General features: G+C 59.8%; 106 protein-coding genes, 2 tRNA genes and 1 pseudogene (1 of these 109 only partly in view). 67 read left to right on the top strand and 42 right to left on the bottom strand.

Going from position 1 to position 113,580, the window contains the following annotated elements; all coding sequences use genetic code 11:
* The 4 genes and pseudogenes from GRI69_RS09125 to GRI69_RS09110 all read left to right on the top strand — a co-directional run.
* Window positions 1-646 carry the 3' portion of an alkaline phosphatase family protein gene (locus tag GRI69_RS09125; protein WP_160727975.1) on the top strand. Its footprint begins 620 nt before the window's first position, so only the last 646 of its 1,266 coding nucleotides appear in the window; the start codon falls outside the window, past its left edge; the stop codon is at window positions 644-646.
* A 62-nt stretch (window positions 647-708) separates the two neighbouring features.
* Window positions 709-1,509, top strand: coding sequence for a DUF1206 domain-containing protein (locus tag GRI69_RS09120; RefSeq protein ID WP_160727974.1), 801 nt, complete (start codon window positions 709-711; stop codon window positions 1,507-1,509).
* A 30-nt stretch (window positions 1,510-1,539) separates the two neighbouring features.
* The gene (locus GRI69_RS09115) at window positions 1,540-2,343 is read left to right on the top strand and encodes a DUF1206 domain-containing protein (RefSeq protein WP_160727973.1); all 804 of its coding nucleotides are present in this window, start codon (window positions 1,540-1,542) and stop codon (window positions 2,341-2,343) included.
* Between the two features lie 39 nt (window positions 2,344-2,382).
* Window positions 2,383-2,883, top strand: a pseudogene (locus GRI69_RS09110) (MaoC family dehydratase); the annotation flags it as partial.
* Between the two features lies 1 nt (window position 2,884).
* Here the strand turns inward: GRI69_RS09110 and GRI69_RS09105 are convergent.
* Both GRI69_RS09105 and mutL read right to left on the bottom strand, forming a co-directional pair.
* On the bottom strand, window positions 2,885-3,379 hold the full coding sequence (locus GRI69_RS09105) for a hypothetical protein (RefSeq protein ID WP_160727971.1): 495 nt from the start codon (window positions 3,377-3,379) through the stop codon (window positions 2,885-2,887).
* Window positions 3,379-5,181, bottom strand: coding sequence for a DNA mismatch repair endonuclease MutL (gene mutL / locus GRI69_RS09100; RefSeq protein WP_160727970.1), 1,803 nt, complete (start codon window positions 5,179-5,181; stop codon window positions 3,379-3,381). The genes GRI69_RS09105 and mutL overlap by 1 nt, the downstream gene beginning before the upstream one ends.
* A 196-nt stretch (window positions 5,182-5,377) precedes the next feature.
* Between mutL and GRI69_RS09095 the strand changes: the two genes are divergently transcribed.
* Genes GRI69_RS09095 through rodA form a run of 5 tightly spaced genes read left to right on the top strand, consistent with a single transcriptional unit; the run spans window position 5,378 to window position 11,083 of the window.
* Window positions 5,378-6,421: a rod shape-determining protein gene (locus GRI69_RS09095; protein ID WP_160727969.1), complete on the top strand. Its 1,044-nt coding sequence runs from the start codon at window positions 5,378-5,380 to the stop codon at window positions 6,419-6,421.
* A 12-nt stretch (window positions 6,422-6,433) separates the two neighbouring features.
* A complete protein-coding gene (locus tag GRI69_RS09090) occupies window positions 6,434-7,324 on the top strand; it encodes a rod shape-determining protein MreC (RefSeq protein WP_160727968.1) in 891 nt (296 codons plus the stop codon).
* Complete coding sequence (mreD, locus tag GRI69_RS09085) at window positions 7,324-7,875, top strand: rod shape-determining protein MreD (RefSeq protein ID WP_160727967.1); 552 nt, start codon at window positions 7,324-7,326, stop codon at window positions 7,873-7,875. Before GRI69_RS09090 ends, mreD begins: the two co-directional genes overlap by 1 nt.
* On the top strand, window positions 7,875-9,965 hold the full coding sequence (gene mrdA, locus GRI69_RS09080) for a penicillin-binding protein 2 (protein ID WP_160727966.1): 2,091 nt from the start codon (window positions 7,875-7,877) through the stop codon (window positions 9,963-9,965). The genes mreD and mrdA overlap by 1 nt, the downstream gene beginning before the upstream one ends.
* A complete protein-coding gene (rodA, locus tag GRI69_RS09075; protein WP_160727965.1) occupies window positions 9,962-11,083 on the top strand; it encodes a rod shape-determining protein RodA in 1,122 nt (373 codons plus the stop codon). The genes mrdA and rodA overlap by 4 nt, the downstream gene beginning before the upstream one ends.
* A 3-nt stretch (window positions 11,084-11,086) precedes the next feature.
* Here the strand turns inward: rodA and GRI69_RS09070 are convergent, their stop codons facing one another.
* Window positions 11,087-11,797, bottom strand: coding sequence for a helix-turn-helix transcriptional regulator (locus tag GRI69_RS09070; protein ID WP_160727964.1), 711 nt, complete (start codon window positions 11,795-11,797; stop codon window positions 11,087-11,089).
* 125 nt (window positions 11,798-11,922) lie between these two features.
* Between GRI69_RS09070 and GRI69_RS09065 the strand changes: the two genes are divergently transcribed.
* The 6 genes from GRI69_RS09065 to GRI69_RS09040 all read left to right on the top strand — a co-directional run bounded on the left by GRI69_RS09065 (window position 11,923) and on the right by GRI69_RS09040 (window position 16,534).
* Window positions 11,923-12,258, top strand: a complete 336-nt coding sequence (locus GRI69_RS09065) for a hypothetical protein (RefSeq protein WP_160727963.1) — start codon at window positions 11,923-11,925, stop codon at window positions 12,256-12,258.
* 122 nt (window positions 12,259-12,380) lie between these two features.
* Window positions 12,381-12,456, top strand: a tRNA-Lys gene (locus tag GRI69_RS09060).
* Window positions 12,457-12,604: 148 nt separating this feature from the next.
* Entirely contained in the window at window positions 12,605-14,467 is a 1,863-nt protein-coding gene (locus GRI69_RS09055) for a coiled-coil domain-containing protein (RefSeq protein WP_160727962.1), read from the top strand.
* A gap of 67 nt (window positions 14,468-14,534) precedes the next feature.
* Window positions 14,535-15,773 (top strand): 3,4-dihydroxy-2-butanone-4-phosphate synthase, encoded by a 1,239-nt coding sequence (gene ribB, locus GRI69_RS09050; protein WP_160727961.1) that lies wholly within the window; start codon window positions 14,535-14,537, stop codon window positions 15,771-15,773.
* 4 nt (window positions 15,774-15,777) lie between these two features.
* On the top strand, window positions 15,778-16,200 hold the full coding sequence (gene ribH / locus GRI69_RS09045; protein ID WP_160727960.1) for a 6,7-dimethyl-8-ribityllumazine synthase: 423 nt from the start codon (window positions 15,778-15,780) through the stop codon (window positions 16,198-16,200).
* Window positions 16,201-16,282: 82 nt separating this feature from the next.
* Window positions 16,283-16,534 carry a hypothetical protein gene (locus tag GRI69_RS09040; RefSeq protein ID WP_160727959.1) on the top strand — a complete coding sequence of 84 codons (252 nt, stop codon included), beginning with the start codon at window positions 16,283-16,285 and terminating at the stop codon, window positions 16,532-16,534.
* Window positions 16,535-16,537: 3 nt separating this feature from the next.
* Here the strand turns inward: GRI69_RS09040 and eno are convergent, their stop codons facing one another.
* A complete protein-coding gene (gene eno, locus GRI69_RS09035; protein ID WP_160727958.1) occupies window positions 16,538-17,827 on the bottom strand; it encodes a phosphopyruvate hydratase in 1,290 nt (429 codons plus the stop codon).
* A 176-nt stretch (window positions 17,828-18,003) separates the two neighbouring features.
* Here eno and GRI69_RS09030 point away from each other — a divergent pair, with 176 nt between their 5' ends.
* The 6 genes from GRI69_RS09030 to GRI69_RS09005 all read left to right on the top strand — a co-directional run bounded on the left by GRI69_RS09030 (window position 18,004) and on the right by GRI69_RS09005 (window position 20,840).
* Entirely contained in the window at window positions 18,004-18,648 is a 645-nt protein-coding gene (locus GRI69_RS09030; RefSeq protein ID WP_160727957.1) for a hypothetical protein, read from the top strand.
* Window positions 18,649-18,671: 23 nt separating this feature from the next.
* Window positions 18,672-19,100 (top strand): phage holin family protein, encoded by a 429-nt coding sequence (locus tag GRI69_RS09025; protein ID WP_160727956.1) that lies wholly within the window; start codon window positions 18,672-18,674, stop codon window positions 19,098-19,100.
* The gene (locus tag GRI69_RS09020) at window positions 19,097-19,441 is read left to right on the top strand and encodes a hypothetical protein (RefSeq protein WP_160727955.1); all 345 of its coding nucleotides are present in this window, start codon (window positions 19,097-19,099) and stop codon (window positions 19,439-19,441) included. The genes GRI69_RS09025 and GRI69_RS09020 overlap by 4 nt, the downstream gene beginning before the upstream one ends.
* Window positions 19,442-19,480: 39 nt before the next feature.
* On the top strand, window positions 19,481-19,990 hold the full coding sequence (locus GRI69_RS09015) for a hypothetical protein (protein ID WP_160727954.1): 510 nt from the start codon (window positions 19,481-19,483) through the stop codon (window positions 19,988-19,990).
* A 105-nt stretch (window positions 19,991-20,095) separates the two neighbouring features.
* On the top strand, window positions 20,096-20,326 hold the full coding sequence (locus GRI69_RS09010; RefSeq protein WP_160727953.1) for a DUF4170 domain-containing protein: 231 nt from the start codon (window positions 20,096-20,098) through the stop codon (window positions 20,324-20,326).
* Between the two features lie 10 nt (window positions 20,327-20,336).
* Window positions 20,337-20,840, top strand: a complete 504-nt coding sequence (locus GRI69_RS09005; RefSeq protein ID WP_160727952.1) for a GNAT family N-acetyltransferase — start codon at window positions 20,337-20,339, stop codon at window positions 20,838-20,840.
* Between the two features lie 40 nt (window positions 20,841-20,880).
* Here GRI69_RS09005 and greA read toward each other — a convergent pair whose 3' ends face one another.
* The 4 genes from greA to carA form a co-directional block, all read right to left on the bottom strand.
* Entirely contained in the window at window positions 20,881-21,348 is a 468-nt protein-coding gene (gene greA, locus GRI69_RS09000) for a transcription elongation factor GreA (protein WP_160727951.1), read from the bottom strand.
* 113 nt (window positions 21,349-21,461) lie between these two features.
* Entirely contained in the window at window positions 21,462-24,785 is a 3,324-nt protein-coding gene (carB, locus tag GRI69_RS08995) for a carbamoyl-phosphate synthase large subunit (RefSeq protein ID WP_160727950.1), read from the bottom strand.
* The gene (locus tag GRI69_RS08990) at window positions 24,785-25,429 is read right to left on the bottom strand and encodes a hypothetical protein (RefSeq protein WP_160727949.1); all 645 of its coding nucleotides are present in this window, start codon (window positions 25,427-25,429) and stop codon (window positions 24,785-24,787) included. Before GRI69_RS08990 ends, carB begins: the two co-directional genes overlap by 1 nt.
* Window positions 25,426-26,604 carry a glutamine-hydrolyzing carbamoyl-phosphate synthase small subunit gene (gene carA / locus GRI69_RS08985; protein ID WP_160727948.1) on the bottom strand — a complete coding sequence of 393 codons (1,179 nt, stop codon included), beginning with the start codon at window positions 26,602-26,604 and terminating at the stop codon, window positions 25,426-25,428. Before carA ends, GRI69_RS08990 begins: the two co-directional genes overlap by 4 nt.
* Window positions 26,605-26,765: 161 nt before the next feature.
* On the opposite strand from carA, the gene GRI69_RS08980 reads away from it, so the two are divergent.
* The 6 genes from GRI69_RS08980 to GRI69_RS08955 all read left to right on the top strand — a co-directional run bounded on the left by GRI69_RS08980 (window position 26,766) and on the right by GRI69_RS08955 (window position 33,799).
* Entirely contained in the window at window positions 26,766-27,218 is a 453-nt protein-coding gene (locus GRI69_RS08980; protein WP_160727947.1) for a GatB/YqeY domain-containing protein, read from the top strand.
* Window positions 27,215-27,913: a hypothetical protein gene (locus GRI69_RS08975; protein WP_160727946.1), complete on the top strand. Its 699-nt coding sequence runs from the start codon at window positions 27,215-27,217 to the stop codon at window positions 27,911-27,913. Before GRI69_RS08980 ends, GRI69_RS08975 begins: the two co-directional genes overlap by 4 nt.
* 33 nt (window positions 27,914-27,946) lie before the next feature.
* A complete protein-coding gene (gene dnaG / locus GRI69_RS08970) occupies window positions 27,947-29,827 on the top strand; it encodes a DNA primase (RefSeq protein WP_160727945.1) in 1,881 nt (626 codons plus the stop codon).
* Between the two features lie 19 nt (window positions 29,828-29,846).
* Window positions 29,847-31,862, top strand: a complete 2,016-nt coding sequence (gene rpoD / locus GRI69_RS08965) for an RNA polymerase sigma factor RpoD (protein WP_160727944.1) — start codon at window positions 29,847-29,849, stop codon at window positions 31,860-31,862.
* A gap of 168 nt (window positions 31,863-32,030) precedes the next feature.
* Window positions 32,031-33,443: a PAS domain-containing protein gene (locus tag GRI69_RS08960; protein ID WP_160727943.1), complete on the top strand. Its 1,413-nt coding sequence runs from the start codon at window positions 32,031-32,033 to the stop codon at window positions 33,441-33,443.
* Window positions 33,440-33,799 (top strand): response regulator, encoded by a 360-nt coding sequence (locus GRI69_RS08955; protein WP_160727942.1) that lies wholly within the window; start codon window positions 33,440-33,442, stop codon window positions 33,797-33,799. Before GRI69_RS08960 ends, GRI69_RS08955 begins: the two co-directional genes overlap by 4 nt.
* Before the next feature lie 53 nt (window positions 33,800-33,852).
* On the opposite strand, the gene GRI69_RS08950 is transcribed toward GRI69_RS08955, so the two are convergent.
* Window positions 33,853-35,088, bottom strand: a complete 1,236-nt coding sequence (locus GRI69_RS08950; protein ID WP_160727941.1) for a sensor domain-containing phosphodiesterase — start codon at window positions 35,086-35,088, stop codon at window positions 33,853-33,855.
* Window positions 35,089-35,213: 125 nt separating this feature from the next.
* Here GRI69_RS08950 and rpiB point away from each other — a divergent pair, with 125 nt between their 5' ends.
* The 6 genes from rpiB (at window position 35,214) to GRI69_RS08920 (ending at window position 38,764) form a co-directional block, all read left to right on the top strand.
* Window positions 35,214-35,651, top strand: a complete 438-nt coding sequence (gene rpiB / locus GRI69_RS08945) for a ribose 5-phosphate isomerase B (RefSeq protein ID WP_160727940.1) — start codon at window positions 35,214-35,216, stop codon at window positions 35,649-35,651.
* Between the two features lie 8 nt (window positions 35,652-35,659).
* Window positions 35,660-36,943, top strand: a complete 1,284-nt coding sequence (gene glyA, locus GRI69_RS08940) for a serine hydroxymethyltransferase (RefSeq protein WP_160727939.1) — start codon at window positions 35,660-35,662, stop codon at window positions 36,941-36,943.
* 10 nt (window positions 36,944-36,953) lie between these two features.
* The gene (locus tag GRI69_RS08935; protein ID WP_202391939.1) at window positions 36,954-37,205 is read left to right on the top strand and encodes a hypothetical protein; all 252 of its coding nucleotides are present in this window, start codon (window positions 36,954-36,956) and stop codon (window positions 37,203-37,205) included.
* Window positions 37,206-37,219: 14 nt separating this feature from the next.
* A complete protein-coding gene (nrdR, locus tag GRI69_RS08930; protein ID WP_160727938.1) occupies window positions 37,220-37,687 on the top strand; it encodes a transcriptional regulator NrdR in 468 nt (155 codons plus the stop codon).
* Entirely contained in the window at window positions 37,674-38,402 is a 729-nt protein-coding gene (locus tag GRI69_RS08925) for an RNA methyltransferase (protein ID WP_160727937.1), read from the top strand. The genes nrdR and GRI69_RS08925 overlap by 14 nt, the downstream gene beginning before the upstream one ends.
* Window positions 38,403-38,467: 65 nt before the next feature.
* On the top strand, window positions 38,468-38,764 hold the full coding sequence (locus GRI69_RS08920) for a hypothetical protein (RefSeq protein WP_160727936.1): 297 nt from the start codon (window positions 38,468-38,470) through the stop codon (window positions 38,762-38,764).
* Here GRI69_RS08920 and GRI69_RS08915 read toward each other — a convergent pair.
* Window positions 38,761-39,072 carry a chorismate mutase gene (locus tag GRI69_RS08915; RefSeq protein WP_160727935.1) on the bottom strand — a complete coding sequence of 104 codons (312 nt, stop codon included), beginning with the start codon at window positions 39,070-39,072 and terminating at the stop codon, window positions 38,761-38,763. The genes GRI69_RS08920 and GRI69_RS08915 overlap by 4 nt on opposite strands.
* A gap of 91 nt (window positions 39,073-39,163) precedes the next feature.
* Between GRI69_RS08915 and trpB the strand changes: the two genes are divergently transcribed.
* From trpB to GRI69_RS08890, 5 genes are all read left to right on the top strand, one after another.
* Complete coding sequence (gene trpB / locus GRI69_RS08910) at window positions 39,164-40,378, top strand: tryptophan synthase subunit beta (protein ID WP_160727934.1); 1,215 nt, start codon at window positions 39,164-39,166, stop codon at window positions 40,376-40,378.
* Complete coding sequence (locus GRI69_RS08905; protein WP_237453026.1) at window positions 40,375-40,677, top strand: hypothetical protein; 303 nt, start codon at window positions 40,375-40,377, stop codon at window positions 40,675-40,677. Before trpB ends, GRI69_RS08905 begins: the two co-directional genes overlap by 4 nt.
* Before the next feature lie 195 nt (window positions 40,678-40,872).
* Window positions 40,873-41,673: a tryptophan synthase subunit alpha gene (gene trpA, locus GRI69_RS08900; protein ID WP_160727932.1), complete on the top strand. Its 801-nt coding sequence runs from the start codon at window positions 40,873-40,875 to the stop codon at window positions 41,671-41,673.
* A complete protein-coding gene (accD, locus tag GRI69_RS08895; protein WP_160727931.1) occupies window positions 41,670-42,518 on the top strand; it encodes an acetyl-CoA carboxylase, carboxyltransferase subunit beta in 849 nt (282 codons plus the stop codon). Before trpA ends, accD begins: the two co-directional genes overlap by 4 nt.
* 8 nt (window positions 42,519-42,526) lie before the next feature.
* Complete coding sequence (locus GRI69_RS08890) at window positions 42,527-43,822, top strand: bifunctional folylpolyglutamate synthase/dihydrofolate synthase (protein WP_160727930.1); 1,296 nt, start codon at window positions 42,527-42,529, stop codon at window positions 43,820-43,822.
* Here the strand turns inward: GRI69_RS08890 and GRI69_RS08885 are convergent, their stop codons facing one another.
* Complete coding sequence (locus GRI69_RS08885) at window positions 43,823-45,553, bottom strand: AmpG family muropeptide MFS transporter (protein ID WP_160727929.1); 1,731 nt, start codon at window positions 45,551-45,553, stop codon at window positions 43,823-43,825. It abuts the gene before it with no gap.
* Between the two features lie 71 nt (window positions 45,554-45,624).
* Between GRI69_RS08885 and GRI69_RS08880 the strand changes: the two genes are divergently transcribed.
* The 3 genes from GRI69_RS08880 to rsmD are packed head-to-tail and all read left to right on the top strand — an operon-like array spanning window position 45,625 to window position 48,116.
* Window positions 45,625-46,788 carry an aromatic ring-hydroxylating oxygenase subunit alpha gene (locus GRI69_RS08880; RefSeq protein ID WP_160727928.1) on the top strand — a complete coding sequence of 388 codons (1,164 nt, stop codon included), beginning with the start codon at window positions 45,625-45,627 and terminating at the stop codon, window positions 46,786-46,788.
* An 18-nt stretch (window positions 46,789-46,806) separates the two neighbouring features.
* Entirely contained in the window at window positions 46,807-47,574 is a 768-nt protein-coding gene (locus GRI69_RS08875; RefSeq protein WP_160727927.1) for a pseudouridine synthase, read from the top strand.
* Window positions 47,571-48,116 (top strand): 16S rRNA (guanine(966)-N(2))-methyltransferase RsmD, encoded by a 546-nt coding sequence (gene rsmD, locus GRI69_RS08870; RefSeq protein ID WP_160727926.1) that lies wholly within the window; start codon window positions 47,571-47,573, stop codon window positions 48,114-48,116. Before GRI69_RS08875 ends, rsmD begins: the two co-directional genes overlap by 4 nt.
* An 84-nt stretch (window positions 48,117-48,200) precedes the next feature.
* On the opposite strand, the gene GRI69_RS08865 is transcribed toward rsmD, so the two are convergent.
* Window positions 48,201-48,824: a hypothetical protein gene (locus tag GRI69_RS08865; RefSeq protein WP_160727925.1), complete on the bottom strand. Its 624-nt coding sequence runs from the start codon at window positions 48,822-48,824 to the stop codon at window positions 48,201-48,203.
* A gap of 120 nt (window positions 48,825-48,944) precedes the next feature.
* Between GRI69_RS08865 and GRI69_RS08860 the strand changes: the two genes are divergently transcribed.
* The gene (locus tag GRI69_RS08860) at window positions 48,945-51,257 is read left to right on the top strand and encodes an ATP-dependent helicase (RefSeq protein ID WP_160727924.1); all 2,313 of its coding nucleotides are present in this window, start codon (window positions 48,945-48,947) and stop codon (window positions 51,255-51,257) included.
* 83 nt (window positions 51,258-51,340) lie between these two features.
* Here GRI69_RS08860 and GRI69_RS08855 read toward each other — a convergent pair whose 3' ends face one another.
* Both GRI69_RS08855 and GRI69_RS08850 read right to left on the bottom strand, forming a co-directional pair.
* Window positions 51,341-52,699 (bottom strand): DEAD/DEAH box helicase, encoded by a 1,359-nt coding sequence (locus GRI69_RS08855; protein ID WP_160727923.1) that lies wholly within the window; start codon window positions 52,697-52,699, stop codon window positions 51,341-51,343.
* Between the two features lie 107 nt (window positions 52,700-52,806).
* On the bottom strand, window positions 52,807-53,394 hold the full coding sequence (locus GRI69_RS08850; RefSeq protein ID WP_160727922.1) for a hypothetical protein: 588 nt from the start codon (window positions 53,392-53,394) through the stop codon (window positions 52,807-52,809).
* A gap of 154 nt (window positions 53,395-53,548) precedes the next feature.
* Between GRI69_RS08850 and GRI69_RS08845 the strand changes: the two genes are divergently transcribed.
* The gene (locus GRI69_RS08845; RefSeq protein WP_160727921.1) at window positions 53,549-54,997 is read left to right on the top strand and encodes an FAD-binding oxidoreductase; all 1,449 of its coding nucleotides are present in this window, start codon (window positions 53,549-53,551) and stop codon (window positions 54,995-54,997) included.
* Window positions 54,998-55,079: 82 nt separating this feature from the next.
* On the top strand, window positions 55,080-55,856 hold the full coding sequence (locus GRI69_RS08840; RefSeq protein ID WP_160728168.1) for a SapC family protein: 777 nt from the start codon (window positions 55,080-55,082) through the stop codon (window positions 55,854-55,856).
* A 228-nt stretch (window positions 55,857-56,084) separates the two neighbouring features.
* Here GRI69_RS08840 and GRI69_RS08835 read toward each other — a convergent pair whose 3' ends face one another.
* Window positions 56,085-57,017: an N-formylglutamate amidohydrolase gene (locus GRI69_RS08835; RefSeq protein ID WP_160727920.1), complete on the bottom strand. Its 933-nt coding sequence runs from the start codon at window positions 57,015-57,017 to the stop codon at window positions 56,085-56,087.
* A gap of 110 nt (window positions 57,018-57,127) precedes the next feature.
* Between GRI69_RS08835 and cpdR the strand changes: the two genes are divergently transcribed.
* On the top strand, window positions 57,128-57,517 hold the full coding sequence (gene cpdR, locus GRI69_RS08830; protein WP_160727919.1) for a cell cycle two-component system response regulator CpdR: 390 nt from the start codon (window positions 57,128-57,130) through the stop codon (window positions 57,515-57,517).
* An 88-nt stretch (window positions 57,518-57,605) separates the two neighbouring features.
* Window positions 57,606-57,680 (top strand) — tRNA-Val (locus GRI69_RS08825).
* Between the two features lie 101 nt (window positions 57,681-57,781).
* Here the strand turns inward: GRI69_RS08825 and GRI69_RS08820 are convergent.
* The 7 genes from GRI69_RS08820 to GRI69_RS08790 form a co-directional block, all read right to left on the bottom strand.
* Window positions 57,782-59,062 carry a hypothetical protein gene (locus GRI69_RS08820; RefSeq protein ID WP_160727918.1) on the bottom strand — a complete coding sequence of 427 codons (1,281 nt, stop codon included), beginning with the start codon at window positions 59,060-59,062 and terminating at the stop codon, window positions 57,782-57,784.
* A 98-nt stretch (window positions 59,063-59,160) separates the two neighbouring features.
* The gene (locus GRI69_RS08815; protein ID WP_160727917.1) at window positions 59,161-60,318 is read right to left on the bottom strand and encodes a hypothetical protein; all 1,158 of its coding nucleotides are present in this window, start codon (window positions 60,316-60,318) and stop codon (window positions 59,161-59,163) included.
* Window positions 60,315-62,549 (bottom strand): GumC family protein, encoded by a 2,235-nt coding sequence (locus tag GRI69_RS08810; RefSeq protein ID WP_160727916.1) that lies wholly within the window; start codon window positions 62,547-62,549, stop codon window positions 60,315-60,317. The genes GRI69_RS08815 and GRI69_RS08810 overlap by 4 nt, the downstream gene beginning before the upstream one ends.
* A gap of 3 nt (window positions 62,550-62,552) precedes the next feature.
* Window positions 62,553-63,242 (bottom strand): polysaccharide biosynthesis/export family protein, encoded by a 690-nt coding sequence (locus tag GRI69_RS08805; protein WP_160727915.1) that lies wholly within the window; start codon window positions 63,240-63,242, stop codon window positions 62,553-62,555.
* Entirely contained in the window at window positions 63,239-64,594 is a 1,356-nt protein-coding gene (locus tag GRI69_RS16350) for an O-antigen ligase family protein (RefSeq protein ID WP_160727914.1), read from the bottom strand. The genes GRI69_RS08805 and GRI69_RS16350 overlap by 4 nt, the downstream gene beginning before the upstream one ends.
* Window positions 64,595-64,688: 94 nt before the next feature.
* Window positions 64,689-64,949 (bottom strand): hypothetical protein, encoded by a 261-nt coding sequence (locus tag GRI69_RS08795; protein WP_160727913.1) that lies wholly within the window; start codon window positions 64,947-64,949, stop codon window positions 64,689-64,691.
* Window positions 64,950-65,145: 196 nt separating this feature from the next.
* A complete protein-coding gene (locus GRI69_RS08790; RefSeq protein ID WP_237453025.1) occupies window positions 65,146-66,513 on the bottom strand; it encodes a sugar transferase in 1,368 nt (455 codons plus the stop codon).
* A gap of 242 nt (window positions 66,514-66,755) precedes the next feature.
* Here GRI69_RS08790 and GRI69_RS08785 point away from each other — a divergent pair, with 242 nt between their 5' ends.
* From GRI69_RS08785 to GRI69_RS08770, 4 genes are all read left to right on the top strand, one after another.
* Complete coding sequence (locus GRI69_RS08785) at window positions 66,756-67,976, top strand: NADP-dependent isocitrate dehydrogenase (RefSeq protein WP_160727912.1); 1,221 nt, start codon at window positions 66,756-66,758, stop codon at window positions 67,974-67,976.
* 105 nt (window positions 67,977-68,081) lie between these two features.
* Complete coding sequence (locus GRI69_RS08780) at window positions 68,082-69,737, top strand: carbon-nitrogen hydrolase family protein (RefSeq protein WP_160727911.1); 1,656 nt, start codon at window positions 68,082-68,084, stop codon at window positions 69,735-69,737.
* Window positions 69,738-69,786: 49 nt separating this feature from the next.
* Window positions 69,787-71,547, top strand: a complete 1,761-nt coding sequence (locus GRI69_RS08775) for a cation:proton antiporter domain-containing protein (protein ID WP_160727910.1) — start codon at window positions 69,787-69,789, stop codon at window positions 71,545-71,547.
* A 43-nt stretch (window positions 71,548-71,590) separates the two neighbouring features.
* Complete coding sequence (locus GRI69_RS08770) at window positions 71,591-71,770, top strand: hypothetical protein (RefSeq protein WP_160727909.1); 180 nt, start codon at window positions 71,591-71,593, stop codon at window positions 71,768-71,770.
* 44 nt (window positions 71,771-71,814) lie between these two features.
* Here GRI69_RS08770 and alaS read toward each other — a convergent pair whose 3' ends face one another.
* From alaS to dapA, 10 genes are all read right to left on the bottom strand, one after another.
* Window positions 71,815-74,478 carry an alanine--tRNA ligase gene (gene alaS, locus GRI69_RS08765; RefSeq protein WP_160727908.1) on the bottom strand — a complete coding sequence of 888 codons (2,664 nt, stop codon included), beginning with the start codon at window positions 74,476-74,478 and terminating at the stop codon, window positions 71,815-71,817.
* 135 nt (window positions 74,479-74,613) lie between these two features.
* Complete coding sequence (locus tag GRI69_RS08760) at window positions 74,614-74,991, bottom strand: hypothetical protein (protein ID WP_160727907.1); 378 nt, start codon at window positions 74,989-74,991, stop codon at window positions 74,614-74,616.
* 399 nt (window positions 74,992-75,390) lie between these two features.
* Window positions 75,391-76,017, bottom strand: coding sequence for a glutathione S-transferase family protein (locus tag GRI69_RS08755; protein WP_160727906.1), 627 nt, complete (start codon window positions 76,015-76,017; stop codon window positions 75,391-75,393).
* Window positions 76,018-76,227: 210 nt separating this feature from the next.
* Window positions 76,228-77,289: a recombinase RecA gene (gene recA / locus GRI69_RS08750; protein WP_160727905.1), complete on the bottom strand. Its 1,062-nt coding sequence runs from the start codon at window positions 77,287-77,289 to the stop codon at window positions 76,228-76,230.
* A gap of 110 nt (window positions 77,290-77,399) precedes the next feature.
* The gene (locus GRI69_RS08745) at window positions 77,400-79,067 is read right to left on the bottom strand and encodes a DUF4139 domain-containing protein (RefSeq protein ID WP_237453024.1); all 1,668 of its coding nucleotides are present in this window, start codon (window positions 79,065-79,067) and stop codon (window positions 77,400-77,402) included.
* Window positions 79,068-79,083: 16 nt separating this feature from the next.
* Window positions 79,084-80,583 (bottom strand): DUF4139 domain-containing protein, encoded by a 1,500-nt coding sequence (locus tag GRI69_RS08740; protein WP_160727903.1) that lies wholly within the window; start codon window positions 80,581-80,583, stop codon window positions 79,084-79,086.
* 42 nt (window positions 80,584-80,625) lie between these two features.
* A complete protein-coding gene (locus tag GRI69_RS08735; protein ID WP_160727902.1) occupies window positions 80,626-83,100 on the bottom strand; it encodes a response regulator in 2,475 nt (824 codons plus the stop codon).
* Window positions 83,097-83,681, bottom strand: coding sequence for a DUF2062 domain-containing protein (locus tag GRI69_RS08730; protein ID WP_160728166.1), 585 nt, complete (start codon window positions 83,679-83,681; stop codon window positions 83,097-83,099). The genes GRI69_RS08735 and GRI69_RS08730 overlap by 4 nt, the downstream gene beginning before the upstream one ends.
* Before the next feature lie 127 nt (window positions 83,682-83,808).
* Window positions 83,809-84,291 (bottom strand): SsrA-binding protein SmpB, encoded by a 483-nt coding sequence (gene smpB, locus GRI69_RS08725; RefSeq protein WP_160727901.1) that lies wholly within the window; start codon window positions 84,289-84,291, stop codon window positions 83,809-83,811.
* 40 nt (window positions 84,292-84,331) lie between these two features.
* Complete coding sequence (gene dapA, locus GRI69_RS08720; RefSeq protein WP_160727900.1) at window positions 84,332-85,213, bottom strand: 4-hydroxy-tetrahydrodipicolinate synthase; 882 nt, start codon at window positions 85,211-85,213, stop codon at window positions 84,332-84,334.
* 137 nt (window positions 85,214-85,350) lie between these two features.
* Between dapA and GRI69_RS08715 the strand changes: the two genes are divergently transcribed.
* The 3 genes from GRI69_RS08715 to GRI69_RS08705 are packed head-to-tail and all read left to right on the top strand — an operon-like array spanning window position 85,351 to window position 88,260.
* Window positions 85,351-87,273 carry a lytic transglycosylase domain-containing protein gene (locus GRI69_RS08715; RefSeq protein ID WP_160728165.1) on the top strand — a complete coding sequence of 641 codons (1,923 nt, stop codon included), beginning with the start codon at window positions 85,351-85,353 and terminating at the stop codon, window positions 87,271-87,273.
* A 23-nt stretch (window positions 87,274-87,296) separates the two neighbouring features.
* Window positions 87,297-87,776 (top strand): transcription elongation factor GreB, encoded by a 480-nt coding sequence (gene greB / locus GRI69_RS08710; protein ID WP_160727899.1) that lies wholly within the window; start codon window positions 87,297-87,299, stop codon window positions 87,774-87,776.
* Window positions 87,769-88,260: an invasion associated locus B family protein gene (locus tag GRI69_RS08705; protein WP_160727898.1), complete on the top strand. Its 492-nt coding sequence runs from the start codon at window positions 87,769-87,771 to the stop codon at window positions 88,258-88,260. Before greB ends, GRI69_RS08705 begins: the two co-directional genes overlap by 8 nt.
* Window positions 88,261-88,321: 61 nt before the next feature.
* On the opposite strand, the gene GRI69_RS08700 is transcribed toward GRI69_RS08705, so the two are convergent.
* Window positions 88,322-88,978: an outer membrane protein gene (locus tag GRI69_RS08700; protein ID WP_160727897.1), complete on the bottom strand. Its 657-nt coding sequence runs from the start codon at window positions 88,976-88,978 to the stop codon at window positions 88,322-88,324.
* Window positions 88,979-89,274: 296 nt separating this feature from the next.
* On the opposite strand from GRI69_RS08700, the gene rlmN reads away from it, so the two are divergent.
* The 7 genes from rlmN to GRI69_RS08665 all read left to right on the top strand — a co-directional run bounded on the left by rlmN (window position 89,275) and on the right by GRI69_RS08665 (window position 94,563).
* Window positions 89,275-90,525 carry a dual-specificity RNA methyltransferase RlmN gene (gene rlmN, locus GRI69_RS08695; protein WP_160727896.1) on the top strand — a complete coding sequence of 417 codons (1,251 nt, stop codon included), beginning with the start codon at window positions 89,275-89,277 and terminating at the stop codon, window positions 90,523-90,525.
* Window positions 90,522-91,115 carry a methyltransferase domain-containing protein gene (locus GRI69_RS08690; RefSeq protein WP_160727895.1) on the top strand — a complete coding sequence of 198 codons (594 nt, stop codon included), beginning with the start codon at window positions 90,522-90,524 and terminating at the stop codon, window positions 91,113-91,115. The genes rlmN and GRI69_RS08690 overlap by 4 nt, the downstream gene beginning before the upstream one ends.
* Window positions 91,112-91,762 carry an MOSC domain-containing protein gene (locus GRI69_RS08685; RefSeq protein WP_160727894.1) on the top strand — a complete coding sequence of 217 codons (651 nt, stop codon included), beginning with the start codon at window positions 91,112-91,114 and terminating at the stop codon, window positions 91,760-91,762. Before GRI69_RS08690 ends, GRI69_RS08685 begins: the two co-directional genes overlap by 4 nt.
* Window positions 91,763-91,889: 127 nt before the next feature.
* The gene (locus tag GRI69_RS08680) at window positions 91,890-92,288 is read left to right on the top strand and encodes a glycine zipper 2TM domain-containing protein (protein ID WP_160727893.1); all 399 of its coding nucleotides are present in this window, start codon (window positions 91,890-91,892) and stop codon (window positions 92,286-92,288) included.
* A 109-nt stretch (window positions 92,289-92,397) separates the two neighbouring features.
* Complete coding sequence (locus GRI69_RS08675) at window positions 92,398-93,168, top strand: SDR family oxidoreductase (protein ID WP_160727892.1); 771 nt, start codon at window positions 92,398-92,400, stop codon at window positions 93,166-93,168.
* Complete coding sequence (locus GRI69_RS08670; protein ID WP_160727891.1) at window positions 93,165-93,836, top strand: cytochrome b/b6 domain-containing protein; 672 nt, start codon at window positions 93,165-93,167, stop codon at window positions 93,834-93,836. The genes GRI69_RS08675 and GRI69_RS08670 overlap by 4 nt, the downstream gene beginning before the upstream one ends.
* A complete protein-coding gene (locus GRI69_RS08665; protein ID WP_160727890.1) occupies window positions 93,826-94,563 on the top strand; it encodes a molybdopterin-dependent oxidoreductase in 738 nt (245 codons plus the stop codon). Before GRI69_RS08670 ends, GRI69_RS08665 begins: the two co-directional genes overlap by 11 nt.
* 3 nt (window positions 94,564-94,566) lie before the next feature.
* Here GRI69_RS08665 and GRI69_RS08660 read toward each other — a convergent pair whose 3' ends face one another.
* Window positions 94,567-95,004 (bottom strand): DUF1801 domain-containing protein, encoded by a 438-nt coding sequence (locus GRI69_RS08660; RefSeq protein ID WP_160727889.1) that lies wholly within the window; start codon window positions 95,002-95,004, stop codon window positions 94,567-94,569.
* A gap of 89 nt (window positions 95,005-95,093) precedes the next feature.
* On the opposite strand from GRI69_RS08660, the gene GRI69_RS08655 reads away from it, so the two are divergent.
* Window positions 95,094-96,383, top strand: coding sequence for an SAM-dependent methyltransferase (locus GRI69_RS08655; protein WP_160727888.1), 1,290 nt, complete (start codon window positions 95,094-95,096; stop codon window positions 96,381-96,383).
* A gap of 12 nt (window positions 96,384-96,395) precedes the next feature.
* Here the strand turns inward: GRI69_RS08655 and GRI69_RS08650 are convergent, their stop codons facing one another.
* Together GRI69_RS08650 and GRI69_RS08645 are read right to left on the bottom strand one after the other, a co-directional pair.
* Window positions 96,396-96,884 (bottom strand): MgtC/SapB family protein, encoded by a 489-nt coding sequence (locus GRI69_RS08650; RefSeq protein ID WP_160727887.1) that lies wholly within the window; start codon window positions 96,882-96,884, stop codon window positions 96,396-96,398.
* 37 nt (window positions 96,885-96,921) lie between these two features.
* Entirely contained in the window at window positions 96,922-98,277 is a 1,356-nt protein-coding gene (locus GRI69_RS08645; RefSeq protein WP_160727886.1) for an acyltransferase family protein, read from the bottom strand.
* 147 nt (window positions 98,278-98,424) lie between these two features.
* On the opposite strand from GRI69_RS08645, the gene GRI69_RS08640 reads away from it, so the two are divergent.
* A complete protein-coding gene (locus GRI69_RS08640) occupies window positions 98,425-99,639 on the top strand; it encodes an argininosuccinate synthase (protein WP_160727885.1) in 1,215 nt (404 codons plus the stop codon).
* Between the two features lie 930 nt (window positions 99,640-100,569).
* Window positions 100,570-101,082 carry a septal ring lytic transglycosylase RlpA family protein gene (locus tag GRI69_RS08635; RefSeq protein WP_160727884.1) on the top strand — a complete coding sequence of 171 codons (513 nt, stop codon included), beginning with the start codon at window positions 100,570-100,572 and terminating at the stop codon, window positions 101,080-101,082.
* Here the strand turns inward: GRI69_RS08635 and GRI69_RS08630 are convergent.
* The 3 genes from GRI69_RS08630 to GRI69_RS08620 all read right to left on the bottom strand — a co-directional run bounded on the left by GRI69_RS08630 (window position 101,079) and on the right by GRI69_RS08620 (window position 103,046).
* Window positions 101,079-101,720, bottom strand: coding sequence for a TIGR02466 family protein (locus GRI69_RS08630; protein WP_160727883.1), 642 nt, complete (start codon window positions 101,718-101,720; stop codon window positions 101,079-101,081). The genes GRI69_RS08635 and GRI69_RS08630 overlap by 4 nt on opposite strands.
* Window positions 101,721-101,793: 73 nt before the next feature.
* Window positions 101,794-102,231: a CHRD domain-containing protein gene (locus GRI69_RS08625; RefSeq protein ID WP_160727882.1), complete on the bottom strand. Its 438-nt coding sequence runs from the start codon at window positions 102,229-102,231 to the stop codon at window positions 101,794-101,796.
* Between the two features lie 422 nt (window positions 102,232-102,653).
* Window positions 102,654-103,046 (bottom strand): hypothetical protein, encoded by a 393-nt coding sequence (locus GRI69_RS08620; protein WP_160727881.1) that lies wholly within the window; start codon window positions 103,044-103,046, stop codon window positions 102,654-102,656.
* Window positions 103,047-103,187: 141 nt separating this feature from the next.
* On the opposite strand from GRI69_RS08620, the gene GRI69_RS08615 reads away from it, so the two are divergent.
* Window positions 103,188-103,421 (top strand): hypothetical protein, encoded by a 234-nt coding sequence (locus GRI69_RS08615; RefSeq protein WP_160727880.1) that lies wholly within the window; start codon window positions 103,188-103,190, stop codon window positions 103,419-103,421.
* Between the two features lie 104 nt (window positions 103,422-103,525).
* Here the strand turns inward: GRI69_RS08615 and GRI69_RS08610 are convergent, their stop codons facing one another.
* On the bottom strand, window positions 103,526-104,215 hold the full coding sequence (locus tag GRI69_RS08610; protein WP_160727879.1) for a hypothetical protein: 690 nt from the start codon (window positions 104,213-104,215) through the stop codon (window positions 103,526-103,528).
* Between the two features lie 115 nt (window positions 104,216-104,330).
* On the bottom strand, window positions 104,331-104,942 hold the full coding sequence (locus GRI69_RS08605; protein ID WP_160727878.1) for a response regulator transcription factor: 612 nt from the start codon (window positions 104,940-104,942) through the stop codon (window positions 104,331-104,333).
* Between the two features lie 247 nt (window positions 104,943-105,189).
* On the opposite strand from GRI69_RS08605, the gene GRI69_RS08600 reads away from it, so the two are divergent.
* Window positions 105,190-105,921, top strand: coding sequence for a helix-turn-helix transcriptional regulator (locus GRI69_RS08600; RefSeq protein WP_160727877.1), 732 nt, complete (start codon window positions 105,190-105,192; stop codon window positions 105,919-105,921).
* Window positions 105,922-105,948: 27 nt separating this feature from the next.
* Here GRI69_RS08600 and uvrA read toward each other — a convergent pair whose 3' ends face one another.
* Window positions 105,949-108,915: an excinuclease ABC subunit UvrA gene (uvrA, locus tag GRI69_RS08595; RefSeq protein ID WP_160727876.1), complete on the bottom strand. Its 2,967-nt coding sequence runs from the start codon at window positions 108,913-108,915 to the stop codon at window positions 105,949-105,951.
* Window positions 108,916-109,128: 213 nt separating this feature from the next.
* On the opposite strand from uvrA, the gene GRI69_RS08590 reads away from it, so the two are divergent.
* Together GRI69_RS08590 and GRI69_RS08585 are read left to right on the top strand one after the other, a co-directional pair.
* Complete coding sequence (locus GRI69_RS08590; RefSeq protein ID WP_160727875.1) at window positions 109,129-110,844, top strand: calcium-binding protein; 1,716 nt, start codon at window positions 109,129-109,131, stop codon at window positions 110,842-110,844.
* 376 nt (window positions 110,845-111,220) lie between these two features.
* The coding region (locus tag GRI69_RS08585; RefSeq protein ID WP_160727874.1) for a calcium-binding protein at window positions 111,221-113,580 on the top strand (2,360 nt) is incomplete at its 3' end.

Genomic DNA, 113,580 nt, shown 5'->3' with positions numbered 1-113,580 from the left:
GGTCGACACAGCGGGCCATGATGCTGGACCGGACAGCGAGGAAGTGAATGCCGCGCTGCGCGATGTCGACGCGCATATAGCCATGCTCGCCGAGGGTCTGCGCGAATTCGGCCAGCCCGCCAATCTCGTAATCGTTTCCGATCACGGCATGGCGGCCACGAGTTCGGAGCGCGTGATCGTGCTCGACGATATCCTCGACAGTTCGCTCTATCGACTGGTGGAAGGTGGCGCCTATGGCACTTTCGAGCCTGCGGAAGGAAAAGCAGACGCGTTCCGCGAAGCCATCCTTGCGGACCACGAACGCATGACCTGCTGGGCGAAGGAAAATATCCCCGCTCGCTACAACTACGGAACGCATGCCCGCATCCCGCCCTACCTGTGTCTGCCGGAAACTGGCTGGACGATTACCCCTTCCGCCCCGACCGCCAGCTGGACGGGTGGCAGCCACGGATACGATCCTTACGCGCCTGAAATGCTGTCGCTGTTCATCGCCAACGGTCCGGCCTTCCGGAACGGCGCGGCGCTGCCCGTTTTTGACAATACCGACGTCGCTCCGCTGTTGCGGCACCTCATTGGGCTGCCGCAGGTCGAGCGTGCCGACGGTTCAATCGACTCCCTGCGTCCTGCCCTATCCACAGGCAATTGATCGCTGGGCGGAACGCACGCCCTCCCCTGCCGTTAGGCCTGCAAACAAGGGGAGTTACCAAAGTGGTAGATAAGTCCGAAAAATTCAGCTGGCTCGTGCGGGTCGGCTATTTCAGCCGTGCGATACTCTATTTCGTGCTCGGGCTCATCGCCCTGACAAGCTCCAGCAAGATTGCCGAAGGTACCAACGGGATCTTCCGCGCGATCGACGATTACCCCGCAGGCAACGTGATCCTGTGGATCATGGTCATCGGACTGCTCGCCTATGCGCTTTTCCGCTTCTGCTCCCCCCTGTTCGACATCGAGAACACCGGGTCGGACAGCAAGGGCTGGGCCAAACGCATCGGTCACGCGGGGAGCGGCATCGCTCACCTCGTACTTGCCTACTCCGCCTACAAGTTCGCTACCAGCGGCAGTTCCGGAGGCGGCGGAGGTGCGCAGGAAGCTGCATCAGGCGTGCTGTCGATGGAGTTCGGCGGAGCGATCCTCGGCCTCCTCGGCGTCGCCTTTTTCGCTGCCGCCATCTTCCAGGTGAAGAAGGGCGTGACTGGTGAATTCATGAACCGCATTTCCGGCCGCGCGCCCGACGCGACGCGCTGGCTCGGCGGCGCAGGCTATATCGCTCGCGGCGTGGTCTATACCGTCATCGGCTGGTCGCTCTTCAAGGCTGGCTTCATGTCGAGCGGCGCAGACCAGGTTAAAACCCTCGGCGATGCGGTGGCCAGCCTTGCCGGAGAGGGCTTCATCTTTACGCTTACGGCGATCGGCCTGATGCTGTTCGGACTCTTCAGCCTGGTACTGGCGCGGTACCGCATCATCCCGGAACTCGACAGCAGCGCCGGCGTGCCCAAGTTCCGCGCCTGACCGACTAGCGATACCGAAAGCGCGCCAGCCATGGTGGACAAGTCCGAGAAGTTCAGCTGGCTGGTGCGTGTCGGTTTCGCCGCGCGCGGCCTTACCTATATCCTGCTGGGCTATATTGCCCTGGGTACCCGCGGCGATGCGAAAGGCGGCGGCAGCGCCGTCTACGATTACATCCAGGATGTCCCATTCGGCACGCCGATCCTGTGGGCCATGACTTTCGGCCTGCTTGCCTATGTGGCGTTTCGCCTGATGTGCGCGATCAGCGACTTGCAGCACAGAGGATCCGATACGAGCGGCGTTCTGAAGCGCGTCGGTGATGCGGCAAGCGCGGTCGCCCACCTGTTCCTCGCTTACGCGTGTTACCAGTTCGCCACCGGTGAGAAGCAGAGCAGCGCGGGCGATGGCGGAGGCGAGGAAATGGCTGGTTCCATTCTTCAGATGGAGCTTGGCTGGATTGTAATCGCTGCCGTAGGTCTCGGCTTTCTGGTCGGAGCATTCATGCAAGCCAAGACGGCATGGTCGGCACACTTCATGCACCGTATCAGCGCCCGTGCGCCCCAGGTCACAAAGGCCATCGGACGTGCCGGACATGCGGCGCGGGCGGTTGTATTTCTCCTCATCGGCTGGTCGATGCTCGACGGAGCCTGGGCGGAGCGCGGCGACCGAATTCAGGGGCTTGGCGAAGCGATCCTTTCCCTTCGCGACATGGGCACGATCTACACTCTCGTGGCGATTGGTCTGATAATGTTCGGCATTTTCAGCCTGTTCACCGCGAAATACCGGATCATTCCGGATTTCGGGCCTGAAGGATTGAAGCCACATTTTCGGAGCTGAGCCCCCGGGCATGCGTACCCAGTCGGCGCCACTTTCAATTGCATATTGCAACGCATCGCGGGCTGGGCCAAAGATCGAAGAATGATATTCTACGAAGATCTCGCGATCGGAACGACCCGCAACTTCGGTGCTTACGAGGTTACCCGTGAAGAGGTGATGGAATTCGCCTCCAAATACGATCCCCAGCCATTTCACCTCGACGACGAGGCGGCCGCAGAGACCCATTTCGGCAGGTTATCGGCAAGCGGCTGGCATACCTGTTCCATGACCATGCGCATGATGGTCGAAAACATGATGAACGAGAAATCGGCTGGCCTCGGTTCCCCGGGAGTCGATCAACTACGCTGGACGAAGCCGGTCTACCCCGGCGATACGCTGAGGTGTGAAACCGAAGTGATCGAGAAGCGCCGCAGCGCATCGCGTCCGGAAATGGGTATTTTCAAAAGCCGTATCCGTACCTTTAACCAGAACGATAAAATCGTCCTGGAGATGGTTTCGAATGCGTTGATCCGTACGCGGGACCCGGATGGTTCGGACTAACTCAAGCTCCGCACTGGGTCAGACCTTCGGATTTGTACACTACGGCATTGGTGCCATCCGTTACGGTCAGCGTGCCTCGATAATCCGTGGTTTCGTAGCCGATTTGCGTTCCCTCCCCTTCATCGAGATCGAGCGAGAAGGAAAATTCGCGGCCGTCATATTTGCGCCGCGCCAGATAAGGTAACTCTGCGCTGCCCATATCCGCCGCGAATACCATCAATTCGCCCTTGCGGATCATGTAGCCCTTGTCGGCCATGCCGATCGCAACTGCTCCGAGCCCGCCGCCGTCGGGCACGAAACTGCATCCCGCGCCGAACAGATCGTGCTTCTCGATTTCCGGGTAGCGGATCGGATCGAGCACGAGTTCTTCCGGCGGCGGCTTCTGATTGGCCTTGACCTCGGCCACGGCCTGCTGGCGCGCTGCCTCTTCCTCGGCTGGCGAGGGTTCGTCGCAGGCCAGAAGTACGAAGGGCAGTGCCAAGACAGTCCAGCGCATCAATGTCTCCCGAAGAGCTTTTCTACATCTTCCATGGAGAGCTTAACCCACGTGGGGCGCCCATGGTTGCATTGGCCCGAGCGCGGGGTCCGTTCCATCTCGCGCAACAGCGAATTCATCTCGTCGACGCGCAACACGCGCCCTGCCCTCACCGAACCATGGCAGGCCATCGTGGCGAGCACGAGGTCGAGCTTCTCGCCGAGGTGCAGCGCCTCCCCGTTCAGGGCAAGATCGTCGTCGATATCGCGGAGCAATTTCTCGGGATCGGTTCGCGCGATGGCATGCGGCAGGCTTCGCACCAGCATGGCCGACGGGCCGAAACGTTCGATGGCCAGACCGTGCTTTGCCAGGCTTTCCGCCGCTTCTTCCAGCCGGTCGCAGCTCGTCTCTTCGAGTTCCACCACTGCTGGGATAAGCAGCGCCTGGCTGCGTGCCACCGCCTCCTCGGCCCCTGCCGCCTTCAGTCGCTCAAGCACAAGGCGCTCGTGCGCCGCATGTTGGTCGACAAGGACCAGACCATCCTTGGCCTCGGCCACGATATAGGTATTCGCCACCTGTCCGCGTGCAATGCCGAGAGGATAATCAGCTTCAGCGGCGGACACTGGAACCGCTTCCTCCGCCCGCCCGCGCGGCGCTGCAATGACTTCTGCTTCATAACCGCGCCACGCGGAGCCAGCCTCTGATACACGGGGCTGCGGAGCGGACCAATCCCGCCCCTCGAAAATCGAGCGCAACGCCGGCGCTGGTTCCTCCCTTTCCGGTTCCTGCTGCCAACGCGACATTGCCCCAGCATCGGGAGACTGCGCGCTCCGCTTATCGCCGGTCGCCAGCGCTTGCCTGAGACCAGAGACGATAAATCCGCGCACCGCCTGCGCATCGCGAAAACGCACCTCGGTCTTGGCCGGATGGACGTTCACGTCCACTTCCTCGGGGGGAAGGTCGAGGAACAACGCCAGCACCGCGTGGCGATCACGCGCAAGCATATCGGCGTATGCGCCGCGTACCGCACCGGTCAGCAAGCGATCCTTCACCGGGCGGCCGTTGACGAAGAGGTACTGGTGATCGGCAATCCCGCGATTGTAGGTCGGCAGGCCCGCAATTCCGGTCAGGCGCATGGTCCCACGATCCAGATCGATCGCGACGCCGTTTTCCTTGAGCTCGCGGGCGATGACCTGGGCCACGCGGTTCGCAAGTCCTTCGCCCCCCTGAAGACCAAGGATACGGCGTTCCCCGTGATCGAGCGTAATGGCCACATCGGGGCGTGCCATCGCAAGGCGCTTCACCACATCGAGGCAAGCGGCATACTCGCTGCGCGGAGTGCGCAGGAACTTGCGGCGCGCAGGGATCCTGCCGAACAGATTTTCCACTCGAACCCGCGTCCCCGGTGGCAGGGCAGCGGGACCTTCGCTGATCAGCTCGCCGTGATCGACGACGCGCTTCCAACCCTGCTCTGCGCCTTGTTGACGGCTTTCCAGCGTGAACCGCGCAACACTGGCGATGCTCGGTAATGCCTCTCCGCGAAAGCCAAGGGTCGACACCTGCTCGATGGCTTCGTCGGGCAGCTTCGAGGTCGCATGACGTTCCAGCGCCAAGGCCATTTCGTCCGGGCTCATGCCGCAGCCGTCATCGGTCACTTCAAGGCTCGTCAGCCCGCCCTCGACCAGTTTGACCGCTATGCGCGAAGCACCTGCGTCGATCGCGTTTTCCATCAGTTCCTTGAGCGCGGAAGACGGGCGCTCGACCACCTCTCCGGCAGCAATGCGGTTGACGAGAGTATCGGGCAGGCGGCGTATTTCAGGCATGGACAGGCAACGATAGCGACGAAGCGCGAGGAATCCGAGACGGCGCGTTTGCCTATCCCCCAATTGCCCTAAGGAAATTTTTGGCTTTCGGTGCGTAATATCGCTAAGGCTCCGCCACCGTTTCCTCACGGGTGCAAGCGCGCGGCTCCACACAACCGTCGACTGACCCCGACATCACACGGATTATCGAACGAATATGGGCCTCTGGAACAATATCTTCAAATTTGGCGTGCAGAACATGGCGATCGACCTCGGGACCGCCAATACGCTGGTTTACGTGCAGGATCAGGGCATCGTCCTGAATGAGCCGAGCGTGGTTGCGCTCGAGACGATCAACGGCATGAAGCGCGTCAAGGCCGTTGGCGATGATGCGAAGATGATGATGGGCAAGACGCCCGACTCGATAGAAGCCATCCGGCCCCTTCGTGACGGCGTGATCGCCGATCTCGACGTGGCAGAGGAAATGATCAAGCACTTCATCCGTAAGGTGAACGGCCGCAAGAGCCTGATGCGGTATCCCGAAATCACGATCTGCGTCCCTTCGGGTTCGACATCGGTCGAGCGCCGCGCGATCCGCGATGCGGCATCAAATGCCGGTGCCAGCCAGGTCTATCTGATCCTCGAGCCCATGGCCGCAGCCATCGGTGCCGACATGCCGGTTACCGAGCCTGTCGGTTCGATGGTCGTTGATATCGGCGGCGGCACGACGGAAGTCGCGGTACTATCGCTGAGGGGCCTCGCCTACACCACTTCGGTCCGTACCGGCGGCGACAAAATGGACGAAGCCATCGTTTCGTACGTCCGACGACACCACAACCTGCTGATCGGCGAAAGCACGGCCGAGCGGATCAAGAAGGACTATGGGGTCGCGCGACCGCCCGAAGACGGTATCGGCGAACAGATTACCATCAAGGGACGCGATCTCGTCAACGGTGTGCCCAAGGAAATCACGATCAACCAGGGTCACATCGCGGAAGCGCTGAGCGAACCGATCGGCGCAATCGTCGAAGGCGTGCGTATAGCGCTTGAAAACACGGCGCCCGAACTGGCGGCGGACATCGTCGACCAGGGCATCGTGCTCACCGGCGGCGGTGCGCTGATCGGTGGTCTCGACGAATATCTTCGTGAGGAAACCGGCCTCCCTGTCACGATAGCGGAAGACCCGCTGTCCTGCGTGGCGCTGGGGACCGGTCGTGCGATGGAAGATCCGATCTATCGCGGCGTCTTGATGACCGCCTAAGGGGGAACGGCCATGGCGCCGAGCGGCCAGCGGCGCTCCAGCTATTCCAAGCGAGCGCAATACAATCTTTTCACCGGCTACATCGTCGCCGGCGCCGGTGCGCTGATCGGTGCAATCCTGCTTGGCATTTCCTTTTTCCAGCCCGACCTATTCGGCGGGCCGAGAAGTGCCGCGCAGGATGCTGCCTCTCCGGCGACCGAGACCGCCGCGGCTGCGCGCACGGGGTCGAAGTCGTTATGGGAATCCATCAGCGGCTACTATCGCGCTGGTTCGAAGAATGCTGAACTCAAGCGTGAAATGGAACTTGCACGCATTCGCCTTGCGGAAGCAGAGGCCCTGCGGCGCGAGAATGCACGTCTCAAGGGCCTGCTCGACCTGAAAGACGAAGAGCGTGAGCCTGTAGCCGTAGCAAGACTTGTAGGATCGACGGCTTCGAGCACGCGCCGGTTTGCCTATCTGGGTGCGGGATCGGATGACGGCGTCGAAGTGGGCATGCCGGTGCGCTCGGCACGCGGAGTGGTCGGTCGCATCTTGGAGACCGGGGCGACATCGTCGCGTGTCCTGTTGCTGACCGACAGCGAAAGCGTGCTGCCGGTAATTCGGGCCGGAGACGAAACCGTGGCTTTCGCCGAGGGACGCGGGGACAGCCTCCTGCGCATCAAGCTTATCAATCTCGGCATCAACCCGCTGGCCGTGGGTGACATGTTCGTGACCAGCGGCGCCGGTGGTTATTATCCGCCGGGCATCGCTGTCGCCATTGTAACCGAGCTGACCGACGACGGAGGCCTTGCCCGCATCGTCAGCGACCCTGCGGCGACCGATTTCGTTTCGGTCGAGCCGATATTCGAGCCGGAAGCCGCTGTCGGTGCGCAAACGCCGATAGAGGAAGAACTGGGCGACTGATGGAGCGGATCGAACCGCGCGCACGCAGCGATGCCTATGGCAGTCGCATCAACCGGTCCCATTCACCGCTGCTTGCCAATATTATCCCGTGGGCGGCGATCTTGATCGGATCGCTCCTGCCGATATTCCCGATCGCTACAGCTCTTCCGCTAGTTCCGCCGCTCGGCTTTCTCATGTTGCTGGCTTGGCGCCTCGTACGGCCCGGCTTGCTCCCGGTATGGGCCGGTTTCCCGCTTGGAATGTTCGATGATCTCTACAGCGGCCAGCCTTTCGGTTTCGCGATACTCACCTGGTCCGTCACCCTACTTGTCATCGAGGCAGTGGAGATGCGCTGGCCCTGGCGTGCGTTCTGGCAGGACTGGTTCACGGCAGGTATATTGGCGAGCGGTTATCTCTTTGCAGGCTGGCTGCTTTCGGGAGCCACGCCCACCCTGCCCTCGCTCGTCGCCATTGTGCCCCAACTCGTGTTTGCCGTTCTGATCTATCCGCTCGTAGCCGTCTTCGTTTCCCGTCTGGACGAACTGCGTCTGAGGCGCTGGAGGCGGGTCTGATGGGTTTATTCGGACGCCGCAGAGCCGGTGCAAAGCCGCGCGAACTGGTCAGCCAGACCACCCTAGACAACGCATTCGATCGGCGCACTTTCGTTATCGGCGCGGGCATGGGCGGGATCGGGACGATTCTCGCTTCCCGCATGGCCTATATCGCCATTGCAGAGAATGAACGCTGGGTGCTCGAGTCCGAAAGCAACAGGGTGAACCTCTCGCTGATTCCACCGCGGCGGGGCTGGATACTTGATCGGAACGGCGCACCGCTCGCCTCCAACCGCGCCGACTTCCGCGTCGATGTCATTCCGGAACGGCTGGCCGATCCGGAAAGGACGCTAGGTGTGCTCGCCAACATCCTCGATCTGTCGACCAACAACGTGGCCGACATCTCGAAGCGGATTAATGAGGCTCGCGGGTTCCAGCCCATCGAGGTGGCCACCGGGCTCGATTACGATCAGTTTGCCGCCATAAGCGTCCGCCTTCCCGACCTGCCCGGGGTCGTTCCGCAGCGCGGCTTCTCGCGGTTTTATCCGACCGGCCCCAGCGTCGGGCATCTAATCGGATACGTTGGCCCTGCTTCGGCTGAGGAGTACGAGGAAAATCCCGATCCCCTCATGATCACTCCCGGCTACAAGATCGGGAAGGATGCGCTCGAAGCGCAGTTCGAACAGGAACTGCAAGGGGATCCGGGCGCACGCCGCGTCGAAGTCACCGCTTCGGGCCGGATCGTGCGCGACCTTGAAACCCGCGAAGACAAGCAGGGCGCACCTGTCAGGCTGACGATCGATGGGCCTTTACAGGATTACGCCGCGCGCCGGATCGGGTTGGAAAGTGGTTCCTGCGTCGTCATGGACTGTGAAAACGGCGATATCCTCTGCATGTCTTCCATGCCGAGCTTCGATCCCAACAGCTTCTCCGCGGGGATCGGACGCGTCGAATATTCCATGCTGCGCGATGACGAACGCGTGCCATTGCGGAACAAGGTCCTGAAGGGGCTTTACCCGCCAGGCTCGACCGTCAAGCCGATGCACTGCATGGCTTTCCTGGATGCTGGAGTGAAGCCGGACGAAGCCATCATGTGCGGCGGCGGGCGACGGATCGGTAACCGCTTCTTCAACTGCTGGAGCAATCATGGCCGGGTCGACATGGCCAAGGCCATCTACCAGAGCTGCGACAGTTATTTCTATCATTTCGCCCAGAAGATCGGCTTCGGCAAAGTCGCCGAATGGGCGCATAAAATGGGCTTAGGCGAGGAGTTCGATCTGCCCGTCACCAGCCAGTTCTATGGTACGGTCCCGGAACCTGCGTGGAAGCAGCGGAAGTATGATCAGGCCTGGCAGCCCTACGATACGGTCAATGCGTCCATCGGCCAGGGCTACTACCTCGTGAACCCGCTCCAGCTTGCGGTCATGAGCGCGCGGCTGGCGACGGGATACAAGGTCATGCCGCATCTTCGGATGGATGACCAAAGGCCCAAGTTCGAGCATTTCAACTTCAGTGCCGACGAGATCGGCTACGTCCGGCAGGCAATGAGCGATGTGGTGAACGGCCCCGGTACTGCCGGCCGGGCGAGATTGCCGATCGAAGACATCAAGATGGCAGGCAAAACAGGGACGGCGCAGGTCGTCTCGCTGAGCGTTTCGGACGGCAGGAGCGGTCCGTGGAAATATCGCGATCACGGCCTGTTCGTGTTCTTCGCGCCTTTCGACAAACCGAAGTATGCCGGCGCCGTGGTCATCGAACATGGTGGCGGATCCGGCTCGGCCTATCCCATCGCGCGCGACGTGATGACCTTCCTGTTCGATCCGGTGAAAGGCATGGAAGCGCTGCTCCCGCTGGAAGAGCAATGGGGCGGAAATGCTCAGCAAAGGTTGGATTCCAAATACCGTGCCTACGCGGCAGCGACGGGCGAGGTAGTTGAGCCTGTTCCGCTGCGCACAGAGCAGATTTTCGATCAGGTCGATGCCGAGGCACGCCTCGCACAGCGTCAATCGGAAGAATTGGCACAGCAATTGCGCAATTCAGGAACCGAGGGATCGCGGCCTCCTTCTGCGGGAGGCAATGCTTCTTCCGCTCCGGAGGATGCGGGCGAATGAGTTCCATCGTTCCAGCGCCCGTAGCTCGCCAGCCATGGATGATGCTGTTCCCCCTATTTGCATTGATCGGCTTCGGGGCCCTCGTCCTTACTTCGGCAGCGGCCGGCAACTTCGATGCCTATGCCCAGTCGCATTTGATCCGCTTTGCGGTTTTCTTCGTGATGGCGGTCGTAGTCTCGCGTTTCGGTAGAAACATGGTCGGGCTGCTCGCCTACCCGGCCTATGTTGCCACCTTGCTGCTGGTGATCGCGGTGGAGATCGTCGGTCAGGTAGGCGGCGGGAGCCAGCGGTGGCTGGAACTTGGGCCGATCCGCATTCAGCCTTCGGAAATCATGAAGCCGGCGGTCGTGCTTGCCCTCGCTCAATATTACGGCTCGCTTCCCGTAGGTATGGTGCCGACCTGGCGCGCCCTCATGCCTGCCGCTGCGATAATTCTCCTCCCCATCGCATTCGTGCTTCTGCAACCTGATCTTGGTACTTCGCTCGCTATCGCCTTTGGTGGCTTCGTGGTGCTGTTCCTTGCAGGACTCCCGGTACGCTGGTTCGTGCTCTCGGGTGTCGCGGCGATTGCCTTGGCGCCGGTTGCGTTCTTCGTCGGACTTCAGGACTATCAGCAGAAGCGCGTGCTGACCTTCCTCGATCCGGAAAACGATCCTCTGGGCGACGGATATCAGATCACCCAGTCGAAGATCGCGATCGGATCGGGGGGCATGTTCGGTAAGGGGTTCAACGAAGGCTCGCAAAGCCATCTCAACTATCTGCCTGAACCCCACACCGACTTCGTATTTGCCACGATGGCCGAAGAATGGGGTTTTGCAGGGGGCCTGTTCACGATTGGCGCTTTCGGACTGATCCTGCTGTGGGGACTGAAAACAGCGAAGGCGAGCACCGACAGGTTTGCCAAGCTGCTGGCAGCAGGGATGACTGCGACAATCTTCTTTTACGTGGCGATCAACCTGCTGATGGTGATGGGCTTTGCACCCGTGGTGGGAATACCCCTCCCCTTCATCAGCCACGGCGGCAGTTCGATGATGACCAACATGATCTGCATCGGCGTATTGATGATGATTCACAGGTGGAACAGGAAGTCGCCGCGGACCGGCCTGATCCACAGCTGAATTCTAGAGCTCCACCAGCCCGAGCTTGAGGGCGCGAACGGTCGCCGTTACCCGGTCATTCGCTTCCAGTTTTTCGTACACCCGTTTCACGTAGGTTTTCACTGTTTCCGGTGAGATATGCAGTATTTCCGCGGTCTCGGTCGCCGACTTGCCGCGCCCCATCCATGTCAGGACTTCTCGCTCGCGTGCAGACAAGATCACTTCTGGCTTCGCGTTGTCCATGACCTTGCAGATCTGGAGATGGGCCGTCTGGAGCAAGGTGTGCAGATGGGCCAGGCGTCCTTCTTCGAACTTTTCGGGGTCTTCTGCGAAAGTCAGCGCGGCAAACGCATCACGGTTGCGGGGACCGTATAGCGCAAATCCCGCCCAGTTCTCGATCCCGAATTCCTCGAACACCTCGAAGTATCGTTCCGCTGCGGGATCGCCTCCGGCGAGCTGTCGTGCCTCTCGCCATGTCAGTATATGGCCGTGTTCCAAAGTGAGACGCGGAACGGGATCGATCTGGCGGTATCCCTCGGCGAAATACTTCTTCTGAAGCTCGAGAGGATAACCGCGTGCCCAGATGAAGGTGTTGTGCGAAGTGGGCGATTCGAAAATGGGCGTGAAGTGATAGCTGAACCAGATCGCCCCCTCTTTCCGGCAGAAAGAGCGAACGAATTCAAGGATCGCCTCGCAATCCTCCATGCGCTCGATATCTGCCGAAAATTGTAGCATTCGCGCTAAACCGCCGTGGCTGTCCCCCAGCCGTGTGACTACCTTAGCGCAATTCGCAGACTATGTGGACACCCGATCGCAGGAACCCGGATTACTCCGGTGCCTGTGAAAAAAGGGATCGCGCAATGAAGACGGACAAAGGCCACGCCTCCTGGCGGGCAGTTGATGCACGCCATCGATCGGCAGATGACATCCGGCCTGCTCACGAGTTTCTGGAAGGCGACGAACTTTCCTGCAACATTCTCTTGGCCCTGCGCCACAGCGCCAAAGACGGCTTTGCTCTTCCAGTCTATGATCTGCCGCAGATAACCGGCTTCACGCTCGCCGAATGTTACAGCGGTGTCCGCATGCTGGAATTCGCAAGACTGGCAAAAATCGAGGATGACCCTGCGGACCCCTTCGGTGCAAAACTTATCCTTCTCGATGAGGGTGCAAGGAGACCTCACGCCGCTGAAGGTTGAAATGCCTTTTGCCACCCAGATTGGGACTTTTCATTCGCGCAACAGCCGCTATATGAGCGCCTCCCCCGAGTCGGGGGCCGCCCGAACCACCGGGCCGGGCGCGGAAATCTTGTCGTGAGTGTGGACGCATAGCTCAGTTGGTAGAGCAGCTGACTCTTAATCAGCGGGTCCTTGGTTCGAGCCCAAGTGCGTCCACCACCACCTCACATTCATGGTACTGGCGGAATGATCCGCCCTTTCCGTTCAGTAAAGCAGTCTCCTATATGAACGGCCAGCCCACGTAGCGTTCAGAGGCCCTTGTGCAGTTTACCGCAATGAGCGGGAAGACCGCACAAGGAGATTAGCCATGAACAGCATCCTCAACACAGCCTTTCGCATGGGAAGCCTTGCAACGCTTGCGACCTCGCTGGTCGCGTGCGGGGGCGAGGATATGCAGCCTAGCGGCCTCCAGCACTTTTCGCTGTCAGATCAGCAGGGACCTGAAGGATGGTCGCTTGCGGGCGAGGACCCCTATTCGCTGCTGGAAGCCGCTCCGATACCGGCAGCCCTGCCGATGACAGGAAATGCGCCTACCAGCTATGGATATGCGCCAAGCTGGGATTACCAGAGCGATAGCTACGTCGAGTATGAAGATCAGCCCAGTCACGCCGGCGGAGCTTATTCCGATGACTACGATTCTTATGGGTCCGACTATGCGCCATATGAAGGCGACCAGTCGTCCTATTACGATGACTCGGCTGGATCCGACCAGTACGCCTGGTTGGCCTTGGCCGCGATGATTGCCAGCGTGATCGGGGATTCGCCGCCGGACTACGGCTTCGCGCATTCGGGCACGCAGCCATGGGCATGGCGTACCGGGGACGGCTATACGCGCTATGCAGAGCCGATCCGTGGCGGTCAGCGCTACTATTACTATGAGCCCAACGCCAGTCGGCCTTTCCTCGTTCGCGACCCCTATTACAGCTACGGCTATCGGGACGACCGGCTGGTGGCGATCTATGACCGCCGGGGCAGAGTGCTGAACCAGCGCGCGGTGGCGCGCCAGAGACTGGCGGCGAGGAATTATTACCGCCGCGCGAGCGAGCTTCACCGCGCAGGTATCAGGGACCAGCATCAAGGCATTTCCGCCCGTCACTGGGAAGCAAGACGCAAGGCGCTGGCCGCCGATCGCCGCCAACTCAGGGAAGCGCGCGAGCAACAGGCTGCATGGAGACAGTGGGAGCGCAAGCAGGAACGCCAGCTTGCCAATCGCTGGAAAGATGAGCGGGTGGCTCGTGAGCGGGCAGCGAACCGGTATGCAGAATGGCGTCAGGCTTCCTATCAGGGACCGGCACCCCGCTTTTACGAAGAAGAGCGGCGTGCGCGCGCTGAGGCAGTCGCAAAACTTCAGCGGCAGCGGCAGGCAAGCCTGAAGCGTCAGGAACGCAAAGAGGATCGGCTTCAGGAACGTCGGGAAGACGTCCGGCAGACCAGGCTGGCGGTGGAAAAGGAACGCCAGCTCCAGCGCCGCCAGATCGCCCAGCGTCAGGCTCGTGCAGAGGTCCGACAGGACCGCCAGCAAGCGCGAACCAAAGCTGTCCGGCAGGCTCAACAGCAACGCGCTCTTGTCGCACGGCGGGAGGCAGCGCAGCAAACCCAGCGGAAGCAGGCAGCGGCGGATCGCCGCGAAGTCCAGCAGCGCAGGCTAGCTGTGCAGCGCCAGCAATCGGCTGTTGAGCAGCGCGAAGCTGCTCGCCAAAAGCAGCGCAAGGCGCAGGCGGACGCGAAGCAGCGCCACCAGGCAGCTGCCGAGCGTCGATCGAAGCAGCAGCGGGAGAATGCCATTGCCGAGCGTCAGGCCCAGGCCAAGCAAAGGCAACAGACCGCCGCCCAGCGTCAGGAGCAGGCCAGGGCGAAGCAACAGCAGGCTCGCGCCCAGGAACGTCAACAGGCTGCCCAACGTAAGGCACAGGCAGAGGCCAGGGCGAAGCAAGCCCAAGTAGCTGCTGCCAAGCGTCAATCGCAGGCAAAGGCACAGGCCCAAGCCAAACAGCGTCAAGAGGCAGCCGCCCAGCGTCGAGCGCAAGCCAAGGCTCAGGCTCAGGCTCAGGCCAAGCAGCGTCAGGCGCTAGCTCGCAAGCAGCAAGCTGCGGCGGCAAGGCAAGCAAAGGCCAACCGTTCGGCCCGCCCCATCAATGCGCGCGTAGCGGCAAGAGAAAACCAATACTGAGCTTAAGAATGCATCGGAATGTGACTTCTCAATTGAATTCACATTCCGATGTGATACATATGCTTTCATGGATACGATCGAAAAGGTTCGCACGCTGGTCGGCAATGGTTTGATGACCCGCGCCGGCCTTGCCCGTGCGGCAGGCCTCCACGCCAATACCTTGCGGGACTGCACGGAAGATGGCTGGAACCCCACCACGGATACACTCAACAAGCTGGCGGCGTTTCTCGAGGCCAATGACGATACGCCGGTCATAGTCAGTGCCGAGGAAATCATCGACGAGGCGCGCAACGGGCGAATGTATATTCTCGTTGACGACGAGGACCGGGAAAACGAAGGCGATCTCATCATTCCTGCCCAGATGGCGACGCCCAATGCGATCAACTTCATGGCCACTTATGGCCGTGGGCTGATTTGCCTGTCGCTGGACAGTAAGCGCGTCCAGGCGCTTGGCCTGCAGCCCATGAGCCGCGACAACCGTGAAAGCATGCAGACTGCCTTCACCACTTCGATCGAAGCGAAGACGGGCGTGACCACCGGCATCAGCGCCGCGGATCGCTCGCGAACGGTGTCGGTCGCCATCGATCCCACCAAGGGACCGGAAGATGTCGTCACCCCGGGGCACGTCTTCCCGCTTACCGCACGTGACGGAGGTGTTCTGGTCCGCGCGGGGCATACTGAAGCTGCGGTCGATATCTCGCGTCTTGCGGGGCTCAATCCATCCGGCGTGATCTGCGAGATCATGAAGGATGACGGGACGATGGCGCGGCTCGACGATCTCGTCGCTTTCGCGCGCAAGCATGACATGAAGATCGGGACGATCCGCGACCTGATCGAGTACCGTATGCGCTACGATCACCTCGTTGAACGCATCGCCGAAGACAGTTTCGATTCCGATTACGGGGGAAGCTGGAGAATGCTGACCTATCGCAACAAGATCGACGGCAGCGAAAGCTATGTCCTGCAGAAGGGCGAGGTTCGGGAAGGACAGCCCACCCTCACCCGAGTCCACCCGATCTCGATCTTCGACGACGTGCTGGGCAAGCCCTCCCCTCGCAAACGCACGCTGCAGCGCGCCATGCAGGCGATGGGTGAACATGGTTCGGGCGTCATAGTGATCATCACCGGTCGGCCCGCTTCTGGCTATGGCCAGAACGAATCCGAACGTAACGTGGGCATCGGATCGCAGATTCTCGCCGACCTTGGCGTGGAAGACATGATCCTGCTCAGCAATTCGCAGCCCAATGTCGTGGCGATCGAAGGCTATGGCCTGAACATCGTCGATCACATGCCCATACCGGAGTAAGCTCGTGGCCAACTTCCTGATCGTCGAAGCGCGTTTCTACGACCATCTCAACGACCAGCTGATTGCGGGTGCGAAAGCCGCGCTGGAATCCGAAGGTCATTCTGTCGAGATCCTCACGGTCCCCGGCGCGCTGGAAATCCCCGGCGCAATCTCCCTTGCCGCCGACAGCGGACGCTATGACGGCTTCGTTGCCATCGGCGTTGTGATCCGCGGCGAAACCTACCACTTCGAGATCGTCGCAGGCGAAAGCGCGCGCGGCATCATGGCACTGACGATGGACGGTATCGCGATCGGCAACGGCATCCTGACGGTCGAGAACGAAGCGCAAGCCCTCGTTCGCGCCGATCCGAAGCAGAAGGACAAGGGCGGAGAAGCTGCCAGGGCTGCCCTCGCCCTGCTCGAACTGCGGAGCAGGTTCGCAAACTAGATCGGACCGAGGCCTGAATAGCAGCGGTTCTGGAACACAATCAGGTCACGTCCGTCCTCGCCTCTATGCGAGACACGAAATCATGAACGGGCCGCTGGAATGGATTGCTTCGATCGGGACGGTGGCGGCAGCCTCGATGATTGCCTTCGACCTGGGGCGGCGGGCGACCGCCTGGGGCTTCATCCTATTCTGTATCGTCTCGGCACTCTGGATATATATCGGCCTGACCGAGAATGCCATTCCGCTTGCCGCGATGAACGGCGTCCTCCTCCTGATCAATGCCTGGGGGGTCTACCAGTACTGGTTTCACCCCAAGAACCAGACGAACGACTGACAATCAGCAGGTGATCTTGCCGAGGCAATCTCGGCCGGCGTAGATCGCGCTGTCACCCAGTTCTTCCTCGATGCGGATGAGCTGGTTGTATTTCGCGAGCCGATCCGACCGTGCGAGGCTTCCCGTCTTGATCTGGCCGCAGTTGGTAGCAACCGCCAGATCCGCAATCGTCGCATCTTCCGTTTCCCCCGAGCGGTGCGACATCACGGCAGTATACCCGGCCCGATTGGCGATGGTGACAGCGTCCAGCGTTTCGCTGAGCGTCCCGATCTGGTTGACCTTCACTAGCAGCGAATTGGCGAGCCCTTGGTCGATGCCTTCGCGCAGACGCTGGGGATTGGTGACGAAAAGGTCGTCGCCGACCAGCTGGATGGTCTTGCCGATGCGATCCGTCAGCGCCTTCCAGCCTTCGAAATCATCTTCGGCCATGCCGTCCTCGATGGAACGGATCGGATAGTCGCGGCACAGCTTGTCGAGATATTCGGCCATTTCATGACCGTTCAGAGAGAGGTTCTCTCCGGAGATCTCGTACTTACCGTCCTTGAAGAATTCGGTGGACGCACAGTCGAGTGCCAACACGACGTCGTCGCCTGGCTTGAACCCGGCCTGTTCGACCGACCCCATGATGAAATCGAGCGCATCACGCGTGCTGGCAAGGTTTGGCGCGAAGCCGCCCTCGTCACCGACCGAGGTCGCCAGCCCCTTCTCGCCCAGCTTCTCCTTGAGCGTGTGGAAGATTTCGGCACCCCAGCGGACCGCTTCTGCCAGGCTGTCCGCACCCACCGGCATGACCATGAATTCCTGGATGTCGATCGGATTGTCGGCATGTTCGCCGCCGTTGATGATGTTCATCATCGGCACGGGCAGGACGTGCGCTGAAATACCGCCGATATAGCTGTAAAGCGGCAGGCCGCGCGCGTTGGCCGCTGCCTTGGCGGTCGCCATGCTGACGCCCAGAATACCGTTTGCGCCGAGGCGCCCCTTATTATGCGTGTCGTCGAGGGCGATCATGGAATGATCGATGTCGCGCTGATCCTCTGCATCGAAATTCCCAACCAGAAGATCGCGAATTTCGGTATTCACCGCCGCCACTGCCTTGGTCACTCCCTTCCCAAGGTAACGTCCCTTGTCACCGTCCCGCAGTTCCACCGCCTCGTGGGCACCCGTCGATGCACCGGAAGGCACCGCCGCACGTCCGAAGCTGCCGTCTTCCAGAAGGACATCGACTTCCACTGTAGGATTACCGCGGCTGTCGAGGATTTCGCGTGCGTGGATATCGATAATAGCGGTCATTTCGGAACACACTCCAGCGTCTGGTGTTGTAATCATATAAAACACCCCCAAATCGGGGAATATGCGAAGCGCTCTATGCGCCGGAACACACCCGCGCAAGCCGCGTTGGAACCTTGAATGCCGGGGAGTTACCGATGCCCCGGATATAATACGAATTGAGGGCAAGGATCAGAAGCATGGCCGATACTACCGCAAGTTCAGCGCCGAAAAAGCGCAAAACCACGACCACAAACAAAACCAGCACCGCCAAGACGCCGCGCAAGACCGTGGCGAAGAAAGGTGCAGCCAAGGAGATGACCCCCGTGACCAATACCGCCACCACACAGGAAACCAACACCGGTTCGGCCAATCCGCATCGCACCGAGGCCAAGAGTCGTTTCAACGCCGCTCTGGAAGAAGCGAAAGCTGGTGCCGCAGCGCTGAAGGCCGAAGGCCGCGAACGCGCCGCGTCCTACCGCGGTCAGGCCAGGGGCAAGAGCCAGGATTGGGTCAGCGAAGCCAAGACTTATGGCAACGACGCCAAAGTCAAGGGCCGGGAATTGGCGACCGAAGGCAAGGTCAAAACCAGTGACGGCCTTCGTTCGCTAAGCCGCACGATCAACGAGAATGCGCATCAGGTTGATGAGAAGCTTGGCGCGAAATACGGTGAATATGCCCGCAGCGCTTCGACCGCGCTGGAGGACTATGCCGCCAAGCTCGACCAGAAGAGCGTCGACGATCTCGTTGAAGACGGTCGCCAGTTCGTGCGCAAGAGCCCGGGCACCGCGATCGGCATCGCTGCAGTCGCCGGCTTCATGCTCTCACGCCTGTTCCGTCGCTGATCGCTCCGGAAACAGGGGGCGGAATGCTGGACGAAGAACCTAGGAACCGAGCGGGCTACGAAAGCCCGCTCGACACGCCTGACGAGCACGATCAATTTTCCGAGGATGAGGCGCCGCATGGCCCCTCTCTCGCCGATGATCTGCTTGCTCTGTTCGAAGATGGGAAGACCTATGCCGAGGCTGAGGTCGCCTATCAGAAGAGCCGTGCCGGCTATACCGCCAACCGGCTGAAGAGCGCCGTTGCCCTTGGCTTCGGCGCTTTCGGCGTGCTCCACCTTGCATTGATCGCCCTTACGGTAGGCGTCGTGATTGCGCTGATACCGCTGGTCGGTCCGTGGATCGCTACGGCTATCGTTTCGCTCACACTTATCGTGGTCGGAGTCGTGCTGCTTCGCATGCTCAAGAAGCGGATCGACGATATTCGCGCCGCTTTCTCGGACGAAGACGAATGACCGATCGCAAGACCCGCATGCTGGAAGACAAGTATTTGCGTGATTCGGCGCGAGCGCTCGTCGAAGCCGACATGCAGCACCTGAAGACCGACCTTAGCCACAAGAGCATCGGCGCGCGGATCATGGACCGGGCCAAGGAAGGTGCGGTCGATCTCTATGAGGAAGCCGTCGATGTCGCCGAAGATAACAAGGGGGCGCTCGCTGCCTTGGTCGCGGCCATAGTGGTGTGGTTCGCCCGCAATCCTATCCTCTCGATCTTCGGCCTCGGTCGCGAAACCGAAGAAGACGAAGCCGATGAGTGGGACCTTCGCGACGAACTGGCGGAACGCTTCGGTCGCTGAGACCGTTGGTTTAGCGAACACCAGATAATGAGGTAAATCATGGCAGACTCCGCCCAAGACAACGTCACCCCGATCAGCGCCGACAGCAAGCTTACCGATCAGGAAAAGCGCGAACAACTCCGTGCCCGCATCGAGGCTGGCGAGAAAAGGCACGAGGAGCGCAGCTTCATGGATCAGGCGAAGGATGTTGCGGATAGTGCCGTCGATTTCGCCAAGCGGCACCCCGTAGCTACCATCGCCGGAGCCATTACCATTGGTCTCGCAATCGGAGCGATGACTCGCCGTGGACGCGATCTTGGCCGCCGCGGTGGCTCATTTGCCGCGTATGCCGCAGATGCCGCCATTGCATATGGGCTTTCCATGCTCGAAGGTGCTGGCGACAAGATCGAGGATTTCGGCGACGCTGCAGGTACCCAAGCCCGCCGGCTGAAGCGCGACACAGGATACCGGCTCGATTCCATGGGTGATACCCTACGTTCGAACAAGCGCCGGGCCGAACGCAAGTCCTCGCGCGCCTACCGCGATCTACGTGCGCGCCTGACGAACTAAACGCTTCCTAAACCAACTTGCAGTAGCGGCGTGACAGGGTTGCCTGTCGCGCCGCTTCCGCTATGGGCGTGGCCGTTATCTCCTCCCTTGAGAAAGAACGGACCAATGGAAGAAAAAGAGAGCAAACAGACGCTCTACCTCGTGATGGGCGGCCGCGTTACCGATCCGCGCAGCGTCACCTTTTCCGACCCTGAAAGCATCCACGTAGCAGGCGTATATTCCACCTATGAAGACGCGGAAAACGCCTGGCGCGCCAACGCCCAGCGCACCGTGGACGATGCCGAAATGAAGTACGTGATCGTTCACTTGCACAAGCTGCTCGATCCGGAAGCCTGAGGGTTCGGCAATGGGCTATTCGATCCGCTCGTTCGAAGAAGGCGATGCCGAAGCGCTCGCCGAACTCGGGCGCGCGGCCATCGGCGCAATCGGCCGGGACGCCTATAGCGAAGAGCAGGTCGAAGCCTGGCTGTCGAATTTCGCAGGTCCCGAAGTCTATCAGGCACAGGCAGATGCGGGCACCCAGATCTTCATCGCTACAGACGATGACGAGGTGCCTGTTGCCTATGCCATGCTCGAACAGACCGGGCACCTCGACCATCTCTACTGCCATCCCGACCATACCAACGAAGGCATAGCCTCCAGCCTGCTGGAAACGGCGGCGCTATACGCCAAGTATCACGGGATCACCCACCTCTTCACAGAAGCGAGCGAGATCGCGAAACCGGCTTTTGAGAGCGCCGGCTATACGGCGATGAAAAAGCGAACTTTCGAGATCGAAGGCGTGGAAATCACGAATTGGGCGATGGTAAAGACCATCGAACCCGCGAGCCAGGCCAAGAACACCGCGTGATCGTAAAGCGCAACACTTCAGGCGGCGCTTCAGGTTTGGGTCAGACGAATTCGATTTTGTCGATCAGGTAGAACTTGTCGCCGCTCGGCACGGTGACCTCGACCTCTTCATCGACCTGCTTGCCGATAAGTGCGCGGGCAATCGGCGAAGTGTAGCTGATCCGCCCATTGTTCGCATCGGCTTCGGTCTGCCCGACGATCTGGTACTTTACCGGCTTGTCGTTCTCGTCAAGCAGCGTAACCGTTGCCCCGAAAATGACCTTGTCGCCCGAAAGCGTGGTGGGATCGATGATCTGCGCGCGGCTGATCTTGTCCTCAAGATCGCCGATCATCGCCTCGACCTGGCCCTGGCGTTCCTTGGCGGCATGATATTCGGCGTTCTCGGAAAGATCGCCATGCGCGCGCGCTTCCTCGATCGCATCGACGATCCGCGGCCGTTCAGCCCGAAGCGCCTTGAGGTCTGCGGTCAGCTTTTCATAGCCCTCGGCCAACATCGGCACTTTTTCCATGGGGGCTTCAATCCTTCCTGCTTGCCGTACCCAACCGGACAATTCGACCGTGCCCCGCGAAATTGCGGAGCCTATCGTGATCGAATGTCTGGAAGGTACGCGTGTTTTTCTTGTCAGCTATAATAGTCTTGCAGGGAACGCACTTCAAGCTGCTCGGTCGAAACCTCCGCAATTGCGCGCGCTGCGGCCAAACTGCCTGCTGCTGTCGTATAGTAAGGCAGCTTCTTTTCGAGAGCGGCCTCGCGGATCGACTGGCTGTCGAGCAGCGACTGCCAGCCCTCTGTAGAGTTGAAGATGAGTGCAACTTCTCCATCGATAATCGCATCGACGATATGCGGGCGTCCCTCGGCCACCTTGTTGACGCGCTCCACCTCCAGGCCCTGTTCCGACAGGAAGCGCTGGGTGCCCCCTGTCGCGATGACGCGGAAACCCTGATCGATGATCGTCTTCACGGCGGGAAGGATGACCTCCTTGTCGCTGTCCTTCACCGACACGAACACCGTACCCTCCGTGGGAAGCTGCATTCCCGCGCCGAGCTGCGACTTGTAGAATGCGGCAGGGAAGCTGCGGTCGATGCCCATGACCTCGCCGGTCGACTTCATTTCGGGCGAAAGCACGGGGTCGGAGCCGGGGAAGCGCGCGAAGGGGAAAACGGCTTCCTTTACAGCCATATGGCCCGGCCTGATCTCGAAGGGCTCGAAGCTGGACAAGGGCTCACCCGCCATCACGCGCGCGGCGATCTTGGCGATGGGCCGCCCGATGGCCTTGGCGACGAAGGGGACCGTCCGGCTCGCGCGCGGATTAACCTCGATCAGGTAGACCTCGCCCTCCTTGACGGCGAACTGGACGTTCATGAGGCCGCGCACTTCCAGCGCTTCGGCGAGCGCGGTCGCCTGACGTTCCATTTCCTCGATGATTTCCGCAGGCAGGCTATAGGGCGGCAGAGTGCAGGCGCTGTCTCCCGAATGGACACCAGCCTCCTCGATATGCTGCATGACGCCCGCGATGCGGACCTCCTGGCCATCTGCGATTACATCGACATCGCATTCGACCGCATCACGCAGGTACTGGTCGACCAGAACCGGGCTTTCACCCGATACGTTGACCGCAGTGTTGATATAGTCATCGAGCTGCGCCTCGCTGTCGACGATTTCCATCGCCCGGCCGCCGAGAACATAGCTGGGACGGAGCAGGACGGGATAGCCGATGCGCTGAGCCCAGGCTGCCGCTTCGTCGCGATTGCGCGCGATGCCATTCATCGGCTGCTTGAGCTTCAGCTGGTTGACCAGGCGGGCGAAACGTTCGCGGTCTTCGGCAAGGTCGATCGCGTCGGGGCTGGTACCGAGGATGGGGATACCCGCCTGCTCCAGCGCGGCGGCCAGCTTGAGCGGGGTCTGTCCGCCGAACTGCACGATCACACCGACCACTTCGCCCTTGGACATTTCGACGCGCATGATCTCCAGCACGTCCTCCTCGGTCAGCGGCTCGAAATAGAGGCGGTCGGAAGTGTCGTAATCGGTGGAGACCGTTTCCGGATTGCAGTTGACCATGATGGTCTCGAACCCTGCCTCGGCCAGCGCGAAGCAGGCATGGACGCAGCAGTAATCGAATTCGATGCCCTGCCCGATCCGGTTGGGACCTCCGCCGAGGATGACGATCTTCCTGCGGTCGCTAGGGTCCGCCTCGTCTTCGGGCTCACCGAAGCTCGGGGCTTCGTAGGTCGAGTACATATAGGGCGTGACCGCTTCGAATTCGGCGGCGCAGCTGTCGATCCGTTTGTAGACCGGATAGACGCCGAGCTTGTGGCGCAGCTTGCGCACTTCCTGTTCCGAAGTCGCACCGGCCATGGCGCGAAGGGCATCGTGCAGCAGGCCCGAACGCCGCGCCTGCGTTTCAGCCATGCCGCCCGCAACGCCGACCGAACGCACCGCCAGCGTGGCGAGCCGCTTGTCCGAAAAGCCCATTGCCTTCAGGCGGCGCATTTCCGTCTCGTCGCGCGGCAGGCCGTTGTGGCCCAGCATGTTCTCTTCGTAGATGATCGCTTCGATCTGACGCAGGAACCAGGGGTCGAAACCGGTGATCTGGGCCACTTCCTCGACGGTGAATTCCTCGCGGAAAGCCTGCGCGATCCGGAGGATGCGGTCGGGCGTGCGCTGGCTCAACGCAGCGGTGATCTTTTCCCGGCTGACACCTTCGAGTTCGGGTACGCGGTTGAACCCGTCGAGCCCGGTTTCGAGGCCGCGCAATGCTTTCTGGACCGATTCCGCGAAGCAGCGGCCAATCGCCATCACCTCGCCGACCGACTTCATAGCCGTGGAGAGTTCGGGTTTGGCTCCCTTGAATTTCTCGAATGCGAAACGCGGGATCTTGGTGACGACATAGTCTATCGTCGGCTCGAAACTGGCCGGGGTCGCCCCGGTGATTTCGTTCTGCACCTCGTCCAGCGTATAGCCTACCGCCAGCTTCGCAGCGACCCGCGCGATGGGAAAGCCGGTGGCCTTGGATGCCAGTGCGGAGGACCGCGAAACGCGCGGGTTCATCTCGATAACGATCAGGCGGCCATCTTCTGGATTGACTGCGAACTGTACGTTCGAACCGCCTGTTTCTACACCGATTTCGCGCAGCACCTCGATGCTAGCGGTGCGCATGATCTGGTATTCCTTGTCGGTCAGCGTCAGCGCCGGGGCGACGGTGATGGAATCTCCCGTATGCACGCCCATCGGATCGACGTTCTCGATCGAACAGATGATGATGCAATTGTCCTTGCGGTCACGCACCACCTCCATTTCGTATTCCTTCCAGCCGAGGAGCGATTCCTCGATCAGGACTTCGGTGGTGGGGGATGCGTCGAGCCCTTCGCGCACGATCCGCTCGAACTCGGCCCGGTTGTAGGCAATACCTCCCCCGGTTCCGCCAAGCGTGAAGCTGGGCCGGATGATCGAAGGCAGGCCGGTCCGTTCGAGCACGGCATAAGCCTCGTCCACGGTCTTCGCCACGCCGCTGCGCGCGCTTTCGAGGCCGATCTTGTCCATCGCCTGGCGGAAACGCTGGCGGTTCTCGGCCTTGTCGATGGCGTCCGCATCGGCGCCGATCATCTGGACGCCGTATTTCTCCAGTGTGCCGTCGTGATAGAGCGCCAGCGCGCAATTAAGCGCGGTCTGCCCGCCCATCGTCGGCAGCACCGCATCGGGCCGCTCCTTCTCGATGATCTTGGCGACGATCTCGGGCGTGATCGGCTCGACATAGGTGGCGTCGGCCATCTCCGGATCGGTCATGATCGTGGCAGGGTTGGAGTTGACCAGGATGACCCGGTAACCCTCCTCCTTCAGCGCCTTGATCGCCTGCGTGCCAGAATAGTCGAACTCGCAGGCTTGGCCGATAATGATCGGGCCAGCGCCAATGACGAGGATCGAGGAGATGTCAGTGCGTTTGGGCATTACAGCAAACCTAAAATTAGAGTGCCCAAAGTGAGCAATCCGCCAACTAAAATATAGCGGTAGGCATCTTCGATACCGCCTTCGATTACAGCCTTGATCCGATTCCATACCAAGAAACGGAAAGCCCCCACCGCGAAGTTGCGGCCTTTCTCGACCATCCCCTTCCATGAGGCCACGCTGGCTAGTGTTTCATCTCGAAGTGCTTCGTCTAGGGAGTTGCTCGTCCGGATGGCTTCCGAAACGTCTTCGATTGCGGCAAGTGCTTCGTCAGCATCTGATTGATTATCACCAAAGCCGACCATGCGGTCTGAAGCAGGAATCAGCCTCTGCTCAAGCGTTGCGAGCGGGTCTGACGATCGCTCCTCAACCTCCTCCAAACGGTTAAAAACTGCGCGCTCAACTTCGTAGTAACCTGCCTCAGAAATGCGGTATTTCGTGGGAGAGTTCATGACATAGGAAGCTCGCGCGAATTCGTTGCTCACAAGCGACTGCAGCGCCATTTCAAGTCGCTGTAGACCGAAATTTCCCTCAATTAGGGTCCCTGCTTCTTCCGCAGATATACTTCGGTCTCCGCTTTGAGCGTGGCGATACAGTGCTTCGAGCACGCGACCTTTCAGTTCGTCTTGAGAAATATTTTCACTCACCCCAGCATCCCCACGAACTTCTCAAAGAGGTAGAAGCTGTCCTGCGGCCCCGGTGACGCCTCGGGGTGATACTGCACACCGAACGCCTTCTTGCCCTTGATGCTGATCCCGCAATTGGTGCCGTCGAACAGCGATACGTGGGTCTGCTCCACGCCGTCGGGCAAGGTCTCGCCATCGACCGCGAAGCCGTGGTTCATGCTGGTGATCTCAACCAGACCCTCGCTCTCGCCCCAACCCCCACCGACGCGCTGGACGGGGTGGTTGGCGCCGCGGTGGCCCTGGAACATCTTGGCGGTTTTCGCCCCTGCGGCGAGGCCGAGCATCTGGTGACCGAGACAGATACCGAATAGCGGCACGTCGCGCTCCAGCAGTCCCTTGATCACCGGTACGGCATATTCGCCCGTCGCCGCCGGATCTCCGGGGCCGTTGGACAGGAACACACCTTCGGGTTCCATTGCGAGGATGTTCTCGAGGCTGGTCCGCGCAGGCACGACCGTGACCTTTGCCCCCGCCTTTACGAGATTGCGGAAGATATTGTCCTTCGCGCCGTAGTCGATGGCGACGACGTGTGGCTTGCGGTTGTCAGCTTTCGAGAATCCCGTTCCAAGCTGCCAATAGCCGCCTTGCCAGTTCTCATGCGCATCGCGCGTTACGCCGGGCACGAGGTCCAGCCCTTCCAGCCCGCTCCACTCGGCGGCCTGCTTCTTCAGCGCCTTCATGTCGAACTGGCCGCGCGGATTGTGCGCGATCACGGCATTGGGCGCGCCCCGGATACGGATGCGCCGCGTCAGCGCGCGGGTGTCCACGCCGGAAAGACCGATCTTGCCGTGCCGCACGCACCATTCCACGAATTCGTCACGCGCCCGGAAGTTCGAATGACGCGTCACGTCCTGGCGCACGACGAGGCCGACTGCGCCGAGCTCGCGGCTCTCCACGTCTTCCTCGTTCGCGCCGACATTGCCGATATGCGGAAAGGTGAAGGTCACGATCTGGCTGTCGTAGGAGGGATCGGTCATCACCTCCTGGTATCCGGTCATCGCGGTATTGAAGCATACTTCGCCCACCGCGCTGCCGGAAGCGCCGAAACCCTTGCCCCAGATGCAGGTGCCATCTGCCAGAACGAGGACTCCCGTCGCATCTTTGGGTTGCGCGTGCGAAAATGCGGACAGGGCCATGGGCGCTCCGGGTCAGGGGTTTCCAGCGATGTGTGCTAAGTCCCAGCCGCTAAGGGCAGCGACGAGTCCCGTCAAGCGTCCTGACGGCGGAACACTTGGCTTTCCGCGGCCTTCCATTAAATGAGGGTCGAAACATCCACAGTTTAGGCAGAAGAGACAAAATGCTCCGCGAACAGATCCAGTCCGAGACCGTCACCGCCATGAAGGCGAAGGAAAAGGAGCGCACGGCCGCGCTCCGGCTCATCGGCGCGAAGATCAAGGACCGCGATATCGAACTGCGGACTTCGGACAAGAAGCCGGGCGATAACGAGCTGGTCACCGATGTGCTGATGAAAATGGCCAAGCAGCGCCGCGAATCGATCGAGATGTATGAAGCCGGTGGCCGCCAGGAACTTGCCGACAAGGAAAAAGCCGAACTCGCCGTCATCGAGGAATTCCTGCCCAAGCAAATGAGCGAGGACGAAACCCGCGCCGCGATCGCCCAGATCAAGGCAGATACCGGCGCAGAGGGCATGAAGGACATGGGCAAGGTCATGGCCGAACTGAAAGCGCGCCACGGCGCCACACTCGACATGAGCAGGGCGAGCGGGTTGGTGAAGGAATCGCTATCTTGAAAAAACTCCTGCTGATCGCGCCGCTTGCGCTTGCCGCCTGTTCCCAGAGCGAGCCCGAGCCGCCCCCCACGCCCACGCCGACGCCCACCGTCGCCCAGCCGCGTGCCCTGGCGCCCGCAGACCTCGATCTGTCCACTCTGGGAGCGAAGATCGTCGGCCCTCAAGGGCCCGAAGTTGAAACCGTGTTGAGCGCCGGAAACCGCGAAATCGGCAAGATGACAAGCTTCGTCGCCTGTCCCGAAGAGGCGGAGGTTTGCGTGCCCGGCGACATGCCCGAAGGTACGATCTACACCTACGTTCACCGCGTTACGCTGGCGGATGCTCCGGCTGAAGAGCAGGAAGCACAACCGACTGAAGGCCCGGAAGTGATCGAGAGCGCGCCGACGCTCTTTCGCATGACGCAGGAAGCGCAAGGCTTCAACCGCGCGGTCGGCTACTCGAATGCCCAGGCGCTGGAAGCTCTTGGCAGCGAGGATGCGATCTCGATCACCAGCGACGGTGGCCAGCTGATCTGGCGCGTGACCGAGGGCGGTGGCTGGAAGCCCGGATCGACAATTACCTTCTGGTGGCAATCGACCTTGCCGCCTGCCGGTCCGGCAGATGCCTACCTGCTGGAGGTCAACGGCAACCAGGCAGTGGCTAAAGGGCCCTTCCCCGCCGAAGAAAAACCGGCAGGGGCACCGCGCCCGAACTAGCGATTGGCAGCACGCCGTTATAGGACAAGGGGCATGGCCCTCTCACCCCAATGGCTGGACGAATTGCGCATGCGGACAACGCTGTCCGCCGTGATCGGCCGCAGCGTTCGGCTGACCAAGGCGGGGCGGGAATTCAAGGCATGCTGCCCGTTCCATAACGAGAAGACCCCGAGCTTTTACGTCAACGACGAAAAGGGCTTCTACCACTGCTTCGGCTGCGAGGCACATGGCGATGCCATCCGCTGGCTGACCGACCAGCGCGGCATGCCGTTCATGGATGCCGTGAAGGAACTGGCTGCCGAGGCGGGGATGGAAGTTCCCGCACCCGACCCACGATCTGCGGAACGCGCCGAGAAACGTGCAAGCCTTCACGATGTCACCTCCGCAGCGCAGCAATGGTACGTCGACAAGCTGGCTTCTTCCGAAGGCGCAGAGGCGCGGGTCTATTTGAAGAACCGGGGCTTTTCCGAAAAAGTGGTGCGCGAATTCGGCTTCGGCTTCGCACCATCCGACCGCCAAGCCCTCAAGAACGCCCTGCCCTTCGATGAACCCATGCTCATCGAAGCGGGGATGCGGATCGAAGTCGAAGGTAAAGACCCCTACGACCGCTTCAGGGGCCGCCTGATGCTCCCCATACAAGACACGCGCGGCCGGGTAATCGCATTCGGCGGACGCATTCTCGATGCGGATATGCACGGGCCGAAATATCTCAACAGTCCCGACACGCCGCTCTTCGACAAGGGGCGCACGCTCTACAATCTCCACCGTGCCGCGCCTGCCGCCCGCCAGACCGGCCGGATCGTGGTGGTCGAAGGCTATATGGATGCCATCGCACTCGCAAATGCCGGGATCGCGGAAGCAGTCGCGCCGCTGGGCACGGCGCTGACCGACTACCAGATCGAACTCCTCTGGCGCCAGGTAGAGCGGCCCATCCTGTGCTTCGATGGCGATAACGCCGGGCAACGCGCCGCCATGCGCGCCATCGGACGCGTGCTTCCGATGCTTCGCCCCGGCCATTCGCTCGCCATCGTGCGTATGCCCGCAGGCAAGGATCCGGACGATATCCTGCGCGAGAGGGGCACCGCCGCGATGGAGGAACTGCTCGCCAATCCCGGAAACCTGCTCGACACGCTATGGGCCTTCGAGCGCGATGCAATGCCGCTCAATTCTCCCGAAGAGAAAGCCGGGCTGAAGGAACGGTTGTTGCAGCATGTCGATGCGATCCAGCACCCCGACATCAAGGCGCTCTACAAGCGAGAGCTGCTCGAGCGATTTTCCAGTTTCGCCTTTCCGCCTCGCCCTCCCCGGGAATTCAAGCCGCGTGGACAGTGGCAAGGGAACTTCAAGCCGCCCCCTCCCCGCCTTTCGCCTGAAACCGCGGCAAGATTGAAACACGCCATGTCGGGCGGCTCGCGCGACACTCTTTCGAGCGCCGTGATCCACGGACTTCTGCGCCATCCCGGCGAGATTGCCCGGCACGAAGCGGCGCTCTCGCGCTTCGCCGCGCGTGACCGAAATGTCGGTCCAGCGATAGATTCCTTGCTCGCCGCTGCGGAAATGCTTGATTCGCACGCCCAATCGCCCATATCGCTGCCAGAAGGCCTACCCGCCCCACCGGCAAACACCCGCTTCGCCTTTCTAGATAAAGGCACCGACCCGGTTAATGCGCGCGAGGATCTGGCTGAAGCCGTGTCGTTGCTGGTCGAAAGGCCGGCCCTCGAAGCTGCGCTCGCCGAGGCGACTGCGCGATTCGAAACCGACCCCGAAGGAGCTTTCGCCGAACAACAGCGTTTGTTGAAGCGGAAGCTCGAATTCGAGGCGCGACTCGGACACATGGCAAGTCGAAGGGCCGCTTCGTCGGCCACCAAGGATAGAGACAGCGCGCAGGATGCAGAACCTGCGGGCGGTGCATAGAACGGACCGATTGCAGTTTATGGCCACCAAATCGAAGTCTGGCGACAAGGATGACGCTCCTCTCATTGATCTCAATGAAGCGTCGATCAAGAAGCTCATCACCAAGGCGAAGAAAAAGGGCTACGTCACCTATGACGAGCTCAACGATGCCCTGCCGCAAGGCGAGATGAGTTCCGACCAGATCGAGGACATCCAGTCCGCCCTGTCCGAAATGGGTGTGCAGATCGTCGAGAACGACGAGGATGCGGAAGCGGAAGACGAGGTCGAGGAAATCGCACCTGCGCCCTCCTCCGCGAAAGAGAAGGAAACCAAGAAGGCCGCGCCGAAAAAACTCGCCGTCGGCGAACGGACCGACGATCCCGTCCGCATGTACCTGCGCGAAATGGGCGCAGTGGAACTGCTCAGCCGCGAAGGCGAAATCGCCATCGCCAAGCGGATCGAGGCTGGCCGCGATATGATGATCATGGGCCTGTGCCAGAGCCCGATCACGTTCCACGCAATCATCCAGTGGTCCGAAGCGCTCAACAACGAGGAAATGCAGCTGCGCGAGATCCTCGATCTCGATGCGATGCTTTCCAAGGAACCGCCGGCTGACAAGCTGGCCGAAGGCGCGGAAGACGATGACGACGACGGCGAGATTTCCGAGGAAACCGCCGGTCCGACCATCCGTGATGATGACGAGGAAGAGGACGACGATTCCGATTCTGAAAGCGAAGACGGCGAAGAGGGTTCATCCAAGTCCGACGACGAGGATGAAGACGAAGACAACACCATGTCGCTCGCGCAGATGGAAGCGGCGCTCAAGCCCGATGCCATCGAACGCTTCGCCCGCATCAAGGACCTGTTCGGCAAGTTCGAAAAGCTTCAGGCAGAGCGCGTGGACACTCTGGGCCGCGGCGATGCTTTCGCTCCCGCCAAGGAGAAGAAATACGAAGCGCTGTCTGACCAGCTGACCGCCGAAGTCGAAAGCGTCCAGTTCCACGCGACCAAGATCGAATTCCTGGTCGACAACCTTTACGCCTTCAACCGCCGCCTGACCGCACTCGGCGGTCAGATGCTGCGTCTTGCCGAGCGTCACAAGGTCAAGCGGATCGATTTCCTCGATGCCTATATTGGCAACGAACTCGACGACAATTGGATGGACGACCGCGTCAAGAAGGACAAGAAGTGGGCTGCCTTCGCCGAGAAGGAAGCCGATGCGATCGACCGGATCCGCACCGAGATTTCGGATATCGCCAGCGCCACCGGCATGGCGCTGCCCGAATTCCGCCGCATCGTGAACATGGTCCAGAAGGGCGAACGCGAAGCGCGTATCGCCAAGAAGGAAATGGTCGAGGCGAACCTGCGCCTCGTGATCTCGATCGCGAAGAAATACACCAATCGCGGCCTGCAGTTCCTTGACCTGATCCAGGAAGGCAACATCGGCCTGATGAAGGCCGTCGACAAATTCGAATACCGCCGCGGCTACAAGTTCAGCACCTATGCGACCTGGTGGATCAGGCAGGCCATCACCCGCTCGATCGCCGATCAGGCGCGCACGATCCGCATCCCGGTCCACATGATCGAGACGATCAATAAGCTGGTGCGCTGCTCGCGCCAGTTCCTCCATGATCAAGGCCGCGAACCCACGCCCGAAGAGATGGCGGAGAAACTCTCCATGCCGCTCGAAAAGGTGCGCAAGGTGATGAAAATCGCCAAGGAGCCGATCAGCCTCGAAACCCCGATCGGCGACGAGGAAGACAGCCACCTCGGCGATTTCATCGAGGACAAGAACGCAATCATCCCGGTCGATGCTGCGATCCAGGCGAACCTCAAGGAAACGGTTACCCGTGTCCTGGCCAGCCTCACCCCGCGCGAAGAACGCGTCCTGCGCATGCGGTTCGGCATCGGCATGAACACGGACCACACGCTTGAGGAGGTGGGCCAGCAGTTCTCGGTCACACGCGAACGTATCCGCCAGATCGAGGCCAAGGCGCTTCGCAAGCTCAAACATCCGAGCCGAAGCCGCAAGATGCGCTCGTTCCTCGACCAGTAAGAGAGTTGGTTCACCAGCTCGATTTGTGACTGAAGTGTCACACTGACCGGCGCTTGTTGAAAGGCAGGAACGCTATGCTTTCCCGCGCTTTCCTCACTGCATGTGGGTGGGCAAAATTACAGAAGGCTGTGTGGCAGGTCGCAAAGGCTCGTCAGACGGGTGCCGGGCATGACTATCGATTTTCAGAGGGTGCTCGCGCACTCACCCAATCCCTATGTCATCCTCGATCCGTCGCTGACCATAGTATGGGCGAACAATGCCTATCTGGCGGTGACTGGCAGAAAACTGGCCGAGATAGAGGGCAAGGGAATGTTTGAGGCCTTCCCCAGCGAAGGCCAGAGCCATCGCCAGCTTAAGTCCTCGTTTGAGAGAGTTCTCGCGACAGGGCAAACGGACGAGATCGCCCACATCCCGTACCAGATTCCGAATGCGGACGGCCGTTACGACACACATGTGTGGAGCGCGACCCACGTGCCTTTTCTCGATGCGGAAGGCGCAGTCGAATACATCCTCCAGCACACGGTCCAGATCACGGGGATGGAAGAGTCCGGCTCCGAACGGGACGCTGCCGGCGTGGCACGCCGTGCGGAGGCCGTCGAGCAGCGATATCAGGGTGCAACGAAGCAGCTCGAACGCTTCCGCGCGCTCCTCGAACAGGCACCGGGCTTCGTGGCCGTGGTCAGCGGGCGGAGGCACCGGTTCGTGATGGCCAACGCCGCATATCGCCAGTTGGTCGGCAAGCGCGAACTCGTGGGCAAGACTGTGGCTGAGGCGCTGCCCGAAGTTATCGACCAAGGCTTCGTAACCCTCCTGGACAAGGTCCTCGAAGAAGACAGACCCTATTTCGGCAAAAAGGAAAGGGTCCTGCTCAAAACCGGGGACAGTGACGAACTGGAGGCGCGCTTTCTCGAATTCATCTACCAGCCGATCCACGGGGCGGAAGGTTTTCGAGGGATACTGGTGCAGGGCCACGACGTGACCGAAGAAGTCGCCTTCGAAGAGCACCAGCGCATCCTCATCAACGAATTGAACCACCGGGTGAAGAATACCCTCGCAGTGGTGCAGGGACTTGCGCAGCAATCGTTCCGCAACGACGACGGCGCGCGTGGTCTCGAAGTGTTTACGGACCGGATTTCCGCGCTGGCGAGCGCGCATAATCTTCTGACCGAACGGAGCTGGGAATCGGCCGATTTGAGAACGATCGTCGAAGGTTCGCTCGAAGCGACCGCAGGGTTCGATTCTTCACGCTATTCTCTCGATGGTCCTGCCATCGTGCTCGACCCTCAGGCTGCCGTGGCTCTTGCCATGGTGGTCCACGAACTGAGCACCAATGCCCTGAAATACGGCGCGCTTTCAAATGAAGAGGGTACCATCGACATAAGCTGGGCTACCGGGGATTCTGGAAAAGACACGTCCTTGATTATCGATTGGGAAGAGCGCGGCGGACCTGCCGTCAACGAACCGAGCAGAAGCGGCTTCGGCACCCGATTGATCAAGCGCGGTTTCGGAAACCCGCGGAGTACTACCCAAATTGACTACCGCCCAACCGGCCTTCACTGCCGTATCGAGGGTAGAATATGAAACTCGCAGGAAAGCATGTGCTCGTCCTTGAAGACGAACCGATCATTGCGTTCGCTCTGGAAGACATGCTGATCGACGAGGGCTCGACCGTAGTGGTCACCAGTTCGCTCAGTGACGCGATGCAAACTCTATCCCATGAGGAATACGATTTTGCCATTCTCGACGTGAACCTGCACGGAGAAAAGAGCTACCCGCTTGCCCATGAACTGAGAGAACGGGGTATACCATTTGCCTTTGCCACAGGCTATGGCGACGCGGAACATCCGGAAGACTTTGCCAGTGTGCCCACCCTGACGAAGCCATACTCTTTGGCCCAGATCGTGCAGACCGCGGCCGAGGCTTCCGATACGGACTGACGCGAATCAAGCGTGACAGCTTCCATGGAAGCGATACGCGTCGGATCGGTCGCTCAATTCTTTTTCAAATACCGCACAGCTTCCGGGATCGGCATGGGTTTCGCGTAGAGGTACCCCTGTCCGTATTCGACGCCCAGATCCTGCAGGACGTTTGCTTCCGCAGCATATTCGATCCCCTCGGCGATAAGTTTCGAACCGATAGCTTCGGCGAAGCGAACCATTGCGCCCACCAGTGCCCGCCGCGCCACGTCCTCGTGGATATCGCGCGTCAGGCTCATGTCGAGCTTGAGCAGGTCCGGTGAAAGATCGACCAGATGTCGCAGGCCAGCGTAACCCGAACCCACATCGTCGATCGCAATGCGCGCGTAGCGTGAGATCGGTTCGAGTGCCTTGCGCAACGCGGCAAAATCGCCGACCTGCTGGTGCTCCGTGACTTCTATGACAAGGTTTCTCGGGCCGACTTTCTCCAGAATGGCCTCGAGCGCACCTGACATTATCGCTTCGGGTGACGCATTGACTGAAACGTAGAACTCCGAAGGGATCAGATCGACGCTGGCAAGCGCGCATTGCACAGCGAGCAGTTCAAGTTCCACGCCGCGACCGATTTCGGCAGCCTCGTCGAACCATTTGTCCGGGCCGCGCATCATCGCGTCGGGAAAACGCGCCAAGCACTCCACCCCGACCGGCTTCCCTCCCCGGATAGAGTGGATGGGCTGCTGGACAATCTGCATACCGCTGCTGTCGATCAGTTTGCTGATCCGCGCATCGAGCCTGTTTGCGCGCTGGTCTTTTTCCAGGTGCTCCTCGATCTGCTCGACCGCCAAGGTGGCGAAGGCGCGTAGAACATCGACATCGCGCTGGGTCATGGTCCGGTCGGGATTGCGGCTCAGACAGCAGAAGCTCCCGTAAAGCGTGCCGTCGGACAGGCGCAGCGGCGTATTGAGATGGCAACCCACGGGAAGGAATTCGGTAATGGCCATGGTGCTGGTAAAGGGATGGTCTGCCGGATCCTGAATTAGTTCAGGCAGCCGCCCCTCGGCTATATGCCAGCAATAGCTATTTTCCCGCGGGTCGCGAAAGCCTGGCCCCATCGGCAAATCGAGATCGGAATCGACATGCGTCAGTTCCTTCTCGTTATTTTCGACATAACGCGAAACGAAGGCGATCTCGGTGCCGAGATGGACGCGCACAGCGTGGAGGATCCTGTCGATCGATCCATTCTGGAGCGGTTCGGCCGGTATTCTTGAGGCCGCGGCAGGCACGAGCATGGATTGGGCGAGCATCGTCATACCTATGTTCCTAGTCGCAATTTATTAAGGAAATTGACCAGCTTCGGCCGCCGGAGACACGTTCGTGTGCAAGAGATCGGCGAACGGGGTGGAGAGAATCGCTGTCAGCACCTATGGGGCTGACCATGCGTATCGCCCTTGCATCCGACCATGCCGCCATCGAGCTGAAAGCCCTTCTGCGCGATTGGCTTATCGAAATGGGTCACGAAGTCGCCGACCTCGGGCCCGAAACCACCGACAGCGTCGATTATCCCGACTTCGGCTACAAGCTGGCCGAGGTCGTGGCAGACGGCACGGCAGAACGCGGCATCGCATTGTGCGGCAGCGGCATCGGCATCTCGATGAGCGTGAACCGCAATCCGAAACTCCGGTGCGCACTCGTTGCCGAACCTCTTTCCGCCAGCCTGTGCCGCGAACATAACGACGCGAATTGCATTGCGCTTGGTGCGCGGCTCATCGGGGTGGACATGGCGAAAGCCTGCGTCACCGCCTTCCTCGAAACCGAATTCGCCGGCGGGCGCCACCAGCGCCGCGTCGACAAGCTCTCGAACCCAAATTGCTAAGGACAAGCATGACCGACAACCGTTTCTGGAAGGACACGCTCGAACAGGCCGATCCCGAAATCCATGCCGCAGTCCGCAACGAACTGAAGCGCCAGCAGGACAAGATCGAACTGATCGCGAGTGAGAACATCGCTTCGACCGCAGTCCTCGAAGCGACCGGCAGCGTGTTCACCAACAAATATGCCGAAGGCTACCCGGGCAAGCGTTACTACGGCGGCTGCGACTATGCCGACGTGGTGGAAACGCTCGCCATCGACCGAGCGAAGCAGCTGTTCGGCTGCAATTTCGCCAACGTCCAGCCCAACTCCGGCAGCCAGATGAACCAGGCGGTATTCCTCGCGCTGCTGCAGCCGGGCGATACCTTCATGGGTCTCGACCTCAATTCGGGCGGCCACCTGACGCATGGATCGCCGGTCAACATGAGCGGAAAGTGGTTCAACCCGGTAAGCTACGGCGTGCGTGAAGGCGACGAGCTGATCGACATGGACGACGTAATGGGGATCGCGAAGGAGCACAAACCCAAGCTCATCATCGCAGGCGGCACCGCCTATTCGCGCGTCTGGGACTGGGCGGCCTTCCGCAAAGTGGCGGACGAGGTCGGCGCAATCCTCATGGTCGACATGAGCCACATCTCCGGCCTCGTCGCCGGCGGCGCGCACCCCTCGCCCTTCCCCCATGCCCATGTGGTGACGACCACCACGCACAAGAGCCTTCGCGGGCCGCGTTCCGGAGTGATTCTGTGGGACGACGAGCAATTCACCAAGCCGATCAACATGGCGGTCTTCCCCGGCATGCAGGGCGGTCCGCTCATGCATGTCATCGCCGCCAAGGCGGTCGCCTTCCGCGAAGCGCTGCGGCCCGAGTTCAAGGACTATGCCGCCAATGTCGTCGCCAATGCGCGCGCGCTGGCGAAAAGCATCGAGGCAAATGGCCTGCGCGTCGTTTCGGGCGGTACGGACAACCACTCCATGCTGGTCGATCTCACAGTCAGGGATGTGACCGGCAAGGCGGCGGAGACCGGCCTCGACCGCGCCTGGCTGACCTGCAACAAGAACGGCATTCCCTACGACACGCGCAGCCCGTTCGTGACGAGCGGAATCCGCCTCGGCACGCCTGCGGGCACCACGCGGGGCTTCGGCGAACCCGAGTTCACGACCATCGGCAAGCTGATCTGCGAAGTCGTCGACGGCCTGTCGCGCAATGGACCCGAAGGCGACGGCGAGGTGGAGCAGAGCGTGCGTGACCGGGTAACCGAACTGTGCGATGCTTTCCCAGTCTATCCCGGACGTTGAGGAGAATTTCATGGCCATAGATCCAGACGACCGCGAACCGGAAGATCGCCGCGGCAAGCACCAGGATCACGACCTGGTTCCGGATGCCACTGCCGAGATCAAGGGCATGGCAAAGGAAGGCCTGAACCACCCTTCGACCAAACCTGTGCTGACCGGTGCCGCCATTGGCGCTATCGCGGGCGGCATCCTGCCCGTGGTGACTTGGCCGATCGGCCTCGTCGCCGGAGCGGGCTTCATGCTCTACAAGCGCCTGCGCCCCTGATTTACGGATAACAAATGCGCTGCCCATTCTGCGCCCATGACGACAGTCAGGTGAAGGACTCTCGTCCGACCGAGGATTCGACCTCGATCCGCCGCCGCCGCCAATGCTCCAGCTGCGGCGCGCGCTTCACGACGTTCGAACGCGTGCAGCTGCGCGAAGTCACCGTGATCAAGTCGGGCGACCGCCGCCAGCCCTTCGACCGGGGCAAGCTCGAACAATCGATCTCGCTCGCCTGCCGCAAGCGCGACATTGCGCATGAGCGGATCGACCAGCTGGTAAGCGGCATCCAGCGTCAGGTCGAAACCGCAGGTGAAGCGGAAATCGCTTCGCAGCGCATCGGCGAAATGGTGATGGACGGCCTGCGCCAGATCGACAGCGTGGCCTATATCCGCTTCGCATCCGTCTACCGCGACTTCAGCGAAGCGCGCGACTTCGAGGAATTCGCCAGCACGGTGCAGGAAGCGGCGAATGAACGGGCCTGACAGCCGCAAGCCCGTCATCGTTCTCGTCCGTCCGCAACTTGGCGAAAATATCGGCAAGGCGGCGCGGGCGATGCTCAATTTCGGGCTCACCGAATTGCGCATGGTCGAACCGCGCGATGGATGGCCCAATCCCGATGCGGGCCCTGCCGCCGCTGGCGCCGATATCGTGCTGGAGAAGGCGCAGGTTTTCCCGACCACTGCCGAAGCCGTGGCGGATTGCGCGCATGTCTATGCCACCACCGTCCGCAAGCGCGGCGTCACCAAGCCGGTCTACACTCCAGAGGAAGCGATCCTCGAGATAGCGAAGGCCGACGGGCGCAGCGCAATCCTGTTCGGTCCCGAACGTTCGGGGCTGGAGACCGAGGATGTCGCGCTCGCCCGCGCAATCCTCACCGTCCCGATCAATCCCGAATTCGGCTCACTCAATCTGGCGCAGGCTGTGATCCTGTGCGCTTACGAGTGGTCAAAGCACGAAAGCCTCGTCCAGCCGACGCAGGAAGAAATCCTTCCGCCGGCGCCACAGGAGGAACTGGAGGGGCTCATCGCCCATCTCGAAGCGATGCTCGAGCCGACCGGCTACTTTCTCCCCGAAGCCCGCGCAGATGTCACCCACCGGACGCTTCGCGGCGTCCTTACAAAGCCGGGCTGGAACCACCTCGAAGTGCGTACGCTGCGCGGTGTGCTCTCCTCGCTCCGTCGCGGACCACGCACCTAGGCACCTTATTCATCTGCCGTTCAAAGAATAACTTCGACCTTCATACGCCAAATGGGGAGATCGAGATGAGCCTGATATTCGCTGCTGCTGCGACATTGGTCCCGGTCCAGATCGAGTCTGTAGAGCTCTCGGCTGAAGGAACATTTGTTTCCGAATTTGCAAGGCAGGCGATTGCGGAAAAATCGGTAGAGGCGATTCAATGCCTGGCCATTGGTGAACGGCGCGACGGGACAAACCGGGTCTGTCTGACCGCACCGGAATGGCAGAGGGTATTCGACCGCGTGGCCCGTAGCCAATCGGCAGAACGCCGTGATCGCGCGATCGCGGATGCCCAGTTCAGAGCAAGTCGACCGGGATATTAAGCCCTAATTCGGTCCCACTCGCCAAGTTCGTAAGCGATCGAGGTTTCGACCAGAAGCCCCCAGATTTCGGCGATTTTTTCACTGGGTAATTCGCGGCCTTCAGCATCGGCCCGCGCATTGTCGATGACCTCGGCCTTGCGCGCTTCATCGCGGACCACATTGCGGTCCTCCTTGATACGAGCCGCCGCGCGCATATAGCCGAAACGGCGGTCCAGCAGCTCCATCAGTTCGCGGTCGGTCGTATCCACGCCGATCCGCACTTCGCGCATGTCGGTGCAGTCTTCGGGCAGCTTGAAATCATTGCTCATGGCCGCGCCGCATGGCGAAGCGATTGCCCCTTGTCGAGTGCAAACGAAACCCACTCTCGACTTGCGCGCGGCACCTCGGCATGGGGGTCCCATGTCGAGCAATCCCAACTCCTTCCGCAACCAGCCTGACGAGCGCGGGCATTTCGGCGATTACGGCGGGCGCTATGTCGCCGAGACCCTGATGCCGCTGGTCCTCGATCTCGAGCGCGAATACCGCGCCGCGCAGGCCGACCCCGAATTCCAGCGCGAGTTCGACGACCTGCTGGAACATTACGTGGGCCGCCCTTCCCCGCTCTATTTCGCGGAACGGCTTACCGACGCCATCGGCGGCGCGCAGGTGTGGTTCAAGCGTGACGAGCTCAATCACACGGGCGCGCACAAGATCAACAATTGCATCGGGCAGATCCTCCTGGCGATCCGCATGGGCAAGACGCGGATCATCGCGGAAACCGGCGCCGGCCAGCACGGCGTTGCCACAGCCACCGTCTGCGCGCGGTTCGGCCTGCCTTGCGTGGTCTACATGGGCGCAGAAGACGTGCGGCGGCAGTCGCCCAATGTCTTCCGCATGAAGCTGCTCGGTGCGGAGGTCGTGCCCGTGACCAGCGGGCGCGGTACGCTCAAGGACGCCATGAACGAAGGGCTGCGCGACTGGGTCGCGAATGTCCACGACACTTTCTACATCATCGGCACCGCAGCAGGGCCGCATCCCTATCCGGAGCTGGTGCGCGATTTCCAGAGCGTGATCGGCAAGGAAGCGCGCCAGCAGATGCAGGACCGCATCGGCCGCCTGCCAGACCTGCTGGTGGCAGCCATCGGTGGTGGTTCAAATGCCCTCGGCCTGTTCCACCCCTTCCTCGACGATCCGGACGTAAAGATGCTCGGTGTCGAGGCTGCGGGTCACGGATTGGATGGCGACGAGCACGCGGCAAGCCTGCTCGGCGGCTTCCCCGGCGTGCTTCACGGCAACAAGACCTATCTGCTGCAGGACGATGACGGTCAGATCACCGAAGGCCACTCGATCAGCGCCGGTCTGGACTATCCCGGCATCGGCCCCGAACACGCCTGGCTCAAGGATACGGGCCGCGTCGAATACACCGCGATCACCGACGAGGAGGCGCTGGAGGCCTTCCAGCTCCTCTGCCGCACTGAGGGCATTATTCCCGCCCTTGAGCCGAGCCACGCGATCGCAGCGGTGCAGAAGCGCGCGAAGGAAATGGACCGCGACGCGGTGATCCTCGCGAACTTGTGCGGGCGCGGGGACAAGGACATCTTCACCGTAGCGGAGCGGTTGGGGGTGGAGATGTGAGAAAGTTCAACTCCGCTCCAAAAATCCCACGATGGCAGAAGTTCTTGTTTGGCAAGCGTGTCCGATGGGCTTTCCGGCCAAAGATGGGTCTTTTCGTCTTGCTCATCTCCCTCCCGGTCCTCGGCTTTTTACGATGGTTGAGCTCGGACGGCGACAACCCGACCGCAGATATTGGCTGGGTTCTGCTGGTTTCATTGGGATTCGCAGCCCTGGCAGCGATTACCGACTACTTCAAATTTGGCACAGTTTTTCGCCACACCCTGAAAGCTATCGTCACCCCGGCTCGGGGGCCGGGGTGACGGTTACGGGCGCGGTGCTGTCCTACACAGCATAAAATGTGCCACAATCGAGCCATGACGCACTACAATTCCTTCGCAATCCATAGACCCGACCCCTCACTCAGCCCCAATTCCTGTTTCGCCTCCTGAACAGTGTAACAGGTGTAACACTTCTCTCGCTCTCGCCCCTCAAATCCTCGAACCACAGCTTGCTCCATGACCATATCGAATCGTCTCTCCAACGCCTTCTCCAAGCCCCACCCCGCGCTCGTCTGTTTCGTTACAGCAGGCGATGGCGACACGGCGGCCAATCTCGACGCATTGGTCGAAGGCGGCGCGGATGTGATCGAGCTTGGCATGCCCTTCACCGATCCCATGGCCGATGGGCCCGCTATCCAGCAGGCGAATATCCGTTCGTTGGGTGCGGGAACGACCACAGCGGACGTGCTGCGCATGGCGCGCAAGTTTCGCGAGCGACACCCGCACGTGCCGCTGGTGCTGATGGGCTATGCCAATCCGATGATCCGCAGAGGGCCTGAATGGTTCGCAAATGCGGCCAAGGAAGCGGGCGTCGACGGGGTCATCTGCGTCGATATCCCGCCCGAGGAAGACGATGCGCTCGGCCCGCAGCTGCGCGGCGCAGGGATCGCCCCCATCCGCCTCGCCACCCCCACCACCGATGCCAAGCGACTGCCCAAGGTCCTCGAAGGCTCGGGCGGTTTTCTCTATTATGTTTCGGTCGCCGGAATCACCGGTAAGCAGCAGGCCGCGCAAACCTCCATCGACGAAGCAGTTGCTCGGCTCAAGGCAGCGACAGACCTGCCGATCGCAGTCGGCTTCGGCGTGCGTACGCCCGAACAGGCGGGCGAGATCGCGAAGGTCGCTGATGGCGTCGTCGTGGGCTCCGCACTGGTCGAACTGGTCGGAGAACACGGCGCCGACGCTCCTGCAAAACTGCGCGAATATACGGCAAGTCTTGCCAAGGCAGTCCATTCGGCGGCAAAGGCGTCCAAATGAACTGGTTTACACGCGTCCGTAACAATCTCAGCTGGCTCCCCAAGCGCACCACCGACAAGGATCTGTGGGTCAAGTGCCCCAGTTGCCAGCAGATGGTCTTCGGCCAGGAATACACCGAGAACATGGATGTCTGCCCGCGCTGCGACCATCATGGCCGTATCGGAGCGGACAAGCGGCTGGCCATGCTGCTCGACGAAGGCTTCGAGACGCTTCCGATCCCGGACGTGAAGGAAGACCCGCTCAAGTTCCGCGATTCGAAGAAGTACACCGACCGCCTCAAGCAGGCGCGTGCCAAGAGCCCGCACAAGGACGCCTTTCTCGTCGGTGCCGGCGCGATCGAGGGCAAGGCTGTGGTCGTGGGCGTGCAGGACTTCAGCTTCATGGGCGGTAGCATGGGCATGGCTGTGGGCACGGCCTTCTGCCAGGGCGCCGAACGTGCGCTGACTCTGCGCGCGCCCTACATCGTCGTTACTGCGGCGGGTGGTGCACGCATGCAGGAAGGGATCCTCAGCCTGATGCAGATGCCCAAGGCGACTGTGATGACGCGCCGCCTCAAGGAAGCGGGCCTGCCCTATATCGTGGTGCTGACCGATCCGACCACGGGCGGCGTAACTGCCAGTTATGCAATGCTGGGCGACGTTCATATCGCAGAGCCCGGTGCGCTCATCGGCTTCGCGGGGCAGCGCGTAATCCAGGATACGATCCGGGAACAGCTTCCCGATGGCTTCCAGCGCGCCGAATACCTCCACAAGCACGGCATGGTCGACATGGTGGTCCACCGCCACGACCTGCGCGATACGCTGGCGACGGTGCTCGATTACCTGGCGCCCGCCGAGGCGGCCTGACCCTCATAATGCGGGATTTCGCCCGCTCGGACGATGCTTCGGTACAGGCCCAGCTAGACCGGCTGGCAAGGCTGAGCGTGCCCGACGGGCGGTTGGGATTGGAGACAATCCGGGCTTTGCTGGAGCGCCTCGGCAATCCGCATCGCCGGTTGCCGCCGGTCTTCCATGTCGCCGGGACCAACGGCAAGGGATCGACCTGCGCGTTCCTGCGCGCGATGCTGGAGGCGCAAGGGTACAAGGTCCATGTTACCACCAGCCCGCATCTGGTCCGGTACAACGAGCGCATCCGGGTGGCGGGCGACCTGATTACCGACGCGAGACTGGCGGACCTCCTCGCCGAAGTACTGGATGCGGGCGAGGACCTGAAGCCCAGCTTCTTCGAAGTGACCGTCGCCGCCGCCTTCACTGAATTCGCGCGTGTCCCCGCCGACGCCTGCGTTGTGGAGGTAGGCCTCGGCGGCCGCTTCGATGCGACCAACGTGCTCGAACCTGACGTGCTGGCCGCTTGCGGGATCGCGGCGCTGGGCATCGATCACGAACGCTTCCTGCTCGCACCCGAGCAGGGCGTACCGGAACTACCGCTCGCCCGCATCGCCTTCGAAAAGGCCGGGATTGCCAAGCTGGGCTGCCCGCTGGTCACGCTGGACTACCCCCAACCGGCGCAGCGCGAGATCGAGGCAACCGCGGCGCGGAATGGCTCACCCCTCGTCACGCGTGGGCGCGAATGGTCGATGAGCACTAGCACAACCGGCTTACATTATGCGGACGGGCACGGCGAAGTTTCGCTGCCGCTCCCCGCCCTGCCCGGCCCGCACCAGCCGGAGAACGCTGCTCTGGCAGTCGCGATGCTGCGGCACCAAGAGCGTGTGGGGATGACGCTTGATGCGTTAGCCACCGGAATTTGTCAGGCGCAGTGGCCAGCACGCCTGCAGCGCCTGTCTCCTGGTCCGCTGACGCGAGACCGCGAGTTATGGCTGGACGGCGGACACAACCCTTCGGCGGGAGATTCGCTGGGACGCCACTTCGCAGGCCAGCGTCTGCACCTAGTCATCGGCATGCTAGACGCGAAAGACCCGGCAGCGATCGTGAAGCCGCTGAGGGCTGCCATAGCCAGCATCTCCGTAGTCCCTGTTCCGGGCCACGACTGGCACAGCCCGGAAGCGTTCGGCTCCGGTGTGCCGCTGGCGGAGGACGTGCCCTCCGCCCTTTCCGCCCTGCCAGACGATGGCTTGCCTGTCCTTATCGCAGGATCGCTCTACCTTGCAGGCGAAGTCTTGAAGCTCAACGGCGAACTGCCCGACTGATCACTTAGCCGGGACAGGCTCGCCCGCTTCCGGCGCGACGATACCGGCGGCCTTCCTTCCGCGGCTTTCGCGGTACCATTCGAAACACACCAGCACCGCTGCACCAAGACCGATCCAAGTCGTCAGGATGAAGACATCGAAATAACCCTGGTTCTCGATCATCTCCCCCAGTGCGCCCCGCCCCAGAGTGCCCACCAGCAGCGTCAGCGACGACAGCAGCGCATATTGCACTGCGCTGAACTTCTTGGACACGATCGACGAAAGCCAAGCGACATAAGCCGCACCGGCGACACCGATCGCGAGGTTTTCGAAGGCAATGGTGATGGTCAACTTGGCGAGTGCGGCATCGCCGATGCCCGGCACCTGCTCGATCAGGTAGGTAAAGCCCACGAAATCGCTGAACGCCTGCATATTTGCGCCGCCAATCGCCATGTCCGCGTAGAGCAAGTTGGTCAGAGCGGCCAGCACGCCACCGATCAGCAGGGTTGCCATCCGGCCAATCGTGGTGAGCAACAAACCGCCCAGCGCGAGACCGGCGATGATGGCGCCCACGCCGAAGAACTTCGAAGCGAATGCCACGTCGTCATTCGTGTATTCGAGCTCCCCAAGGTAGAACGGATAGGCGAACGTCCCCCAGATCGCGTCGCAGATACGATAGGTCAGCACCACAGCGAGAATAAGCACCAGCGACCAGCCCATGCGCCCGACAAATTCCACTAGCGGAAGGACAAGCGCACGATACAGGTGATCGAGCGCGAACGAACCGCCCGTCGCCGGTTCCATATCCTGCGCCAGAAGATGCTCTCCGCGGCGCTTCTTACTGGCAAGCCAACCGGCAATGAGTGCAGGCAGGATAATGGTCGCCACAATGATCCATGGGCCCACATTGATGGTGAATTCCGTAGGATTGGGCCGGTCTTCCGGCGCATAGGTCAAAGACATGATCATGAACGTCATGACCACGCCGATTGCCCCTGCCCAAAGCAGACCAACCAGCACCAGCGCGCGATTGCGGACCGAAGGCGCCAGCTCTCCTGCCATGCGTAGGGCGCGAACCTGCAGTTCGCTTTCGCTGGCAATGTCGGCCGCCTCTTCCTTGGCATTCGGCGCCCACAGTCCGACGAAGCCAACCGCAAGCAGGATTGCCCCCATCAGCGCATAGGTTTCAGGCCAGCCGATCCGCGCAGCGATGACCAATCCCAAAGCACCGCCTACGAGCGAGGAAAGGCGATAGCCCATCTGGTAGACGGTCGAGAGGATGTCGATGGTCGCGCGTTCGTCCGCCACGTCGATGCGCCATGCATTGATCGCGATGTCCTGCGTGGCGCTAGCAAAGGCGCCGATCCCCGCAAGCAGGCTGAACCAGCCAAGCTGCGTCCTGGGTTCGAGCACGCTCATGGTGACAAGGATAATTCCCAGCAGCACCTGCATCGGTACGATCCACTGCTTTCGCCTCCCCAGCTTGCGCAGGATCGGAATGTTAACCTTGTCGATCAAAGGCGACCACAGGAACTGAAAGGCATAGGCAAGCCCGATGAGGGAGAATATGCCCATGGTCTCGAGGTCGACCTCTGCTTCGGTCAACCAGGCGAAGAGCGTGCCGAGGAAGAGAGCAAAAGGCAGTCCGCTGGCAAAGCCGAACAGGAGCATGAAACCGGTCTTGCGATTGGTCAGCGCGAGAGCCAGCACCTTCCACGCTGATTTCTTCTTTTCTTCAACCGCTTCGGCCATGCCCTAGCGTCCTTCCGTTTTGATCTATTTTTTGCGACACTAGCGTTCGGAGAGAGAAAGGAACAGGCGCGATGGGAGTTCCCTCCACGCTACTCGATGGGCGCCGGCCGACTGACGGCATGCTGGCACTTGCACAGGATATTGCGGACAACAAGGAACGCGATGGTCTTGGTCAGACCAGCGTGCCCGCCGACGTATATACCGATCCTGATTACTGGGCGCGCGAGAAGAGCGCGATTTACGACCGGCTGCCACAAATTCTCTGCCCCAGCGCCCTGCTGCCCGATGCCGGAATGGCAGTTCCGCACGATGCGACAGGACGACCGCTGCTCATTACCCGCGATGCTGCTGGCAAAGTCCACGTATTCCTGAATGTCTGCCGCCATCGCGGCACACGTCTTGTCGAAGGCAGCGAGGTCAAATGCGCCAAGAAGTTCGTCTGCCCCTATCACGCCTGGACCTATGCAGTGGATGGCCGCCTCCTGGCCCTGCCCCGCCCGGACACTTTCCCCGAACTCGACAAGAGCGAGATGGGACTTGTGGAATTGCCCTCGCGCGAAAGCGGCGGGGTCATATGGTTCTGTCCAAAGGAAGAAACGGCGGATTTCAGTCTGGCCGACAGGCTGGGAGAGGACTTCGACGCGCTCGGCATGGGCGAGCATGTCCTCTTCCGGCGCAAAACGCACGAGGTGGCAGGAAACTGGAAGCTCATCATGGATGCCTTCCTCGAAAGCTACCACGTTACACGTCTCCATGCGCAGACCATCGGCCCGTTCTTCAAGGACGGCGTGACTAGCGGTGACATGATCGGGCCGCATGCACGCAGCGCAGTCGGAAGGCTCGAGGAGATGGAGGGCGTGGATCTCACCGACATGGCACAGCTTCGCCGCGTGGTGACCTTCGCGTACCAGCTGATGCCTGGCGCGCTTGTCATTCCCAGCCCCGACTACATCAACCTGATGGTCATGATGCCACAGGCCCAGAACCGCACACTGGTTGAGGACTTCATGCTCATTCCCGAGCATCCGAGCACCGACAAAGCGCGCGACCACTGGGAACGCAGTTGGGCGCTGCTTGACGGCGGGGTTTTCGCCTCCGAGGATTTTCGCGCCGCCGAGCTCGGTCAGCAAGGTCTGGAGACCGGCGCGGTTCCGGAATTGACGCTCGGGACGATGGAAGGCGGCATCAGGCGCTATCACGAGACAGTCGAGGAAGCCTTGCGCGCCGCCAACTGAGGGCCTAACCGCGCGTCCATGTCCGACAACAGACTTCCCGAAGCCGGCGACCGTATCGCCAAACTGCTCGCACGCGCGGGTGTTGCCAGTCGCCGCGAAATCGAGCGGATGATCGCCGACGGGCGCGTTTCGCTCGACGGCAAGGTGCTAGACACCCCGGCCATAAAGCTGGAAAGCCTGCGCGGCGTGTCCGTGGACGGAAAGCCTGTCGGCGATGCTGAAGACACCCGCCTGTTTGCCTTCCACAAACCGTCGGGCCTCATCACAGCAGAGCGGGATCCCAAGGGGCGGCCCACGATTTACGCCGCGCTGCGTAATGCACTGCCCAAGGATGCTGGCCGAGTAATGCCGGTCGGTCGCCTCGACTTCAACACCGAAGGCCTTTTGCTCCTTACGAACGACGGCGAAATGAAGCGCGCCATGGAATTGCCCTCCTCAGGAGTGCCGCGCACATATCGCGCGCGCGCCTTCGGCGAGATCACGCAAAGCCAATTGGACGAGCTGATCGAAGGAGTAGAAATCGACGGTATCCGCTACGGTCAGATCGAGGCCAATCTGGAGAGGGGTTCGGGGCGCAACCGCTGGATTGAAATGACCCTGCGGGAAGGAAAGAACCGCGAAGTCCGGCTTATTCTCGAACATCTCGGACTGGAGGTGAACCGCCTTCTGCGGATCGGGTACGGCCCTTTCCATCTCGGCGACCTGCCTCGCGGCCAAGCGATCGAATTGAAGCGCGGCGATGTCGAAGCGTTCAAGCGCGATCTGTCGCGCGGCGGCCGCAAGTGAGGATAATCGCCGGGGAATGGCGCGGGCGGAAACTGATCGCCCCGAAGGGTGAGAGCACCCGTCCCACAGCCGACCGCACACGCGAAACATTGTTCAGCATGCTGAGCAGCCGCCTTGGCAGCTTTGAAGGGCTTTCGGTGCTCGACCTGTTTGCCGGGTCGGGAGCCCTCGGGCTGGAAGCGCTATCTCGCGGCGCGGCGCATTGCCTTTTCGTCGAACAGGATTCCGACGCGGTGAAGGCGATACGCACCAACGTGGAAACTTTCGATGCGCGTAGTCGCACCCAGATTCAGCAGGGCTCGGTGATGAGCCTCGGCCCGGCAAAGAATGTCCACGACCTCATTCTGATGGATCCCCCCTACGAGACTGGAGCAGGCCAGGTGGCGCTGGATCGGATGGTCCGGCTGGGGTGGATTGGGCCCGCGACATGGATTGCGCTTGAAACCCGCAGGAACGAGGACATCGCCGTCAAAACGCTGAAAGCGGAGGCCGACCGTGTCGTCGGAAAGGCCAAAATCACCCTTCTTTCCCTAGCGGGCTGAGAGAGAAATGAGGGGCAGGCCCACCAAGACGGACCTGCCCCTTCCAAGCGTCGCCGCTGGAAAAAGCGGCGCAGGGTGTTTCAATTACATATCATCATCAGTGTCAGGACGGGTTGCCGGAAGCGGCTCGTCAATTTCACTAGCGGGGCGTCCCGGCCAGTATTCCAGCGGACGATTGCCGGTCTTGTTCTTTTCCCAGCCATTGATGCAGCCATCCTGCTGACCCGCCGTACAGATCGGCAGATCATCGCCGTTTGCAGTCGCCTGATAATTGGCCGGCGTGGTCTGAATAACTTCGCTGCGGACGAAGCGCGGCGACATTGAACTGGCTGTGGCGGCAGTGGTGCTAGCGGTAGTTCCAGTGGCGCTTGCGCTGGTCTGCGCAGTTAGCTGGGAATTGATCTGCTGCCATGCCATCGTCCGCTGCTCAGGCGTCATCTCGTAAACACGGACACGCTGGTCATCGTTAAGCACCCACCAGGCGGTGGTCTGATCATCGTCTAGGGTCCAGTAATATTCCTGCACCTCGGGTGGCCAAGCATCATACGTAGTACGGCGATCCATCGGCCAACCATCATACATCATCTGCTGATCGTCGGTCAGAACATACACATCGCCTTCAGCGTCGACCGCTACGGCTTCTTGTGCGACGGCCGGGGCTGCGGTGAAGGAAAGCGCTGCTGCGCTGGCAAGAATGATATTCTTCATGGTAATGTCTCCTGAGAGGGTCATCGGCACCATTACTATTCAAGTCATGCCTTGGTTCCGGCGCGCTTCCGGCGGCAGGGCTTGTGCTGCCACGCTACGTTCCCTAGCTGTTCCGGAACGATGTCCGAATTGCCCGCCCCTGTCGATAGCGCCGGAAACGACGCGGTTCCGCCCTATGCGGCGCAATTGAATCCTCCCCAGCGCGAAGCTGTCCTGACGACGGAGGGGCCGGTTCTGATGCTCGCGGGAGCGGGCACCGGCAAGACTGCGGCGCTCACCGCAAGACTTGCACACCTCATCGCAACCCGCCGGGCTTGGCCGAGCGAAATCCTCTGCGTCACCTTCACCAACAAGGCCGCGCGCGAAATGCGCCACCGCGTCGGTCGGCACATCGGCGATGCGGTCGAAGGGATGCCATGGCTCGGTACGTTCCACTCGATCGGCGCAAAAATGCTGCGGCGACAGGCGGAACTCGTTGGGCTGCAAAGCAACTATACGATCATCGACACCGACGATCAGTTGCGATTGCTCAAGCAGCTGATCCAGGAGAATGACCTGGATGAAAAGCGCTGGCCCGCTCGCCAGCTTGCCGGACTGATCGACCGCTGGAAGAACCGCGGCCTCAATCCGGGCGATCTCGATGCGGTCGAGAACGAAGCCTATGCCAACGGCCGCGGCACACAATTCTACAAGCTGTATCAAGACCGCCTCAAAACCCTGAATGCGTGCGACTTCGGTGATTTGCTACTGCACATCCTCAATATCTTCCGCCAGCACCATGATGTGCTGGGGCAGTATCAGCAGCGCTTCAAGTACATCCTTGTCGACGAATATCAGGACACCAATCAGGTCCAGTACCTCTGGCTCCGTCTGCTGGCCCAGACCCGCAAGAACATCTGCGTGGTGGGTGACGACGACCAGTCTATCTATTCATGGCGAGGCGCAGAAGTCGCCAATATCCTCAAGTTCGAAAAGGACTTTCCCGGGGCGGCGGTCATTAAGCTGGAGCAGAATTATCGGTCCACGCCCCAGATACTCGCAGCGGCGTCTGGCCTCATAAATGCAAATAGCGAGCGGCTGGGCAAGACACTATGGACCGAACTGCCTGCGGGCGAGAAAGTGCGGATTGTCGGTGTATGGGACGCTCCCGAAGAAGCGCGCCGCGTGGGCGAAGCAATCGAGCGTCTCGAGAGCGAAGGAGCTCCGCTGGACCAGGTCGCCATTCTCGTGCGCGCACAATACCAGACGCGTGAGTTCGAGGACCGCTTCATCCAGATCGGCCTCAATTACCGCATCGTCGGCGGTTTCCGCTTTTACGAGCGCGCCGAAATCCGTGACGCCCTCGCCTACCTTCGCACAATTGCCCAGCCTGCCGACGATCTCGCCTTCGAGAGGATATACAACCAGCCGAAGCGGGGACTCGGAGCCAAGACGCTGGAGGCCATGCGCCGTCACGCGCGCAAGACCCAGACGCCGTTAGCTGCGGCTTCGCTCGATCTTGCCGATAGCGACGAATTGCCGTCCCGCGCGCGCAACACGCTGGTCGGTCTGCTCGGCCAGTTCGTCCAATGGCGGGAGCTGGAGGAAAAGGTCTCGCCCTCCGAACTTCTGCGTACCGTGCTTGTCGAGAGCGGGTACGAGGAGATGCTCCAGAAGGATCGCAGCGCAGAGAGTGCGGGTCGGCTTGAGAACCTCACCGAACTTGCGCGGGCGATGGAAGAGTACGAGACCCTCGGTGATTTTCTTGAGCATGTCAGCCTGGTGATGGATAACGACCGGGCCGACGATGGCGAAAAACTCACCATCATGACCATGCATGCGGCAAAGGGGCTGGAGTTCGATCATGTCTTCCTGCCCGGCTGGGAGGAAGGCGTATTCCCTAGCCAGCGCGCCATCGACGAAGGTGGCCTCGCGAGCCTCGAAGAGGAACGTCGCCTGGCCTATGTGGCGATCACACGCGCAAAACGGCGCTGCACGATCTACCATGCGGCAAACCGGCGCATATATGGCCAGTGGACCAGTTCGATTCCCAGCCGCTTCATCGAAGAACTTCCCGATGAGCATATCGAGAGCGAAACCACTATGAGTGGCGGCGCATCGCTATGGCGCGCGAACTGGACTGAGAACGAGGACCCGTTCGCGCATGTCTCGAACGCACGCCCCGATCGCAGCACCGCACGGGGCCCGGGTTGGCAGCGGGCCCTTTCAACCGGATATGATAGCACGCCCAAACGTCTTGCCGAGCCGGGAAAGAGCGCGGCAAGCTTTGCCGCCAAACCACGCGCCGACATCGCCATCGGTGCCCGGGTCTTCCATGAGAAGTTCGGTTATGGTGTCGTTATGGACCAAGAAGGCAACAAGCTCGAGATCGAATTCGAGAAGGCTGGCACAAAGCGGGTACTCGACAGCTTCGTACGTCTAGTCACTGACTAGAACCACTTCACCTTTATCTGCGTGACAGATGCGTGGGCACGTGATCTTCGAGGTGACGCAGCGTCACCCGAGGCGCTAAAAGTTCAAATCGCCGAAACTTCGAGAAAACCCGGGACCGGTCCGTTCCAATCGCCCGGATTGGAAGACATTTCGCTCTGATTCCTCTTTGGAGCCGAGCGCTTTGGTTTTTCTACTTGTACAGGCGCGGTTTCTTTTTTCTGCGCAGGACCGGTGTCTTTCTTCCGGCCGCGGGGAGGCTTTTCCTCGCGCTGCGGCTCTTGGGATTGCCTCGGTTCCTTGGGCGCTTCTACCAGATCGACCCGCACGTCCTTCTTGCCGAAGACCGGGATCTCGTTTTCCGTAAGCTTTTCGACATTCTGGATTGCCTCGGCGTCCTCTTCGGAAACAAAGGTAAAAGCGCGGCCCTTGGCCCCCGCCCTGCCCGTGCGACCGATCCGGTGAACATAGTCGTCCGGGTGCCAGGGCGTGTCGAAATTGAATATGTGGCTCACACCCTTGATGTCCAGCCCGCGCGCCGCAACATCGGATGCGACAAGAATATTCACTTCCCCAGCCTTGAAGCGATCGAGTTCCTTGATGCGGCTAGACTGGTCCATATCACCATGGATCTCGCTGCTGGCGAAACCGTGTTGCTGCAAGCTCTTGTTGAGCTCGCGCACGGTCGTCTTGCGATTGGCGAAGATGATCGCGGTCTCGACATGGTCGTTGCGCAGCAACCAGCGTAGCGTCTCGCGCTTCTGGCGGCTCTTCACCGGTATCTTGAAGACGGTGATGTCTTTATTCGTTGTGGCCGCGCGGCTTACCTCGATCCGCTTGGGATTGTTGAGGAACTTCTTCGCCAGCTTTTCGATCGGCGGCGGCATAGTGGCCGAGAAAAGCATCGTCTGACGCGTTTCTGGAAGCTTCGAACAAATGAATTCGATGTCTGGAATAAAGCCCATATCCAGCATGCGGTCGGCTTCATCGATGACAAGCAACTCACAGCCGTTGAGCAAGATTTTTCCGCGCTCGAACAGGTCCATGAGCCGGCCCGGGGTAGCGATCAGCACGTCCACACCGTCATTGAGCGCCTTGATTTGATCTCCCATCTGGACCCCGCCAATCAGCAGGGCGAGCTTGAGGTCGTGGTTCTTTCCGTATTTCTCGAAGTTCTCGGCGACCTGGGCCGCAAGTTCGCGAGTCGGGGCAAGAATGAGACTGCGCGGCATGAGCGCTCGGCGCCGGCCACTCGCCATGATGTCGATCATTGGCAAAACGAAGCTGGCGGTTTTGCCAGTGCCGGTCTGCGCAATTCCGACAATGTCCTTCATCATCAGGACCGGGGGAATTGCCTGCGACTGGATCGGGGTCGGCTCGGTATAGCCGGCTTCCTCAACCGCTTTCAGCAAGTCTGGTGATAGGCCGAGATCGGCGAAACTCATGTGGGTTACGATCGCCTCTGTTTAGGAAATACGAAAAAGGCCGCAACTGGGCGGCCTTTACCGTGTGTGCCCTTCGCTAATTTAAGCGCACAAGTCAAGGAAAACGGTCAGTCCCTTCGTTCGAGAACCAACTGACTGAATTTCTCAACCTGGCACTTGGCGCCCGAACGGCTCATTATCCGGTCCCGACCGATGCATAGCTGTCCGTCGTCACTGCGTTCGACATAGAAGCCACGATAGAAATCTCGCGGAGAACATCCTTTTTCCAAACGTGCTGCGATAGTCCGACTGTCACGCATGAACATAAGCAGATAATCGCCCCGGTCGGCCACGCCGCCGATAGCCGATGTGTCGACGCATTTCCCTGCGGGGCGTGCGACGACGCGGGTACGAGGCCGGCTGGTTACCGTGTCGGGCGAAATATCATCCCGGATCCGGCTGGGAGCAGGCGATATGCGCAAAATCACGCGTCGCTCAATCCTTACCTGTTCGCTCGTCGGTGGCTCTATGCCCTCGAGCACCAAGGACCATGCGGGCGCGTTTTCCGATAGCGGAAGCGGCGAGATTTTCCGGTCGCCCTCTCCACCTTGCGACACGACTGCACCACCCACATCCTGCTCGACGGTCGGCAAGCCAAACCAACCCACAGGAAGCAGGAGCGCGAAAAGCGCAAAGATCACGAAAAGGTTAGGCATCGACGATGCGATTTCGCTCCTCTGGCCGCGTAGCAAACCCGCGACATCGGTGAGATGCCCATGTGAGCCAAGACATTTGAATATCGGCTTAATTACATTGGCGGCCCTGACAAGAGGTAGTCATCGCCGGTGCGACTGTGGCATGGCGCAGCGAATGGATAACGCCGATCTTTTTCTCGCCGAAGCCGCCGATTTGCTCGGGGAACGGGGATTCACCCGCGACAGAGAAATTATCGAACCCTGGCTAACGGACTGGCGGGGTCGCTTCAAGGGTGAGGCTCTGGGTATGGCGTCTCCGGCATCTACGGAAGAAGTCGCGACTTTCGTTAGACTTTGCGCAAGGCACAGCGTGCCTATCGTGCCGCAGGGCGGCAACAGCGGGATGTCCGGAGGAGCCACACCCGATGCGTCCGGCACTACAGTTCTTTTGTCCCTGAGGCGCATGAACCGCATCCGCTCGCTCGACAACGATGCAGGTGAAGTCACGTGCGAAGCGGGCGTCATCCTTCAAGACCTGCACGAAGCAGCGGAGGAGCGGCGGTTGCGCTTTCCTCTGACTCTGGGAGGCAAGGGGTCTGCGACTGTCGGGGGCCTTGTTTCGACCAATGCGGGCGGTACGCAGGTCCTCCGCCATGGAACTATGCGCAATCAGGTTCTGGGATTGGAGGCGGTCATGGCCGATGGCTCAGTTCTCGACACTCTCACCCCTCTCAAGAAAGACAATCGCGGATTCGATCTGAAACAGGTGCTTATTGGCTCTGAGGGCACGCTGGGTATCGTCACGGCTGCAACTCTCCGCCTGCTTCCCGAAATCGGGGAGCGCAAGGTAATCTGGGTTGGGCAAAACTCGCTACAGGACGCCCGCCGCCTTTTGCTCCACTTTCAGAATTTGGCTGGGGACTCGTTAGAAGGCTTCGAAGTGATACCCGCCCACAGCCTTGCCGCAGTGATCGACCATTTGCCCTACGCACGTTCACCGGTCGAAGGAAAACACGCTTGGCACGCGCTCATCGAGCTCACGTCTAAAGCTGGCGAAACGGAGGCGCTTGGCGCGCTCGCCGAAGAGATTCTCGGCAAAGCCCTCGATCTGGGAATTCTCAATGACGCTGTCATCGCGGCCAATGAAACTCAAGCTGAAGATTTTTGGCTCCTGCGCGAATCGATTGCTCCGGCCGAACGGGCGATCGGGCCCGCAATGCAGCACGATATCTCCGTTTCTGTTTCCAGAATGGCGGATTTTGTGGACGAAATATCACCCACTATCGAAAAGCGCTTCCCCGGAACGAAGGCTGTCGCATTCGGCCATCTCGGAGACGGGAACGTCCATTTTCATGTCCTCGCTCCCAGCGGTTCGACAGGCGGGGAATGGGAGCACACACAAGGAAAAGAGATCAGCAGTTATGTTCACGATCTGGTGACCGAATGGGGCGGGTCTATCAGTGCCGAACATGGGATCGGACAGATCAAGCGAACTGAACTCGGCCGGTTGGGCGATCCGGTAGCGCTCGCTCTCATGAGAAGTATCAAGCAAGCGCTGGATCCCAACGGGTTGCTAAACCCTGGGAAACTTGTCCCGCTTGCGCAAGAAGGCTCAACACCTTAAGGGACCGCACCTTCCGGCGTGCGTTGTTCCTATGTCACCGCCCGTCCTACTCAAAGATCTTTTAGACACTCGGAGAATTGTCATGGCGAGCGCGCCGCAGCAGCCCCAACTGCCACTGTTTTTCAACGACTTGATGCCACTGAACAGTCAGGACCACAAGACTTACCGCACGCGCAGCATCGATGCCGCACCTTGGCTCGCAAAGGCTCACGCCATTCCGCTAACCGTGGACGAGTTTGTCCAGGCGCAGCGCAATTTCCCGATCGTCTTTTCGAGTGGCGAGAATCCGCTTCCGTTGGCTCTGATGGGTCTCAATGAAGGCGTGAACACTTTCGTCGACGACGCCGGCAAGGTTACTGAACAGGTCTACCTTCCAGCTTACATCAGGCGATATCCTTTTATGCTCGCCAAGCTGAAAGCGGAGGCGACAGATCTTTCACTCATGTTCGATCCTACAAGCGAGGCGATCGGCGAATTCGATGAGGGCGAACGCCTCTTTGACGACGAAGGCAACACTACCGATGCCACGAAGCGCGTTCTCGAATTCTGCCAGCATTTCGAACAATCGGCTCAACGCACACAGGCGTTCCTGACCGAAATCAAGAATGCCGATCTGCTGATGGACGGAGAAGTTGCCATTCAGCGCGAGGGTGAGGAAAATCCTTTTGTTTATCGCGGCTTCAAGATGGTTGATCAGGAAAAGCTCCGCGAGATCAGCACTGAAAAAGCTGCAGAGTGGAACAAGAACGGCATCATGATGCTGATCAACGCCCACATATTCTCGCTTGAACTGATGCGGGTTATCTTTGCACGGCAGGTTCAGCAGGGGACGGCCCCGAAGCCCAACGCTCAAGCCTGAACGAACCTGTTAAGCAATCTTATCAAGCACGACGAACTGTGGTGGAATCGCGTCGGCATGCCGCATTCCACCAAATTTTTGATGGTTGAAAGCATCCCCGAAATCACCATTTAAATAGCGTCGGCGGCGCTCCCCTCATTGCCTGCCGACATGATGCACTTTGTGCATCTCCTCCCTGAACCTTGGCCACCTCGTGCACATCGCACGGGGTGGTTTTTTGCATGTTGTCTATTCTGCGGCCTGAGGCAGTTGATCACCCTTCCTCAACTCCGCAACACTGGCGGCGAGCTCGCGCACCAGACCGGATATCAGACGGGCGACGGCAGGTAAGCGCGCACTCGGCTCCTCAAGGCGAGAATCCAGATAGCTGGTCCGGCAAACCTCGATCTGCATCGCGTGGATTCCGCGCCGGGGGGCGCCGTGACGATCAAGCACGTAGCCACCCGAATAGGGCTGATTATGGGCCACCGGCCTTCCGGACTTGCCAAAGTAGTTCAGCGCAGTCGCAATCAGGCCACCGTGACAGCTGGAGCCAAACCGGTCTCCGAGTACGAACTCGGGAGCGACTTCATCCTGGTAGCGCCGCCGCAAGGGCGGCATCGAATGGAGATCGATAAGAAGCGCTGCCCCCCAGTGATCGCGTATTTCCTCGAGTGTCGCGCCCAACGCCTGGTGATATGGGCGATGCACGGTATCGATCCGACGATCGAGTTCGATCCGGTCCAGCGGGTGCTTCCAGAGTTCGCCCAAGCCAGGCAAGCGACGCGGGACCAGGCCCAGGCCACTACGAGCTCGTCTGTTCGCAAGAGAGTTGGACCGTGACGGCTTATCGCCGTGGATCATCGACCAGTCGACATCGTCTGGCGCCCGATTGAGATCTATCAATGCACGAGGAGCCTTGGCGACAAGCAGCGCAGCGCCCGTTTCCTCCGAAATAGCATGAGCGAGCGTATCCGCATGTCGATCTTCAAGGCGTAATCGTGAACCGCTGTGGCGCAGGCTCGCCAGAACATCGCTCGCGTAATTTCGTCCGCCGTGTGGTACTGCAAGAAGCACCGGAATGGGTAGATTAGCGCCCACTTGGAGTTCGAAAACCCTGTCGTCTTCTGACGGCCTGCTGACCGAATCATCAAAACCCGAAAGAGTGGTTTCATCACCCATGCAGAGAGACTGTGGGTTTGTTTTCGACAAGTCAAAGTGGGAAGGTCTCATTAAGAGACATAATCGTCAGAATGGAAGATTTCTTAAGCGAATTGGGTTAAGGCGTTGCCATGAGTGAGCTGCACCACAAACGAATCCTGCTGGCCGAAGATGACGAGGCTATGCGAACCTACCTAGAGCGCGCATTGAACCAGGCAGGGTATGATGTCGACGCCGTAGATCGGGGAACGGAAGCGATCCCGCTGCTTGAGAATGCCGAATACGATTTGCTTCTTTCCGATATCGTCATGCCGGAAATGGACGGTATCGAACTCGCTCAGCGCTGCAACGAGATCAGCCCGGCAACGAAGGTGATGTTCATCACCGGGTTTGCTGCGGTCACGCTCAAGGCAAGCCGGGAGCAGCCTCACGCCAAGGTTCTTTCGAAGCCATTCCATCTGCGGGATCTCGTGATCGAAGTGGAGCGTGTCCTGCAAGAGAAGGTTAGCGCACAGCTTTGACAAGATTACCAGCGTTTGCCTCTTGCGCGGTTCGAAAGGCCTCGCTAAACGGCGCGCCTGCCGCACAAAACGGCCAGTTCGATAGCGTGGGCGTATAGCTCAGTGGTAGAGCACTATGTTGACATCGTAGGGGTCCCAAGTTCGAACCTTGGTACGCCCACCATCGAACAAAAACCCGCCGCTGGCGGGTTTTTTCTTGCCAAGCACAATCGGTTTTCCAAATTAAATGGACGGCGCGGCTGAGATTGGTTTCTTTTGACCGGTTCAGATTGCGTTCGGACTAGATATCGGTCTGGGAACAGCGAAAACTCCACTCTCTCGGGGGCCTTCGAGTTGATCAGCGCCAGCCCTCCTCGCTGCATCCCTGCGAATTGCTTCGAGCGAAGCAATGAGCATCACGCCAAACCATGGAGAATCGATTTGAGGATCGAGGAGATTGACGCCGATCACGAACAGGAAGATTGTTCTCCCAAAGTCCCCGCGAGCATTCCGCCAGTAGAGCGCATAGAGTGAATAGAGGATGAATATCGTAAACGGCAGACCGAACTCCGCAAGAAGCTGACTGATCCCACCGTAAGGCTTGTTGGCAGAAGAGTGAATTGCCCAGATATCAGACTTAAATCGCAAGAGCGCGGGCGCGAGATAGCGATTGTGGACTTCGGCCGAGAACATCCCGGGCAATTGTGGCAGATCATGACTTCCGATGTAGCGGTTGATGGGACTCGACCAGATCGCAGGCTGGCTGGAGAATTGCCCTAATCCTGTGCCGACCAAAATGGTGTGAGGCTGATCAACATAGAGTTCGCCCACCGCCGCGAACGCATAGAGCTTTGGATTAACTCCGTAATATTCGGTGAACTGGTTGTTCTTTGTTTCGGCCCGAAATTGGACGTAGGGTACGATGACCATGGCCACCGCCGCACCGGCGAAGAGGATCACACGATTGCGGCGTAGGAAGATGATCAGTGCCGCTACTCCTGCCAGAATGCCGAGGATGAAATTCGGGGCAAGAAAATTGAGTACTGAAACAAGCAAGACCCTGTTTTCCATAAAGGACATTTTGCGCTTGCGCGTCAGAGCTTCAGCAATCCCGAAAAAGCCGATGATCGTGACGATTTTGGCCCCGCCATTACCGAACCCGCCGTTGTAGTAGTCCGGAAGGTAGTGGACGTAGGGTAATTGGAACGGGAAACCCATCTGGATTAGGCTTAGCAAGCTAGTAATCAGAACGATCACGTTGAGAGAGCGGATCAGACGTCTTCCGTTAACATAAGCTGCCGGCTTGAAACCAAGCGCTGCCGCGAGAAATGGCAAGACAAGCGCCAATTCGAGTGCCCAGGCTGTAACCGAGAAACTCAAACCAAGGGCGTAGTTCACAAAGCCCGCTGTCGTGAGAAAGAAAATCAGAAAGAGCGCGGGCGCGTAGGTCCGCGACGAAAGCCAGTTGATCAGCAGTAACGGCGCTGCAACGTATGCTGCATAGCTCGCTGGCGTTCTCGGTATGGCCATCGCGATAGCAAACGGTAGAGATGTTGTAATTTTCACGCTACTTTAACTCGCTGCCCGTTGTGGCGGAAATGTCTCTGCCAGCAGTTTGATCTATTTCACATTCCTGATCAGAACACTCGACTTGGCCTCAAATATCAATCGATTGCGATGGCCAAGTCGGTCACCGTACCCTTCGACGTGGACAGAGCAAGAAACTGTGTGGGACAATCCTCTGGCACGTCGAATGAAATTTCCGCATCATAATCCTGTGCGATCAGACTGTTGGCCGCTCCCCGCGAGGTTCGGTCACACCGCATGGAAACCTGAACCAACGCATTGCCTGAGGCCATGCCAGACATAACTCCCGGACTTGTGTCGCTCCTTAATCGCAGCCTGTGCTGCCCGGCTTCCAGAGTAAGATATCGGTATGCGAACTGGCGCCGAAGTGGATCGCGATTACGCACGGTTACTGTACCTTCGCCATGACGGACAGACAGGCCCGGAACTGACGGGAAGGACCATGCGAATGGATCCTCCTCCCCCAGCCCCGATGTCGGGGCGAATGCGGCATCGCGGCCAGCTTCACCCAAACATCTATCGGGCCAAACCGAAAGCGCCGCTGAGCCTTTGTTTCTCGCGAGTAATGTCCTCGTGACGCGAGAAAAACGCGAGCAGTCCATTGCATCACCCTTGTTTTCGGACATTACGAACACTTGGGCGACCTCTTCCCCGTAATCCGGGTATGCGCCGATAAAATCGGCCAGAGCATAGACCAACGGATAGCTCTCGGCGAGACGATCCGCGAGAGCCTTCCGCCCCCCTTCGCTTTGCAACATGAGACTTAACGATCCGAAAATCGCCTCCTGCTCCCGTCTCAATCGTGTCAAAGCGTCAATGCGCTGAGCAGCGATTTCCCAGTTCTCTGCTCCGATTGCGCTACCGACGACCATCACTTGGGTATAGGTATCGCGCCATCCACGTTGGGCGGCGAGGGAGAGCGCCCGCCCAGCTCTTTCCACATCGTCTCCCTCGACTGCGGCCAGCGCAAAAGAGGAGAGCGTGGACGCATCGATCGGCCGGTGCCGGAGGGATGACTCAGCTCGCGCGACAGCCAAATCCGGCGCCGGAACCGCCAGCAACCGCGCTGCATTGGCGTCCGCAAATCCACCCAAGTTCGGCGGAACGTACGCCATCAAGGTTAGGCGCGTTCGCGAGTGGCGATCAAGCTGGAAGACCGTGGCTAAAGCGGCCAGCATCAAGAATGCAGCGACGCGCAGGAACCAGCCAGTTACCTGTCGACGCTTGATCTTCACCTGTCTTCGTCCGTTGTCTCGTACGCGTAATAGTCGTTGCCGTAATACGAGTATTCACCACTTACATTGCGCGGATTGAATTTGGTCAAAACCGCGCCGATGACATTAGCCTTCACCATTCCAAGTCGGCCGAGAGCCGTTTTAACCGCGCCACGGTTACCCGACTCGGCATCAATAACAATCAGCACTGCATCGGTATGGGCAGCGATGGTCGGCGCATCTGAGAGACCAAGCATCGGCGGAGCGTCGAATACCACAGACTCAAACCTTTCGAGAAGGTTGGCGATAAGTTCGTCGAACTTTGTACTTCCGAGAAGTGCCGCCGGATCAGGCGGCATCGGGAGCGCCGTCATATAGGTGAGGTTCGGATGATCCGAGGCCACCAATACTTCATCGATGCCTTTTTCACCTGCCAGAACGGCCGTGAAGCCCTCCTGTTTAGGATTGGTCAGCTTCCGATGCAGCGTCGGGCGACGCAGGTCCGAATCGATCAAGAGAGTCTTTCGGCCAAGCTCGGCGAACTCAAGAGCAAGCTTGCCCGCAGATGTGGTCTTACCTTCCCCTGCCTGCGCCGAAGTCACCGCAAGAGTACGGGGAATCCCCGCCCCCGTGCTGTAACGCAGGTTGGTCACTAGCGACTGATAGGCTTCGCTAACCGGAGACTTCGGATCTTCGAGATCTTCGGACGGATTAGCGCCTTGGATCATGGGAATAAGTCCAAGCAGCGGGATACCGATCTTCCGCTCGACGTCGTCCGGTGTCCGCAATACGTCGTCGAATTGCTCACGGAGGAATACGAAACCAGCAGCCACAAGCATCCCGCCCATCAGCGCAATTATCATATTAATGATGAGGTTGGGCGACGAAGGATCGCGCGGAACCTGCGCAACATCCACCATCGATATGTTGTTCGATGTCGAACCGGCCGTTGCGTTCAATTCGTTGAATCGGGTCAGAAGGGTATTGTAGAGAGCGCGATCTGTCTCGGCGACGCGCTTGAGGATATTGTATTGGACGCCCCGGTCCTGCTCGTCGAGAGCCGTATCGCGTATCTGACCGACCTGGTCCTGTATCTCATTCTCGCGATTACGCGTAGCTTCGTAAGCTAGACGAACGGAATTCTTGATGGCCCTGCCGACCTGTTGAATCTGCGTGTTTATCTCGTCCACCTGAGCCTGCAGCGCTTGAACGTTTGGATGCGCGTCGAGATGGCGGGCCCTCTCTTCCGCCAGCTTGGCTTCGGCAACTGCGCGTTCACGAACCAACTGGCTGTAAGCGGAATTTTGCAAGACTTGTGGAACGGATTCGATCGGCTGATTGGCGATGCTCTGCCAAATATTCTCCGCAGTGATGCGTTCAGCTGTCGCCTGCGCCGCGGCTGTATTGATCTGTTCAAGGGTTTGGTTCGTAACCGACAAGGTCGTTTCCTGATCGGCATTCTGACCCTGACCTGTGACCCGGATAAGGCCCGCTGCGCGTGAAAATGCGTTAAGATCCTTTTCACTCTGCTCCAGCTTGTTGCGCGAATCTTCTAGCTGCTGGGCAAGGAATTCACGGGCATAGGCGCTGCTATCGAACTTTCGCGCCAGATTGCTCTCGATGAAATTGCGGGCAATTGAATTCGACATCTCCGCGGCGATCACCGGATCGCCGCTTTGGAAATGTATCGAAACGAGACGACTGTCGATCGGCAAAGTCACGTTGAGCGAATCGAGCACCATCTGGATGGCCATATCGCGGCGTAGGCGAGCAAGACCTTCGGGCCCAGAATAGCCCGATCCTTCGAGCGAATCCAGTTGAGGTAACTCTTGTCCCTGTGCCGCATAGAAGTCCTCGCGATCGGCCAGATTTTCCGACTCCACGACCCGCTCAGCCAAGCTGCGACTTTCGATCACATCCACTTGCGTCTGAAGAAACCGCTCGGTTTCCTGCATCGGAACCACCGACTGCGTATCAGCGCCCTCAATAATGGTATCGGCACTCTGCTCGATAAGGACCTGTGAGGTAGCGACAAACTGGGGCCGCATCAAAAGAGTCACGAGAACGCCAGCGCCTAACGCAACCACCAGGATGGCAATAATGCCTAGGAGATTGCGACGAATGGCCGCGCCGACCCGGCGCAAGTCGATGTCAAAAAAGACATCGTCGTCGACAGGTCTCTCGGAGGGATATTCACGACGCATCTCCGACTTTGCGTCTGATGAGCCGCCGAGGGGATAACCAGTAGCCAATTGTCAGAACCTTGTGAAAACATTGAAAAGCGGTGCGGCGCGAAGGAAATTCTCGAAAGCGCCTCGAAGCGCTGAAAATCCTACGACGATGCGATCTCCACCGAGAATTTCGGGGTCTTCGGCCTTACCTTCTCGAATAGCCTTGAGATCGAACACAGCTCCGTGACGCTCGCCATCGATCATGCGAAAAACGACAACTTCGTCATCTACCCCTGTGAATTTCAGGCCTCGAGCGCGAGCAATTGATTCTACGAGCGAAGACGTACCTGCAATCTCGTAAACACCCGGCTGTTCGACCTGACCATCCACCGTCACACGTTGCGCTGCGGAGGTGACCACGCCAACGACCACCTGGGGGTCGCGGATATATCGCGATCCCAATCCCTCTTCGATTTCTCGACTCAGTTGAATAGGCGTCTTTCCTGCCGCCGTAACTTCACCGATAAAAGGAAAGTTAATCGTGCCGGCAGAATTTACCGAGATCTCGGGGAAGGTCAGTTCGCTCTCCTGAAATACCCGGATCGACAGGGTATCAAGAACCCCGATACGGTATTCCAGCGTGCCTAACGTATCGGAGGCCGCTGGCATAACGCGATACGCCGCTTCTCCCGCCGGGAGATCGGACGACGGGCTGAAGCAACCTGCAAGCAATAATGTTGGGGCGACGAACACGCCGTTACGAAGCTTACTCAATGACTACGATCCCTCTTTATCGTCAGCGGCGCCGTTAGCAGAGCCACGAGCAGTCCTGCAACGCATAACTCCGCCATATTTCGTAGCGGAAAATACACAAGCGCCTGCAAGGCAAAACAGAGCGCCGCCATTGCAGCGGCAAGCGTGACAGGAGCATGAACCGATCGCAGTCCACGAATGACTGCGTAAGCGAGATAGACAAACCAAAGTGAAACAAGGATCGCCCCGAAAATCCCAGCTTCCAGCAATATCTCTAGATACTCGTTATGGGCCCTCGCCGCTTTTTTAGCGACCAGCATTTCTAGCGATTCTTCTACCTGGAAAACTTCGTCGAAGGAGCCCACTCCACTGCCGACGGGCCAATATCGGTCAATCCCGACCAGTGTATCTTCCCATATATCTGGCCGCGAATCTTCGAAGCTGTCGAAGCGATCCCATGTCCGTCCCAGCCGGTCGTTGGTTGCGAAAACAGCAGCGACGGCCATTGCACCGACGATTCCAGCAGCAAGAAATCCCCAACGGGTGCGCCGCGGCATAACCCATGCCCGCTTGGCAGCGACCGCAAGAACCCATAGCCCAGGCAATATCAACAGTGCCACGGCAGATCGCGAATTGGTCAATATGACCCCTATGACCAGCAAAGCACCGCCTGCTAGGTAGAGAAGCGTGGCAACATTCGACCGTTCGTCGGACAAGTAATGCCCGACCAGAGCACAAAGACCGATTACCATGACCAGTCCGCTGGCAATGTGACTTACGAAAAATCCGTAAAATCGTCCGACTTGGTTGGTCTCGTAAAGCGTAAGGGTATCCCCCCCAGCCGCAAACTGGATCACGCCGAATGCAAATTGGACGAAAGCCACGGTTGCCAATAATGCCAATGCATGGCGCGGTGCCGAATTCGACCCGAAGCGAAAGCAGGCGATAACTGCGAGTGGCCCAACAAGCGCGACAAGTGCAGTGACAGTTCTCCCACGGTCGAGGGTCAACGGAAACCAATCATTGCCGGAATTGACCAGCTCGCGTGACTGTAGCGCCATTTCCCTCCCAGGAAGGGATTGCCAGATACCAGCCGGAAGCGGGATCAGATGGAAGATAGGCAAGAGAAGCGTCAGAGCGACTAGAATAATCAGAGATTTGGGAGCGGCGTCACGAAACCGGCGTAAAATGCCCGGGTACAGCAGTAAAATTCCAAGCGCCACGATTTGAACAACGAGATTTGCAAGTCCATGCCTTACGCCGCCGCCACCCAAGACTAATGCTACCAAGAGCAGCAAAACCAAGGGCCAGCCGAGTACGCGCAACGCCTCTTGCCATTTCGCCAAAAAAGTACCGCTGCGATTTGTAGGCACGCCTACCCTCCCTTGCCCCGAGCTAGGCCAGAGCAATAAAAAACCCCGCCGGTAACGATCACCGACGGGGTTCGAATTTTTTTGCCCGACTTACTTAGTCGGTGGTGTCGTCATCGACTGCGATGATGATACCGACGATCACGGCCACTGCGGCAAGAACAGCGAGAATGGTTGCCGAACCACCCATTTCACTCTTCGACTTAACCGACTCGGTGCCGCGCTCGACACTCGACATCTTGACAGGCTGCACGGCGAAGGTGCCGGCGTCAGCGGCACGGGTGCCGGCCTGAGCCGCGACGGGAACTACCGTCATAGCGATTGCACCGAGGCCCGAGAGAAGGCGGCTGGTCTTCATATGTAATCTCCTAGTTTTCTTCTTACGAGAATTCAGTTGGCTGGCTAGCAATGAAACGCTCACTGTGCAACCGGTTAAATTCCACTTGCGGGAATTTGTTCGCATTCGCACAATCGCTCAATCAGACCAACCCCACATGGTTCCCAATGAACACCATAACTTTGTAATACTGACATTTTTGCATCACATCTGGCGCTCAATATGCGTTGTGGTGAACCAGCACCCGGGCCGTCGCCAGCATGATCTTGAAGTCAGTCCAAGGTGACCAGGTCCTAATGTATTCGAGATCGGCTTGGAGCCGGTCGGTAAGATGCCCTTCGGTTTCGGTAGCGCCGCGATGTCCGCGAACCTGCGCAAGGCCCGTCAAGCCGGGCTTCAGCGAATGCCGCTGCCAGTAATCGCCATCGATTTCCCAGAAAAGCTTGTCATTTGCGAGCGAACCCAAGGCATGTGGGCGAGGACCCACTAAGCTCATTTCCGAGCGCAGGACATTGATGAGCTGAGGCAATTCATCAATGCTCGTTCGCCGAATGAACCTCCCCATCCGCGTTATCCGATCATCCTCGCGCGAGGTCGATCGGGTGCCGCTGCTATCCAGACGCTCGACCTTCATCGACCGGAACTTCAGCATGTCGAACATGCAATTGCCTTGCCCCATCCGGGGTTGCACGAAGAATACCGGCCCGCCGTCCTCAAGTTTAATCAAGAGCGCGACAATCAACATCACCGGGCCAAGCAAAAATAGCGCAGGAACGGTGAACGCAAGGTCGATCATCCTTTTTGTCAGGCGAGCCTGAAGCCCCAAGGGACCGGCGGAAACCACAAGGAAAGACCAGCCATGCTCCCTTTCCAACGACAGAGCACCCAACTCCTGGAGAGCTTCCGACACGACTTCTCCGTGGACCCCCGCTGCGCGCATGATGCGGGTCCAGAAGACTCGTCTGTCGAGAGGGCAACTTACGATCACACGATCCATGTTGCGCATCGTCCGCCCCAATGAATCGAGTGTTTCAGGATCGCGTTGCGCATTCTCTAAAAGAACTGCGTCTGCAGCGAACCGGTCAACGCCAGGCAGATCGATTTTTGGCCCACCGTCCTCGATCAGCAATACGTTCGAAACACGCCCGCGAAAGTTTCGGATAATGCTCCAGCACACGATACGACGAATTACCACCATGCCGACGAATGCCGTGCCGATTGCTAGCGAAAATGTGAGCCGGGCAAAATCGCTGCTGGATCCGACATAAAACGTCATCACCAGGAAAAGCATTGCCGAAACCGAAAGAGAAATCGCAAGTCGGACCACCGCGTGTCGGAATTCTTCGAGTGCACGTATCGAATAAAGCCGATTATAAATCGCGATGACCACGAATATCGGCACGGTGAATTGCATGACCTGAACAGCCCTCAGGGACGGCAATTGGCCGATGAGTAGATAGCCAGCAAGCCAAAAACTTCCGAAAAGAATTGCGATATCAAGCAGGAACAGCGCGGCATAAAGCTGTATCCGCCGATGCTCCATCGACGGGCGAACGCTGTTTTCGAGATAATCCTGGATCGGCATAACCGAAATTCACTGCCGATTGCGCATCGACAGAATGACCTCTTTCACTCTGATTTGATCTTGCGGCCCCATCGTTCGCGCCGACGCTGTTGCATAAGCCGGAAATGCTCGTGGAGGCAATACATAACGTGTCAACATGGCAGATCGAACCGGTCGCTAAATTTGGCTCGTGTCCGCTACCTTGCCCTTGGCCTCCTGTCTGCTAAAGCGCCGCCAACTCCATTCGAACTGACAGGAAACCCATGGCCAAGATCAAGGTAGCCAACCCGGTCGTCGAAATCGACGGCGACGAAATGACGAAAATCATCTGGAAATGGATCCGCGAACGGCTGATCCTTCCCTATCTCGATATCGATCTCAAATACTACGACCTTTCCATCGAGAGTCGCGACGCTACGGATGATCAGATCACCGTCGACGCTGCGAACGCGATCAAGGAACATGGTGTCGGCGTAAAGTGCGCCACCATCACTCCGGACGAGCAGCGCGTCGAGGAATTCGGCCTTAAAAAGATGTGGGTCAGCCCGAACGGAACGATCCGCAACATTCTCGGTGGCGTTGTCTTCCGCGAGCCTATCGTGATCGATAACGTCCCGCGTCTCGTCCCTGGCTGGACCGACCCGATCGTTGTCGGCCGTCATGCCTATGGCGATCAGTATCGCGCCAAAGACACGCTTATTCCCGGCAAGGGTAAGCTGCGCATGGTATTCGAGGGGGAGGACGGCGAGAATATTGACATAGACGTGTTCGAGTTCCCCAGCCCGGGTGTCGCCCTGACGATGTACAATCTCGACGACAGCATCCGCGATTTTGCCCGTGCAAGCTTCGCTTACGGCCTTGACCGGAAGTGGCCGGTATATCTGTCGACCAAGAACACCATCCTCAAAAAGTACGATGGCCGATTCAAGGACCTGTTCCAGGAAATCTTCGACGCTGAATACAAAGCCGACTTCGACAAGCACGGTCTGACCTACGAACACCGCCTGATCGATGACATGGTCGCAGCCGCGCTGAAATGGAGCGGCAAGTTCGTGTGGGCCTGCAAGAACTACGACGGCGACGTCCAGTCGGACATCGTTGCACAGGGCTTCGGCTCGCTCGGCCTGATGACTTCGGTCCTGATGACCCCCGATGGCAAGACTGTGGAAGCGGAAGCAGCACACGGCACCGTCACCCGCCACTATCGCCAGCACCAGCAGGGTAAGGCGACTTCGACGAACCCGATCGCCAGCATCTTCGCCTGGACGCGCGGTCTCATGTATCGCGGCAAGTTCGACGACACGCCGGAAGTCGTGAAGTTTGCCGAAACGCTTGAGCGGGTCTGCATCCGGACGGTCGAAAGCGGCAAGATGACCAAGGATCTCGCATTGCTCATCGGTCCGGACCAGAGCTGGATGACCACTGAACAGTTCTTCGAAGCAATTGTCGAAGGGCTGGAAGCGGAAATGGCGAAGGCAGCCTGAAACCGGAACGCTTCTGGGTCATTACCCAGATAAGCCAGATCACCGGGGTCGGCCTCTGCCGGCCCCGGTTTTTCTTTGGGGTCGACCAAAACTGACGGGGTAAGAATGGCCAAACAGCCTACGAAGAAGCGCGCAATTCGCCGGAAGAGTTCGGAGAAATTCGGCCAGAAGCGCCTCGAAATCCGCAATGCCAGGATCAAGGATATTCGCGGCATCGCGGATCTGGTGCGGCGCGTTTACGAAGATATGCCAGCTTATACTCACGGCGAGATCCGCGGTCAGATCAACAATTTTTCCGAAGGGTGTTTCGTTGCCCTGCTAGACGACAGGGTGGTCGGCTATTGCGCGACCATGCAGGTGGCAGAAGCCTTGGCCTTTCAGGATCATGACTGGGACGAGATAACCGGAAACGGCTACGGCAGCCGCCACGACCCCACTGGGGACTGGCTTTACGGCTACGAAATGTGCGTCGATCCGAAGGTCCGCGGTGTCAGGATCGGTAGGCGGTTGTACGAAGAGCGCCGCGCTCTCGCCGAAGACCGCGACCTGACAGGGATCGTGTTCGCGGGGCGCATGCCGAACTATCGCCGTAGTCGGCGGAAAGTAGATGGACCGCAGGATTATCTCGAAAAGGTTGTCGAGGGAAAACTGCATGATCCCGTGCTGCGTTTCCAGCTCGCCAACGGCTTCGAACCCGAACGGGTTATGGAAGGCTACCTACCCGAAGACAAAGCGAGCATGGCCAACGCCATCATGATGGTGTGGCGCAACCCCTATGTGGAGCGCGACCAGCCGGTAAAAAAGCGGCTACCCCGAGGCGTCGAAGCTGTCCGCGTGGCGACGTGCCAGCTTCAGGCACGGCAGGTAGCTGATTATGACGAATTCATGCGTCACGTGACGTATTTCGTAGATGTCGCAAGCGATTACGAAGCAGACTTCATCGTTTTTCCAGAACTCTTCACGCTGATGCTGCTGAGTTTCGAAGAGAAGGAACTCTCGCCGGTCGAGGCTATCGAGCGTTTGTCGGAATACACCCCTCGCCTGCGTAACGACATTTCGGAAATGGCGATGCGCTATAATATCAATATCATCGCCGGCAGCCACCCTACGCGCATGGACGATGGAGACATTCATAACGTAGCCTACGTTTGCCTGCGCGACGGATCTGTCCATGCACAGGAAAAGATCCATCCTACCCCTAACGAGCGATATTGGTGGAACATCAAGGGCGGCGACAAGGTCGAGGTCATCCAGACCGACTGCGGTCCGATCGGCGTGCAGATTTGCTATGACAGCGAGTTCCCCGAACTCAGCCGCCGCCTTGCGGACGAAGGCGCCCGGATCATCTTCGTGCCGTTCTGTACCGATAGTCGTCAGGGATATTTGCGCGTTCGCTATTGCTCGCAGGCTAGGGCTATCGAAAATCAGTGTTTCGTCGTTCTGTCCGGCAATGTCGGAAATCTGCCCAATGTGGGCAACATGGACATCCAATATGCGCAAAGCTGCATTTTGACACCGTGTGATTTCCCTTTCGCACGCGATGGCATTGCCGCCGAGGCGACCGAGAACGTGGAAACGTTGACGATCAGCGATATCAACCTGGCCGACCTCCAATGGGCCCGGGCAGAAGGTACCGTGCGCAACTTGGCTGATCGTCGCTTCGACCTTTACCGGATCGAGTGGGATGAAGATGGCAAACATCCAGGCAAGCCCCGGCCGCGCCGCGAACCGCTCGGCCCGGCGCATCCCGGCGGGGGCTAACATTCCCAACCTTCGTGACTTCGCAACGCTGGCTGTTTAGAGCTTACCTATGGCTTCGGGCGACCTTGCATCTCCGGCAATCTCCGACGCGCTCGTCATTCTTGGCGCGGCGGGTCTGGTCATACCCGTCTTTACGCGCTTCCGCATTACGCCCGTGATCGGATTCATCCTGATCGGCATAGCGGTGGGTCCATATGGCTTGGGTCAACTCGTCTTTGAGCGACCCTGGCTTGAACATATAACGATATCTGATCCGGAAGCGCTGGAACCCTTCGCCGAATTCGGCATCATCCTGTTGCTCTTTGCCATCGGGCTGGAATTGTCATTCAAACGCCTGTGGCAATTACGACGGCTTGTCTTCGGTCTTGGCGCTGCGGAGTTGCTCATCGGCGGGGTAATCCTCGCCATCGTGCTTTCAATGATGGGCCAGTTCTGGACAGGAGCGCTGGCATTGGGCTTCGCCCTCGCCTTTTCCTCAACTGCAATTGTCCTGCCAATTTCAGGCACCTCGAGCCCTGTGGGCCGCGCGGCGCTCTCAATGCTGCTTTTCGAAGACATAATGATCGTGCCGATCGTCTTCATTCTCGGCGCGATGGCTCCCAATGCCGCTTCGGAAGGATGGGAAGGCTTGGTGACCACACTGTGGCAGGGTGCAGCGGTGATTGCGGTCATGATGATCGCGGGCCGGATCGCATTGCCACGTCTCTTCGCTCAGGCTGCGCGAACCAAAAGTCCCGAACTCTTTCTCGCTGCGGCCATGCTGGTGGTCATAGGAGCGAGTCTCGCCACTGCCGCGGTAGGACTCTCGCCCATCGTGGGTGCCTTGATTGCGGGCCTGCTCATTGCTGAAACCGAATACCATCAGGAAGTTGAAGGCATCATGGAGCCCTTCAAGGGGCTCGCGCTCGGAATATTCCTCATCACGGTGGGAATGACTATCGATCTTGCCACCATCTGGGAATATTTTGGTCTGATCGCGACAGCGGTGATCGGAGTGCTCCTGTTCAAGGCCGTACTTACAGGGGTGCTCCTGCGACTGATGGGTGCACGGCGCAGCACTGCAGCCGAGACCGGGATCTTGATGGCAAGCCCGTCGGAGACCACACTTATCGTGCTGACCGCCGCCAGTTCGGCGCTGCTTATACAGCCGGGCACGGCACAGTTCTGGCAGATCGTCACCGCAATCGGACTGACGGTCACCCCGCTCCTCGCACGACTGGGCCGCATTGTTGCCCGGCGCGTGGAGCCGGCGCCGGAACTCCCCGCTGATGACGATGGCAAGGGGAAGGTCATCGTCGTGGGGATCGGACGCGTCGGCCGATTGGTGGCTCAAATGCTGAAAGCGCATGATAAGCCCTACGTGGCGATCGATTCCGATGCCGACCTTATCGAATATGCCAAGCGTGAGGGCTATCGCGCGACGTTTGGAGACGCAGCGCGTGGCGGCTCACTGGCAAGGCTGGGCGTGGAAAACGCCCCAGCCATCGTGCTTACGATGGACGAACCGGTACTTGCCGCACGTCTGGTATCCAAGCTTCGCAGCGAATATCCCGATCTGCTAATCGTATCGCGTGCCCGCGATATTGCTCATGCAGCGGAATTGTACCGTGCGGGCGCTAGTCACGCCGTGCCGGAGACGCTGGAAGCGGCTCTGCAGCTTTCGGAAGCCGTACTCGTCGATATCGGAGTGGCTATGGGGCCGGTGATTGCTTCGATTCACGAAAAGCGTGATGAATTCAGGGATTTGATTGAGAAGGAAGGTGCGCTTTCCTACAAGCCGAAGCTACGCTCGAGCACGGTGGACGGTTGAACTCTTCCTTTTCCTACGCGTTGGTAGGTTAAAGGAGAGCAATATGACTGACATTGACCCAACCAAGCCACTGCCCAATGATGAAAAGTTCAAGCCGCAGAATGTCGCCGATCCACGCAAGGACAAGGCGCCAGATGATGGACGCGGCAAGCCCGGAGATACCGAGGGCTATGATATTGAACAGGGTTCCAGTGGCGTAACCAAAAAGACGCCCAGCGCCTGATCAATCTTGCGCACAGAACCCGCGCCTGATCGGCTTGTCGCCGGTCAGGCGTTTTCAGTGGTCAGCGCCTCACGCACCGCTGCGATAGCAGCGTCAGCCTTTGATCCGTCCGGTCCGCCCCCTTGCGCCATATCGGGCCGGCCGCCACCGCCCTTGCCACCAAGTGCTTCGACCCCAGCGCGCACGAGATCAACCGCACTGAATCGTTCGGTAAGGTCGTCAGTCACCGCAACCGCAAAAGCCCCCTTGCCCTCGTTGATCGCGCAGATCGCGGCAATACCGGATCCCATCCGGTTTTTGGACTCATCGAGCAGTGGACGCAGCTCCTTAGGGTCGAGACCATCTATGACCTGACCGGAGAATTTCACTCCGCCAACATCTTCATCGGCAGAATCCGAATTACCTGCGCTTCCACCACCTAGGGCGAGCGCGCGCTTTGCTTCGGCAAGCTCCTTTTCTAGACGTTTACGTTCCTCGACCAAGGCAGCGACCCGCAAAGCAGCTTCATCAGGAGAGGTCTTCAGAGCTCCAGCGATAGTGCGGAGCGCCTCATCACGCGCCAAAAGCCATTGGCGTGCTGCTTCGCCGGTAAGTGCCTCGATCCGGCGTACACCAGAACTTACCGCGCTTTCGGAAACGATCTTGAAGAGACCAATGTCCCCTGTGGCTTCGACGTGTGTCCCGCCGCACAATTCCACTGAATAATTCCGTCCCTTACCGCCCTTCCGGCCCATGGAAAGAACGCGAACTTCGTCGCCGTATTTCTCGCCGAACAACGCCAAGGCCCCGGCGGCAACGGCATCGTCCGGTGTCATCAGCCGGGTTCCAACGGTCTCGTTGGAGCGGATTTCTTCGTTCACTTCCACCTCTATCGCGGCAATGTCCTCGTCGCTCAGCGGCTTGGGGTGCGAGAAGTCGAAGCGGAAGCGATCGGCGGCCACCAGCGAACCCTTCTGCGATACATGCTCTCCAAGGCGATTGCGCAGTGCAGCGTGGACAAGGTGCGTTGCCGAATGATTTGCTCGAATCTGATCGCGCCGATCGGCATTGATCTCGAGATGCACTGCATCGCCGATCTTGACGTTGCCCCTGCCGATTTTCGCCACGTGGGCATGCAGACGACCGAGAGGTTTGTTTGTAGTCGAGACGATCATCTCGAGGCCTTCGGGTGTCCATATCCGTCCCGCATCACCGGTCTGACCGCCGCTTTCCCCGTAGAATGGTGTCTGATTGGTGAGGACAATTACCTCGTCTCCTTCAGCCGCACTCTCCACCTCTACGCCGTTCTTCACCAATGCCACCACTTCGGCCTCGCCGGTGCTGGACGAATAGCCGGTGAATTCTGTCGAACCCTCGCGTTCGGCGATGTCGAACCAGACGTCTTCGCTGGCGGCTTCGCCCGACCCCTTCCACGCAGCCCGCGCAGCCGCCTTCTGCTCCGCCATCGAAGCATCGAAACCTTCACGATCAACACTGATGCCGCGGACGCGCAATGCATCTTCGGTCAGGTCGTAGGGAAAGCCAAAGGTATCGTAGAGCTTGAACGCCGTTTCGCCATCCAGCGTACCGCCCTCGCCCAGTTCACCTGTCTCCTCCTCGAGAAGCTTCAACCCCTTCTCCAGCGTCCGGCGAAATTGCGCTTCTTCGCGCTCGAGAACTTCCTGGATCAGGGCCTGGCCGCGAACCAGTTCGGGATAGGCAGCCCCCATCTCGCTGACGAGTTCCGGAACAAGGCGATGCATCAGGGGCTTGCTTGCACCCAGCAGGTGTGCATGGCGCATGGCCCGTCGCATGATACGGCGCAGTACATAACCCCGGCCTTCGTTGCTCGGCAGCACTCCGTCGGCGAGCAGGAAGCTTGTAGAGCGCAGGTGATCGGCGATGACCCGATGGCTAGCAGTCTGGTCGCCTTCGGCTTTTACTCCCGTCAGCGCCTCACTGGCGCCGATCAGAGCCTTGAAAGTGTCGGTATCGTAATTGTCGTGTACGCCCTGCATGACCGCCGCGACGCGCTCGATGCCCATGCCGGTGTCGATACTGGGCTTGGGCAGGTCTCCGACGATCTCGTCATTCTCTTGCGTGAACTGCATGAAGACGAGGTTCCATATCTCTACAAACCGGTCCCCATCCTCCTCCGGTGATCCGGGAGGTCCACCCCAGATGTGATCCCCATGGTCGTAAAAGATCTCCGAACATGGACCGCATGGGCCGTCGGAACCCATCGCCCAGAAGTTGTCCTTGGTGGGAATGCGAATGATCTTTTCATCGGCGAAACCGGTGCGCTTCTTCCAAAGCTCGAAGGCTTCGTCGTCCGTATGATATACGGTGACCAGAAGCCGCTCGGGATCCAGGCCCCACTCCTTGGTCAGCAGGTTCCAGGCGTTGTCGATCGCCTGTTCCTTGAAATAGTCACCAAAGCTGAAGTTGCCCAGCATCTCGAAGAAAGTGTGATGGCGTGCTGTGTAGCCGACATTGTCGAGGTCGTTGTGCTTGCCCCCTGCACGCACGCACTTCTGCGCGCTGACCGCGCGCGTCGCAGGCGGCTTTTCAAGACCGGTGAAAGCGTTCTTGAACGGAACCATGCCCGCATTGACGAACATGAGTGTAGGATCGCTGAAGGGCACCAGCGGCGCACTCGGAACCTCGGCATGGTCCTTCGAGCCGAAATAATCGAGGAAGGAGCGGCGTATTTCATTGGTCGACGTCATAGTGCCGCAGTTAGGCAATACCCGCGCGCGCGACAAGCGGGAAAGCCCGCTCAGAGTGACCGCCCTCCCGCAAGAAAACGGCCCGCCCGCACCGAAGCGCGGACGGGCCGAACAGATGGGTGTATGCCGAAAGGCTTACATGCCCTTCGCGACCACGCCCTGTTCTTCGAGACCCTTGCGGACGTCTTCGCCCACCTTGGCGTTATGCTCGGCGACGGTCATGACAACTTCGCCCTTCTTGTCGAGCAATACGGCTTCCCCCTCGCCCCCTACAGGTATCAGGCGGATATAGACCGGGTTCGGTGCGAGGTGGTTGGCGGCGCCATTGCTGCCGTCGACCACTGCCCCGATGCCGCCGCCGGCGATGATGTTACCGAAGGTCGATCCGCCCATGCGGCTCTGCACATAGACGTATTCGGGCTTGTAGCCTTCGAGTTTGAAGTCGACGCGAAGATCGTCACCACGGCGCAGTTCGTATGCGCAAGGCGTTGTGCAGGTCTGGCCCGAGCTCAATTCGACAACGGCGCCATCAGGATCTGAGTCGAAAGCGACGTCTTGGTTGACGCCGTTGAGAACAGTAGCACAACCGCCGAGCGAAAAGGCGGCACCCGCGAGCGCGAGCGCCTGTACAATTTTAAGTATTATACCCCCATTTGGATAATACGACCCCGCAGAATTGCGGAAGGCTCCTACTGCAAGAAAATTTTAGAGGCGCAAGTAATGCCGGAATTCTTTGGGTGAGTTTTCAAGAAAACGTCGAAATTGTGGCGCGCACGCCACAGCAATTATTGGTGAAAAGCTGTCGGGAACGAACACTAGCGCGTAACAGATTTCACTTTCAGCGGCGATCGTTGTCACTTGCGATCGGACCGTGCGGACATGCACGGTCCGATCGAATCAAACGTTTGATAGCTACCAACCGAAGTAGGGGCCGCCCCGCTCTCGGGCACGTTGCCAAGCCGGACGGGCGTGAATTTCCTCGACAAAGCGTGCAAGCTTTGGGGCCCTTTCACCATAGCCCTGCATGACCGCGATTTCCGCCGGGAAACTCATCATCACATCAGCGGCGCTCCAGCTTGATCCAACGAAATGCAAATCATCCGAAATTTTTTGCTCGGCAAAGGCGATATGCGCTTCCAGCTGCTCTTCCACCCGCGGCATTAGGGGAGCGGCAGCCTCCCCCAGTCGCCCCGCATAGATTTTCAGCATTACAGGCACGAAAAAGGAACTTTCCGCAAACTGCATCCATTCCAGATGGTCGATCCATCGATTGCTTTCGCGATCGGGCAACCAGACTTCGCCTCCATGACGCGCGCAGAGATATTCGATGATCGCACCGCTTTCCGCGATTAGCCGGCCATCCTCTTCGATCACTGGCGATTTGCCCAGCGGATGCGTTTGCTTGAGTTCTGCAGGGGCGAGATTCGTTTGCGCATCGCGCTGGTAGGCGACAATGTCGTAATCTGCGCCCAGTTCTTCCAGGAGCCAGAGAACCCGCTGCGATCTGCTGTTGTTGAGATGGTGGACGATAATTGTCATGCGGCTCTCCCTTGCTGTAACTACATCTAGAGACGGCTCGCCTCAAGCGCCACTAGCCCTATTCGAAGACCCAAAACGCGAAAAACCGGTGCAGCGCAAATTACGAGCGCACGCACCGGCTTTCCGTGTTTTCGGGAGCACCGGGGGACAGTCCGGCTGTACGGGCGACGGGGAATGAGGTCGCACGCGCTCCCGCTTGAAGAAATGAGATCAGTCTTCCGCGTCCGGCCCTGTCATCATCTCTTCGGCGACCTTGTCGGTTTTGCCGCGGATCGCAGCTTCCAACTGGGCGCACATTTCGGGATTTTCCTTGAGGAAGGTCTTCGCGTTTTCACGGCCTTGGCCAATTCGGACACTGTCATAGCTGAACCAACTACCGGACTTTTCGACTACACCAGCCTTCACACCCAGATCGAGAATTTCGCCGATCTTGGAGATACCTTCGCCATACATGATGTCGAATTCAACCTGCTTGAAGGGGGGTGCCACCTTGTTTTTGACCACCTTCACGCGGGTCGCGTTGCCGACCACTTCGTCACGATCCTTGATCTGACCGGTACGGCGAATGTCGAGACGAACCGAGGCATAGAACTTCAGGGCGTTGCCACCCGTCGTGGTTTCGGGGTTACCGTACATCACACCAATCTTCATGCGCAGCTGATTGATGAAGATCACCATGCACTTCGAGCGATTGATCGATCCGGTCAGCTTGCGCAATGATTGAGACATGAGACGTGCCTGAAGGCCGACATGGCTATCGCCCATCTCGCCCTCAATCTCGGCGCGCGGCACCAGTGCGGCGACCGAATCGACCACGAGGATGTCAACAGCATTCGACCGGACCAAAGTATCTGTAATCTCCAGCGCCTGCTCACCCGTATCGGGCTGCGATATGATCAGTTCATCGATATCGACGCCGAGTTTCTTCGCATAAACGGGATCGAGAGCGTGCTCCGCATCGACGAATGCCGCGGTGCCACCGGCCTTCTGCGCTTCTGCGATGCAGTGCAGTGCCAAGGTCGTTTTACCTGAGCTTTCCGGCCCGTAAATTTCGATAACGCGGCCCTTCGGCAGACCGCCGACGCCCAATGCAATATCGAGGCCCAGCGAACCGGTGGAAATCGCCTCCACCTGCATCGCTTCCTTCTGGCCCAGCTTCATGGCCGAACCCTTGCCGAATGCACGGTCAATTTGTGCAAGCGCGGCGTCGAGTGCCTTCTGGCGATCTCCAGTCATTTCATTATCCTTCACGATCTTCAGACTGGCGGCCATGACATCACCCCTTTCGCATTTCCAGAGCCAGAAGCGACTCTTCAACTGCCAAGGCATGTACCGTGTTTGTTCTATAAGAACAAGAGTAGAACATAATTTTTCCGAAATTGTTATTTCGGGTCGATCAAATACGCTTTCGGGCGCCGGATGAGCCAATCCCGTTCGAACCTTCCATTGGCAGGCACTTCTACGTGGACGACCAGTTTCCCATTCTTCACGTGGGGTACGAACCCGTGCGCTCGGACTTCCCATTCGTCCGGGTATCCGAAGTCCACCCGAACCTGCGCCGGGGTATCATTCGCATTCGCAAGGACCACCCGCACCTTGGTCCAGCGGGAGGCGTGCACTCCGGGAGGAGCGCTCTCTTGGTATCCGCAGACGGAGAAGACCTTTGCACTGCTCCCCAGCGGGAGCTCGATTTGCTGCCCGACGGGATAGTCGCGCAACTGAGTTTCCGCGACAAGCTGCGGCCCTGCAGAGGACATCTCGAAGGCATTGAGGATACCCAGGGGAAGTGAAACCCCAAGCCCGAACTCTCTTTTGTTCTCGGTAAAGAGCCTGATCTGAGCATACTCCAGATCGTTCTTTTCATCACTCCGCTCGAATCTCTCCATCGGATCGCACTCGGCGTCATAGAACCACCGTGTACTCACGTGGTCCCGTGACAGGAACGCGATCTGCTTCATACCATTGGAAGATACGGTAACCGGGCGCGGCACGCGGTAAAGCTTGAGATCGGCCAACTGCTCTTCCCGGGCCATTGCCTCCTCGGAAATGGCTGACACGGGCACGGGCGACTCCAGATTCTGGCGACTAACCCGGCGGCCAGTGACGACGATCACGTCTCCATTGAATCCTTCTAAAGGTGACGCCTCAGGCCGCGGCAAGCCATCGCCGTAAATTGGTGACCCACGAGCGGTACCTCCCAACGGATAGCAGGTCAGCCTAAGCCCCCTTGCCCTCGGTGCGGTCGCCAGTTCCTCGAAATAACTCTCGATCGAAATTTGGCCGGCCACCACCATTAATTCGGCATCGGGGAAAGATTGTCCGTTGTCGTTCAGGACCGTCAGCCAACTCATCAACTGCGTATCGAACGAACCGTCGCGATCTCCCTCGCCCAGATGCGCTACGTAATTTGCCTCCCAATCGAAGCCCCAGGACAGATAGGTCAAGACAACTTCAAACTTGCCACCCGTCTCACTGAATGTGTCGATATTGAATATCGGCCTCGCAGACAATTCGCGCGGCACCGAAGCGAAAGTCAATTTTTCCGAAAGGCCCGAGCAGCGTACCGCTTCGTAGCCATCCCGCGTCTGGAGAACGAGACCTCCATCGGCGCGCGTCCGGACTATAGCCGTCTCGCTTTCCGAGACCCCCGTACCCGGATTGAGGCGCGTAATCGTCACTCTGTTGCCGAGTGTGCGATCGACCAATGCGGCGGGTGACAAAAGATCTGCGTTCCGATTCTTTTCGATAGTTCCGCCTGGAAGACCGCTGACGATTGCACTAACCGCCACCATGCCCTCGGCGACCCCTTCGAACATAATGGTCGAGCGCCCTGGTGGCAGCGTTACCGTCCGCGTTTCGCTGATCATCGCATAGCCCTTCGGCATATCGCGATCCATCCGCTCTCCCACCGAGCGTTCCGGATCCCGGTAGACCGTAACAGCGTACTTGCTCGGTTCGGAAGCAAAGATACGGGAGCGCTCTTCCTGCCCCGCAAGCGGCTGGGTCACGGCAGCAAGGATGAGTCCAAGCAAGGATGAGACAAAGCGCACCTGACTGGCTCCGCGCTTAATATTTCGTTTCGTAGACTACCCGAACCACTCGCTCGTTCTCGGCAGGAACATTGACGATCCATTTCCGCGTCGCGGGATTTACCTCTGTGCCATCGACATCTTCGGAAACAATCCGATAATCGCGTGACCACCAACCGCGGTAGAGACCATCCTGATAAAATTCCACGTCGACCGGAACGGATTTGGCGTTGTAAAAGGTGTATCGCATCGTAGTGCGAAAATACCGAACCGCCCGTTCGGTCTCGGTTTCACGAACCACCTGGTTGTCCTCAATTACCCGATAGCGCGATGTTTTCTCCCATTCGACTTTGTCGATCTCTTCGCGCTTTTCGACTTCGGCTTGCACGTACACATCGAATGCATCTCCGGTCTGCAAGAAGAGATCGCTGCCCATTGGTGTGTGGCCAATGCGCGATTCGCCGATGAATTGGGGCGTGCCCTCCCGATCGCGCTGATAGAAACGAACGGTTCCCGCGGGTAGTGCATCGCCAAGTCCCCGAGAGCCGGAAGTGTTGAACGAAATCGCGCTGCGGACCGCGACAGGTTGCTCATCACGCACAAGCCAGTCGGCCCGACGCTCGTAGCGACGGCGAGCGGACACACCCTGAACGTCGAGGAAGCTCACCTGCTTTGTCTGCGCGTTGGCTACCGTAGTACGGCCTTTAATTGGATAGAGATAGAAGTCACCAAGGGATTCCCGATTGGCAGCTTCCGTACCAGTCGTTACCATTGCACGCGGCTGCGACCGGCGTCCGCTGCCTTCGGTGGGATTGCCGGCAACCAGCAACAGGTCCGCATCTTTGAAAGTGGTGCCCGTCTGGTTGGTCAGCGTCACCCAGCCCTGCATGTCCAAGGAATTGTCGGTTTCGTCGAAAAGTGCGACATAATCTGCCGCCCAACCGAGACCGCTGGTAAGATAGCGGATAGACGTCGGGCGCGTACCGGAGCGGATCGAATCGAGCGTAACAGAGAGGGTGGGACGGGAACGCAGGTTGTTGGGAACCCGATCGAAAATGGCGCGAACCGGCAAGCCATCGTCACGCAGGACCTCGATCCGGTCGCCGATCTTTACCACTACGCCGCCCGCCGTGGACAGAACCGTCGCCCTTTCGCGCGTTTCCACCCCTGTCGCCGGATTGGTCCGGACAAGAGTAATCGTCTGTCCGACAGCCTTTTCCATCAACTTTGTGGGAGTGAGGAGGTCGAAATCGAAATTCTGTTCGACGATCGCCGTGCCATCTGCAGCGAAGCTCAACGTCTCCGGCATGATCCGCGCAGAAACGTCGGGAAAGCTGATGGTGCTTTCTCCAGCCGGAATCGACAGCTGACGTATATCCTGCACGAGGCTTCGCTCGCCGTTGTAGATCGTGATCGAGACATCGCCTTGCGCTGTCGATTCCGGGTGTGCCAGTCCTTCGGCAGCGTTCTGCGGAAATGCAGGGCCAGCGGTTGCGATTGAAAACGCGCCGATGGCACCAAGTGTGCGGACCCTCATTCTCTTCTCCCTTTTCCGGCCAATGCGGGCTTGGCCGATTCTTCAGGCCTCCGACTTCGCCTGCTCTCCCAGAACCTCCGACACCTTTGCATTAATCTGCTGGACGCTGAATGGTTTAGGTATGAAATGCATGTTGTCGATGTCGATGTCGTTACGCAACTGCTCTTCCGCATATCCAGACATGAACAGAATAGGTATCTTGGGCTTCACCTTGCGGATCGCGCGTGCCATGGCAGGTCCATCCATTGCGGGCATGACGACATCCGACACGATTAGATCGAACTCCACGTCTCCATTGGCGATCTGGCCCAGGCCTTCTTCACCGTCGCGCGCCGTAGTCACAGCATATCCTGCCCGCGTCAGAGCCCGCTCGGCAACGGCGCGGACCATATCCTCGTCTTCCACCAGCAAGAGCTTGCCTCCGCCAGACCATTCGCTGGCCTTGACTTCCTCGCGTTCGTCGACCCTCTGGACCGAAGGCATCTCACCCTTGTGCACCGGGAGATACATCGTGAACCGAGCGCCGGCCGTCCTGCCGCTCGCATCGGTGACATTGTCGGCAAAGATGAAACCGTTGGATTGCTTCACGATCCCGTAGACCGTCGACAGGCCAAGGCCGGTACCTTTGCCCTGCTCCTTGGTCGTGAAGAAGGGTTCGAATATCTTATTAAGGTCTTCGCTCGGAATCCCGCCGCCAGTGTCTTGTACGATGAGGACAGTATAATCGTCGGCGGGCATGATATCGATGCCCATCTTGCGAACATCCCTTGCCGACACGCGGCGGGTCGCGAGCGTAAGACGCCCCTTCCAGTCCTGCTTACCTAGCTTTGCCGCGTGGCTCTGCATGGCATCGCGCGCATTCACCGCGAGATTAATGATGACCTGTTCGAGCTGCTGGGGATCGGCGCGGACCGGCCCCAGTTCGCGGTCGTGGCGCACCGCGAATTCGACCTTGTCGCCCATAAGGCGCTTCAACAGCTGGCTGACTTCGCTGACCACATCCGGCATTTGCAGCACAACCGGACGCAAGGTCTGTTGGCGGCTGAAAGCAAGAAGTTGACGGGTGAGCGAGGCTGCCCGGTTGGAATTCGCCTTGATCTGCTGGATATCGTCGTAATCGCTATCGCCTGGAGTATGGCGGAGCAGCATGAGATCGCAATAGCCGATGATGGCGGTCAGAACATTGTTGAAATCGTGCGCGACCCCGCCGGCCAGTTGGCCGACGGCCTGCATCTTCGTCGCCTGCGCAACTTGGCGCCGCAAGCGCTTCTCTTCGGTAGAGTCGCTGATGGAAAGCAAGACGGCAGCATCCCCCAACCCGCGAACACCCGCGAGGCCAATCGACACCGGCTCTTCCTTGTCGTTGGCGAGCCGCACCGCCATGTCTCCGCTCGCAGTGGCTCCCTTGGCGAACCGGCGCACAGTGTCAGCCATCGCGGCCTTGTCTTCGCGCACGACGAGATCGGACGGGAATTGGGGCAGCCCATTCGCTTCCCGCTCAACGGCACGCAGGAATGCCTTGTTGGCGAAGAGAAAGCGCCCGTCTCGATCCGTGAGCGCCAAGCCGAGCGGCAAGGCCGAAAGCAACGCTTCGAGCTGGGGAATCGCTGCCTTTCCGCTTGCTTGTGCGCCCCCGCCTATCCCTACGGCACTGTCAACGAGGACCATGAGCGCGGGAGCGGGCTCTCCTTCAGCCGCCGCCGCTGGGTCGAGAGGAATATGAACCAATGTCTGCGGCGAACCCTGCTGCCCTTCCCCTGCAAAGAATATTCGGTCCCGATCATCCGAACGCAGAAGTTGCACGAATTCCTGTCCGCTAAGAGTGGTATCTTTCGCCCCTGTAGCCCGCTCAGCCAGACCCGGTGTTGCGACCTGGACGATGCCATCGGGCGCCACGAGTGCCAATTCGATGCCTGAGCGAGAAATAACAGATCCGAAGGGTCCGGAAATGCGGTCAGCGACGCCATCATAGCTGCGCTGCTTCAGGATTTCCCCGAAGCGCCAGACCAGATAATCCTCGCCTCTCCCCACTCGCTCTATGGTCAGGCTGTAGGTGTTGCTTGCCGACGCCAACGAAAGGTCCTGGCATTCCGCATGACCTTCACGCCACGCTTGCCGCGACGCAGTGGCAATTCTGTCCAGCGCTTCTTCGCCGAATTGAATTTCGTGCGGCGCTAGGTCGGCGCCGAACCATTTTTCGTAAGTTGAATTCGCGCAGGTCAGCCTGTTGGCGCGGTCGACCACGGCAACACCGCGGCGCCGGTTCTGAATTGCCGCAGATGTAACGCTCCAGTCGGGGTGCGCAAACCCGTCACCGGGCTGATCTGGTTTGAAGCGAGGCCCCAATAGCAAAGCGAAAACCACAACCAGCAAAGTGCCGCCATAGGCCCCTGCCACAATCGCTGTGCCCGCTGCCAGCCAGACAAGCGCAACCGATGATACGAAAGCTACTACGATGCCAAGAATGAGCGGGAGGGGAGGCAAGCCCTCGAGATCGCGGTCTCCTTCCCAGCTCATTCGTCTTCCTCACCCAGTCGATCGTCGAGCTGGCTTTCCATTCGGGCCAATCTCTTTTCCCGTCTTCGTGCGATAATCACTCGCCAGACGAATCCGGCAGTAAGATAGCCAACTGCGGCGCTCACTACTGCCAGCACGAGGAAACCGAACGCAGTCACTCCGCCAACTTCCAGCCAGCCAGCCAAAGCGCCGCTGTTCTCGGCAAATCGTCCTGCACCGACCCCGACGGCGGCGTCGAGATTCAGTACGACACGACCCGTCCGATTCGCAAAATATAACCAGAAAGGCAGGGTGAATGGGTTGGTGACGAAAGTGACCAGCGCGGCAAGAGGAACATTCGCACGTGCAGGTAAAGCCATGAACGCAGCGAGGAAAATCTGTCCGATCGGTACGATAAAGGCAGCAAACAGCCCAAGCGCCACTCCTCTCGGCACGCTGCGACGGGTAAAGCGCCAAAGTTCTGGTGTGAGAAAGCGGTGAGAGATCGGCTTTAGAAATCGATTCTCCGCCATCTCTTCACGCGACGGCATGTGCTTGCGAAGCAAGTCCGCGAGGAAGGTCTTGGACCTGAAGCCCTTCACCGACACGACCCGGTGAAATAGTCGCACGGAACCGGGCGCAGGAGAAATTCGGATGGAAGGTGCGGCGAAGCAGGCATGATCATCGATGTGGTTAGCACAAACCCGATGCGAAAGGGGAGCGAGCTATTTATCCCTTTTCGCGCATTAATCGCGCCTTGTCGCGCTTCCAGTCGCGTTCCTTGATGGTCTGCCTTTTATCATGGGCCTGTTTGCCCTTGGCCAAAGCGAGTTCCACCTTTGCCCGTCCCGTCGAATTGAAATAGATCGACAAGGGCACGAGCGTCATTCCCTTGCGCTCTACCGCCCCGAAAAGCTTCTCGATCTCTCGCTCATGAAGCAGAAGTTTGCGCGGGCGTTTCGGCTCATGATTGAGGCGATTGCCGTGGGAATACTCCGGAATGTTGGCATTGACGAGCCACACCTGTCCGTCACGCACTTCGGCGTAGCTTTCCTTGATAGATGCTTGGCCAGCCCTTAGTGCCTTGACCTCGGTCCCGTGAAGAGCCAGCCCCGCCTCGAAAACCTCATCGACATGATAATCGAACCGCACGCGCCGATTGTCGGCGACGGTTTTCTGCTTATCGAATGTGGCGGGCTTGGGACGTGCCATAGGGTGCGCGCATCTAGGGTGTCTCGGACGCTATGCCAAGTCAAAGCAGACCGGCATGCTCCAGCGCCTCGTCGACTGCCTTGCGGCTGTCCTCGCTGGCGTTGCACAGCGGCAGGCGAACATCGCAAGAGAACCAGTCGTGGACGCGGCTGAGCGCGTATTTCACAGGCGCCGGACTCGCGTCGGAGAACATTGCGTAATGCAGCGGGAATAGCCGGTCGTTGAGCTCACGAGCCTTGACCAGTTCATTGGCAGCAATCGCCTCGTGGAATTCGGCGCACAAGGCAGGCGCGACATTTGCCGTCACCGAAATGCAGCCCGATCCACCCGCGGCCGAATGCGGGAGCCAAAGTTCGTCATTGCCTGAGAGCTGGCAGAATTCATGCCCTATCCCCATGCGATGGTCCGCGACCCGCGATAGGTCGCCGCTGGCGTCCTTTATGGCCACGATCCTCTTGGGATACTTGCGCACCAGTTCGACAACTGTTTCGTCCTCGATATCTGTCACAGTTCGCCCTGGGACATTATATAGAACGATGGGCAGATCGCTGTTCTCTGCGAGGAAACTGAAGTGTGCGATGAGACCTGTCTGACTCGGCCGGTTGTAATAGGGCGCAACGCACAACCCTGCTGCCGCACCTGCCTTTTTAGAAAACTGCATATGCAACAGGGCATTACGGGTATCGTTACTTCCGCAGCCGGCAATGACGGGCACGCGTCCTGCTGCCTGCTCGATGCAAACTTCTATCACGCGGTGATGTTCGGCATTCGATAGCGTGGAAGCCTCGCCCGTCGTGCCGCATGGCACCAGGGCCTTACTGCCGTTTTCTATTTGCCAGTCGACGAGCTTGCGGAAAGCAGCTTCGTCGAACGATCCGTCGCGAAAGGGAGTCGCCAGAGCCGGAATCGAGCCTGAGAACATTTACGTCTGTCCTGCGTTAGAGGTATGAAATGCGGGCAATTTAGGCACCCGCCGACACAATTCATTCACCGCCTGATAAGGAGGGGCCGGGCAGTATGTCCAGCATGGACCGGAAAACTTATTTGTCACTCGCACTTATGGCTGGCACCGCGCTGGCATTGCCTGTCGCCGCGCAAGCACAAACACCGACGAGCTGGCCGGATGGTGGCAATTCCATGGTCGCCCAGCAGCCGACGCGGATTTCTCAGGCAATCGGACAATGGGAATATCTCACGACGACGGATAATCTCGGCTTTGCGCAGTACGCCGGTTTCGTTACCAATTATCCGAATTTCCCGAAACAAGACCTGTTGCAGCGTCGCGCCGAAGCTGCGCTGGATCGCGATGCGGTAACCCCGCAGGCGCTGGTCCAGTTCTTCGACGCACACCCGCCGATCACCAATGGCGCCAAGGCGCGCTATGCACTCGCGCTCGCGGCGATGAATCGGCCTGAAGCGACCGCTCTCGCCCGAGAAGCATGGCGCGGTGGGACGATGAGCGGCCCTGCCGAAGCGTATATGCAGGGGCTTTTCTCTCAGAACCTCTCACCCGAAGATCACGATGCGCGAATGGATGCGCTTCTATGGCAGGGCAATCTCGAGGCGGCTACGCGTCAGATCGTCCGAGTTTCGCCTGCCTATCGATCGATGGCGCAGGCAAGGCTCGCACTTCTCCAAGGTAGCACCCCCAGCGCAGCCGGGCTTCCGGTACCCGACGGGGCGCTGAATGACAGCGGCTATGTATACAATCTCGTCAAGCATTATCGCGGCAGCGGACAACTACCGTCCGCGATCAATCTCCTTTCGACCCGCGCCGAATTCTCGTCGCCTGCCTTCGAAGCAGCAGATTTCGTTAGCGAGGCGCTGCGGGTAGCTCAGGGCGCCGACGCTCGAAGTGCCGTAAGCATCGCGTCGAGAGTGGACGATCTATTTGCGCCCGGGACGGACGTGTCGGATGGATCCTTCACATTGCGGGACAAGTATACCGACCTCATGTGGCTCGGGGGCACAAAGGCGCTCTGGTCGCTTGGTGACGGCGGTCGCGCCGCGCCGCTGTTCTATCGTTATGGAACGGGGGCGAAGACCCCCCTCACCCGCTCCAAGGGGTTTTACTGGGCTGGCCGCGCTGCGGCACGCGCAGGCGATCGCGCCGAAGCTCAGAGATACTGGACAATGGCGGCGGATTATCCCGATTACTACTATGGCCAGCTCGCTCTGAGCGAGCTCGGTAAACCCTTGCCTACCTTCGATCCTGTCCTGACAACCGGGATTGATGGCAATACTCGCGAAGCCTTTCAGGCCGAACCCTTGACGCTCGCCCTGCGGGATATGGCGCGCAACCGGCGCGACTGGCGCACTGAACGCGCCTTCTTCGAAGCCATTGCCGAAAATGCCGATACGCCCACCGAAATGGCTCTTGTCGCGGAGTTGGCGCGGGAGACCGGGCTCGACGAAATGGCAGTTGTCGCTGGAATGGTGGCTGGAGAAACCGGAGTGATCGGCTTCGAGCGCGTCGGCTTTCCGACCGTACCCACTCATGCGGGCGCTAACTGGACGATGGTTCACGCAATCGCCCGCCAGGAAAGCGAATTCGACCGTACGCGTGTCAGCCATGCCGGCGCTCGCGGGATGATGCAGTTGATGCCGGGGACGGCGCGCGAAGAAGCGGGCAAGATCGGCGTACAGTATATGTCTGCCAATCTGACCGAAAGTCCGAGCTACAACATCCGTCTCGGCGATGCACACTTCGCAAGGCTCATGGATCGGTATAACGGCGCCTATCCGCTGGCGATTGCCGCCTATAACGCTGGCCCGGGCCGCGTGAACGAATGGCTGCGCCTGAATGGCGATCCGCGCACCGGCGCGGTCGACTGGGTGACCTGGATTGAGCAAATTCCGTCCAATTTCGAGACCCGCTACTACGTGATGCGCGTCATCGGAAACGCCGTTTCGTATGCAAATATGAACCCGGACAAGTCGTCGGCTGCCCAGAAGAACATACGGCATTACCTTCCAAGCTGACATGCGCTAGGAGCTTGCCCGTTATGGAGGGCAAGACCAATCCGATTACGCCTGCAGGCTATACAGCGTTGAAAGCGCGCTACGATCACCTACTCGGCACCGAGCGGCCGGAAATCGTGGAAATAGTGAGTTGGGCTGCCGGAAATGGTGATCGAAGCGAGAATGGCGACTACCTTTACGGTCGCAAACGCATGCGAGAGATCGACCGCGAACTTGGCCATCTGGCCCGAAGGATGAAGGCCGCGCGAGTTCTCGCACCGCATGACCAACCAGACAAAGACCGGGTTTTCTTTGGCGCAACTGTGACCGTTGCGGACCAGGATGATGTCCACCGCGAAATAACGCTGGTCGGTGACGATGAGCAGGACGCAAGCAACGGGCGCATCGGCTGGTCCAGCCCGCTTGCGCGCGCGCTAAGAGGTGCCACTGTTGGCGATCTTCGCACCGTCCGCTTGCCAGCAGGGGACAAGGAATGGGAAGTGCTGGCGATCGAATATGCATAAGTTTGCAGCTGTCGGTTTCGCCATCGTCGCGATAGTAGCGGGTCCGCTCAGCGCGAAGGACAGCTTGGGCGTGTTCTCCAAGTGGGCTGCTTTTCGCGATGCATCGGTTCCGCGCTGTTATGCCATCTCGGAAGCAGAAGAGACCCAGCGACAGAGCGATTTCGAGCCCTATGCGACGATCGGTACCTGGCCGGCCAGGCGAATCCGTAGCCAGACCCACTTTCGTTTATCACGGGCGTTACGGCAAAATTCGCGCGTTTCCCTCAGAGTCGGCCGAGCCAATTTTGTGCTGGTTCCGGGTAAAGCGGATGCATGGGCGAGCGACTCCGCGATGGACAGAGCAATTGTGACCGCCATGCGCAACGCCCAAACCATGACGGTATCCGCGACCGACGCACGCGGTCGCCGTTTCTCCGATCGATACCAGCTGGTTGGAGCAGCGTCGGCCATCGATGCCGCCACTCTCGCCTGCATGCGACGCTGAGATGTAAAAGGCCGGGAGCGAACTCGCTCCCGGCCTTCTTTAGAAAAGCTGATATCGGCGCTTAGAAGCGCATGCCGAAGCCAGCCATTACCTGATGACGGTCGAGGTCGATCTCGCCGAGGTCTACGTCAGGAGCATCACCTTCGTAGTCGATTTCGGCGTCCGAATAGTTCGAATAGCGATATTCGACCTTGGCAAAGGTGTTTCCGCTCAGAGCATATTCCACGCCCGCGCCCAGACGATAGCCGTCGGTATCGATATCGGAGCGGAATTCGGTGTCACCACCCACCGAACGAATGTCATAGGTTGCGTTGGTATAACCGCCCTTGGCATACACCAAGAGGTCGTCATTCGCCTTCACACCGACCCGAGCACCCGCGTAAAGGTCACGACCTGCGGAGACGTTTCCGATGCCGAAAGCTTCCACGTCGCCGTTATTATAGTCGACCTCTGCGGTCGAACCGGCGTATTCACCTTCGACACCGATCACGACACCGCCTGCGTCATAATCGTAGCCGACGCCGACGCCATAGCTAACGCCTTCGATGGACTCGTCGTTCTCAGCTTCGATGTCTTCACTGCTTCCTGCTTGACTGACGTCGTAGCCAGCGAGCGCTTCGACGCGGAAGCCATCGAAGTTGCTGCTGTCTTGTGCCATCGCGGGCGTAGCAACGGCGAGCATTGAACCTGCGACGAGAAGGGCTGAAGTGGTTTTCATTTTTTAAACTCCATTCTTATTGTCCGCGGTCATGAATTTCGACCGCGTGGACCATGAGAACGGCAAGAAACCCGCGCGGTTTCATGAACGCTGCACAACAGCAAATCGTGATTTTTTAGCCACATAAACTGCGACGAACGGCTGTTTTTCATCGACAAATGGTGCGCTGCACAAAATGTCGACGAACGGAACCGCGTTCTCGACGAAAAGCTGGAACCCGACCGGGTTTGGAGAATTGCTTTGCGCCCCGCACGGACTTTCCTTTTTAGTTGATTGCACCTATAGGCGGGCTTCCCATGGCAGATACCAGTTTGATGAGCATTCCCGGGCAGATCGACCCGGTTCCTGTCGCGCGTGATATAACGCCGCGCGACGATGGCCGGATTGACCTGATCGGTTTACCCAAAGAACGTATTCGCGAACTTTTCGCTGAAGCCGGGCTGGATGCAAAGCAGGCCAAATTGCGTGCCAAGCAGGTCTTTCACTGGCTTTACCATCGCGGCGTGACCGAATTCGAGGCGATGACCGATATCGCCAAGACCATGCGCCCGTGGTTGACGGAACGCTTCGTGATTGGCCGGCCCGAAGTCGTCGAAGCGCAGCATTCGACCGACGGAACCCGCAAATGGTTGTTGAAGACAGCCGACGGGCACGAATTCGAAATGGTCTTCATCCCCGACGCGGATCGAGGGACGCTTTGCGTATCGAGCCAAGTAGGCTGCACGCTGAATTGCCGCTTCTGCCACACGGGCACGATGAAGCTCGTGCGCAACCTCACTCCGGGCGAAATCGTCGGCCAGGTCATGCTGGCTCGGGATGCCTTGGGTGAATGGCCCAAAGGATCCATGGCGGGACTGGAAGAGTTGGAAGACAGCGCGGAATATACTTCCGATGGCCGACTGCTCACGAACATCGTGATGATGGGCATGGGCGAACCGCTTTACAATTTCGACAACGTCAAGGGCGCGTTGAAACTGGTCATGGACGGGGACGGTCTTGCCCTGTCCAAGCGACGCATTACGCTGTCGACCAGCGGCGTCGTCCCCATGATGGATCGCTGCGGCGAGGAAATCGGCGTGAACCTTGCGGTGTCATTGCACGCGGTGACAAAGGAAATCCGCGACGAAATCGTACCGCTAAACAAAAAATACGGCATCGAAGAATTGCTGGCGGCCTGCGCGGCCTATCCCGGTTCCAGCAATGCCCGGCGCATTACCTTCGAATACGTTATGCTCAGGGACAAGAACGACACCGACGAGCATGCCCGCGAACTGGTTCGCCTGATCAAACGGTACAAACTGCCTGCCAAAGTCAACCTGATCCCGTTCAACCCATGGCCCGGAGCAGGCTATGAATGCTCGACGCCCGAGCGGGTGAAGCGCTTCTCCGATATTGTTTTCGAGGGCGGAATTTCCGCGCCTGTGCGCACGCCGCGCGGCCGCGACATCGACGCGGCTTGCGGGCAGCTCAAGACGGCGGCCGAAAAGAAGAGTCGGGCCCAGCTCGATCGCGAAGCGGCCGAGGCAGTCGAGGTCGCTTCCGCGTGAGCGCCGACGCGGCGACGATCGCTTATTACGAAGCGAACGCACCGCACTATACATTGAGCTTCCGCCAAGCGCCCAGCCGCCATCTGGACGCATTTCTCGACCGTTTGAAACCCGGCGCCCACATCCTGGAGCTGGGATGCGGCGGGGGACGGGATTCGGCGCGAATTATCAAACGCGGCTTCCTGCTGGACGCGACCGACGCGGTTCCCGGCATGGTACGCAAGGCCAATGAGCGCTTCGGCGTGGGCGCGCGGGTCATGCGTTTCGACGAACTGCGAGCCGAGGAAGAATATGATGCAGTCTGGGCGCACGCCTGTCTGCTTCATGTCGCCCGCCACGATCTACGCGAAGTGCTCGGTGCCATTCGGCGTGCCCTCAAGCCCGGCGGCCTGCATTTCGCCAATTTCAAACTCGGCGATGGCGAGGGTCGCTGCCTGCTTGGGCGACTGCACAATTTTCCCGATCCAGAATGGATCGAGAGCGCCTATCGCAGCGCTGCTTTCGAATTGCTCGACACCCACATTTACCGGGGTGAAGGCGCCGACGGAACGGTGCGCGACTGGATCGCACTGACGGTAGCGCGATCATGACCGAGAGTGCGATCGTTCATGCTTTATGCGTAGGCCAACCAGCTCCTTTGGCCGACGGCAAGATCAGCTCGATAGATAAGCAGATCGTGGACGGACCAGTGAGGATCGGCAGGATGGGTCTCGAGGGTGATACCCAGTCGGACAGGAAACATCACGGCGGCGAGCATATGGCGGTTCATCTCTATGCCGCCGATCACTATCCTTGCTGGCGCAGTGAGATTCCGGATGTGGAGCGTCTGTCTTCTCCTGGCGCCTTCGGTGAAAATCTCCACGCAGAAGGGCTCACCGAGGCACAGGTATTTATCGGTGACCGATTTCGCCTTGGCGCATCCCTGCTCGAACTGAGCATGGGCCGCCAGCCCTGCAGCACGCTCGAAAGGCATTTCCGCCGCAAAGACATGGTGCGCCGGATAATCGCCAATCACCGCTGCGGCTGGTATTTCCGCGTACTCGAGGAGGGACGAGTAAAGGCTGGAGATCGCATAGAATTGGTCGAAAGAGTCCAGACGCGCTGGAACGTGGAGGACGCATTCGTCCTGCTTTTCGATCCGAAGCGTGATTCCACGCTATCGGACATGCGCGATCTGCTCTCGATCTCACAACTAGGGCCACAGTGGCAGGCAAAGCTTGCGGCGAAATTGCGCTGATCGGCTCGGCTCATCCAATTTTTCCGCACAATTTATCGCTAATTTCGAGTTAATCGCGTCCGTTCATCGGCGGTTGTATTCCGCCGCGCAATCACGTCGCCAGAGACCTGATAAAAGGGGACGTAGAATGAAAAAATTCGCAATCGCATTTGGCGCCGCAACTTTGGCACTGACCGGTATTGGCACCGCAGCACCGGCAGCAGCCGATCCGCCGTCCTGGGCGCCGGCCCATGGAAAGCGTGCCAAGGACCGGGCACACCGTTACCGCACGTATGACGACCGCGGCTATTACGTGCAACCGCGCCGCATCTCCCGCAACAGCCACATGTGGCGGGGCCGTGACGGACGTTATTACTGCAAGCGCGACAATGGCACTACCGGCCTCGTGATAGGCGCTGGCGTCGGTGCCTTGGCCGGCCATGAACTCGCCGGTCGCGGCGACCGTACGCTTGGAGCAATCCTCGGCGGCGCGGTCGGTGCAGTCGTGGGCCGCGAGATCGACCGCGGCAGCCTTAGCTGCCGCTAAGGCGGAAAATTAAAGCACGCTATTTTCGGCGTCGTCACCCAGCGGTGGCGGCGCCGAATTCATTTGGGCAGCTTCCTTTCGGCAAATGCGCTGTTATGGTTCATCCTGCATGACGCAGGACAGACCTTCGGTACTCGTAACGGGCGGAGCCAAGCGGATCGGCGAAGCTATCTCCCGAACTTTCGGCGAGGCAGGATGGCATGTCGTCATCCACTACAATTCTTCCGGCACCGCAGCCGAAGCACTGGCCGAAAAGCTTCCCAGCGCCGAGGTATTCGAGGCCGACCTCTCCGATACCGCAGCAGGCATAACCATGATCGAAAGGCTTGCTGGAAAACTCGCGGATTGGCGAGGCTTGGTGAATTGCGCATCGATATTCGATCCCGATGACGTCCTCGCGCTGGATCGCCAAACGAACGAACGGGCCATGCAGGTCAATGCCCGCAGCCCCGCAGCCATGGCTCAAACCTATCTCGCGCACGCAAGGTCCAAGGCCGGGCGCAGGGTTATCCAGATAACCGACCAGAAGCTGGCCAATCCGAACCCCGACTTCTTCAGCTACACGATGAGCAAGTATGCTCTCGATGTCACTACTGCCATGCTTTCCATGGGGGCGGCTGGACCGGACGACCGTGTGTACAGCCTCGCCCCGGGTGCTATCCTTGCCAGCCACGACCAGAGCGATGAAGAGGCGGAAATTTCGCACAGAATGAACCTGCTGGGTCGCCGCACTCCCGCCACGGAAGTGGCGGAAGCGGCGTTGTTTCTGGCGCAAGGACATCTGGCCAGCGGACAGACGCTCTATGTCGATAGCGGGCAACACCTGCTTCGCCAGCAGCGCGATGTCATCTATCTCGCGAGGGAAGCAACTCCGACATGAAACGGCACAAGCTTTCGACCCGGCTCTGGCACTGGATCAACCTCGCTTGCGTTGTCGTGCTGTTCATGTCGGGACTGACGATTTCAAACGCACATCCCCGCCTTTACTGGGGGGACTGGGGGTTCGCGCCCGAACAGGCTTGGCTGATGGTGCCGCGCTTTCCCGACTGGATGACGATCCCGGGCTATTACAGCTTGGCCGTGGCTCGCGACTGGCATATCCTCATGGCTTGGCCCTTTGCGATCGGCCTGCTTTTCATGTGGATTGCCATGCTGGTTAACCGCCATTTCAAGCGAGACATCGCCACAGCACGGCAGGAATGGAAGCCCGCCGCGATAGCCGGCGACATCAAGGCGCATCTCAGGCTTGATTTCGACCACGGTCAGGGAAAATACAATTTCCTCCAGAAACTCGCCTATGGGCTGGTGCTGGGCGTATTCCTCCCGATGATGGTGTTCACCGGCATTGCCATCAGCCCCGGGATGGAGCCGACCTTCGGCTGGCTCGTCGAAATTCTTGGGGGAAGGCAGTCGGCGCGCAGCCTGCATTTCATCTTCGCATTCGCGACATTGGGTTTCTTTATCGTGCACGTCTTGCTGGTGCTACTTGCCGGTCCGTTCGGTCAGATCCGCGACATGATTACCGGAGGACGAAGTTATGAAGCGTAGGGGATTCCTCGCCGTTCTCGGTGCCGCCTTCGTCGCCGGCTGCAATAAGGTGGCCGAAACGAACGCGGGATCGAAACTGCTCGGTGCCGCCGAGAAGTGGCACGAAGGCGCCCATCGGTTCCTGACCGACCGCAAGGCGCTGGCCCCCGAATACCCGCGTAGCGCAATCTCGTCCTATTTTCGCGGTAACGGCTCGGTCGATCCGCAGAACGGCGATTACCCGCAGCAGGCCGCCGACAATTTCGACAACTGGCGGCTCGAGGTGCGGGGCCTGGTCGACAATCCGATGAGTCTCAGTCTCGACAACATCCGCCGCCTCCCCCAGCGCACGCAGGTAACTCGCCACGACTGCGTGGAAGGGTGGAGCGCGATCGGCGAGTGGACCGGGCCGCAACTCTCGGTCCTGCTCGATGCAGCAAAACTGAGGCCGGAAGCGAGGTTCGTCGTCTTCCGCTGCGCAGACAACCTCAATGGTGCGGACTATTACGAGAGCGTCGACCTGATCGATGCCTATCACCCCCAGACCATCGTCGCCCACCGGCTCAACGGCGAGCCCATTCCCGTCCGCAACGGCGCCCCACTACGGATGCGGATCGAGCGGCAGCTTGGGTACAAACACGCCAAATATCTCACCGCAATCGAGGCGGTCGCGAGCCTTGATGATATCGGCGAAGGAAACGGCGGCTATTGGGAAGACCGCGGCTATCAGTGGTACGCGGGGATCTGATCGTTATTCCGGGTAAGCCCGCGCCATCGCTTTCCAGTCGTTGCGCAGCAGTTCCTCCAGCACTTCCATATCCACATCGGCCAGCTTGTTGATGTAGAGACAGCTCTTGCCCGTGCTGTATTTGCCGAGCCTCTCCAGCAACTCGTCGCGCCGCTTGCCCGCCACTTCATCGCAATAACCGCCCATGAGATAGAGCGAATGCTTCGCCTTACGCGGGCTGAATCCGCTGCGCAGCCAGTGGACATCACGGCCGCTGGCATAGGTTGTCCGGAATGCGCCATAACCGATTATGCTCGGCCCCCACATCTTCGGGATTTCGCCCGTCACCTTGCGGAACATCGCATCGAGCACTTTCGCCTCTTCGCGCTTTTTCTCCGGCTCCACGCCTTCGATGAAGTCCGCCGGATCGACGCCGGTAATCTGGGTTTTCGCCTCTGCCATGGACAATAGCCTAGCACGCGATTGACTCCCCGCAATGCCGTGCCATGCTCGCTTGCGAAAAGTGAATTGGAAGGGACGCGTTCAAATCCATGTGGCTACTCGACAAATTCCTGAAATCGGCAGTGAAGCACGGTCGGCTGATCGTCACCGATCATGACGGTAAGAACTACGAGTACGGAACCGGCGATGCGGGCGAGCCGCCAATCCATATCCGCCTGACCAACAAGAAGGCCGCCAATCACATTGCGCGCTATCCGCAAATGGGCGCGGGCGAGGCGTTCATGTGGGGCTGGCTCCTGGTGGAAGAGCCCTACGATATCCGCGACCTGATCCTGTTCGTCACGCAGCAGGCGGGCCGCCCCGGCGATCAGCGGCTCAAGCCCAAGGGCGCGCTCCGCCGGAATGCCCAGCGGCTCCTCGCCAAGGCCGACAGCATCAATTTGCGCGGCAAGGCGAAGAAGAACGCGGAGCATACCTACAACCTCACCCGCGAACTTTACGAGCGTTTCCTCGACGAGGACCGCCAGTACACCATGGCCTATTACCGCGAGGATCCGGCCACGACCTCGCTCGAAAAGGCGCAACTCGACAAGAAGGCGCATCTCGCCGCCAAGCTCAACATCAAGCCCGGCCAGCGCATCCTCGACATCGGCTGTGGCTGGGGCGGCTTTGCGCTTTATCTTGCGCGGCATTACGACGTGGAGGTCCACGGCGTTGCCCTCGCCCCCGACCAGATCTCCTTCTGCAAGGAGCGCGCGGAGGAAGCGGGCCTGACGGACCGGGTCAAGTTCTCGCTCACCGACTACCGCGACGTGCAGGGCCAGTTCGACCGGATCAGCTCGGTCGGCCTCCTCGAACACGTCGGCACGCCGCATTACCCGCAATTCTACGAACACACGAACCGCCTGCTCAAGCCCGACGGCGTGATGATGAGCCACTGCTGCGGCCGCGCCGGCCCTCCCGGCTTCACCGACGCCTGGACGCGCACCTACATCTTCCCCGGCGGCTATATCCCCGCCCTGTCCGAACTGGTGAGCCAGTCCGAGCAGTTCGGCTGGCAGGTCATGGACGTGGAGGCGATGCGCTTCCACTACAGTCACACGCTGGAGGAATGGTATAACCGCACGGTCCAGCACCGCGCCGAGATCGTCGATATGTACGACGAGACCTTCTACCGCATGTGGCTTTACTATCTCGCCGGGGCAGAACGGAGCTTCCGCCACGGCGACATGGTCAATTGGCAGCTGATCTACGTGAAAGACCGCAGCGCCATCCCCATGACCCGCGAATGGATCATGGAGGAGAGCGCCAGGCTGAGGGCGGCGGATGAGGACAAGGTGCCGGAATGGCGTTTTGCCCAGCGGGAAGCGGCGGAGTAGGGGGCTGCCGCGCTAGTCGTCCCTACGCTTGTCCTCTTCACCCAGACGGCGGTCCCGCCCCTTCGGCTCCACCACTCTAAGCAGCGTCAGCATCACCACGCCGACAACGAAGGCGACCGCGACCAGCGGCCATTGGCCCGCACCGCAAGCGATCCCGATCACCGCTGCCAGCCAGAGGTGCGCCGCCGTTGTGAGGTTGTGGACCTGCCCCTTGCTGAACACGATCAGGCCCGCGCCGATAATGCCGATGAAGGCGCCCGCCGCTTCGTAGACGCGCAGCGGATCGGCGCGTTCTGCATCCAGCGTGTTGTAGAGGCCGAGGACGGAAACTGTCATCGCTGCTGCGGAAAAGCAGATCAGCCCGTGCGTGCGCATTCCAGCGGCGTGGCCACGCAGTTCCCTGTCCAGCCCGAGCAGCAGGCCGATGATGGCTGCTACGCCGAGTCTCGACAATAGATCGTAGTCGATCCAATGCATGACCACCGGGTCGTTCAATTCCATATTCGCAGGCTCCTCTCCGCTTGCCGGAGAAAGCGCGTCAGGTGCCGGAAGGTTTCCTGCCCAATCTCTTGAACCGATCATAGACCGGCCCGAAGCCGACCAATGCCGCGCCGATGAAAGGCAGCGCCACTACCCACAATCGCACACCAGTCACGCCTTCGGGGCTGGCGATGCTGATTGCCGCGGTCATGGCGAGACCTACGCAGATTGCGACCATACCGATTACAAGGCGCAGGTGCGGGACCGGGGTCTCGCGTGTGGCGGCCCCCATCCCGCGTTCATAGCGTGCGAAGGTGGCAATCAGCGGAAGCAGTATGGCGATGTAAAGTGCGAACCAGACCGGCCGGCTCCACCACCACTCACTGCTGCCGGGGGCCATGCGCAGACCGATACCGCCAGCCAACCATGCGAGGACCATTACCAATACGTATGAGGTCAGGTGCCAGAGATAGACGGTCATGATCATGCCGTTCATCAGCACCGTCGCTGTCCATAACGTGATGTTGTCGAGCAGTTTCCTGCCCCACGGTTCCAGCGCCAGCACCAACCCCGTCTGCGTCACGCCCAGTACCATGAGCGCTAGCGTCGGCGGCATGGAATTCGTAATCTCGGCCCCGGGTACACCGATCATGGCGATTGGGTAAGGCCCGAAGACCGTGAGGGCGATCAATACCATTCCAGCACCTAAAGCAACGAGCGCGCCCTGCCCTCCTCGCGGAATTCTACCTTGCTGCCACGCATAGCCAAGCTGATGGATGCCCACCCACACGAAGAGAAAATTGAGGTAGTTCACGTAGGCCACGCCCTGCGCCAAGGTCAGCCAGTCGATCGCCGCGGCGCCCGCCACCAGCAACGCCCAGCTACCCCAGCCAAGCTTCTCCCACAGATTCCACGTGAGCGGCGCGAGCGCGGTTACCAGAAGATACACCGCGAGGAACCAGACAGGCACCAGCGCGAGACTGACCGCCATCCTCACCGTCTCGCGCGCCATCCCGATCTGCGTGGCGACGAAAGCGAATACCGCCCATACCAGCAGCACGGGAAAAACCGGGTTGATCAGGCGCTGAATGCGACTGGCGAACCATTCCGAATAATGGCCGTTTCTGTCGCGGGTCGAAGCCCAGCTGACTCCATTGGAGTATCCTCCAACGAGGAAGAAAATCGGCATGACCTGGAATCCCCAGGTGAGCCGTTGCGTCCAAGGCAGGATACCGAGCAGGTGCCCACCGACGACTTCACCATCGCTGCCGATATAAGGCGCGGCGACCAGCCAATGGCCGATGACCACCGCGAGGATCGACAGGGCGCGCAGGAAATCGACGTAGCGATTGCGTTCCGGCGGAGTTTGCTCCGCCATCGACTTCGCCTTGCTCCACAAAGCCATATTCTTCATCGCCCCCCAGTGCTTATGCGAATCATGTAGTGATCGATTGGCTGACAACCAGCAAGTCGCGCGCCTTTTCCGGCGATTAGTGCTTCTTGATTGCCTATATGTCCGCCCCCCTGCTAGCGGCGCGGCGAATTCAACGAAGGTAGCTCCATGTCCGATATCAAGCGTGTCGTCCTTGCCTATTCCGGCGGCCTCGATACTTCCGTCATCGCCAAGTGGCTCGAAGTCGAGCGCGGGCTCGAGGTGGTCACCTTCACCGCCGACCTCGGACAGGGCGAGGAGATCGAACCTGCGCGTGAGAAGGCCCGCGCGATGGGCATTCCCGACAAGCATATCTTCATCGAGGACCTGCGCGAGGAATTCGTCCGCGATTTCGTCTTCCCGATGATGCGCGCCAATGCCCGCTACGAAGGCGATTACCTGCTGGGCACCAGCATCGCCCGCCCACTGATCTCCAAGCGTCTCGTCGAGATTGCGCATGAAACGAATGCCGATGCCGTTGCTCACGGTGCCACGGGCAAGGGCAACGACCAGGTCCGTTTCGAACTGTCGGCCTATGCGCTCGATCCCGATATCAAGGTGATCGCCCCGTGGCGCGAATGGGACCTGACAAGCCGCACTGCCCTGATCGCATGGGCCGAAGCGCACCAGATCGCCGTGCCGAAAGACAAGCGCGGCGAAAGCCCCTTCTCCACCGACGCCAACCTCCTCCACACTTCGTCAGAGGGCAAGGTGCTGGAGGATCCGTGGGAGGAAACTCCGGACTATGTCTATTCGCGCACCGACCATCCGGAGGACGCGCCCAATACGCCCGAATATATCGAGATCGGCTTCGAGAAGGGCGATGGCGTATCGCTCGATGGCGAGGCGATGAGCCCGGCGACGCTGCTGGCCGCGCTGAATGATCTGGGCCGCAAGCATGGGATCGGCAGGCTCGATCTTGTCGAGAACCGCTTCGTCGGCATGAAGAGCCGCGGGATGTACGAAACCCCGGGCGGCGAAATCTATGCCCGCGCACACCGCGGGATCGAGCAGATCACTCTCGATCGCGGGGCGGCGCATCTCAAGGACGAACTGATGCCGCGCTACGCAGAGTTGGTGTATAACGGCCTGTGGTTCAGCCCCGAGCGCGAAATGCTGCAGGCTGCGGTCGATCTCAGCCAGGAGAAGGTCAGCGGCACCGTCCGGCTGAAGCTCTACAAGGGCAATGCCATGGTAGTGGGACGCAGGTCGGACAACTCGCTCTATTCGGAGGCCCATGTGACCTTCGAGGACGACGCCGGCGCCTACGACCAGAAGGATGCGGAAGGCTTCATCAAGCTCAACGCCCTGCGCCTGAGACTGCTTGCCAAGCGCGGCCGGTAGAAAATTGCGTGGCCGTTCGACGCGAAAGCGCAAGATTACACTGCGAGACTGGCTCGCGTTCTAAAATTTGCGACGAGCCGTTTAGTTATCCACTCTCCTCCACAGCGAAAAGCGGCGAAAGTGGATAAGTCGCCCCTTGCCAGCTTGTAGAATCGGCCCTGCAGGCGCAGCTTCAATTCATCGGAACGGCGAAGAAAGCTTCCGGTCTGGAGGGTCTAACGACTTGAAAGACATTGGAAATTCGGAACCGGAAAGACGCAGCGGAACCTGTCCGCGTGCCTCTTGAGACCCTCATGCAAAGGAGCTTGCTCCGGCGCAAGGTGGGCCGATGACGGAAGTACGAAGGTGTTCTGTTGTGAGCATGGCCTACCCGGCCGGATGCCGATGGTGGCGTCGTATAAAGGTCTTCGGACCGGAAGGCGATGTGACCGCTCGAGGTACCGGCCATCAACGGAAAGCCGGGCTGCGGAACCGCCCGTTGAAGCGCGGCTGGGCCAGGCAAGCGAGTGATCGCAAGATCATGACGCGGCCGAAACCGGGCCGAGTGGAGGGTAGATCCGGATGCCGGTGCGAGCGCCGGTGATAGAACCTGAAGTGAAGTCTTCGGACGGAACGGATGGGAAAACATCGGATGCCAAGTCTGCGTCCCTTGAACTTCGGTTGAAGGAACACGGCCACGTATCGGTGAGAGTGGGGTCGGCAGCGATGCCGGCCCCATTTGCTTTCTGCCACATTGTCAAAGAGCGCGCCGAACGGGGATTCGGCCAGTTGTGGTGCTGTGGTATGACACCCCCAAGATACAGTAGGAAAGCTTCCTTCTTGGCCGACTCACGACGAAACGTGGCCAAATCGGGGCAGCCTCCCGGTGCGTTAACGACTCCGCCTGCCAGCTTCTCTATAGCCTCCTGAACCGAACGGGAGGTCCAGAACATGGCCAATCGCGCGTTTCGCAGCATACTGTTTCTTGCAGCCCTGGCGCTGCCCGGCACTGCCGGTCATTCTCAAGGCAACGAGGGCCCCGCCTTCGTGCAGCCGACATTTTCGGGCGATTTCGCGCCGTATCGCGAACTGCCCGACGCACCCGAACCGGGTCCGGAAGCGGTCGATCTCGAAACCTTCGAACCGCCGATCGAGGAAGGACCCGCCGCCACTTCGCTCGGCAGCGGTATCGCGTCCTATTACGGCAAGCGGTTCCACGGTCGCCCCACGGCTAGCGGGGAGCGCTTCGACATGCACGGCTACACCGCCGCGCATCGCACCCTGCCCTTCGGCAGCCGCGTCCAGGTTACCAACCCCTCGACCGGTAAGAAGGTCGTGGTCCGCATCAATGACCGCGGACCTTTCACCCGCGGCCGCACGATCGATCTCAGCCGCCGCGCAGCCGAAGACATCGGCCTGATCGCCCGCGGTCACGGCACCGTCGAACTGGCGCTGCTCGATTAGAGCTTCAGCTCGCTCACATCGCGGAAATTGCCGATCTTCCCGCGGGGGAAGGTGTTGAAAGCGATCGAATAACGGTCTTCCTTCGACTGGTTCGTTTCGACGAAGTGCAGGATCGAGCTGGAAAACAACACCAGATCACCCTGCCTGGGTACGACCGCGTTGCGCGGTGCGTTGTAGATGCTGGTCTTCGCCGGATCGACTTCCAACTCGATCTGCCGGTAACCGTTGGTGCGTTCGAACACCATGTTGCCCGGCGGATCGGGCATGGGCGCGTAATAGAGCGAGCCCGACACCAGCGAGTTCGAATGCGTATGCGCATGCATGCCGACGCCCGGCGGGTTCATCAGCGACCAGCTCTGCGTCACGTCGAGTCGGTGGGCAATGCCCAGCACTTCCTGCGCGTATGTCGCCAGCGCCTCGTGAACCGCCTTCTTGACGCTTCGTAGCTCCGGGCGGTCGAAGAGGTAGAGGTCCTCCGAGATGTGGTTCATCTGGTTCTCGATCATCTTGACCGACTTGATGAACTGCACCTGCTTGTCGCTGATCGCATCGCCGATGTTGGTGACGAAGTACGGCTCTGCGAAGAGCGGCTTTGCGGTATAGTCGCGCGCAGCCGCGGGTTTGGCAGCGGTCGCCATGAATGCAGTCCCCCATGATTGCAGTCGCCGGCGGTTCTAAACCCGCAATGCGCCACAAGACAAGATCGCCGCTCTAATCGTCCTTCAACTGCCCGCGTACTGCACCGTCTCGGTGGGCGGCGGTGTGGATGTCGACGTAGTAGTCCTCGGGCGAGCGGAGCATGGCCGCGATCGCGCCCGCCTCCACTGCTACGCAGGCTTCGTCCATCTCCGCCATCTCCAGCGTCACCACTTCGGCGCCGGTCGATCCGCGCTTGCCCTTGTGGATGTGGGCCGCGGTGGCATCGCCGCCGATGCCGTCGGCTTCGAGATAGTAGCACAGCTCCCCGCTGGCGCGGTCGTAGAGGCCGTTGAAGTCCCCGGTCGCGCGTTCGCCCGCTCCTCCGCCTTCGACTTGGTCGCCGAAGAGGTTGGCTGCGAGCAGGTTGTCACCCTGCGCCCCCGCGGGAGACACGGTCAGCGCCGCGAGCGCGAGTGTGGCCGCGAGGCGCGTGTTTCGCATGGTTGGCATATGCAGTCCCCTTTCCCCGGGGCCTGTGCCCGAAAAAGGAGTCCAAAGTAGGGACTCGGCCCCGTTGGGGTCAGTGTAAACCTGTTGGAGAAAAAGGGAAATGCGCGCCGATGGGAGGTGGCGGCGGTCGGCGCACCGCCTTTGTGCGAAGGGTCAGCGCGAACGGCGCGCGAGCCATTCGCTGAGCACCCCGGCGATAACCAGGGACGCAATTATGGCAGTGAGTATCGTAGGCCAGTCTGACATGGGTGCGATCCCTAAAGACAAGGCGAAAGCATAGCGAAACGCTTCTTCCAGTCACCGAGAAGCCTGAGATTCGGCACGGCGATGGTGGCCATGTAGCATGGACCCGCCCACAGGTCGAATCATACCGGCGGGGGCATACGCCCTGCCCCCAGCCAGCCACGCCCCGCCGCTCCGGCTCACTCCACCAGCGGCGTCGCAGGCGCTTCTTCCTCATCCCCCTCGTCCTCTTCCTCCTCCACCTCGCACCAGTACCCCTCGGCATCGCGCTCGTAAAAGACATAGCCCTCGCCATAGCGGTACCAGTCTTCGTCGCCCGCGTCATACGCCGCCATCTGGCACAGCTCGACCTCGCGCTTCTTGCCCAGCAGGTCGGGATCGGGCGCATCGATCGGCCGCTCCCGCTCCATCTCCGCCAGCAGTTTGCGCGCCCGCGGGTGATGCGGGCACTCGCTGCATTCGGGCCAGAGCGGCAAATCGCAGCACGGCCCCCTCCCGTCCGCATTGACGACCGGCTCCAGCCCTTCCTCGCCGCGCCGATAATGCAGCTTCCCGCCGTCTGTCCTCTGCACGGAACCGGGACAGGGTCACGGCGGTACGCTGCGGTCCGTAGGAGCCTCGCCACCCTGAGACATGGACCGGGTATTACACTGTCCAGGCGAAGAAATTCCGGGGGTGTTTCCGCCTGCATCTCCGATCACAGTCTCCCGCTCATGCCGAGCCTGTCGAAGCAGGTTGGCCTGACGCAAGGACCGTTGACCCTCCGGGTCAGCTTCGCTTCCGACAGGCTCAGGGTGAGCGGAGGTTGGGACTGGGCCCGCCGCCCCCTCCTCCACCCGCGCATCAATCGGCTCCCCGGCGCGCATGCGGGCGATCATGCCGTCGAAATCCTCCGCCAGCGCATCGATCCGCGTGTCGGAGCGCATCCGGTCTTTTCAATGAAGTAAATTCTTAAAGACTCTCTACGACCAATGTTATTCTCTCGTAAATTGTTTCCTCTTGTAGTGGTGTGACGCTCGTATGTTATTCCTAGCGGTCTTCATACTAAGCCCTACCCCACCCGCTCGTAAGCGAAGGAGACCTGCTCCGCCGCGCAGTCGGTCACCCGGGCGCCGTGCAGCGTGTATTCGCGCGCCGGATCGCCCCCTCCCACCACCACATGCGGATAGCGGGTGCCGACGGTGCAGCCGTCCCAGCTTGCGGCCACGGTGACGCTGCCACCTTCGCGTGAGGGCGGCGCGGGCAGGCTGCGGGGGGCCTCTGCGGTGCGGGCGCGTGCCGGGGTGGCCGGGGCTGCTTCCTTGGTGAACACGAAGGGCTTGTGCTGGCGCTTGCCGCTCGCCCCGGCCTGCGCGGCGGGGGTTTCCCAGATGACGGGTAGCAGGTCTCGCGGGCCATCCTCGTCCTTGGCGGCGAGTAGGTCGTATTCGACCTCGTGCTCGCCGGTTGCCGAGTGCGTTTCCGACATCGGGATGGTGAGATAGTCCGCAGGGGCGCGTTCCGGCGTGCGCGGGGCCATGCGCTGGGCGCCGCGTTCCACTGTGCGCGTAGCTGCTCGTTCCGGGGCGCGTTCGGGAACCGCGCGGGCGTCGATCTCGTCGGGTTCGATCCCGGCGTTCTCGCCCGGATCGCCGTCTATGGGCGGGATCTTGAGATAGCCGATGAAGGCGGCGCTGGCGGGGCTCGCCAGCAGGCCGAGTGCGGCCAGTGCGACAAGGCTATGCTTCGAAAGACTGTGCATCGCAGGTCTCCTCCCCGCCATGCGGCAGGACTGATGCGACCCGTTTGCCGCCCTACCCTACGCCTTTTGCGACCCGCAGGGAAGCGGGGGAAATGGTTGCGGCAGACGCCGTGCGTTAATGCGATTTCGCCGCTGGCCGCACGCGCCGCTCCGCCAGCAGGCCCACGGCCTCCACCGCATTGCGCACCTTGAGCTTGGCGTAGATTTTCGACCGGTGGACCTCCACCGTGCGCAGGCTGATGCCGAGCTGGCTGGCCAGTTCCTTGTTCGAGCAGCCTTCGCTCATCTTGTGGAGCACCTCGGTTTCGCGATTGGTCAGTTCGCGCAGGCGGCGGTCGACCCGTTCCCGCGCCTCTCCGGCCTGCAGGATTTCCTCCGCCGTATGGCCGATCGATCCGACGGCCTTGGCCAGCTTTTCCGGGCTGCAGGGCCAGTCGACATAGGTCAGCGCGCCGGCCTGCAGCGCCTCCACCACGCGGCTGACGGGAGGCGCGGTGCCATAGGCGATGACGGGGACGTAGAGCGAGCGTTCCTTGAGGAAGGCCATGACATCGGCCAGCGCGTGCCCTTCATCGCCCACGACTAGGCAGCACCGGTCCGGCCAGGCATCGCCCACCTCCTCGAGCTGCGAGACGGGAAATGCGTAGCCCAGCGCGGACAGGCTGCGGCACAGCCCGTTTGCGCGCGCGGAATCGGCATCGACGATGATGAAACTTGAGATGGACATGGTTGCGAACCCCCTAACCATGAATTTTTTTCCCGCGGCCCCTGCCATTTTTGCAGATGTGTCACGCGGATGAGAGAATTACGATGAAACTACGTGATTCCAATTAGATGAACAGTCGTCCGGTCGGTTGTCATCCGATCAGGTGACACTGCAGATCGCGCGCGGGGCGCATGGAGGCGAGATCGGGCCGGAACGATACACCGACCCAGAGGCTTGCAAGGTAGGGAAAGAGTAAGAAACATAACCCATGACGGACGATGCCGGCGATGAGGAGCCTATGCACGAGACGGGGATTTTCAGCGAGATAGACAGGGCGGAGAATCCTGCGCAATTGCTGGCGACGCTAAGCGAATTCTACGCCGCGTACGGCTTCCATGCGGTTTGCTATGTCCTGCCGTCACTGTCGGAACCCGGCCGGTTCCAGATGTTCGAACGTGGCATGCCCGCCGATTGGATGAAGCGCTATTTCGAGATGGACTTCTGTCTGGTCGATCCGATCCCCGACTATGTGATCAAGACGGGAAAGGTGGATACGCTCCATAACATTCTCGAGAGCACCGTCGTCACCGAGAAGCAGCGAGAGTATCTCGACGAGTTCTACCGCTCGGGCGTGACCAACGGACTGGGGATGCCCACTCATGGCCGAACGCATTCGCGCGGCTTTTTCGGAATAACGCAGGTGAGCGACGAGGACCTTGCCGACGTCGACAGGTCACTGATGCACGCAGTGGCCCAGCATGCGCACTGGAAGTTCGAGCGGCTGGGGATGGACACGGGCAAGGACATGTCTCGCCTCTCCCCGCGGGAGTGCGAAATCCTGAAGTGGGTGGCGGCGGGCAAGTCCAACCCGGATATCGCCACTATCCTCGGTATCAGCAATGCCACGGTGGCCACTCATCTGAAACGCACCTTTGCCAAGCTCGACGTCCACGACCGCGTGTCCGCCGCAATGATGGCGCACAGGCTGGGAATGGTCTGACCGCAGCCGGCGGGCATGCCGTTGCGGCTACTCCGCCGCCTCGCGCTGGCGCTTCGCCTTTTTTGCAGGTGCCGGGGCCGGTCCGGCGCGTTCCAGCATGGGTTTGAGGTAGTGCCCGGTAAAGCTCTCCGCCACCTCGGCCACCTGCTCCGGCGTGCCCTCTGCCACGACCTCCCCGCCCCGCACGCCGCCGCCGGGGCCGAGATCGAGGATGTGGTCGGCGGTCTTGATGACGTCGAGATTGTGCTCGATCACCACCACCGAATTGCCCTGGTCCACCAGCCGGTGGAGCACTTCGAGTAGCTTGCGGACATCCTCGAAATGCAGGCCCGTGGTGGGCTCGTCGAGGATGTAGAGCGTCTGCCCGGTGCTGCGCTTCGAAAGTTCCTTCGCCAGCTTCACCCGCTGCGCCTCGCCGCCCGATAGCGTGGTCGCCTGCTGGCCGACCTTGACGTAGCCCAGCCCGACCTCGTTCAGCATGTGCATCTTGTCACGGATGGGGGGGACGGCCTTGAAGAAGCCTTCCGCGTCCTCGATCGTCATGTCGAGCACGTCGGCAATAGAGAGGCCCTTGAACTTCACCTCCAGCGTTTCGCGGTTGTAGCGCTTGCCGTGGCATTCCTCGCAGGTGACGTAGACGTCGGGCAGGAAGTGCATCTCGATCTTGATGAGGCCGTCGCCCTGGCACGCCTCGCAGCGGCCGCCCTTGACGTTGAAGCTGAAGCGCCCGGGCTTGTAGCCGCGCGCCTTGCTTTCGGGCAGTCCTGCGAACCAGTCGCGGATCTGGGTGAAGGCGCCGGTATAGGTCGCCGGGTTGGAACGCGGCGTGCGGCCGATGGGCGACTGGTCGATCTCGATCACCTTGTCGCAATATTCGAGGCCGGTGACCTTGTCGTGCGCGCCAGCAACCACGCGCGCGCCATTCAATTGGCGGGCGGCGGAGGCATAGAGCGTATCGATGGTGAAGGAGGACTTGCCGCTGCCCGACACCCCGGTGACGCAGGTGAACGTGCCGAGCGGGATCGATGCTGTGACATCGGTGAGGTTGTTCGCCCGCGCGCCGTGGACGGTGAGCTTGTGGCCATTGCCCTTGCGGCGCTTGGCGGGAACCTCGATCGCGCGGCGACCGGTGAGATAGGCGGCAGTGAGCGATTTCTTCGACTTGAGCACCTGTTTCAGCGTACCTTCGGCCACCACCTCACCCCCGTGGACGCCCGCACCCGGGCCCAGATCGACGACGTAATCGGCAGCGCGGATCGCATCCTCGTCATGCTCTACCACGATCACCGTATTGCCGAGATCGCGCAGGCGCTTCAGCGTTTCCAGCAGCCGGTCGTTGTCGCGCTGGTGCAGGCCGATGCTGGGCTCGTCGAGAACGTAGAGTACGCCCGACAGCCCGCTGCCGATCTGCGATGCGAGGCGGATGCGCTGGCTCTCCCCGCCGCTCAGCGTGCCGCTGGTCCGGTCGAGGTTGAGGTAATCGAGCCCGACATTGTCGAGGAAGCCCAGCCGCTCGTTGATTTCCTTGAGAATGGCGCGCGCGATCTGCTGCTGCGTGTCGCCCAGCTGATCGGGCAGCGCGAGGAACCAGTCCTTCGCATCCGCCACGCTCATCTTGGTCGGGGTGGCGATATCCGTGGCGTTCTCGCCTTGGCCGACCTTCACCGCCAGAGCCTTCTCGTTTAGGCGCTTGCCATTGCAGGTCTCGCACGGCTGCGCGGTCTGGAACTTGGCCAGCTCCTCGCGCATCCAAGTGCTTTCGGTCTGCAGCATGCGGCGATTGAGGTTGCCGATCACGCCTTCGAACGGCTTCTTCACCGTGTACTGCTTGCGCCCGTCCTTGAAGGTGAGCGGGATGGCACGGCCCTTGGTGCCATAAAGGATGATGTCGCGGATTTCGCTGTCGAAATCTTCCCACGGCGTAGTGAGATCGAACTCGTATTCCTTCGCGAGGCTGGCGAGCACCTGCATGTAATAAGGCGATGGCGGGTTGCTCTTGGCCCAGGGCACCACCGCGCCTTTCTTCAGGCTCAGCGCCTCGTTCGGCACGACCAGCTGCGGGTCGAACAGCTGCTTTTCGCCCAGCCCGTCACACGTGGCGCAGGCCCCCTGCGGCGCGTTGAAGGAGAACAGCCGAGGCTCGATCTCCTCGATGGTGAAACCGCTGACCGGGCAGGAAAAGCGTTCGGAGAACACGATGCGGTTGGCGGGAATGCCCGCGCCTTTCATTGCGCCGCCACCTTCGGTCTCGTCCTCGCGGCCCGGCACCACGCCATCGGCCAAATCCACATAAGCCAGCCCGTCGGCGAGCTTGAGCGCCTGTTCGAAACTGTCGGCCAGCCGCGTCTCGATGCCTTCCTTGACTGCCAGCCGGTCGACCACGACCTCGATATCGTGCTTGAACTTCTTGTCGAGCGCGGGCGCTTCCTCGATCGGATACATTTCGCCGTCGATGCGCACGCGGGTAAAGCCCGCCTTCTGCCATTCTGCCAGTTCCCTGCGGTATTCGCCCTTGCGTCCGCGCACGACCGGCGCGAGCAGGTACAGCCGCGTCCCTTCGGGCAATGCCATCACCCGGTCGACCATGTTGGAAACGGTCTGCGCCTCGATCGGCAGGCCGGTGGCGGGCGAATAGGGCACCCCCACCCTCGCCCACAACAGGCGCATGTAGTCGTAAATCTCGGTGACGGTCGCCACGGTCGAACGCGGGTTGCGGCTGGTGGTCTTCTGTTCGATCGAGATTGCGGGGGAAAGCCCGTCGATATGCTCGACATCGGGCTTCTGCATCATCTCGAGGAACTGGCGCGCATAGGCGCTGAGCGATTCCACGTAGCGCCGCTGCCCCTCGGCATAGATCGTATCGAAGGCGAGCGAGGATTTGCCCGAGCCGGAAAGGCCCGTGATCACGATCAGCGCATCGCGCGGCAGGTCGATATCGACGCCCTTGAGATTATGCTCCCGCGCGCCGCGGACAGAGATTTTGGTAAGTGCCATGAAGGAAGCGTGTTCCTGAATTGTTCGCTGTGGTCAAGAGTAGGCCTATGTAGGACGCCAACGCAGGATTTACAGGGAGAGCTACCCAATTGAACGTTTTGGCGAGTTGCGCCGACGCCTAGGCGGAAATACGCTCGAAAATTAGAACTATATTGACGAATTCACGCAATAAATTCAAAGACTTTGGATCGGCGGAAACAGGGGTCTGCATCGATGGCACTCAATCCAATCTACACAATCGCAAATACGGCGCAAATTTCTGAGGATGTCATTGAACTCCTTCTTGGGGTGACCGACGAAGCCCTCCGGCTTTGGGGTGAAGTTCTGGCTGGGAATGCGAATGTTCGCGTTCACCTCGTTCTTCTCGAATCCAACGCTGAAGGCAGAGCGGCAGCGACTTGGGGTAATTCTGTCAACCTTGGACAGCTGGACAATGGGACGAACCTGATCGTGGGCGGCGCAGCACACGCATTACAGACCGGTCAGAACAGCGAAGACGGATGGGACATCTACATCGAGATTTCCCGCGATTATCTGCTCAACGAACTCTTCCTGGATCCTACTCCCACCCAACGCGGTGACGTACCTTCGGACCGGACGGATGGACTCAGCGTCATGCTGCACGAGATAGGCCATGCCTTGGGCTTCAATGGCTACGGCGGTGGTGGATACCAGTTTTTCCAGTCAGCCTACGACCTTCGGAGGACCGATATCGAAGGACAGGAACATTTTCTGGGGCCGAATGTGGAACGGGTCTTTGGTGGCCCCGTCGAGCTCACAACGGGAAACTCTGCCCATTATGGAAACAGCAGTGAATTTCCCGGCGAGAACGACAACCCCATACTAGGACTGATGAACGGGGTTACTTACTACAGGGGCTACACATACGAGATCAGCGATCTGGACCTGGCCTTTCTGGCCGATACCGGACTCGGCACCATTCTTGACGACGTGCTTGATGTTCCGTTGCACGACTTTTTGCGCGGTGGCGCAGGCAATGACAGGGTGCTTGGTGGCGAAATTGTCAACCACCTCTTCGGAGACGAAGGAAACGATTATCTGAGCAGATCTGGCGGTGATGACGAGCTTTTCGGAGGCACCGGGGCCGACGAACTCTTTGGCGGAGAGGGCAACGATCTAATCGATGGCGGAGCAGGCATCGATATCGCATCCTATGCCGATGCAAGCAGCGGCGTTCGTGTCACGCTGGGCGCACCCGCCATACCGCAAGACACCATGGGCGCCGGCAACGACATGCTCATCTCGATCGAAACCCTGCACGGCTCTGCATTTAGCGATCAGCTGTTCGGCGGTAGCGGGGTCGATACCTTGCACGGCAATGCCGGGAACGATGAAATCCACGGATCAGGCGGCAGCGACAAGATTTACGGTGGTACCGGCAACGACCTGCTGATCGGAGGAGCAGGCTGGGACACCATCAGCGGCGGAGGATGGTCCGACAGTCTTTTCGGGTACAATGGCAATGATCGCCTCTACGGCGACTTTGGCAACGACATGCTCGATGGCGGTGGCAACCATGACTTGCTCATTGGCGGTGGTGGATCGGATACCCTTATCGGCGGCTGGGGCAAGGATGTCCTCACAGGTGGCGCAGACGCGGACATCTTCAAGTTCAAAGGCGGCCACACCGGCAAATGGCAAGGCAACGCCGATATCATCACGGACTTCAGCCAGGGCGACGGGGACCTAATCGATCTCTCCGCCATAGACGCGATAAGCGGCGGCAGCGACGATGCTTTCAGCTTCGTTGGTGATGCGGCTTTCAGCGGCACCGCAGGCGAACTGCGTTCTTATTCCAGCGGCGGCCACACCTACTTGGCAGCGGATATGAACGGGGATGGCGCTGCAGACCTGCAGATCCGTCTAGACGGCGACATTGTGCTCACGTCGATGGACTTCGTCTTGTAGGCAGCCCCCGGAGATGACGGCTCCCTCTCGAGGCCGCTGCGCTTCCGCATAGATCCTGTCGAAGGCGAGCGAGGATTTGCCCGAGCCGCTGAGGCCCGTGATCACGATCAGCGGTCGATGTCGACGCCCTTGAGGTTATGCTCCGCGCGAGCTGCGTCGCCCGATTTCCGCCGGTTTCCTTTGCAGTAACTCCACGGCTAATATTTGATCCAGTCTTTTGGAAGGCCAGCTGGAGCTTAGCCACTTCAGCGCTTCAGGAGTTCAGTTCGCCATTTAATTGATTTGCAGAAGAAAACTCTCTAACGAAACTGCGGGTACTTACGGGGTCGCAATGGAACGAGAATTTAAGTCTACTTTGACGAGCAAAAAAGCCACAGTGAGCTCGTTTATACAGGACACTCCGGGCGATGATGTCGTCTATGGAACAGATGGAAATGACCAGTACTGGTCCGAGAGTGGCAATGACACCTTCTATGGACGAGGCGGCGACGATACCTTTATTATTCACAGGGCCGCCGACCGTGAAGCCGAACTGAACACGGTCTATGCGGGGGCTGGCGACGATTACCTGGATTATCAGAGCGATAGTGCCGGACGGTTGGTTGCCAGTATGGGTGCCGGAGCCGATCGCGTTTATCTCTCTACCGCCCCAAATCAGGGCGCGCTGATTTCGCTGGGCGAAGATCAGGACATTCTAGAGTTCTCTTTTTTCATGCGAAGTGACGGCATTATCACCGTAACCGATTTCGGGACCGGAGACAGTGGCGATCGGATCGAATGGAGCGATTATCTCGAGAGGAATCTAGAGAACTGGAATGGGAGCGACAACCCGTTCGGCTCGGGTTATCTTAACCTGGTTCAGGACGGTCCGGACACGATGCTCCAGATCGATCGCTCCGGAAGCGGAACCTCATTCGAAACATTGGTGCGATTTGAAGGGACCTCGATCGGAGAATTCACTTTCTTCAACTTTGATGGATTCCCACCAGACGGCAGCGCGGTTCCCGGCAAGGAAATAACGGGAACGTCGGACGATGACGCTCTCGAGGGTTCTTCCGGAGCCGATACCATCAGTGGCCTTGATGGAAACGACCGCATCTCAGGCTCATCCGGCAATGACGTCCTGGATGGTGGAGACGGGGATGATTTCATTGATGACGGGGCTGGTGACGACGTCCTACGTGGCGGCGAAGGCAATGATTACTTCCAGTCTTTCGGTGGCGGGAGCGACACGTTCCTGGGTGGATCCGGAGATGACTGGTTCACGATGTCGGGCAGCGGCAGTGATTTCAATCAGGTGTACGCGGGGGCCGGCGATGACTATCTGGCTTTGCATGGCACGACTGAAGGCCGGCTCGTTGCCAATATGGGAGGCGGGGCAGATCGCGTTTTTCTCGGCTCGGTTCCCAACCAAGGAGCGTCGATCTCACTGGGGGGTGGTCAAGATGAACTCGAACTTGGTTTCACGCCGATCGTTTCCCAAACTGGAGCGCTCGTAGTCAGCGATTTCTCGACCGGCGACAGCGGCGACCGGCTTGAAATGAGCGACTTACTTAACCGTTATCTCTCCGGCTGGACCGAAGGCGAAAATCCGTTTCGCACGGGTCACCTCCGACTGACCCAAAGCAATTCGGATGTATTGCTGGAGCTGGATAGAGATGGCTTGGCCAATTCATTCGTTACCATCGGTATTTTTCAGAATGTCGTGGTCGATGATTTTACGGCGTTCAATCTTGATGGATTTGCCCCGGATGGCTCTGGCACGCAGTTCGGCACTGAAGAGAATGATTATCTAGAAGGCACCCCGGGTAGCGATATTCTTTTTGGGGAGGGAAAAGACGATCTGTTGTTCGGCCGCGCTGGGGATGACACGCTTTACGGCGGCGCCGGGTGGGACACTCTCGACGGCGGTGGGGGCAATGATCTGCTCAATGGCGGCAACGGCAACGACCGGGCGTCCTATCTTTCCGCGTGGTCGGGCATCACCGTCAGTCTCGCGCTGGAAGGGGCCCAGAACACGCTCGGCTCCGGCTGGGACACGCTGATTTCGATCGAGCATCTCACCGGTTCGGCGCATGCGGATGTCCTGACCGGCAGCGCCGGTAACAACCAGATCTTCGGCGATGGCGGTTCGGACACCATCTTCGGCGGCTTCGGTGACGACCTGCTGCTCGGCCAGGATGGCGACGATGTGATCGAAGGCCAGGCCGGCTGGGATATGCTGCGCGGCGATGATGGCAACGACACGCTTATCGGCGGCAATGGCGGCGACATGCTGCTCGGCGGCGACGGCATCGACACGCTCTCGGGCAATTCCGGCTTCGACCGCATCTATGGCGGCAGTGGCGGCGACATCATCTCCGGCGGCGCCGACCGCGACCTGTTGTTCGGTGAAGGGGGCGACGACACCATCTCGGGCGATGGCGGGAACGACCTCCTGCAAGGCCACAATGGCGAGGATGTGCTCGATGGAGGGGCCGGCAACGATGTCGTCAACGGCGGCGCGGGTAACGACACTCTGCTGGGCGGTGACGGCGACGATATCCTGATCGGCAACTGGGGCATCGACACGATGACCGGCGGTACGGGCGCGGACACCTTCCTCTTCAAGGCAGGCCATACGGGCAGCTACGCGCACCTTGCCGACACCATCCTCGACTTCAGCCAGGCCGATGGCGACATTATCGACCTCTCGCAGATCGATGCGCTTGCAGGCGGAGGTGACGATGCCTTCGC

The sequence above is a fragment of the Qipengyuania vulgaris genome, from assembly GCF_009827325.1.
Taxonomy (GTDB): Bacteria; Pseudomonadota; Alphaproteobacteria; order Sphingomonadales; family Sphingomonadaceae; genus Qipengyuania; species Qipengyuania vulgaris.
The sequence above is the reverse complement of the archived record's forward strand: the minus strand, read 5'-3'. Positions and strand labels throughout refer to the sequence as shown.

What these genes read in the sequence shown, in the direction of transcription:
- GRI69_RS09115 (WP_160727973.1), top strand. Translation starts at nt 1,540, where the DNA reads ATGGTGGACAAGTCCGAGAAGTTCAGCTGGCTGGTGCGTGTCGGTTTC.
- GRI69_RS09105 (WP_160727971.1), bottom strand. Translation starts at nt 3,379, where the DNA reads ATGCGCTGGACTGTCTTGGCACTGCCCTTCGTACTTCTGGCCTGCGAC.
- mutL (WP_160727970.1), bottom strand. Translation starts at nt 5,181, where the DNA reads ATGCCTGAAATACGCCGCCTGCCCGATACTCTCGTCAACCGCATTGCT.
- GRI69_RS09095 (WP_160727969.1), top strand. Translation starts at nt 5,378, where the DNA reads ATGGGCCTCTGGAACAATATCTTCAAATTTGGCGTGCAGAACATGGCG.
- GRI69_RS09090 (WP_160727968.1), top strand. Translation starts at nt 6,434, where the DNA reads ATGGCGCCGAGCGGCCAGCGGCGCTCCAGCTATTCCAAGCGAGCGCAA.
- mreD (WP_160727967.1), top strand. Translation starts at nt 7,324, where the DNA reads ATGGAGCGGATCGAACCGCGCGCACGCAGCGATGCCTATGGCAGTCGC.
- mrdA (WP_160727966.1), top strand. Translation starts at nt 7,875, where the DNA reads ATGGGTTTATTCGGACGCCGCAGAGCCGGTGCAAAGCCGCGCGAACTG.
- rodA (WP_160727965.1), top strand. Translation starts at nt 9,962, where the DNA reads ATGAGTTCCATCGTTCCAGCGCCCGTAGCTCGCCAGCCATGGATGATG.
- GRI69_RS09070 (WP_160727964.1), bottom strand. Translation starts at nt 11,797, where the DNA reads ATGCTACAATTTTCGGCAGATATCGAGCGCATGGAGGATTGCGAGGCG.
- GRI69_RS09065 (WP_160727963.1), top strand. Translation starts at nt 11,923, where the DNA reads ATGAAGACGGACAAAGGCCACGCCTCCTGGCGGGCAGTTGATGCACGC.
- GRI69_RS09055 (WP_160727962.1), top strand. Translation starts at nt 12,605, where the DNA reads ATGAACAGCATCCTCAACACAGCCTTTCGCATGGGAAGCCTTGCAACG.
- ribB (WP_160727961.1), top strand. Translation starts at nt 14,535, where the DNA reads ATGGATACGATCGAAAAGGTTCGCACGCTGGTCGGCAATGGTTTGATG.
- GRI69_RS09040 (WP_160727959.1), top strand. Translation starts at nt 16,283, where the DNA reads ATGAACGGGCCGCTGGAATGGATTGCTTCGATCGGGACGGTGGCGGCA.
- eno (WP_160727958.1), bottom strand. Translation starts at nt 17,827, where the DNA reads ATGACCGCTATTATCGATATCCACGCACGCGAAATCCTCGACAGCCGC.
- GRI69_RS09030 (WP_160727957.1), top strand. Translation starts at nt 18,004, where the DNA reads ATGGCCGATACTACCGCAAGTTCAGCGCCGAAAAAGCGCAAAACCACG.
- GRI69_RS09025 (WP_160727956.1), top strand. Translation starts at nt 18,672, where the DNA reads ATGCTGGACGAAGAACCTAGGAACCGAGCGGGCTACGAAAGCCCGCTC.
- GRI69_RS09020 (WP_160727955.1), top strand. Translation starts at nt 19,097, where the DNA reads ATGACCGATCGCAAGACCCGCATGCTGGAAGACAAGTATTTGCGTGAT.
- GRI69_RS09015 (WP_160727954.1), top strand. Translation starts at nt 19,481, where the DNA reads ATGGCAGACTCCGCCCAAGACAACGTCACCCCGATCAGCGCCGACAGC.
- GRI69_RS09010 (WP_160727953.1), top strand. Translation starts at nt 20,096, where the DNA reads ATGGAAGAAAAAGAGAGCAAACAGACGCTCTACCTCGTGATGGGCGGC.
- GRI69_RS09005 (WP_160727952.1), top strand. Translation starts at nt 20,337, where the DNA reads ATGGGCTATTCGATCCGCTCGTTCGAAGAAGGCGATGCCGAAGCGCTC.
- greA (WP_160727951.1), bottom strand. Translation starts at nt 21,348, where the DNA reads ATGGAAAAAGTGCCGATGTTGGCCGAGGGCTATGAAAAGCTGACCGCA.
- carB (WP_160727950.1), bottom strand. Translation starts at nt 24,785, where the DNA reads ATGCCCAAACGCACTGACATCTCCTCGATCCTCGTCATTGGCGCTGGC.
- carA (WP_160727948.1), bottom strand. Translation starts at nt 26,604, where the DNA reads ATGGCCCTGTCCGCATTTTCGCACGCGCAACCCAAAGATGCGACGGGA.
- GRI69_RS08980 (WP_160727947.1), top strand. Translation starts at nt 26,766, where the DNA reads ATGCTCCGCGAACAGATCCAGTCCGAGACCGTCACCGCCATGAAGGCG.
- dnaG (WP_160727945.1), top strand. Translation starts at nt 27,947, where the DNA reads ATGGCCCTCTCACCCCAATGGCTGGACGAATTGCGCATGCGGACAACG.
- rpoD (WP_160727944.1), top strand. Translation starts at nt 29,847, where the DNA reads ATGGCCACCAAATCGAAGTCTGGCGACAAGGATGACGCTCCTCTCATT.
- GRI69_RS08960 (WP_160727943.1), top strand. Translation starts at nt 32,031, where the DNA reads ATGACTATCGATTTTCAGAGGGTGCTCGCGCACTCACCCAATCCCTAT.
- GRI69_RS08955 (WP_160727942.1), top strand. Translation starts at nt 33,440, where the DNA reads ATGAAACTCGCAGGAAAGCATGTGCTCGTCCTTGAAGACGAACCGATC.
- GRI69_RS08950 (WP_160727941.1), bottom strand. Translation starts at nt 35,088, where the DNA reads ATGACGATGCTCGCCCAATCCATGCTCGTGCCTGCCGCGGCCTCAAGA.
- rpiB (WP_160727940.1), top strand. Translation starts at nt 35,214, where the DNA reads ATGCGTATCGCCCTTGCATCCGACCATGCCGCCATCGAGCTGAAAGCC.
- glyA (WP_160727939.1), top strand. Translation starts at nt 35,660, where the DNA reads ATGACCGACAACCGTTTCTGGAAGGACACGCTCGAACAGGCCGATCCC.
- GRI69_RS08935 (WP_202391939.1), top strand. Translation starts at nt 36,954, where the DNA reads ATGGCCATAGATCCAGACGACCGCGAACCGGAAGATCGCCGCGGCAAG.
- nrdR (WP_160727938.1), top strand. Translation starts at nt 37,220, where the DNA reads ATGCGCTGCCCATTCTGCGCCCATGACGACAGTCAGGTGAAGGACTCT.
- GRI69_RS08925 (WP_160727937.1), top strand. Translation starts at nt 37,674, where the DNA reads ATGAACGGGCCTGACAGCCGCAAGCCCGTCATCGTTCTCGTCCGTCCG.
- GRI69_RS08920 (WP_160727936.1), top strand. Translation starts at nt 38,468, where the DNA reads ATGAGCCTGATATTCGCTGCTGCTGCGACATTGGTCCCGGTCCAGATC.
- GRI69_RS08915 (WP_160727935.1), bottom strand. Translation starts at nt 39,072, where the DNA reads ATGAGCAATGATTTCAAGCTGCCCGAAGACTGCACCGACATGCGCGAA.
- trpB (WP_160727934.1), top strand. Translation starts at nt 39,164, where the DNA reads ATGTCGAGCAATCCCAACTCCTTCCGCAACCAGCCTGACGAGCGCGGG.
- trpA (WP_160727932.1), top strand. Translation starts at nt 40,873, where the DNA reads ATGACCATATCGAATCGTCTCTCCAACGCCTTCTCCAAGCCCCACCCC.
- accD (WP_160727931.1), top strand. Translation starts at nt 41,670, where the DNA reads ATGAACTGGTTTACACGCGTCCGTAACAATCTCAGCTGGCTCCCCAAG.
- GRI69_RS08890 (WP_160727930.1), top strand. Translation starts at nt 42,527, where the DNA reads ATGCGGGATTTCGCCCGCTCGGACGATGCTTCGGTACAGGCCCAGCTA.
- GRI69_RS08885 (WP_160727929.1), bottom strand. Translation starts at nt 45,553, where the DNA reads ATGGCCGAAGCGGTTGAAGAAAAGAAGAAATCAGCGTGGAAGGTGCTG.
- GRI69_RS08880 (WP_160727928.1), top strand. Translation starts at nt 45,625, where the DNA reads ATGGGAGTTCCCTCCACGCTACTCGATGGGCGCCGGCCGACTGACGGC.
- GRI69_RS08875 (WP_160727927.1), top strand. Translation starts at nt 46,807, where the DNA reads ATGTCCGACAACAGACTTCCCGAAGCCGGCGACCGTATCGCCAAACTG.
- GRI69_RS08865 (WP_160727925.1), bottom strand. Translation starts at nt 48,824, where the DNA reads ATGAAGAATATCATTCTTGCCAGCGCAGCAGCGCTTTCCTTCACCGCA.
- GRI69_RS08860 (WP_160727924.1), top strand. Translation starts at nt 48,945, where the DNA reads ATGTCCGAATTGCCCGCCCCTGTCGATAGCGCCGGAAACGACGCGGTT.
- GRI69_RS08855 (WP_160727923.1), bottom strand. Translation starts at nt 52,699, where the DNA reads ATGAGTTTCGCCGATCTCGGCCTATCACCAGACTTGCTGAAAGCGGTT.
- GRI69_RS08850 (WP_160727922.1), bottom strand. Translation starts at nt 53,394, where the DNA reads ATGCCTAACCTTTTCGTGATCTTTGCGCTTTTCGCGCTCCTGCTTCCT.
- GRI69_RS08845 (WP_160727921.1), top strand. Translation starts at nt 53,549, where the DNA reads ATGGATAACGCCGATCTTTTTCTCGCCGAAGCCGCCGATTTGCTCGGG.
- GRI69_RS08840 (WP_160728168.1), top strand. Translation starts at nt 55,080, where the DNA reads ATGGCGAGCGCGCCGCAGCAGCCCCAACTGCCACTGTTTTTCAACGAC.
- GRI69_RS08835 (WP_160727920.1), bottom strand. Translation starts at nt 57,017, where the DNA reads ATGGGTGATGAAACCACTCTTTCGGGTTTTGATGATTCGGTCAGCAGG.
- cpdR (WP_160727919.1), top strand. Translation starts at nt 57,128, where the DNA reads ATGAGTGAGCTGCACCACAAACGAATCCTGCTGGCCGAAGATGACGAG.
- GRI69_RS08795 (WP_160727913.1), bottom strand. Translation starts at nt 64,949, where the DNA reads ATGAAGACCAGCCGCCTTCTCTCGGGCCTCGGTGCAATCGCTATGACG.
- GRI69_RS08790 (WP_237453025.1), bottom strand. Translation starts at nt 66,513, where the DNA reads ATGCCGATCCAGGATTATCTCGAAAACAGCGTTCGCCCGTCGATGGAG.
- GRI69_RS08785 (WP_160727912.1), top strand. Translation starts at nt 66,756, where the DNA reads ATGGCCAAGATCAAGGTAGCCAACCCGGTCGTCGAAATCGACGGCGAC.
- GRI69_RS08780 (WP_160727911.1), top strand. Translation starts at nt 68,082, where the DNA reads ATGGCCAAACAGCCTACGAAGAAGCGCGCAATTCGCCGGAAGAGTTCG.
- GRI69_RS08775 (WP_160727910.1), top strand. Translation starts at nt 69,787, where the DNA reads ATGGCTTCGGGCGACCTTGCATCTCCGGCAATCTCCGACGCGCTCGTC.
- GRI69_RS08770 (WP_160727909.1), top strand. Translation starts at nt 71,591, where the DNA reads ATGACTGACATTGACCCAACCAAGCCACTGCCCAATGATGAAAAGTTC.
- alaS (WP_160727908.1), bottom strand. Translation starts at nt 74,478, where the DNA reads ATGACGTCGACCAATGAAATACGCCGCTCCTTCCTCGATTATTTCGGC.
- GRI69_RS08755 (WP_160727906.1), bottom strand. Translation starts at nt 76,017, where the DNA reads ATGACAATTATCGTCCACCATCTCAACAACAGCAGATCGCAGCGGGTT.
- recA (WP_160727905.1), bottom strand. Translation starts at nt 77,289, where the DNA reads ATGGCCGCCAGTCTGAAGATCGTGAAGGATAATGAAATGACTGGAGAT.
- GRI69_RS08740 (WP_160727903.1), bottom strand. Translation starts at nt 80,583, where the DNA reads ATGAGGGTCCGCACACTTGGTGCCATCGGCGCGTTTTCAATCGCAACC.
- GRI69_RS08735 (WP_160727902.1), bottom strand. Translation starts at nt 83,100, where the DNA reads ATGAGCTGGGAAGGAGACCGCGATCTCGAGGGCTTGCCTCCCCTCCCG.
- smpB (WP_160727901.1), bottom strand. Translation starts at nt 84,291, where the DNA reads ATGGCACGTCCCAAGCCCGCCACATTCGATAAGCAGAAAACCGTCGCC.
- dapA (WP_160727900.1), bottom strand. Translation starts at nt 85,213, where the DNA reads ATGTTCTCAGGCTCGATTCCGGCTCTGGCGACTCCCTTTCGCGACGGA.
- GRI69_RS08715 (WP_160728165.1), top strand. Translation starts at nt 85,351, where the DNA reads ATGGCTGGCACCGCGCTGGCATTGCCTGTCGCCGCGCAAGCACAAACA.
- greB (WP_160727899.1), top strand. Translation starts at nt 87,297, where the DNA reads ATGGAGGGCAAGACCAATCCGATTACGCCTGCAGGCTATACAGCGTTG.
- GRI69_RS08705 (WP_160727898.1), top strand. Translation starts at nt 87,769, where the DNA reads ATGCATAAGTTTGCAGCTGTCGGTTTCGCCATCGTCGCGATAGTAGCG.
- GRI69_RS08700 (WP_160727897.1), bottom strand. Translation starts at nt 88,978, where the DNA reads ATGAAAACCACTTCAGCCCTTCTCGTCGCAGGTTCAATGCTCGCCGTT.
- rlmN (WP_160727896.1), top strand. Translation starts at nt 89,275, where the DNA reads ATGGCAGATACCAGTTTGATGAGCATTCCCGGGCAGATCGACCCGGTT.
- GRI69_RS08685 (WP_160727894.1), top strand. Translation starts at nt 91,112, where the DNA reads ATGACCGAGAGTGCGATCGTTCATGCTTTATGCGTAGGCCAACCAGCT.
- GRI69_RS08680 (WP_160727893.1), top strand. Translation starts at nt 91,890, where the DNA reads ATGAAAAAATTCGCAATCGCATTTGGCGCCGCAACTTTGGCACTGACC.
- GRI69_RS08675 (WP_160727892.1), top strand. Translation starts at nt 92,398, where the DNA reads ATGACGCAGGACAGACCTTCGGTACTCGTAACGGGCGGAGCCAAGCGG.
- GRI69_RS08670 (WP_160727891.1), top strand. Translation starts at nt 93,165, where the DNA reads ATGAAACGGCACAAGCTTTCGACCCGGCTCTGGCACTGGATCAACCTC.
- GRI69_RS08665 (WP_160727890.1), top strand. Translation starts at nt 93,826, where the DNA reads ATGAAGCGTAGGGGATTCCTCGCCGTTCTCGGTGCCGCCTTCGTCGCC.
- GRI69_RS08660 (WP_160727889.1), bottom strand. Translation starts at nt 95,004, where the DNA reads ATGGCAGAGGCGAAAACCCAGATTACCGGCGTCGATCCGGCGGACTTC.
- GRI69_RS08655 (WP_160727888.1), top strand. Translation starts at nt 95,094, where the DNA reads ATGTGGCTACTCGACAAATTCCTGAAATCGGCAGTGAAGCACGGTCGG.
- GRI69_RS08650 (WP_160727887.1), bottom strand. Translation starts at nt 96,884, where the DNA reads ATGGAATTGAACGACCCGGTGGTCATGCATTGGATCGACTACGATCTA.
- GRI69_RS08645 (WP_160727886.1), bottom strand. Translation starts at nt 98,277, where the DNA reads ATGAAGAATATGGCTTTGTGGAGCAAGGCGAAGTCGATGGCGGAGCAA.
- GRI69_RS08640 (WP_160727885.1), top strand. Translation starts at nt 98,425, where the DNA reads ATGTCCGATATCAAGCGTGTCGTCCTTGCCTATTCCGGCGGCCTCGAT.
- GRI69_RS08635 (WP_160727884.1), top strand. Translation starts at nt 100,570, where the DNA reads ATGGCCAATCGCGCGTTTCGCAGCATACTGTTTCTTGCAGCCCTGGCG.
- GRI69_RS08630 (WP_160727883.1), bottom strand. Translation starts at nt 101,720, where the DNA reads ATGGCGACCGCTGCCAAACCCGCGGCTGCGCGCGACTATACCGCAAAG.
- GRI69_RS08625 (WP_160727882.1), bottom strand. Translation starts at nt 102,231, where the DNA reads ATGCCAACCATGCGAAACACGCGCCTCGCGGCCACACTCGCGCTCGCG.
- GRI69_RS08615 (WP_160727880.1), top strand. Translation starts at nt 103,188, where the DNA reads ATGCCGAGCCTGTCGAAGCAGGTTGGCCTGACGCAAGGACCGTTGACC.
- GRI69_RS08610 (WP_160727879.1), bottom strand. Translation starts at nt 104,215, where the DNA reads ATGCACAGTCTTTCGAAGCATAGCCTTGTCGCACTGGCCGCACTCGGC.
- GRI69_RS08605 (WP_160727878.1), bottom strand. Translation starts at nt 104,942, where the DNA reads ATGTCCATCTCAAGTTTCATCATCGTCGATGCCGATTCCGCGCGCGCA.
- GRI69_RS08600 (WP_160727877.1), top strand. Translation starts at nt 105,190, where the DNA reads ATGACGGACGATGCCGGCGATGAGGAGCCTATGCACGAGACGGGGATT.
- uvrA (WP_160727876.1), bottom strand. Translation starts at nt 108,915, where the DNA reads ATGGCACTTACCAAAATCTCTGTCCGCGGCGCGCGGGAGCATAATCTC.
- GRI69_RS08590 (WP_160727875.1), top strand. Translation starts at nt 109,129, where the DNA reads ATGGCACTCAATCCAATCTACACAATCGCAAATACGGCGCAAATTTCT.